At 66.1% G+C, this 111,688-nt stretch carries 105 protein-coding genes, 4 tRNA genes, 1 other RNA gene and 2 pseudogenes (1 of these 112 cut by a window edge); 76 read left to right on the forward strand and 36 right to left on the reverse strand.

Annotated features, from left to right (window positions below):
- The coding region (locus EBB59_RS00005; protein ID WP_147455472.1) for an IS3 family transposase at positions 1 to 89 on the forward strand (89 nt) is incomplete at its 5' end.
- 72 nt (positions 90 to 161) lie between these two features.
- On the opposite strand, the gene lpdA is transcribed toward EBB59_RS00005, so the two are convergent.
- From lpdA to EBB59_RS00025, 4 genes are all read right to left on the reverse strand, one after another.
- Positions 162 to 1,592, reverse strand: a complete 1,431-nt coding sequence (gene lpdA / locus EBB59_RS00010; RefSeq protein WP_122100121.1) for a dihydrolipoyl dehydrogenase — start codon at positions 1,590 to 1,592, stop codon at positions 162 to 164.
- A 63-nt stretch (positions 1,593 to 1,655) separates the two neighbouring features.
- Positions 1,656 to 2,855 carry a dihydrolipoyllysine-residue succinyltransferase gene (gene sucB / locus EBB59_RS00015; RefSeq protein WP_122100122.1) on the reverse strand — a complete coding sequence of 400 codons (1,200 nt, stop codon included), beginning with the start codon at positions 2,853 to 2,855 and terminating at the stop codon, positions 1,656 to 1,658.
- A gap of 39 nt (positions 2,856 to 2,894) precedes the next feature.
- Entirely contained in the window at positions 2,895 to 5,732 is a 2,838-nt protein-coding gene (locus EBB59_RS00020) for a 2-oxoglutarate dehydrogenase E1 component (RefSeq protein WP_122100123.1), read from the reverse strand.
- Positions 5,733 to 6,020: 288 nt separating this feature from the next.
- Positions 6,021 to 6,659: an energy transducer TonB gene (locus EBB59_RS00025; protein ID WP_122100357.1), complete on the reverse strand. Its 639-nt coding sequence runs from the start codon at positions 6,657 to 6,659 to the stop codon at positions 6,021 to 6,023.
- A 106-nt stretch (positions 6,660 to 6,765) separates the two neighbouring features.
- Here EBB59_RS00025 and serS point away from each other — a divergent pair, with 106 nt between their 5' ends.
- From serS to EBB59_RS14045, 5 genes and pseudogenes are all read left to right on the forward strand, one after another.
- Positions 6,766 to 8,055 (forward strand): serine--tRNA ligase, encoded by a 1,290-nt coding sequence (gene serS, locus EBB59_RS00030; RefSeq protein WP_122100358.1) that lies wholly within the window; start codon positions 6,766 to 6,768, stop codon positions 8,053 to 8,055.
- Positions 8,056 to 8,073: 18 nt separating this feature from the next.
- Positions 8,074 to 8,973: pseudogene (locus EBB59_RS00035) on the forward strand (LysR family transcriptional regulator); the annotation flags it as partial.
- 227 nt (positions 8,974 to 9,200) lie between these two features.
- Positions 9,201 to 9,290: transfer RNA gene (locus EBB59_RS00040), tRNA-Ser, on the forward strand.
- Between the two features lie 19 nt (positions 9,291 to 9,309).
- A complete protein-coding gene (locus tag EBB59_RS14040) occupies positions 9,310 to 9,543 on the forward strand; it encodes a toll/interleukin-1 receptor domain-containing protein (RefSeq protein WP_211327660.1) in 234 nt (77 codons plus the stop codon).
- Between the two features lie 69 nt (positions 9,544 to 9,612).
- Positions 9,613 to 10,113 carry a hypothetical protein gene (locus tag EBB59_RS14045; RefSeq protein WP_211327661.1) on the forward strand — a complete coding sequence of 167 codons (501 nt, stop codon included), beginning with the start codon at positions 9,613 to 9,615 and terminating at the stop codon, positions 10,111 to 10,113.
- A 789-nt stretch (positions 10,114 to 10,902) separates the two neighbouring features.
- Here the strand turns inward: EBB59_RS14045 and smpB are convergent.
- Positions 10,903 to 11,406 (reverse strand): SsrA-binding protein SmpB, encoded by a 504-nt coding sequence (gene smpB / locus EBB59_RS00050; protein WP_122100125.1) that lies wholly within the window; start codon positions 11,404 to 11,406, stop codon positions 10,903 to 10,905.
- A 46-nt stretch (positions 11,407 to 11,452) separates the two neighbouring features.
- On the opposite strand from smpB, the gene EBB59_RS00055 reads away from it, so the two are divergent.
- Both EBB59_RS00055 and EBB59_RS00060 read left to right on the forward strand, forming a co-directional pair.
- Positions 11,453 to 11,887 (forward strand): type II toxin-antitoxin system RatA family toxin, encoded by a 435-nt coding sequence (locus EBB59_RS00055; RefSeq protein ID WP_281273196.1) that lies wholly within the window; start codon positions 11,453 to 11,455, stop codon positions 11,885 to 11,887.
- 1 nt (position 11,888) lies between these two features.
- Positions 11,889 to 12,170, forward strand: a complete 282-nt coding sequence (locus EBB59_RS00060) for an RnfH family protein (protein WP_122100127.1) — start codon at positions 11,889 to 11,891, stop codon at positions 12,168 to 12,170.
- Between the two features lie 31 nt (positions 12,171 to 12,201).
- Here the strand turns inward: EBB59_RS00060 and EBB59_RS00065 are convergent, their stop codons facing one another.
- Positions 12,202 to 12,570, reverse strand: a complete 369-nt coding sequence (locus EBB59_RS00065) for an outer membrane protein assembly factor BamE (RefSeq protein WP_122100359.1) — start codon at positions 12,568 to 12,570, stop codon at positions 12,202 to 12,204.
- Between the two features lie 174 nt (positions 12,571 to 12,744).
- On the opposite strand from EBB59_RS00065, the gene fur reads away from it, so the two are divergent.
- Positions 12,745 to 13,149: a ferric iron uptake transcriptional regulator gene (gene fur / locus EBB59_RS00070; RefSeq protein ID WP_122100128.1), complete on the forward strand. Its 405-nt coding sequence runs from the start codon at positions 12,745 to 12,747 to the stop codon at positions 13,147 to 13,149.
- Positions 13,150 to 13,285: 136 nt separating this feature from the next.
- On the opposite strand, the gene recN is transcribed toward fur, so the two are convergent.
- On the reverse strand, positions 13,286 to 14,956 hold the full coding sequence (gene recN / locus EBB59_RS00075; RefSeq protein WP_122100129.1) for a DNA repair protein RecN: 1,671 nt from the start codon (positions 14,954 to 14,956) through the stop codon (positions 13,286 to 13,288).
- Positions 14,957 to 15,376: 420 nt separating this feature from the next.
- Here recN and EBB59_RS00080 point away from each other — a divergent pair, with 420 nt between their 5' ends.
- The 14 genes and pseudogenes from EBB59_RS00080 (at position 15,377) to EBB59_RS00140 (ending at position 32,559) form a co-directional block, all read left to right on the forward strand.
- Entirely contained in the window at positions 15,377 to 16,249 is an 873-nt protein-coding gene (locus tag EBB59_RS00080) for a class I SAM-dependent methyltransferase (protein ID WP_211327662.1), read from the forward strand.
- 320 nt (positions 16,250 to 16,569) lie between these two features.
- Complete coding sequence (grpE, locus tag EBB59_RS00085; RefSeq protein WP_122100130.1) at positions 16,570 to 17,082, forward strand: nucleotide exchange factor GrpE; 513 nt, start codon at positions 16,570 to 16,572, stop codon at positions 17,080 to 17,082.
- A 98-nt stretch (positions 17,083 to 17,180) separates the two neighbouring features.
- The gene (gene dnaK / locus EBB59_RS00090) at positions 17,181 to 19,112 is read left to right on the forward strand and encodes a molecular chaperone DnaK (protein ID WP_122100131.1); all 1,932 of its coding nucleotides are present in this window, start codon (positions 17,181 to 17,183) and stop codon (positions 19,110 to 19,112) included.
- Positions 19,113 to 19,196: 84 nt separating this feature from the next.
- Positions 19,197 to 20,321 carry a molecular chaperone DnaJ gene (gene dnaJ / locus EBB59_RS00095; RefSeq protein WP_122100132.1) on the forward strand — a complete coding sequence of 375 codons (1,125 nt, stop codon included), beginning with the start codon at positions 19,197 to 19,199 and terminating at the stop codon, positions 20,319 to 20,321.
- Positions 20,322 to 20,440: 119 nt separating this feature from the next.
- Entirely contained in the window at positions 20,441 to 21,574 is a 1,134-nt protein-coding gene (locus EBB59_RS00100; protein ID WP_122100133.1) for a cytochrome-c peroxidase, read from the forward strand.
- A gap of 63 nt (positions 21,575 to 21,637) precedes the next feature.
- Positions 21,638 to 22,387: a 4-hydroxy-tetrahydrodipicolinate reductase gene (gene dapB, locus EBB59_RS00105; RefSeq protein ID WP_122100134.1), complete on the forward strand. Its 750-nt coding sequence runs from the start codon at positions 21,638 to 21,640 to the stop codon at positions 22,385 to 22,387.
- 120 nt (positions 22,388 to 22,507) lie between these two features.
- The gene (gene carA / locus EBB59_RS00110; RefSeq protein ID WP_122100361.1) at positions 22,508 to 23,641 is read left to right on the forward strand and encodes a glutamine-hydrolyzing carbamoyl-phosphate synthase small subunit; all 1,134 of its coding nucleotides are present in this window, start codon (positions 22,508 to 22,510) and stop codon (positions 23,639 to 23,641) included.
- 47 nt (positions 23,642 to 23,688) lie between these two features.
- A pseudogene (locus EBB59_RS14345) lies at positions 23,689 to 23,772 on the forward strand (four helix bundle protein); the annotation flags it as partial.
- 134 nt (positions 23,773 to 23,906) lie between these two features.
- Complete coding sequence (locus tag EBB59_RS14350) at positions 23,907 to 24,050, forward strand: four helix bundle protein (protein WP_281273199.1); 144 nt, start codon at positions 23,907 to 23,909, stop codon at positions 24,048 to 24,050.
- A 17-nt stretch (positions 24,051 to 24,067) separates the two neighbouring features.
- Positions 24,068 to 27,313, forward strand: coding sequence for a carbamoyl-phosphate synthase large subunit (carB, locus tag EBB59_RS00120; RefSeq protein WP_122100135.1), 3,246 nt, complete (start codon positions 24,068 to 24,070; stop codon positions 27,311 to 27,313).
- 11 nt (positions 27,314 to 27,324) lie between these two features.
- On the forward strand, positions 27,325 to 27,789 hold the full coding sequence (gene greA, locus EBB59_RS00125) for a transcription elongation factor GreA (RefSeq protein WP_122100136.1): 465 nt from the start codon (positions 27,325 to 27,327) through the stop codon (positions 27,787 to 27,789).
- A complete protein-coding gene (locus tag EBB59_RS00130; RefSeq protein WP_122100137.1) occupies positions 27,790 to 28,749 on the forward strand; it encodes a phosphoglycerate mutase in 960 nt (319 codons plus the stop codon). It abuts the gene before it with no gap.
- Positions 28,746 to 30,449 (forward strand): single-stranded-DNA-specific exonuclease RecJ, encoded by a 1,704-nt coding sequence (gene recJ, locus EBB59_RS00135; RefSeq protein WP_425451773.1) that lies wholly within the window; start codon positions 28,746 to 28,748, stop codon positions 30,447 to 30,449. Before EBB59_RS00130 ends, recJ begins: the two co-directional genes overlap by 4 nt.
- A 139-nt stretch (positions 30,450 to 30,588) precedes the next feature.
- On the forward strand, positions 30,589 to 32,559 hold the full coding sequence (locus EBB59_RS00140; protein ID WP_122100139.1) for a SurA N-terminal domain-containing protein: 1,971 nt from the start codon (positions 30,589 to 30,591) through the stop codon (positions 32,557 to 32,559).
- An 87-nt stretch (positions 32,560 to 32,646) separates the two neighbouring features.
- Here the strand turns inward: EBB59_RS00140 and EBB59_RS00145 are convergent, their stop codons facing one another.
- The 3 genes from EBB59_RS00145 to gloB are packed head-to-tail and all read right to left on the reverse strand — an operon-like array spanning position 32,647 to position 35,447.
- A complete protein-coding gene (locus tag EBB59_RS00145; protein WP_122100140.1) occupies positions 32,647 to 33,438 on the reverse strand; it encodes an enoyl-ACP reductase FabI in 792 nt (263 codons plus the stop codon).
- 57 nt (positions 33,439 to 33,495) lie between these two features.
- Entirely contained in the window at positions 33,496 to 34,689 is a 1,194-nt protein-coding gene (locus EBB59_RS00150; RefSeq protein WP_147455465.1) for a lytic transglycosylase domain-containing protein, read from the reverse strand.
- Complete coding sequence (gene gloB, locus EBB59_RS00155; RefSeq protein ID WP_245978884.1) at positions 34,686 to 35,447, reverse strand: hydroxyacylglutathione hydrolase; 762 nt, start codon at positions 35,445 to 35,447, stop codon at positions 34,686 to 34,688. Before gloB ends, EBB59_RS00150 begins: the two co-directional genes overlap by 4 nt.
- A gap of 42 nt (positions 35,448 to 35,489) precedes the next feature.
- Here gloB and EBB59_RS00160 point away from each other — a divergent pair, with 42 nt between their 5' ends.
- The 3 genes from EBB59_RS00160 to dnaQ are packed head-to-tail and all read left to right on the forward strand — an operon-like array spanning position 35,490 to position 37,320.
- On the forward strand, positions 35,490 to 36,137 hold the full coding sequence (locus EBB59_RS00160; protein WP_245978854.1) for a class I SAM-dependent methyltransferase: 648 nt from the start codon (positions 35,490 to 35,492) through the stop codon (positions 36,135 to 36,137).
- Between the two features lie 5 nt (positions 36,138 to 36,142).
- On the forward strand, positions 36,143 to 36,589 hold the full coding sequence (gene rnhA / locus EBB59_RS00165) for a ribonuclease HI (protein ID WP_122100362.1): 447 nt from the start codon (positions 36,143 to 36,145) through the stop codon (positions 36,587 to 36,589).
- The gene (dnaQ, locus tag EBB59_RS00170) at positions 36,589 to 37,320 is read left to right on the forward strand and encodes a DNA polymerase III subunit epsilon (protein WP_122100144.1); all 732 of its coding nucleotides are present in this window, start codon (positions 36,589 to 36,591) and stop codon (positions 37,318 to 37,320) included. The genes rnhA and dnaQ overlap by 1 nt, the downstream gene beginning before the upstream one ends.
- A gap of 10 nt (positions 37,321 to 37,330) precedes the next feature.
- On the opposite strand, the gene EBB59_RS00175 is transcribed toward dnaQ, so the two are convergent.
- On the reverse strand, positions 37,331 to 38,035 hold the full coding sequence (locus EBB59_RS00175; protein ID WP_122100145.1) for a PP2C family protein-serine/threonine phosphatase: 705 nt from the start codon (positions 38,033 to 38,035) through the stop codon (positions 37,331 to 37,333).
- Between the two features lie 121 nt (positions 38,036 to 38,156).
- Here EBB59_RS00175 and EBB59_RS00180 point away from each other — a divergent pair.
- Both EBB59_RS00180 and ffs read left to right on the forward strand, forming a co-directional pair.
- A tRNA-Ser gene (locus tag EBB59_RS00180) sits at positions 38,157 to 38,247 on the forward strand.
- 263 nt (positions 38,248 to 38,510) lie between these two features.
- Positions 38,511 to 38,607: signal recognition particle sRNA small type (ffs, locus tag EBB59_RS00185), an RNA gene on the forward strand.
- A gap of 175 nt (positions 38,608 to 38,782) precedes the next feature.
- On the opposite strand, the gene EBB59_RS00190 is transcribed toward ffs, so the two are convergent.
- Together EBB59_RS00190 and EBB59_RS00195 are read right to left on the reverse strand one after the other, a co-directional pair.
- A complete protein-coding gene (locus EBB59_RS00190) occupies positions 38,783 to 39,526 on the reverse strand; it encodes an MBL fold metallo-hydrolase (RefSeq protein WP_122100146.1) in 744 nt (247 codons plus the stop codon).
- On the reverse strand, positions 39,523 to 40,266 hold the full coding sequence (locus EBB59_RS00195; RefSeq protein WP_122100147.1) for a 3-deoxy-D-manno-octulosonic acid kinase: 744 nt from the start codon (positions 40,264 to 40,266) through the stop codon (positions 39,523 to 39,525). The genes EBB59_RS00190 and EBB59_RS00195 overlap by 4 nt, the downstream gene beginning before the upstream one ends.
- Positions 40,267 to 40,286: 20 nt before the next feature.
- On the opposite strand from EBB59_RS00195, the gene EBB59_RS00200 reads away from it, so the two are divergent.
- The gene (locus tag EBB59_RS00200) at positions 40,287 to 41,345 is read left to right on the forward strand and encodes a glycosyltransferase family 9 protein (protein WP_122100148.1); all 1,059 of its coding nucleotides are present in this window, start codon (positions 40,287 to 40,289) and stop codon (positions 41,343 to 41,345) included.
- Here EBB59_RS00200 and EBB59_RS00205 read toward each other — a convergent pair.
- Positions 41,324 to 41,728 carry a DUF6165 family protein gene (locus EBB59_RS00205; protein ID WP_122100149.1) on the reverse strand — a complete coding sequence of 135 codons (405 nt, stop codon included), beginning with the start codon at positions 41,726 to 41,728 and terminating at the stop codon, positions 41,324 to 41,326. The two genes, EBB59_RS00200 and EBB59_RS00205, sit on opposite strands and share 22 nt — an antisense overlap.
- A 461-nt stretch (positions 41,729 to 42,189) precedes the next feature.
- Between EBB59_RS00205 and apbC the strand changes: the two genes are divergently transcribed.
- The 3 genes from apbC to EBB59_RS00220 all read left to right on the forward strand — a co-directional run bounded on the left by apbC (position 42,190) and on the right by EBB59_RS00220 (position 43,939).
- Entirely contained in the window at positions 42,190 to 43,035 is an 846-nt protein-coding gene (gene apbC / locus EBB59_RS00210) for an iron-sulfur cluster carrier protein ApbC (RefSeq protein ID WP_122100150.1), read from the forward strand.
- Positions 43,036 to 43,139: 104 nt separating this feature from the next.
- Positions 43,140 to 43,712, forward strand: coding sequence for a dCTP deaminase (gene dcd / locus EBB59_RS00215; RefSeq protein ID WP_122100151.1), 573 nt, complete (start codon positions 43,140 to 43,142; stop codon positions 43,710 to 43,712).
- Positions 43,709 to 43,939 (forward strand): hypothetical protein, encoded by a 231-nt coding sequence (locus EBB59_RS00220; RefSeq protein ID WP_122100152.1) that lies wholly within the window; start codon positions 43,709 to 43,711, stop codon positions 43,937 to 43,939. The genes dcd and EBB59_RS00220 overlap by 4 nt, the downstream gene beginning before the upstream one ends.
- Before the next feature lie 15 nt (positions 43,940 to 43,954).
- Here EBB59_RS00220 and EBB59_RS00225 read toward each other — a convergent pair whose 3' ends face one another.
- The 3 genes from EBB59_RS00225 to EBB59_RS00235 are packed head-to-tail and all read right to left on the reverse strand — an operon-like array spanning position 43,955 to position 45,344.
- Entirely contained in the window at positions 43,955 to 44,254 is a 300-nt protein-coding gene (locus tag EBB59_RS00225) for a hypothetical protein (RefSeq protein WP_122100153.1), read from the reverse strand.
- A complete protein-coding gene (locus tag EBB59_RS00230; protein ID WP_122100154.1) occupies positions 44,251 to 44,679 on the reverse strand; it encodes an HIT domain-containing protein in 429 nt (142 codons plus the stop codon). The genes EBB59_RS00225 and EBB59_RS00230 overlap by 4 nt, the downstream gene beginning before the upstream one ends.
- Positions 44,676 to 45,344 (reverse strand): dienelactone hydrolase family protein, encoded by a 669-nt coding sequence (locus tag EBB59_RS00235; RefSeq protein ID WP_122100155.1) that lies wholly within the window; start codon positions 45,342 to 45,344, stop codon positions 44,676 to 44,678. The genes EBB59_RS00230 and EBB59_RS00235 overlap by 4 nt, the downstream gene beginning before the upstream one ends.
- A gap of 99 nt (positions 45,345 to 45,443) precedes the next feature.
- On the opposite strand from EBB59_RS00235, the gene rimO reads away from it, so the two are divergent.
- Positions 45,444 to 46,775: a 30S ribosomal protein S12 methylthiotransferase RimO gene (rimO, locus tag EBB59_RS00240; RefSeq protein WP_122100156.1), complete on the forward strand. Its 1,332-nt coding sequence runs from the start codon at positions 45,444 to 45,446 to the stop codon at positions 46,773 to 46,775.
- A gap of 111 nt (positions 46,776 to 46,886) precedes the next feature.
- Entirely contained in the window at positions 46,887 to 47,735 is an 849-nt protein-coding gene (locus tag EBB59_RS00245) for a DUF3025 domain-containing protein (RefSeq protein WP_122100363.1), read from the forward strand.
- Here the strand turns inward: EBB59_RS00245 and greB are convergent.
- From greB to EBB59_RS00265, 4 genes are all read right to left on the reverse strand, one after another.
- A complete protein-coding gene (gene greB / locus EBB59_RS00250; RefSeq protein WP_122100157.1) occupies positions 47,723 to 48,226 on the reverse strand; it encodes a transcription elongation factor GreB in 504 nt (167 codons plus the stop codon). The two genes, EBB59_RS00245 and greB, sit on opposite strands and share 13 nt — an antisense overlap.
- Positions 48,226 to 48,711 (reverse strand): copper resistance protein NlpE, encoded by a 486-nt coding sequence (locus EBB59_RS00255; RefSeq protein ID WP_122100158.1) that lies wholly within the window; start codon positions 48,709 to 48,711, stop codon positions 48,226 to 48,228. Before EBB59_RS00255 ends, greB begins: the two co-directional genes overlap by 1 nt.
- Positions 48,712 to 48,774: 63 nt before the next feature.
- Positions 48,775 to 50,343, reverse strand: coding sequence for an AbgT family transporter (locus EBB59_RS00260; RefSeq protein ID WP_122100159.1), 1,569 nt, complete (start codon positions 50,341 to 50,343; stop codon positions 48,775 to 48,777).
- The gene (locus EBB59_RS00265) at positions 50,340 to 51,851 is read right to left on the reverse strand and encodes a helicase HerA-like domain-containing protein (protein ID WP_122100160.1); all 1,512 of its coding nucleotides are present in this window, start codon (positions 51,849 to 51,851) and stop codon (positions 50,340 to 50,342) included. The genes EBB59_RS00260 and EBB59_RS00265 overlap by 4 nt, the downstream gene beginning before the upstream one ends.
- 110 nt (positions 51,852 to 51,961) lie before the next feature.
- On the opposite strand from EBB59_RS00265, the gene EBB59_RS00270 reads away from it, so the two are divergent.
- Positions 51,962 to 53,518, forward strand: a complete 1,557-nt coding sequence (locus EBB59_RS00270; RefSeq protein ID WP_122100161.1) for a transglycosylase SLT domain-containing protein — start codon at positions 51,962 to 51,964, stop codon at positions 53,516 to 53,518.
- A 43-nt stretch (positions 53,519 to 53,561) separates the two neighbouring features.
- Here the strand turns inward: EBB59_RS00270 and asd are convergent, their stop codons facing one another.
- Both asd and EBB59_RS00280 read right to left on the reverse strand, forming a co-directional pair.
- Positions 53,562 to 54,413, reverse strand: a complete 852-nt coding sequence (gene asd, locus EBB59_RS00275; protein ID WP_122100162.1) for an archaetidylserine decarboxylase — start codon at positions 54,411 to 54,413, stop codon at positions 53,562 to 53,564.
- The gene (locus EBB59_RS00280; RefSeq protein WP_122100364.1) at positions 54,410 to 55,072 is read right to left on the reverse strand and encodes an SCO family protein; all 663 of its coding nucleotides are present in this window, start codon (positions 55,070 to 55,072) and stop codon (positions 54,410 to 54,412) included. The genes asd and EBB59_RS00280 overlap by 4 nt, the downstream gene beginning before the upstream one ends.
- Positions 55,073 to 55,152: 80 nt before the next feature.
- Here EBB59_RS00280 and prmB point away from each other — a divergent pair, with 80 nt between their 5' ends.
- The 29 genes from prmB to EBB59_RS00425 all read left to right on the forward strand — a co-directional run bounded on the left by prmB (position 55,153) and on the right by EBB59_RS00425 (position 83,612).
- Positions 55,153 to 56,082, forward strand: a complete 930-nt coding sequence (gene prmB / locus EBB59_RS00285; RefSeq protein WP_122100163.1) for a 50S ribosomal protein L3 N(5)-glutamine methyltransferase — start codon at positions 55,153 to 55,155, stop codon at positions 56,080 to 56,082.
- Entirely contained in the window at positions 56,079 to 57,164 is a 1,086-nt protein-coding gene (gene aroC, locus EBB59_RS00290) for a chorismate synthase (protein ID WP_122100164.1), read from the forward strand. Before prmB ends, aroC begins: the two co-directional genes overlap by 4 nt.
- A gap of 113 nt (positions 57,165 to 57,277) precedes the next feature.
- The gene (locus tag EBB59_RS00295) at positions 57,278 to 58,297 is read left to right on the forward strand and encodes an aspartate-semialdehyde dehydrogenase (RefSeq protein WP_425451774.1); all 1,020 of its coding nucleotides are present in this window, start codon (positions 57,278 to 57,280) and stop codon (positions 58,295 to 58,297) included.
- Positions 58,298 to 58,317: 20 nt separating this feature from the next.
- Positions 58,318 to 60,060, forward strand: coding sequence for a type IV pilus assembly protein FimV (locus EBB59_RS00300; RefSeq protein ID WP_122100166.1), 1,743 nt, complete (start codon positions 58,318 to 58,320; stop codon positions 60,058 to 60,060).
- 14 nt (positions 60,061 to 60,074) lie between these two features.
- Positions 60,075 to 60,866 carry a tRNA pseudouridine(38-40) synthase TruA gene (gene truA / locus EBB59_RS00305; protein WP_122100365.1) on the forward strand — a complete coding sequence of 264 codons (792 nt, stop codon included), beginning with the start codon at positions 60,075 to 60,077 and terminating at the stop codon, positions 60,864 to 60,866.
- Positions 60,863 to 61,558 (forward strand): phosphoribosylanthranilate isomerase, encoded by a 696-nt coding sequence (locus tag EBB59_RS00310; protein ID WP_122100366.1) that lies wholly within the window; start codon positions 60,863 to 60,865, stop codon positions 61,556 to 61,558. The genes truA and EBB59_RS00310 overlap by 4 nt, the downstream gene beginning before the upstream one ends.
- Entirely contained in the window at positions 61,551 to 62,765 is a 1,215-nt protein-coding gene (gene trpB, locus EBB59_RS00315) for a tryptophan synthase subunit beta (protein WP_245978856.1), read from the forward strand. Before EBB59_RS00310 ends, trpB begins: the two co-directional genes overlap by 8 nt.
- 8 nt (positions 62,766 to 62,773) lie before the next feature.
- A complete protein-coding gene (trpA, locus tag EBB59_RS00320) occupies positions 62,774 to 63,592 on the forward strand; it encodes a tryptophan synthase subunit alpha (protein WP_122100367.1) in 819 nt (272 codons plus the stop codon).
- A gap of 35 nt (positions 63,593 to 63,627) precedes the next feature.
- Entirely contained in the window at positions 63,628 to 64,518 is an 891-nt protein-coding gene (accD, locus tag EBB59_RS00325; RefSeq protein WP_122100168.1) for an acetyl-CoA carboxylase, carboxyltransferase subunit beta, read from the forward strand.
- Positions 64,515 to 65,864, forward strand: a complete 1,350-nt coding sequence (gene glmM / locus EBB59_RS00330) for a phosphoglucosamine mutase (protein WP_122100169.1) — start codon at positions 64,515 to 64,517, stop codon at positions 65,862 to 65,864. Before accD ends, glmM begins: the two co-directional genes overlap by 4 nt.
- A gap of 83 nt (positions 65,865 to 65,947) precedes the next feature.
- A complete protein-coding gene (locus tag EBB59_RS00335) occupies positions 65,948 to 66,898 on the forward strand; it encodes an isopenicillin N synthase family dioxygenase (protein WP_122100170.1) in 951 nt (316 codons plus the stop codon).
- A gap of 37 nt (positions 66,899 to 66,935) precedes the next feature.
- On the forward strand, positions 66,936 to 67,697 hold the full coding sequence (gene tpiA, locus EBB59_RS00340; protein WP_122100171.1) for a triose-phosphate isomerase: 762 nt from the start codon (positions 66,936 to 66,938) through the stop codon (positions 67,695 to 67,697).
- A gap of 2 nt (positions 67,698 to 67,699) precedes the next feature.
- Entirely contained in the window at positions 67,700 to 68,128 is a 429-nt protein-coding gene (gene secG / locus EBB59_RS00345; protein WP_122100172.1) for a preprotein translocase subunit SecG, read from the forward strand.
- Positions 68,129 to 68,180: 52 nt separating this feature from the next.
- Positions 68,181 to 68,265: transfer RNA gene (locus tag EBB59_RS00350), tRNA-Leu, on the forward strand.
- Positions 68,266 to 68,351: 86 nt separating this feature from the next.
- Entirely contained in the window at positions 68,352 to 68,708 is a 357-nt protein-coding gene (locus EBB59_RS00355; protein ID WP_122100173.1) for an NADH-quinone oxidoreductase subunit A, read from the forward strand.
- Positions 68,699 to 69,280: a NuoB/complex I 20 kDa subunit family protein gene (locus EBB59_RS00360; RefSeq protein WP_122100174.1), complete on the forward strand. Its 582-nt coding sequence runs from the start codon at positions 68,699 to 68,701 to the stop codon at positions 69,278 to 69,280. The genes EBB59_RS00355 and EBB59_RS00360 overlap by 10 nt, the downstream gene beginning before the upstream one ends.
- 11 nt (positions 69,281 to 69,291) lie before the next feature.
- On the forward strand, positions 69,292 to 70,059 hold the full coding sequence (locus EBB59_RS00365) for an NADH-quinone oxidoreductase subunit C (RefSeq protein WP_122100175.1): 768 nt from the start codon (positions 69,292 to 69,294) through the stop codon (positions 70,057 to 70,059).
- Between the two features lie 20 nt (positions 70,060 to 70,079).
- Positions 70,080 to 71,375 (forward strand): NADH-quinone oxidoreductase subunit D, encoded by a 1,296-nt coding sequence (locus EBB59_RS00370; protein ID WP_122100368.1) that lies wholly within the window; start codon positions 70,080 to 70,082, stop codon positions 71,373 to 71,375.
- Between the two features lie 149 nt (positions 71,376 to 71,524).
- Positions 71,525 to 72,052, forward strand: coding sequence for an NADH-quinone oxidoreductase subunit NuoE (gene nuoE / locus EBB59_RS00375; RefSeq protein ID WP_122100176.1), 528 nt, complete (start codon positions 71,525 to 71,527; stop codon positions 72,050 to 72,052).
- Between the two features lie 2 nt (positions 72,053 to 72,054).
- Complete coding sequence (gene nuoF / locus EBB59_RS00380) at positions 72,055 to 73,416, forward strand: NADH-quinone oxidoreductase subunit NuoF (RefSeq protein ID WP_122100177.1); 1,362 nt, start codon at positions 72,055 to 72,057, stop codon at positions 73,414 to 73,416.
- On the forward strand, positions 73,413 to 75,659 hold the full coding sequence (gene nuoG / locus EBB59_RS00385) for an NADH-quinone oxidoreductase subunit NuoG (RefSeq protein ID WP_122100178.1): 2,247 nt from the start codon (positions 73,413 to 73,415) through the stop codon (positions 75,657 to 75,659). Before nuoF ends, nuoG begins: the two co-directional genes overlap by 4 nt.
- Complete coding sequence (gene nuoH, locus EBB59_RS00390; RefSeq protein ID WP_122100179.1) at positions 75,656 to 76,738, forward strand: NADH-quinone oxidoreductase subunit NuoH; 1,083 nt, start codon at positions 75,656 to 75,658, stop codon at positions 76,736 to 76,738. The genes nuoG and nuoH overlap by 4 nt, the downstream gene beginning before the upstream one ends.
- Before the next feature lie 4 nt (positions 76,739 to 76,742).
- Positions 76,743 to 77,231, forward strand: a complete 489-nt coding sequence (gene nuoI / locus EBB59_RS00395) for an NADH-quinone oxidoreductase subunit NuoI (RefSeq protein WP_122100180.1) — start codon at positions 76,743 to 76,745, stop codon at positions 77,229 to 77,231.
- A 7-nt stretch (positions 77,232 to 77,238) separates the two neighbouring features.
- On the forward strand, positions 77,239 to 77,877 hold the full coding sequence (locus EBB59_RS00400; RefSeq protein WP_122100181.1) for an NADH-quinone oxidoreductase subunit J: 639 nt from the start codon (positions 77,239 to 77,241) through the stop codon (positions 77,875 to 77,877).
- Positions 77,877 to 78,194, forward strand: coding sequence for an NADH-quinone oxidoreductase subunit NuoK (gene nuoK / locus EBB59_RS00405; RefSeq protein WP_122100182.1), 318 nt, complete (start codon positions 77,877 to 77,879; stop codon positions 78,192 to 78,194). Before EBB59_RS00400 ends, nuoK begins: the two co-directional genes overlap by 1 nt.
- A gap of 161 nt (positions 78,195 to 78,355) precedes the next feature.
- A complete protein-coding gene (nuoL, locus tag EBB59_RS00410; protein ID WP_122100183.1) occupies positions 78,356 to 80,413 on the forward strand; it encodes an NADH-quinone oxidoreductase subunit L in 2,058 nt (685 codons plus the stop codon).
- 67 nt (positions 80,414 to 80,480) lie between these two features.
- Positions 80,481 to 82,001, forward strand: a complete 1,521-nt coding sequence (locus EBB59_RS00415) for an NADH-quinone oxidoreductase subunit M (RefSeq protein ID WP_122100184.1) — start codon at positions 80,481 to 80,483, stop codon at positions 81,999 to 82,001.
- Between the two features lie 3 nt (positions 82,002 to 82,004).
- A complete protein-coding gene (gene nuoN / locus EBB59_RS00420) occupies positions 82,005 to 83,474 on the forward strand; it encodes an NADH-quinone oxidoreductase subunit NuoN (RefSeq protein WP_122100185.1) in 1,470 nt (489 codons plus the stop codon).
- A 61-nt stretch (positions 83,475 to 83,535) separates the two neighbouring features.
- A tRNA-Met gene (locus tag EBB59_RS00425) sits at positions 83,536 to 83,612 on the forward strand.
- A gap of 465 nt (positions 83,613 to 84,077) precedes the next feature.
- Here EBB59_RS00425 and EBB59_RS00430 read toward each other — a convergent pair.
- From EBB59_RS00430 to EBB59_RS00445, 4 genes are read right to left on the reverse strand one after another with little or no spacing between them, the layout of a single operon-like run.
- Positions 84,078 to 84,683 carry a lysogenization protein HflD gene (locus tag EBB59_RS00430; RefSeq protein ID WP_122100186.1) on the reverse strand — a complete coding sequence of 202 codons (606 nt, stop codon included), beginning with the start codon at positions 84,681 to 84,683 and terminating at the stop codon, positions 84,078 to 84,080.
- A 7-nt stretch (positions 84,684 to 84,690) separates the two neighbouring features.
- Positions 84,691 to 85,842, reverse strand: a complete 1,152-nt coding sequence (mnmA, locus tag EBB59_RS00435; RefSeq protein WP_122100187.1) for a tRNA 2-thiouridine(34) synthase MnmA — start codon at positions 85,840 to 85,842, stop codon at positions 84,691 to 84,693.
- Entirely contained in the window at positions 85,839 to 86,327 is a 489-nt protein-coding gene (locus EBB59_RS00440) for an NUDIX hydrolase (RefSeq protein ID WP_425451778.1), read from the reverse strand. Before EBB59_RS00440 ends, mnmA begins: the two co-directional genes overlap by 4 nt.
- Positions 86,308 to 86,814, reverse strand: coding sequence for a hypothetical protein (locus tag EBB59_RS00445; protein WP_122100189.1), 507 nt, complete (start codon positions 86,812 to 86,814; stop codon positions 86,308 to 86,310). The genes EBB59_RS00440 and EBB59_RS00445 overlap by 20 nt, the downstream gene beginning before the upstream one ends.
- A gap of 82 nt (positions 86,815 to 86,896) precedes the next feature.
- Between EBB59_RS00445 and clpS the strand changes: the two genes are divergently transcribed.
- Both clpS and clpA read left to right on the forward strand, forming a co-directional pair.
- On the forward strand, positions 86,897 to 87,247 hold the full coding sequence (gene clpS / locus EBB59_RS00450) for an ATP-dependent Clp protease adapter ClpS (RefSeq protein ID WP_425451775.1): 351 nt from the start codon (positions 86,897 to 86,899) through the stop codon (positions 87,245 to 87,247).
- Between the two features lie 47 nt (positions 87,248 to 87,294).
- The gene (gene clpA / locus EBB59_RS00455; RefSeq protein WP_122100190.1) at positions 87,295 to 89,577 is read left to right on the forward strand and encodes an ATP-dependent Clp protease ATP-binding subunit ClpA; all 2,283 of its coding nucleotides are present in this window, start codon (positions 87,295 to 87,297) and stop codon (positions 89,575 to 89,577) included.
- A 92-nt stretch (positions 89,578 to 89,669) separates the two neighbouring features.
- Here clpA and infA read toward each other — a convergent pair whose 3' ends face one another.
- From infA to trxB, 6 genes are all read right to left on the reverse strand, one after another.
- A complete protein-coding gene (infA, locus tag EBB59_RS00460; protein ID WP_028839405.1) occupies positions 89,670 to 89,888 on the reverse strand; it encodes a translation initiation factor IF-1 in 219 nt (72 codons plus the stop codon).
- A gap of 63 nt (positions 89,889 to 89,951) precedes the next feature.
- Entirely contained in the window at positions 89,952 to 90,713 is a 762-nt protein-coding gene (aat, locus tag EBB59_RS00465; RefSeq protein ID WP_122100191.1) for a leucyl/phenylalanyl-tRNA--protein transferase, read from the reverse strand.
- A 37-nt stretch (positions 90,714 to 90,750) separates the two neighbouring features.
- Positions 90,751 to 91,875 (reverse strand): GNAT family N-acetyltransferase, encoded by a 1,125-nt coding sequence (locus tag EBB59_RS00470; RefSeq protein WP_122100192.1) that lies wholly within the window; start codon positions 91,873 to 91,875, stop codon positions 90,751 to 90,753.
- Positions 91,875 to 92,546 (reverse strand): glutathione S-transferase family protein, encoded by a 672-nt coding sequence (locus tag EBB59_RS00475; RefSeq protein ID WP_122100193.1) that lies wholly within the window; start codon positions 92,544 to 92,546, stop codon positions 91,875 to 91,877. Before EBB59_RS00475 ends, EBB59_RS00470 begins: the two co-directional genes overlap by 1 nt.
- Before the next feature lie 13 nt (positions 92,547 to 92,559).
- Positions 92,560 to 93,843 carry a DUF445 domain-containing protein gene (locus EBB59_RS00480; RefSeq protein WP_122100194.1) on the reverse strand — a complete coding sequence of 428 codons (1,284 nt, stop codon included), beginning with the start codon at positions 93,841 to 93,843 and terminating at the stop codon, positions 92,560 to 92,562.
- Positions 93,844 to 93,888: 45 nt separating this feature from the next.
- Positions 93,889 to 94,848, reverse strand: coding sequence for a thioredoxin-disulfide reductase (gene trxB, locus EBB59_RS00485; protein WP_170156544.1), 960 nt, complete (start codon positions 94,846 to 94,848; stop codon positions 93,889 to 93,891).
- A gap of 116 nt (positions 94,849 to 94,964) precedes the next feature.
- On the opposite strand from trxB, the gene EBB59_RS00490 reads away from it, so the two are divergent.
- The 4 genes from EBB59_RS00490 (at position 94,965) to EBB59_RS00505 (ending at position 100,684) form a co-directional block, all read left to right on the forward strand.
- Positions 94,965 to 96,035, forward strand: a complete 1,071-nt coding sequence (locus EBB59_RS00490; protein ID WP_122100196.1) for an alanine dehydrogenase — start codon at positions 94,965 to 94,967, stop codon at positions 96,033 to 96,035.
- A gap of 108 nt (positions 96,036 to 96,143) precedes the next feature.
- The gene (locus EBB59_RS00495; RefSeq protein WP_122100197.1) at positions 96,144 to 98,507 is read left to right on the forward strand and encodes a DNA translocase FtsK; all 2,364 of its coding nucleotides are present in this window, start codon (positions 96,144 to 96,146) and stop codon (positions 98,505 to 98,507) included.
- A 109-nt stretch (positions 98,508 to 98,616) separates the two neighbouring features.
- Positions 98,617 to 99,240 (forward strand): outer membrane lipoprotein periplasmic chaperone LolA, encoded by a 624-nt coding sequence (gene lolA / locus EBB59_RS00500; RefSeq protein ID WP_122100198.1) that lies wholly within the window; start codon positions 98,617 to 98,619, stop codon positions 99,238 to 99,240.
- Between the two features lie 151 nt (positions 99,241 to 99,391).
- Entirely contained in the window at positions 99,392 to 100,684 is a 1,293-nt protein-coding gene (locus EBB59_RS00505; protein ID WP_122100370.1) for a replication-associated recombination protein A, read from the forward strand.
- 91 nt (positions 100,685 to 100,775) lie between these two features.
- Here EBB59_RS00505 and EBB59_RS00510 read toward each other — a convergent pair whose 3' ends face one another.
- On the reverse strand, positions 100,776 to 101,153 hold the full coding sequence (locus EBB59_RS00510; protein WP_158601672.1) for a VOC family protein: 378 nt from the start codon (positions 101,151 to 101,153) through the stop codon (positions 100,776 to 100,778).
- Positions 101,154 to 101,203: 50 nt separating this feature from the next.
- On the opposite strand from EBB59_RS00510, the gene EBB59_RS00515 reads away from it, so the two are divergent.
- Entirely contained in the window at positions 101,204 to 101,743 is a 540-nt protein-coding gene (locus tag EBB59_RS00515; protein WP_122100200.1) for a winged helix-turn-helix transcriptional regulator, read from the forward strand.
- Between the two features lie 14 nt (positions 101,744 to 101,757).
- On the opposite strand, the gene cysK is transcribed toward EBB59_RS00515, so the two are convergent.
- The gene (cysK, locus tag EBB59_RS00520) at positions 101,758 to 102,717 is read right to left on the reverse strand and encodes a cysteine synthase A (protein WP_122100201.1); all 960 of its coding nucleotides are present in this window, start codon (positions 102,715 to 102,717) and stop codon (positions 101,758 to 101,760) included.
- 103 nt (positions 102,718 to 102,820) lie between these two features.
- On the opposite strand from cysK, the gene EBB59_RS00525 reads away from it, so the two are divergent.
- From EBB59_RS00525 to EBB59_RS00540, 4 genes are all read left to right on the forward strand, one after another.
- A complete protein-coding gene (locus EBB59_RS00525) occupies positions 102,821 to 103,801 on the forward strand; it encodes a LysR substrate-binding domain-containing protein (RefSeq protein WP_122100202.1) in 981 nt (326 codons plus the stop codon).
- Between the two features lie 35 nt (positions 103,802 to 103,836).
- Positions 103,837 to 104,736 carry a sulfate adenylyltransferase subunit CysD gene (gene cysD, locus EBB59_RS00530; protein ID WP_122100203.1) on the forward strand — a complete coding sequence of 300 codons (900 nt, stop codon included), beginning with the start codon at positions 103,837 to 103,839 and terminating at the stop codon, positions 104,734 to 104,736.
- The gene (gene cysN / locus EBB59_RS00535; protein ID WP_122100204.1) at positions 104,736 to 106,577 is read left to right on the forward strand and encodes a sulfate adenylyltransferase subunit CysN; all 1,842 of its coding nucleotides are present in this window, start codon (positions 104,736 to 104,738) and stop codon (positions 106,575 to 106,577) included. The genes cysD and cysN overlap by 1 nt, the downstream gene beginning before the upstream one ends.
- Before the next feature lie 216 nt (positions 106,578 to 106,793).
- A complete protein-coding gene (locus tag EBB59_RS00540) occupies positions 106,794 to 107,441 on the forward strand; it encodes a response regulator (RefSeq protein ID WP_122100205.1) in 648 nt (215 codons plus the stop codon).
- A gap of 88 nt (positions 107,442 to 107,529) precedes the next feature.
- On the opposite strand, the gene rne is transcribed toward EBB59_RS00540, so the two are convergent.
- Positions 107,530 to 110,655, reverse strand: a complete 3,126-nt coding sequence (gene rne / locus EBB59_RS00545; RefSeq protein ID WP_122100206.1) for a ribonuclease E — start codon at positions 110,653 to 110,655, stop codon at positions 107,530 to 107,532.
- 439 nt (positions 110,656 to 111,094) lie between these two features.
- On the opposite strand from rne, the gene EBB59_RS00550 reads away from it, so the two are divergent.
- Positions 111,095 to 111,688 carry the 5' portion of an RluA family pseudouridine synthase gene (locus EBB59_RS00550; RefSeq protein ID WP_122100207.1) on the forward strand. Its footprint extends 363 nt past the window's final position, so only the first 594 of its 957 coding nucleotides appear in the window; the start codon lies at positions 111,095 to 111,097; the stop codon falls past the right edge of the window.

The following is a 111,688-nucleotide window of genomic DNA, read 5'->3' on the forward strand; positions in this document are numbered from 1 at the left end:
ACATTCACTACTACAACCACGACCGCATCATGCTGAAACTGAAAGGGCTGAGCCCGGTGCAATACCGAACCCAGCCCTTGGCAGCGTAAGCTATCAACCGACCGTCCAATATTTGGGGGGCAGTTCAATCGGGCGCCGTTCCTGTGCAGGGTTGGGCGTGGTCAATTCGCCTTGTGGATCGCGCGTTTGTCCACCGCCATCGCCGCGTCGTGCACCGCTTCGGAAAGCGAGGGGTGGGCATGGCAGATGCGGGCCAAGTCGTCGGCGCTGCCCTTGAATTCCATCGAAACCACGCCTTCGTGCACCAGCTCGGAGACGTTCGGGCCGACCAGGTGCATGCCGAGGATGCGGTCGGTCTCGGCATCGGCCAGCACCTTGACGAAGCCGATCGGCTCGGCCATCGCCACCGCGCGGCCGACCGCCGCGAACGGGAAGCTACCAGCCTTGTAGGCGATGCCTTCGGCCTTCAGTTGTTCCTCGGTCTTGCCGACCCAGGCGATTTCCGGCTCGGTGTAGATCACCCACGGGATGGTGTCGAAGTTGACGTGGCCGGGCAGGCCGGCGATCAGCTCGGCCACCGCGATGCCTTCCTCGAAGCCCTTGTGCGCCAGCATCGGGCCGCGCACGCAGTCGCCGATCGCCCAGACGCCGTCGACCCCGGCATGGCAATGCGCGTCCACTTCGATGCGGCCGCGCTCGTCGAGCTTGACGCCGGTGCCTTCGGCCAGCACGTCCCGGGTGGCCGCGCGGCGGCCCACCGCCACCAGCAGCTTGTCCACGGCCAGGGTCTGCTCGCCCTTGCCGTCGTCGTAGGTGAGCACGACTTCGCCGCCCTTGACCTCGGCCTTGCCGACCTTGGTGCCGAGCTTGATATCGAGCCCCTGCTTCTTGAATTCGCGGGCCGAGACCTTGGCCACTTCCTTGTCGGCGGCGGCGAGGAAGTCCGGCAGCGCCTCGAAGATGGTGACTTCGGAACCCAACCGGTTCCACACACTGCCCAGTTCCAGCCCGATCACCCCGGCGCCGATCACGCCAAGGCGCTTCGGCACTTCGGTGAAGTCCAGCGCGCCGGCGTTGTCGACGATGTGCTCGCCGTCGAACTTGGCGAACGGCAGCTCGATGGAATCCGAGCCGACCGCGAGGATGACGTTGGTGCCCTTCAGCTCGACTTCCGAGCCGTCGTGTTGCTTCACCTTCACCAAGTTACCCGGCTGCAATTGGCCGAAGCCGTAGTAGGCCGTGACCTTGTTGGCCTTGAACAGCGCCGCGATGCCGCCGGTGAACTGCTTCACGATCTTGTCCTTGCGGCCGATCATGGTGGCGACGTCCATTTTCGGATCGGCGAAGGAAATGCCGTGTTCCTTGAAGAGATGGCCCATGTTCCAGAACTGGCGGCTGGAATCCAGAAGCGCCTTGGACGGGATGCAGCCCACGCGCAGGCAAGTGCCGCCAAGCGCCGGCTGGCCGTCCTTGCCGAGCGCGGCGTCGATGCAGGCGGTCTTCAGGCCCAGTTGGGCGGCGCGGATCGCGGCGTGATAGCCGGCGGGGCCGCCGCCGATGACGATGACGTCGAATTGCTGTTGTTCGCTCATGATTCTTCGTTCCTTAGCGGTCGCGAATGAGGAACCCCGCGACGTGCGCGGGGTCTCGTCGGATCACATGCCCAACAGCATGCGGTTCGGGTTTTCGAGCTGGTTCTTGATGTCCACCAGGAACAGCACCGCGTCCTTGCCGTCGATGATGCGGTGATCGTAGCTGATCGCGATGTACATCATCGGCGCGGCCACGATCTGGCCGTTCTCGACGATCGCGCGTTCCTTGATCGCGTGCATGCCGAGGATGGCCGATTGCGGCGGGTTGACGATCGGGGTGGAAAACAGCGACCCGAAGGTGCCGCCATTGGTGATGGTGAAGGTGCCGCCCTGGAGGTCTTCCAGCTTCAGCCCGCCTTCACGCGCGGCCTTGGCGAAACCGGCGATGCCCGCCTCGATCTCGGCGAAGTTCATCCGCTCGACGTTGCGCAGCACCGGCGTCACCAGGCCCTTCTCGGTGGACACCGCCACGGAGATGTCGGCATAGCCGTGGTAGATGATGTCGTCGCCATCCACCGAGGCGTTGATCACCGGGTACTTCTGTAGCGCGTTGGCGGCGGCTTTGGCGAAGAAGCTCATGAAGCCGAGCTTGATGCCGTTGGCTTTCTCGAACTGCTCGCCGAGCGCCTTGCGCATCTTCATCACTTCGGACAGGTTGACCTCGTTGAACGAAGTCAGCATGGCGATCGAGTTCTTCGACTCCATCAGGCGCTCGGCGATGCGCTTGCGGATGCGGGTCATCGGCACGCGCTCTTCCGGGCGGGCGCCGCCGCCGATGCCGGCGGTCTTGCCGTTGGCGAAGTTGATCAGGTCTTCCTTGGTCACGGCGCCGCGGCGGCCGGTGCCTTCCACCTGCGCCGGATCGATGCCCTTGGATTCGGCGGTGAAGCGCGCGCCCGGCGGCAGTTGCGAAGTCTGGCCGGCGGCCGGTGCCGGCGCGGCCTTCGATTGTATTTCCTGCGGGCCGGCGGCCGGGGTTTCCTGCTTGGCGGGCGCGGCTTCGGCCTTCGGCACCTCGGCGACCGCGCCTTCCTCGATCACCGCGATCACCTGCTGGCTGGTCACGGTGGCGCCGGCGTCGAACTTGATCTCCTTCAGCACGCCATCGGCGGGCGAGGGGACTTCCAGCACCACCTTGTCGGTTTCCAGGTCGACCAGGTTCTCATCGCGCTTGACGGCATCGCCGACCTTCTTGTGCCAGCCTGCGATGACGGCGTCGGAAACGGATTCGGGAAGAACCGGGACTTTGATTTCGGTGGCCATGTGCTTGTCCGATTGGGAGTTCAGTAGGAATGATGAAGGTTATTCGATGCCGGGATCGGCGCCGGGGGCGTTGACCAGGGCATCGGCAATCAGTTTCTGCTGCTCGGCGAGGTGGTCGCTGAAATGGCCGGCGGCCGGCGAGGGCGAACGCGCGCGGCCGGCGTAGGCCAGCGCTTGGCCCTTGGCCAGGCAGGCTTGCAGGTGATGGCGGATCTGGAACCAGGCGCCCTGGTTTTGCGGCTCCTCCTGGCACCAGATGACGTTGCGGGCCTTCGGGTACTTCGCCAGCTCGGCTTTCAGCAGGGCGCGCGGGAACGGATACAACTGCTCCACGCGGACGATCGCCGCATCGCTCTGGCCGCGCTTGTCGGCGTCTTCCAACAGGTCGTAATAGACCTTGCCCGAGCACAGTACGATGCGTGTGACCGCCTTGGCGTCGGCCTTGGCGTCGGGGATGAGGTGCTGGAACCGCCCGTCGGCCAATTCCTCCAGCGTGCTGGTCGCCAGCTTGTGGCGCAGCAGCGACTTCGGCGTCATCACCACCAGCGGCTTGCGGGTGGTCATGCGCATCTGCCGGCGGATCATGTGGAAAGCCTGCGCAGGCGTGGTCGGCACGCAGACCATCATGTTGTTGAGCGCGCATAGTTGCAGGAAGCGCTCCAGGCGCGCCGAACTGTGCTCGGGACCCTGGCCTTCGTAGCCGTGCGGTAGGAACAGGGCGATGTCGGACAGGCGGCCCCATTTGGCCTCGCCGGAGGCGATGAACTGGTCGATGACGACCTGCGCGCCGTTGGCGAAATCGCCGAATTGCGCTTCCCAGATGTCCAGCGTGTTGGGGTCGGTGGTGGAATAGCCGTACTCGAAGGCCATCACCGCCTCCTCGCTGAGCAGCGAGTCGATGATGGTGGCGTCCTCCGGGTTTTTCACCAGTTGCTGCAACGGCACGTAGTCGCTGTCGGTCTTCTGGTCGTGCAGCACGGCGTGGCGGTGGAAGAAGGTGCCGCGGCCGGAATCCTGGCCGACCAGACGCAGGCGGTAGTTCTCGTCCAGCAGGGTGGCGTAGGCCAGATTCTCGGCGAAGCCCCAGTCGCCCGGCTGATCGCCGGCGGCCATCTTGCGGCGGTCGTCGTAGATCTTGGCGACGCGCGGATGCAGGCTGACGTCGGCTGGGATGGTGTTGATTCGCTTCGCCAGCGCATCGAGCTTCTGGCGCGCGACGCGGGTGTCCACGGCGTCGTCGATCGACCCCTTGAGCAGCTTGCTCCAGTCCGGGGCGAAATCGTCCGGTACCACCTTGATCACCTCGGCGGTGACTTCACCGGCATCCAACTTGTCGCGGTAGGCATCGGCCACCGCCTTGACCCCGGCGGCATCGAGCAGGCCCTCCGCGATCAGCGTATCGCCGTATTTGTCGCGGGTGGTCTTCATCGCGCGGATTTTCTGGTACATCAGCGGCTGGGTCGCGGCCGGCTCGTCGGCTTCGTTGTGGCCGTTGCGGCGGTAGCAGACCAGGTCGATCACCACGTCCTTGCCGAAACGCTGGCGGAAATCGAAGGCCAGCTCGGCGCAGAACGCCACCGCCTCGGGGTTGTCGCCGTTCACGTGCAGCACCGGGGCGCCGACCATCTTGGCGACGTCGGTGCAGTAGAGCGTGGAACGGGCGTCCTGGCGCTCGCTGGTGGTGAAGCCGACCTGGTTGTTGATGACGATGTGGACGGTGCCGCCGACCGCGAAGCCGCGCGCCTGCGACATCTGCAACAGCTCCATGCCCACGCCCTGGCCGGCGAAAGCGGCGTCGCCGTGCAGCAGCACCGGCAGAACGTGCTTTCGGGTCTCGTCGTGGCGGCGCAACTGGCGCGAACGCACCGAGCCGGCCACCACCGGATTGACGATTTCCAGGTGGGAGGGGTTGAAGGCCAGCGCCAGGTGCACCGGACCGCCGGGCGTCGCCACGTCGGCGGAGAAGCCCATGTGGTATTTGACGTCGCCGGTATGGGCGCGGTCGTGCTCGGGGTGCTCGAACTTGCCTTCGAATTCGTTGAACAGCGCGCGCGGCGGCTTGCCCAAGGTGTTGACCAGCACGTTGAGGCGGCCGCGGTGGGCCATGCCGATGACGATTTCCTTGACCCCGGCCTGGCCGGAGTGGCGGATCAGCGTGTCCATCATCGGGATCAGCGAATCGCCGCCTTCCAGCGAGAAGCGCTTCTGGCCGACGTACTTGGTGCCGAGGTAGCGTTCCAGGCCCTCGGCGGCGCTCAGGCGTTCGAGGATGCGCAGCTTGTCTTCCTTGCCGCGATTGAATTGACCGGCGGCGGCTTCCAGCCGCTCGTACATGAAGCGGCGCTGCTCGGCATCGGCGATGTGCATGAATTCGGCGCCGATCGGGCCGGTGTAGGTCGCCTTCAGCGTGGCCAGCAGGTCGGCCAGCTTCATCCGCTCCTGGCCGGCGATACCGCCTGTGGAGAATTCGCCGCCCAGATCGGCGTCGGACAGGCGGTGGAAACCCAGCGTGAGGTCGGGCGCGTCCGGGTGGGTGAGCATGTCCAGCGGGTCGATCCGCGCCGCCAGATGGCCACGCGAACGGTAGGCGGTGATCAGCCGGCCGACGTTGCGTTCGCGCTCGTCGCCAGCCGCGGGGGCCACGCCCGGGGCCAGGCCGCGGGCAGCCTGACGGCCCGCATGGGCGACGGCATCGGCGATCACCGAGTGGGGAACGTCACCGGCTTCGCGGCCTTTGAATTCGTCGAACCAAGCCTTCCACTTCGCCCCGACGCTGTCGGGCGCGGCTAGGTACTGCTCGTAGAGATCTTCGATGTACGCCGCGTTGGCGCCAAGTTGGGAAGACCGGGCAAACTGCTTCAGAAGGCTATCCGCCATTTCCAGTATTCGCTTTTGCGTGACCGAGGGGCCAAGTCGCTGATTTTCATCCGGTTTTGTGAAAATCCGGAAAATTCAAGCTGAATGGCCGGTTGAAAGGGGGTGAAATTATAGTCCCAGGGATATGGCGGATGCACCCGCGACAAAGCCGAAACAGGCCCGGAATCACTTATTGGCTGAAGTTCCAGACCACAACCAGCGCGGCCAGGGCGATCACGATGAGCGCCAGCCACAGGCCGGGCGTGGTTGGGCGGGGCGGACGCGGAGGCTGCGGCATCGGCAGCCAGCTCAGGGCGTGAATTGGATCGGCACGGTGACGCGCCCGACGCTGGGCTGGCCGTCCTCTATCGCGGGGTTGAAGCGCCAGCGGCGAACGGCATCGAGCGCGGCGCGGTCGAGATCGCGCGAGCCGCTGCCGCTGGCGATGCTGACCGAGGTCGGCATGCCATCCGGGCCGACATCGACGTTCACCCGCACCAGCCCGCCGGTGCCCGAACGCAACGCGGCCGCCGGGTAGCGCGGTGCGGGTTGGCTGACCGGCTCCGGCGCCCGGTCGACGCCGCGGGCGGCGATCGGCCCGGTGGCGGGGCTGGTCTCGGGAGGCGACGCCGGGGCGGCGGCCGGCGGCGGTGGCTCGATGATCCGCGCCGCTTGCCCGGCGCTCTCGGCCGGTGCTTCCGGCAATTGGCTCGCGCCATCGCCGCTGCGCGCGGGCAGCGGGGCCGGCAGCGGGTCGAATACCTGCACCTGGCCATCCTGTGTCTGCCCGGCGGCGTTCGGGTCGGCCTTGTAGAAGTTTTTTCCACGGTCGATGCGCCAGATCAGCATGAACAACAGGAGGCCGATGCCCAGCGCGGCCAAGGCGATCCAGAGCAGATGGCGGCGTTCGATCAGGCGCGCCGGCGCGCGTGGAGGAGCGGTGTTCATGATGGAAATGATGGCGAGGGAAGCGCTGATTCTGGCATCCCGTTCGTGAGCATTGCGCCAATCGCGGCGATAATGGCGGCTTCCAGACATGATGGCCGGCCTCCCGATGCTCGATCCGCACCTGCTTCGCAACGATCCCGAAACCGCCCTCACCGCTTTGGCCCGCCGTGGCGTCGAGCTCGATGTCGCCGCGTTCGCCGCGCTGGAGGCCGAGCGCAAGGCGATTCAGGTGCGCACGCAGGAATTGCAGAATCTGCGCAATACCCGCAGCAAGGCGATTGGCGCGGCCAAGGCCAAGGGCGATGATGTCGCGCCGCTGTTGACCGAAGTGGCCGGCTTCGGTGAGGAATTGAAAGCCAGCGAGACCCGTCTCGACGCCATCCGTGCCGAAATGGAAGGCTGGATGCTGGCATTGCCCAATCTGCCCGACGCCTCGGTGCCCGATGGCGCGGACGAAAGCGGCAACCTCGAACAACACCGCTGGGGCGTGCCGCGCGTTTTCGATTTCGAAGTGAAGGATCACGTCGCGCTGGGCGAGCGCAATGGTTGGCTCGATGGCGAGACGGCCGCCAAGCTGTCCGGCGCCCGTTTCACCGTGTTGCGCGGGCAACTGGCGCGGCTGCACCGGGCGCTCGCCCAGTTCATGCTCGACCTGCACATCGGCGAGCATGGCTACCAGGAGATCAGCGTGCCGGTGCTGGTCAATGCCGATTCGATGCGCGGTACCGGCCAGTTGCCGAAATTCGAGGACGATCTGTTCTCGACCGTGGTGGGCGAGGGCGAAGCGGCCTCGAAACGCTACCTCATTCCCACGGCCGAAGTGCCGCTGACCAACATCGTCCGTGACGCGATTGTCGCGGACGATGCGCTGCCGCTGCGCATGACCGCGCATTCGATGTGCTTCCGCGCCGAGGCGGGCAGCCACGGCCGCGACACGCGCGGCATGATCCGCCAGCACCAGTTCGAGAAAGTGGAGCTGGTATCCATCGTCAGGCCCGATGAAAGCGCCGCCGAACTGGAGCGTATGACCCGCGCCGCCGAGGCCGTGCTGGAAAAACTCGGTCTGCCGTATCGGCGCATGCTGCTGTGCGCCGGCGACATGGGCTTCGCCGCGCAGAAGACCTACGACCTCGAAGTCTGGCTGCCTTCGCAGAATACCTACCGGGAGATTTCCTCCTGCTCCAATTGCGGTGATTTCCAGGCGCGGCGGATGCAGGCGCGCTGGCGCAATCCCGTCACCGGCAAGCCGGAACTTGCGCATACGCTCAACGGTTCCGGCACTGCCGTCGGCCGCGCACTGATCGCGGTGATGGAGAACTGCCAGAACGCGGATGGCGGCATTGACGTGCCGGAAGCGCTGCGCCCATACATGGGCGGCATCGAACGGCTGGCCTGAGCCAGCGGGAGATCGACGGTGCAGGACCTCAACGATCTCTATTACTTCGCCGCGGTGGTCGATCACGGCGGTTATGCCGCCGCCGAGCGGGCGCTGGGCATCCCCAAGTCGCGCTTGTCGCGGCGTATCGCCCAGCTTGAGGAAGACCTCGGCGTGCGCCTGCTGCAACGCTCGACGCGCCGCTTCGCCGTTACCGACGTCGGCCTGAGCGTGCATCGCCACGCGCAGGCGATGCTGGCCTCGGCGCAGGCCGCGCGCGAGGCGGTGGCGCAGTTGAGCAGCACGCCGCGCGGGGTCGTTCGCGTCAGCGTGCCGGTGATGATGGCGCAGGAGGTGATGCCGGCGATTCTGCCGGGCTTTCTCGCCGCGCACCCCGAGGTGCGGTTGCAGATGCACGTCAGCAACCGCCGCGTCGACCTGATCCAGGAGGGCTTCGACGTCGCCCTGCGCGTGCGCAGCAAGCTGGACGACGATGGCAGCCTGGTATTGCGCAGCTTCGGCCACGACCAGCAATTGCTGGTCGCAAGCCCCGATTACCTGCGTCGGCACGGTTGGCCGCAGACGTTGGAAGACCTCGGCGCCCACACCCTGCTGACCGCCCTGGAGGACGAAGCCCGGCAACGCTGGGACCTGCATGGGCCGGAGGGGGAGGTGCGCAGCGTCGAGATACGGCCACGCTTCGCCGCCTTCGACTTCAACCTGTTGCGCTCGATGGTGAAGCGCGGCCTAGGCATCACCATGCTGCCCGAGCTGGCCTGCGCCGAGGCCGTCAAGGCCGGGGAACTGGCGCTGGTATTGCCGGACTGGAAGCTGCCGGAAGGCATCATCCACGCCGTGTTCCCCTCGCGGCGCGGCATGTTGCCGGCGGTGCGCGCCTTCATCGACCACCTGGCCGCCACGCTGCCGGCGGAACTCGAATGCCGGTGCTGCCGACCCGCCGATGCCCCCACGAACAAGAACGGCATGTCAAAATAGCGCCGCAGTGTACTTCCGCGCGGCACGGGGGGCAGGGCAGAGGCCGGTCTAAGCGGCCGAGGCCCTTGGCTCCGGTATTCCGGCCCAAGGGTGGAAAGCAAAAGGGTACGCTGCAAGAACGAACGTGTTGGGGTGAAAGCGGGAGGCCTCCCGCAAGCACCTCCAGCAACGGTGGGTTGGCCGAGTGGTTGAAGGCACTAGTCTTGAAAACTAGCAAGGGGGTGACCCCTTCCAGGGTTCGAATCCCTGACCCACCGCCATCACTACAGACGGGAACCGATGACTCACAGAATCTTCCTGAGTCATGACCACAATGACAAACCGCTAGTCGAAGCGGTAGCACTGAAGCTGGCGGACATATTCGGTCAGGATCAAGTGTTCTATGACTCTTGGTCGATTCGTCCCGGCGACAGCATCATTGACCAGATGAACAAGGGGCTTGAGGCTCCCGAGTTCGTGTTCTTCTTCGTGTCGGTTAACAGCCTTGCGAGTGGGATGGTAAAGTTGGAATGATAGAACACACTCTACTCTGCATCGAAGGGTAAAACGCGGATCGTGCCCGTACGAGTTGATGGCAGTGACATGCCTGCTGTCCTCAAACAAACACTGTTCATCGACATGCATACCGTTGGGCTTGAAGTCGCAATTGCGCAGATCGTCAGCGTTACTCAAGGCCATACCTCGTTTACCCCGCAGTATCAGGGGTTCTCAAACCTTACCTATGTTCAATCCGCTATTGAAAACGGTTCAATCGAAGTAACGATTCAAGCCTCGCGCCTGATGGAGCCTAATCCAGGTTTCGCGTTGATAGTCACGAATGTGGAAAATGAGGTGTCGGGGTCTATTAAAGGTCAATCTGCATTCGTTGGAGGGTTCAATAAAGATGCCTTCAATCTCGTAAACGGAGGAACCGTGAATACAGTGTTTTTGCGGCCTGTTGCTGCATCACTGACACCAACACAGCCGCTCAGACTTGTGCTTAAAAAGACTGGAGACAAGGCCATCAACCTGATTGGTGTGCTTCATCAGAGGGGCGAAAACACATGGGCTTCTGTTCCTGTTGCCCAGTTCAGGCCATCTTGAACAGTCGAGCTTGGTAATCGGGTATGCCCGAAAATATCTAACGATAACAACAGATTGCAAGGATTGCTGCAAGCGCTTTGCAGTTACCCCTAATACATCTCGCCTTTTCGTCACGTCGTGCAATGCACCGGGGCGGATCAACGAAAAGTGCCGCGTGGGCAGACGGTGGGCAATTGGTGTCGGTAATGTGATGCGGTTCACTCACCGACTGCCCTTTTTGCATCTGCTTATCGGTGGGCATGCTTAGAAGTACTACTCATGCAAGCTGATACCCTGGCCTCCGAGTGGCTTTGCGAGCTGTTCAACTACACCCCGAGAACCACCGATCACTTAGTACTGACAAGGTTGCCGAGCTTCTTGGCGTTCGCTGCGACACACTGGAGCAGCACCGTCTCAACGGCACTGGCCCGAGTATGGCGCACTCCCATCACATATGTTGGATATCCGCACGGCACCATGCAGATGGATATGGGTGTCGTGGAGCGTATGCCTGGAAACATAATGCAGATAGTGAAGGCGGCTCCCGTCGATCTTGGCTGGCATGCAGGTTTGGAGCTTCAAGTGCGGAAATCCCGGTGGCTGGCATGTTCCGCATATCGTTCGAACCCGACTTTGCGATACCAGAGGCATCCATCTGAAACCCGTTGAGTCGCCCGTGACGTGTAGGCGTAGGGGGGGGTATAGGGCAAGTGCCTCGTGCGGCGCTTGAACGACATGTGATAAGGCCCTCCAATCCAAGGTTTTTTTGGATTTCCGGGGGAGGGCTGGCTCATCAGAGAGGATGCCTTTTCAGGCGTATTTGTTGTGTTTGCGCATCAGTTGTTGTTTTTCGCGGTTCCAGTCGCGCTCCTTGCTGGCGGCGCGTTTGTCGTGGGCCTGCTTGCCCTTGGCCAGGGCGATCTCGGCCTTCACCTTGTTGCCTTTCCAGTAAAGCGCGGTCGGCACGATGGTGTAACCGTCGCGCTGGACGCGGCCGATGAGATTGTCGATCTCGCGCCGATGCAGCAACAGTTTGCGGTTGCGACGGTCGTCGGCGCGGACATGCGTGCTGGCCTGGATCAGCGGGGTGATCTGGGCGCCGAAGAGGAACATCTCGCCGTCCTTGATCAGTGCGTAGCTCTCGCCGATGTTGGCGCGGCCGGCACGGATCGCCTTCAGCTCCCAGCCTTGCAACGCCAGCCCGGCCTCGAAGCGTTGCTCCAAGTGGTATTCGTGCCTGGCCCGCTTGTTCAGGGCGATGGTGGGGTTCTTTGCCGTATCCTTGCCGGTCTTGTTTTTGTTGGTCTTGCTCATCGCCGCATTGTCGCCGATGACTGGCCGGTTTGCAGTGAGGACGAGGGTGACGAACAAGATCGAACGCAGCGCGCTGGTGATGCGCCCGGCCGAGGCGATGTATGCATTGGTGGTGGATGTCGAATCGTATCCGCGCCGTTTCGGTTGGTGCCAGTCCACCGAACTGATCGAACGCGGCGAGGACACCATGAAGGCGCGGATGGACGTGCAACTGGCCGGCTTCAAGACTTGGTTCATCACCGAGAACACCATGGAGCCGGGGCGCTGGATGGAGATGCGCCTGGCCGATGGCCCGTTCAAGCGGCTTTACGGGCGCTGGGAGTTCAAGCCTTTGTCCGAACAGGCTTGCAAAGTGTCGCTGGTACTGGAGTTCGAACCGGCTTCCAGCTTGCTTGGTCCGGTGATCAAGCTTGGCATGCAAGGCTTGGCCGACCGCATGGTGGACGATTTCGTTCGCACCGCGATGGCCGAAGCCGCCTGAGATGAAAGTCGAAGTCGCCGCCGCCTGGCCGAATCGCGTCACGTCGCGCCACGTCGAGCTGGCCGATGGGGCGAGTGCCGCCGATGCGTTGGCTGCCTCCGGGCTGGGCGAGGGCTATCCGCTGGCCGGCATGGCGGTGTTTGGGCGTCGCGTCACGGCCGATGCCGTGTTGCGTGACGGCGACCGCCTGGAGCTGTTGCGCGCGCTGGTCATAGACCCGAAAGAAGCGCGTCGTCGCCGCGCCGAGACCGCCCGGACCATGAAGACGAAAGCCCGCGGTTAGCGGGCTTCGTCATGCCTGCGGCGGTGGGCGCTCAACGGCCGCGTTGCTTCTCTTTGCGCAGGTTGGGGCCGAATTCGCGGTTGGCGCGCCGCGCCAGTTCGGCGTCCTGGTTGGGGAAGTAGTCGCCTTCCCAGCGAGCCACGGTGTCGTTCTGGAAATGCACCACGAAGTTCTTGACCTCGGTCTTGCCGATACGGCCGCGACGCTGGGTGCTGGTGTAGTCCCAGCGATCGTGGTGGAACGGGTCCTCGATTGCCGGAGTGCCGAGCATCGCGGCCACCTGCTGCTTGCTCATGCCCACCTGCAACTGCTCGACGGTGCCCTTGTCCAGTAGGTTGCCCTGGTAGATCGGTTGGCGATAGACGATGCCGCAACCGGCGACGCCGGTGACGAGCGCCATCGTCACGACGAGCTTGGAGGCAAGGGAAAACCGGCGGTTGCGCATGCGGCGGGACTGTTCGATAAGGTTGGGCGATAATACACGCAAGCCCGCACGAGTTCAGTCGTGCGTTCCCCTTGGCCTGCCCGCCGTTCAGATGATTGCCACGGCACATGTGTACCCGACGGAGACCGAATGGACAACGAAGATATCCGCAACGCCGGCTTGAAAGTGACGCACCCGCGCGTGCGCATTCTCAACCTGCTGGAGAACGCCAAGCCGCGGCACATGACCGCGGAGGACATATATCGCCAACTGATCGCCGGCAACGAGGACATCGGCCTCGCCACCGTGTACCGGGTGCTGACCCAGTTCGAAGCCGCCGGGCTGGTGCTCAAGCACAATTTCGAAGGCGGTGGACAGGCGGTCTACGAGCTTGATCGCGGCGACCACCACGATCACATGGTCGATCTCGATACCGGCAAGATCATCGAATTCGAAAGTACCGAGATCGAACGCCTGCAGCGCGAAATCGCCACCCGCCATGGCTACGTGATCGAGGATCACGCACTGGTGTTGTACGTGCGGAAGAAGAAATAAGGCGACGGCTTCGCCCTCCTGCACGGTGGCCGTGCCCGCGCCGGCCGCATGTCCGTCCCGTTTCGGTGGGCGCGCGCGGCATGCGGGCGTGCTCAGCCGGTGGCGGCCGCCAGCCTTTGTTTTCGCGTTCGCCGGGCTATGTCACGTCCGCCAGCAGGCTGCGCGCCGCCGCACGGGCGGCATCGCTGATGTGGACGCCGCCCAGCAGGCGGGCGATGTCCTCGACCCGGCCGTCGCCATCGAGCCGTTCCACCTGGCTCATGGTGACGTCGCCGGCGCTGGCTTTCCTCACCCGCCAATGCGCGTGTCCCTGCGCCGCCACCTGCGGCAGGTGAGTCACGCACATCACCTGCGCGCGCGCGCCCAATGCCCGCAGTTTGCGCCCGACCACCTCGGCGACGCCGCCGCTGATGCCGCTGTCGACTTCGTCGAACACCATGGTCGGCACGGTGTCGATGCCGATCGCGGCCACTTCGATGGCCAGCGAGATGCGCGAGAGTTCACCGCCCGAGGCCACTTTGCGCAGCGGCTTCGGTGGCTGGCCGGGATTGGCGGCGAACAGGAATTCGCTACGCTCGGCGCCCAGCGCGTTCGGCGCGAGTCCGGCCTCGGGTAGCAACGCGATGTGGAACTCGGCGTTGCCCATGCCCAGCTCGTGGACGATGGCGGCGGTGGCCGTCGCTAGGCGTTCGGCGGCGCCGGCCCGGGCCGCGCTCAATTTCTCCGCGGCCTTTCGCCATGCGGCTTCGGCGGCGGCGATTTCGGTATCGAGGCCGGCAAGGCGCGATTCGGCGCTTTCCAGCCGCTCCAGTTCGTTGGCGATGTTTTCGCGCAGTGTCGCCAGTTCGTCGATGCCGACCCGGTGCTTGCGCGCGAGCGCGTGCAGGCGTTGCAGGCGGGCGTCGAGTTCGGCGAAGCGGCCGGGATCGAGGTCGAGATCGTCGCCAAGGCGGGTGAGGGCGTCGGCGGCTTCGTCCAGCGCGATCGCCGCGGATTCCAGCATGGCGTCGATCTCGGCCAGCCGGGGTTCGTGGGCGATGGCGCCGGCCAGCGTGGCGCGGGCGCGATGCAGCAGGGCGAGTGCGTTGGTCTCGTCGGATTCGCTCAATAAGGCCCGCGTCTCGGCGTTGGCGGCGAGCAGTTCGGTGCCGTGGGCTTGGCGGCGGTGCTCGGCATCGAGCGCGACCAGCGAATCGGCGTCCAGCGTTTCGTTTTCCAGCTCGCGCCACTGGTGGCGGAGAAATTCGAGCCGCTCGCCGACATCGCCACGGTGGTTCAGTTCGTCGCGCTCGCGTCGTAGCGCCTGCCAATGGGCGGTGGCCTCGGCGACGGCTTTCAACAGCGCTTGGTGGCGGCCGTAGTCGTCGAGCAGGCGCAGTTGCGCGGGGCGCGAGAGTAGGGCCTGCTGGGCGTGCTGGCCGTGGATCTCGACCAGCAATCCGGCCAGTTCCGCCAGTTGCGTGGCGTTGGCCAGCCGGCCATTGATCCAGGACTTCGAGCCACCATCGGCGCGCAGTACGCGACGCAGCTGGCAGCCGCCTTCTCCGTCGTCCATTTCCTGTCCGGCAAGCCAGGCGCGCGCGGCTGGTGCGTCGGCCAGATCGAATTCGGCCGAAAGCTCGGCGCGTTCGGCGCCGTGGCGAACCACGCCGGCATCGGCGCGTTGGCCGGAAAGAAAGCCCAGCGCATCGACCAGCAGCGACTTGCCGGCCCCGGTCTCGCCGGAAATCACGGTCATGCCGGGGGAGAATTCCAGTTCGGCGCGCTGGACGACGGCGAAATCGGCGATGGCGAGGCGGGTCAGCATGCCGGATAGCTTAATCGGCTGCGTCGCAAAGAGTGAGAGGGCATCCAGGCGGTTGGGGAAGCGCCCGGGCCATGCGGGTGACAGGCTGGGGGAGGGACTCAAGGCCCGCTGGCGCGAGTCTGCGGCGAGTCTGCGCTCCGGGTATTGAGTCGTCGTCGCGCAACCCGATATTTTTGGGGAGTCGTATTGTGCGAAGCTCGGTATTGGCCGTGATTCATTACCGCTGCCATGCGCCGCACAGAGAGGCGATAAAAAATCACGATTGCTCAATTGGCCGTGAGTGCTTGTGCCATACTCGCGGCAAGCGCGGGGGGCGCTTTTTGCGTATTCGTGTCTCACGTGCCGTTATCTGGTGCAAATGGCGGGGGCGTTGCTTTTCCAGTCAACGGTGGGCTTGGGTTTTACGGGGAGTACGTCGTTATGAAGGAAATGATCCACCTCGATGGGGTGCCGGAGACCATGCTCTGGACGCTGTACAACCGCGCGACCGAGGCGTTGCGTCCCGATGCTTGGATAAAGGATCCTGAAGCGGTCAGGATCTACCAATCCATTGCGTACGATTATGCTCGCAGCTTCGGTGTCCCCGATAGTTCGCACGCGGTGCGTTCGCTGATGTTCGACGAAGTGGTGGGGGCCTGGATGAAATCGCATCCCGGTGGAACGGTCGTGGAACTCGCATGTGGTCTGGAAACCCAGTTTCATCGCTGCGACGACGGACGGGTTCGCTGGCTGTGCGTGGATGTGCCCGAGGCGATCGATGTGCGCGAGCGTTTCCTGAGCCCTTCGGAGCGCTGCCGCCACCTGCGCGGCAGCGCGTTCGACGAGCATTGGATGGACGAAGTGGACCCGTCGCGCGGTGTTTTCGTGACGGCGCAGGGCTTGTTCATGTACTTCGAGGAAGCCCAGATCAAGACACTGGTCACGCGTATCGCCGAGCGGTGGTCGGAAGTCGACCTGATGTTCGACATGCTTCCCCGATGGTTATCGCGCAAAACCCTCTCGGGTCTGTGGGCGACCCCTCATTACCGGGTGCCGCCCATGCCGTGGGGAGTGAATCGCGATGAGATCGCGCCGCTGTTGAAAAGTTGGAGCAAGCGTGTCGTATCGGTGGCCGAAGCGCCGTATCGGCGGTATCGCGGGTTTCCCGAAGCGTTCGTGCCGCTCATTGCTTATGTGCCGCTGCTGTGGAAGTACCTTCCCAACATCGTGCACGCGCGTTTCTCCTCCAGCGAAGAAAACCTCGCATCGCGGGCCGGGCTGGGAGGCGTGGGAGTCGATGTGCCTGCCGGGTAGTTCCAGTCGAGTGGTATCGAAGGGACGCTTTGGTCTCCAACGAAATTTCGCGGTGGCGTGCGGAGTGCGGCCGGAGGCTGCCGGTCGCCTGGGGCGGGGTGGTGTCGAACTGGCTGGGCGCGAGGTGGCGGGCGTTTGCCAGATGCCGCAACTGTCGTTCGGGGGGGGGGCATGGATGTGCGGTGGCGGCATGGGGGCGGGAGGTCGCCACCGATGCAGGAAGCGCCTGAGCCGAGGCGTCGCCGGGGCCGGCGCTCACGAGGATGTGCCTCGCCTTGAAACCCGTTCAGCCCGGCCTTACGTCCAGGGCATTGGCCCACATGGATGCTCAATCGATGACCACCGAATCAGATTTCGATCCCAACGATGCCCGCCCGCTTGACCCTGGGGGCGATGACATCGAGGCGCTCAAGGCCGAGATCGAACAGCTCAGGGCGCAGTCCCTGTTGGAACGCGCCGACTTGGAAAATCAGCGTAAACGCATCGCGCGCGACATCGAAATGGCGCGCAAGTTCGCCAACGAGAAGCTGCTCTCGGAGATGATTCCGGTATTCGACTCGCTCGAAGCCGGCCTGGCGGCGGCGCCGGCCGACGACCCATTGCGCGCCGGTCTCGAACTGACCCTCAGGCAGTTGCACGAAGTAACTGGCCGTAATGGTCTGGCCGAAGTCGCCCCGCGGCCGGGTGAGGCTTTTGATCCCGGGCAGCACAATGCGGTCAGCCAGGTGCCGGCGGAGGGCATCGCCCCCGGCGCGATCGTCCAGGTGTTCCAGAAGGGTTATCTGCTGAACGAGCGCCTGTTGCGTCCGGCGATGGTGGTGGTCGCGCCCTGATGGGCGGGGTTGATCCCTTGAATCGTCTCCCGCTATCCCCAGATAGCAAGCATCGCGGCATCGCCGCCCAAGACATCCACTTTCAGAGGTAAACACACATGGCCAAGATCATCGGCATCGACCTCGGTACCACCAATTCCTGCGTCGCCGTCATGGAAGGCGGCAAGGCCCGCGTCATCGAGAACGCGGAAGGGGACCGCACCACGCCTTCCATCGTCGCCTGGACCAAGGACGGCGAAGTGTTGGTCGGCGCCAGCGCCAAGCGCCAGGCGGTGACCAATCCCAAGAACACCTTCTTCGCGGTGAAGCGCCTGATCGGCCGCAAGTTCACCGATGCCGAGGTCAAGAAGGATCTCGACCTGGTGCCCTACGCGATCATCGCCCACGACAATGGCGACGCCTGGGTCGAGACCAGCGAGGGCAAGAAACTCTCGGCGCAGGAAGTCAGCGCCAAGGTGCTGGAGAAGATGAAGAAGACCGCGGAAGCCTTCCTGGGCGAGACGGTCACCGAAGCGGTGATCACTGTCCCGGCCTACTTCAACGACAGCCAGCGCCAGGCCACCAAGGACGCCGGGCGCATCGCCGGCCTGGATGTCAAGCGCATCATCAACGAGCCGACCGCCGCGGCGCTGGCCTATGGTCTGGACAAGGCTGGCGGCGATCGCAAGATCGTGGTCTACGACCTTGGCGGCGGCACCTTCGATGTTTCGATCATCGAGATCGCCGATGTCGATGGCGAGAAGCAGTTCGAGGTGCTGGCGACCAACGGCGACACCTTCCTGGGTGGCGAGGATTTCGACAAGCGCGTCATCGACTATCTGGTGGAGGAATTCCAGAAGACCGATGGCGTCGACCTGCGCAAGGACCCGCTGGCGCTGCAACGCCTGAAGGATGCTGCCGAGCGCGCCAAGATCGAGCTGTCCACCAGCCAGCAGACCGACGTCAACCTGCCGTACGTCACCGCCGACGCCAGCGGCCCGAAGCACCTCAACATCAAGCTGAGCCGCGCAAAACTCGAAGCGTTGGTGGATGACTTGGTCAAGCGCACCATCGAGCCGTGCCGGGTGGCGCTGAACGATGCGGGCCTCAAGGCCAGCGACATCGGCGAGGTGATCCTGGTCGGCGGCCAGACCCGCATGCCCAGGGTGCAGGCGGCGGTGGCCGAGTTCTTCGGCAAGGAGCCGCGCAAGGACGTCAACCCGGACGAGGCCGTGGCGCTGGGCGCGGCGATCCAGGGCGGCGTGCTGGCTGGCGATGTCAAGGACGTGTTGCTGCTCGACGTGACCCCGCTTTCGCTCGGCATCGAGACGCTGGGCGGCGTGTTCACCAAGATCATCGAGAAGAACACGACCATCCCGACCAAGGCCAGCCAGACCTTCTCGACCGCCGACGACAACCAGTCCGCCGTGACCGTCCACGTCTTGCAGGGCGAGCGCGAGCAGGCGCAGTACAACAAGTCGCTGGCGCGCTTCGACCTGACCGGCATCGAGCCGGCCCCGCGCGGCATGCCGCAGATCGAGGTCAGTTTCGACATCGATGCCAACGGTATCGTCCACGTCACCGCCAAGGACAAGAAGACCGGCAAGGAGCAGAAGGTCGAGATCAAGGCCGGCTCGGGCCTGTCCGACGAGGAAATCCAGCGCATGGTGGCCGATGCCGAAGCGCACCGCGAAGACGACAAGAAGTTCCAGGAGCTCATCGCCGTCCGCAACCAGGCCGATGCCCTGATCCACACCACCCGCTCGGCGATCAAGGACAACGGCGACAAGGTGCCGGGCGAGGTGATCGGCCGCGCCGAAACCGCCATCGCCGATCTGGAAGCCGCGATGAAGGCCGATGACAAGGGCCAGATCGAGACCAAGTCCAAGGCGCTGGAAGAGGTTGCGCAGTCGTTGTTTGCCGCCGTTGCGGCCGCCGGCCAGGCATCCGGCCCCGAGGCGGGCGCCGGCGCGCAGCCGGGCGACAACGGCAATGACGATGTGGTGGACGCCGAGTTCACCGAAGTCAAGGACGACGACAAGAAGGCCTGATCGGATATCCCGACCGGACATGGGCGACGGGCAGGCCGCACGGCCTGCCCGTTCGCGTAGGTGAAACAGGAAAATGCAGCAGCGATGAGCAAGCGCGACTATTACGAAGTCCTCGGGGTTTCCCGCACCGTGACCGAGGCGGAACTGAAGGTGGCTTACCGCCGGGCGGCGGCGAAGCACCACCCCGATCGCAACCACGGCAACGAGAAGGTCGCCGAGGTCGCTTTCAAGGAATGCAAGGAAGCCTACGAAGTGCTGTCCGATGCGCAGAAGCGCCGTGCCTACGACCAGTACGGCCACGCCGCGTTCGAGCATGGGATGGGCGGCGGCGCGGGGCATGCCGACGTCGGCGATATCTTCGGTGACATCTTCGGCAACATTTTCGGTGGCGGTATGGGAGGCGGCCAGCGCCAGCGGCGCGGCGCGGACATCGGCTATCGGCTCGATCTCGACCTGGAGGAAGCGGTGGCCGGCCTGCAAAAGAAGATCGAATTGCCGACCTTGGCCGAGTGCGACGACTGCCACGGCTCCGGCTCCGAGGACGGCAAGCTCGACACCTGCCCGCATTGCGGCGGGCGCGGGCAGATCGTGATGCAGCGCGGCCCGTTTCGCATGCAGCAGCCCTGCCCGCACTGCATGGGGCGCGGTCAGGTCACGGCCAATCCTTGCAAGAGCTGTCATGGCAACGGCCGTGTCCAGCAGGAGAAGGTGCTGGAGGTGAGCATCCCCGCGGGCGTGGACAATGGCGACCGTATCCGTTTGTCCGGCGAGGGCGAAGCCGGGCCGGCCGGTGTGCCGCCTGGCGATCTGTACGTGGAAATCCGCGTGCGTCAGCACGACATCTTCACCCGCGAGGGGGACGACCTGCATTGCGAGGTGCCGATCCGCATCTCGCAGGCGGCGCTGGGCGATACCGTGCGCGTGCCGACCTTGAGCGGTGAAGCCGACATCCGCATCCCGGCCGAAACCCAGAGCGGCAAGGTGTTCCGCTTGCGCGGCAAGGGTGTGAAGTCGGTGCGCAGCCGCCAGGAGGGCGATCTGTATTGCACCGCGATCGTCGAAACCCCGGTCAACCTGACCAGTGAGCAGCGCGAGTTGCTCGAAAAGTTCGAGTCCACCTTCGCCGGCGAGGGCGCGCGCAAGCATTCGCCCAGGCACAGTACTTTCATCGATGGGGTCAAGGGTTTCTGGGATCGGATGACCGGTTGACGGCCGGTCGCCAGGCCGGGCGGGGCGATGTGAAATCCTGACCTGAATACGGGTCTGATCAAGATCGCCCCGGGGCTTGCGGCCCACTATGAAGCGTAATCCCCCGAAAGGAACGCGTCATGTCGATATCCGTATTGCGGCCCGCCATTCTTGCTTCTGCACTCGCCCTGGCGGCTTGCGGCCAATCCGCCAACAACCCGCCTTCCGCCGCCGAAACGGCGCGCGCGCCAGCATCGGCCAGCAGCGAACCGGCGGTGGCGAAAGGTCCCGAGGCCGCCCCGGAGTTGCTGACCCGTGCCCGAGCCTTGTTCCAGCCGATACCGGACAAGGCGCCCGACCCTGCCGGCAACCCGGTGACGGCGGACAAGATCGCGCTCGGCAAGATGCTGTATTTCGATGGCCGCCTGTCGTCGAGCGGGGTCATCAGCTGCAATTCCTGCCACAACCTCGGCATGGGCGGTATCGATGGCGTACCCACTTCGATCGGCCACGGTTTCGACAAAGGGCCGCGCAACGCGCCGACGGTCTACAACGCGGTATTCAACGTCGCCCAGTTCTGGGATGGCAGGGCGGCCGATCTCAAGGCGCAGGCGCAAGGGCCGGTACAGGCGGCGGTGGAAATGAACAGCAAGCCGGACGTGGTCGAGGCCGTGTTGACTAGCATGCCGGGTTATGTCAATGCGTTCAAAGCCGCTTTTCCCGGCGAGGCCAAGCCGGTCAATTTCGACAATATGGCCAAGGCCATCGAGGCTTTCGAAACCACATTGACCACGCCGGGCGCGGCGTTCGACGAGTTCCTGAAGGGCGATACCCGGGTGTTGAGCGCCGAGCAGCAGGCCGGTCTCAAGTTGTTCATGGACAAGGGGTGCGGCAATTGCCACAACGGCGTGAATCTTGGCGGGCAGGCTTATTTCCCGTTCGGTGTGATGAAGAAGCCCAGTGATGAAGTACGCCCGAGTGGCGACCGCGGTCGTTTCGCCGTCACCCAGACGGCGAGCGACGAATACGTTTTCCGCGCCGCGCCGTTGCGCAATATCGCCGCGACCGCGCCGTACTTCCATTCCGGCACGGTCTGGAACTTGCGGGAGGCGGTCAAGATCATGGGCGACTCCCAACTGGGCGCGAGCCTGAGCGATGAAGAGGCCAACAACATTTATCTGTTCCTGCAATCGCTGACCGGCAAGATGCCCAAGGTGGACTATCCGCAGTTGCCGGAGCGTAGCGACAACACGCCGCCGCCGCCGGGTTATTGAGGCCGCGGAAAGTACGGGGCGGGCCGCTATCATGGCGGCCCGTCCTTTGTCCGCGATAAGGAAATGAGCGAACCGGTCTCCCTGCTGATCCACGGTGCCAACGGCCGCATGGGGCGCGCCCTGTCGCGGCTGTGCAACGAACAACCGGGCTGTGCGGTGACGGTGGCGGTTTCACGCGGCCAGCCGAGCCAGCGGGTGGTGGATGGCGTGGCGCACTTCGCCGCCAGCGAGATGTCCGGCGCGCCGGCTTTCGACGTGATGGTCGATTTCAGCCTGCCGGAAGCCTTCGATGCCGCGCTGGCGCTGGCGCTGGAACGCCGGGCGGCGTTGGTGTCGGGCACCACCGGGCTTTCCGAAGTGCAGAAGGCCGCGCTCGAAGCCGCATCGCGGACGATTCCCGTGTTGTGGGCGAGCAACTTCAGCATCGGCGTCGCGCTGCTGCACGAACTGGCACGCCGAGCCGCCGCCGCCCTGCCGGGATGGGATTGCGACATCATCGAAATGCACCACACGAGGAAGCTCGACGCGCCCTCCGGCACCGCGTTGACCCTGGGCCGCGCCGTGGGCGAGGGCGGGGGGGAAGCGCGTTACGCCGCGATCCGCGCCGGCGATATCGTGGGCGAGCACTGCGTGCAGTTCGCTGGCCCCGGCGAGCGTGTCGAGCTGGTGCACCGGGCGACGAATCGCGACATCTTCGCCCGTGGCGCGTTGCGGGCGGCGGCTTGGCTCCACGGCAGAGCGCCCGGGCTTTACGCCGTCGCCGACATGCTCAATGCCGGGAGCGGGCTGGATTCGCCGGCGCATCCCCGCTAGAATCCCGGCTCGCCTGAATCCATCGCTTCCGGAGCCGCTCGACCGCACTCCGGCGGTTTTTTGCAACCCACGTTCGGCCGCGCCCGCCCGGTGCGGCGGCCTCCATACAAGGCGAAGCCCGTGAACCAACCCGCAATCCTCGCGCTCGAAGACGGTACCGTCTTCCGTGGCGTTTCCATCGGCGCGCCCGGCCTGTCGGTTGGCGAAGTGGTGTTCAACACCGCCATGACCGGCTACCAGGAAGTGCTGACCGACCCTTCCTACGCCCACCAGTTGGTCACACTGACCTATCCGCACATCGGCAATACCGGCATGACCGCGCAGGATGACGAAGCCGCCCGGGTGTGGTCGGCCGGGTTGATCGTGCGCGAGGTGCCGCGCCGGCCCAGCAATTGGCGCAGCGAAGCCTCGCTGCCGGCATGGATGCGCGAACGCGGCGTGGTGGGCATCGCCGGGATCGACACCCGCAAGCTGACCCGGCGCTTGCGCGAGCGCGGCGCGATGAGCGGCGCGGTGATGGCCGGAGAGGGCCTCGACGAGGCCGCCGCCATCGAGGCCGCGCGCAAGTTTCCCGGCCTGAAGGGCATGGATCTGGCGAAAGTGGTCAGCACCGGCAAGCCTTATGTCTGGAGTGAAGGCTCGCTCGATCTCGACGCCAACGCCTTTGCCGCGCCGGAAAAGAAATTCCAGGTGGTCGCCTACGATTTCGGCGTCAAGACCAACATCCTGCGGATGCTGGCCGATCGCGGCTGCGAGGTGCGCGTGGTGCCGGCGCAAACCCCGGCCAGCGAAGTGCTGGCGATGCGGCCCGACGGCGTCTTCCTTTCCAACGGCCCCGGCGACCCGGAGCCGTGCGATTACGCCATCGCCGCGATCCGCGAACTGCTGGCGCGGAAGCTGCCGATCTATGGCATCTGCCTGGGGCACCAGTTGCTCGGCCTCGCCATCGGCGCCCGCACCATGAAGATGCCGCACGGCCATCACGGCGCCAACCACCCGGTGCAGGATGTCGACAGCGGCCGGGTGTTGATCACCTCACAGAACCACGGCTTCTGCATCGACGAAGCCACGTTGCCGGCCAATGCCCGCGTCACCCACCGTTCGCTGTTCGATGGCACCAACCAGGGCATCGCGCTCACCGACGCGCCGGCCTACAGTTTCCAGGGCCACCCGGAAGCCAGCCCCGGGCCGCATGACGTGGCGGGGTTGTTTGATCGTTTCGTTGAGTTGATGGGGCGAGAGGCCAGGGAATGACGCACGTCGTCCCAAGCTATCGGGATTCGCGGGTTTGGCAGCGCGCAATGGCGTTGGCGGCCGGCGTGTACCGCCTGAGAGCCGGGTTCCCGAGCAGCGAACGCAATGGTCTTTTCGCGCAAATGCAGCGGGCGGTGGTCTCGATCCCATCCAATATCGCCGAAGGGCGCGAACGTCGACCCACCCGCGAGTTCCTGCGTTTTCTTTCGATCAGTTTCTTTCGATCAGTCAAGGCGCTCTTGCCGAAATCGAAACACAACTGCTGTTGTCAACTTCACTTGAAATGGCGGATTCCCGGCAGGTCGAGTCTTTGTTGGCCGATGCGTCCGAGTTGGGTCGCATGTTGAACGGTATCCGCGGCAAGCTGGAAACCAAGCTGGCCGCTTCCTCCCTGGCCCCTGGCCCCTGATCTCTGGCCTCTGACAAATGCCCAAGCGCACCGACATCCAAACCATCCTCATCATCGGCGCCGGCCCGATAGTCATCGGCCAGGCGTGTGAATTCGACTACTCCGGCGCACAGGCTTGCAAGGCACTGCGCGAGGAGGGCTACCGCGTGGTGCTGGTCAATTCCAACCCAGCCACCATCATGACCGACCCGGACATGGCCGATGCGGTCTACATCGAGCCGATCAACTGGCGCTCGGTGGAGAAGATCATCGCCAAGGAGCGGCCCGATGCGCTGCTACCGACCATGGGGGGGCAGACCGCGCTGAACTGCGCGCTGGACCTGGCCGACAACGGCGTGCTGGAACGCTTCGACGTCGAGTTGATCGGCGCCTCGCGCGAGGCCATCCGCATGGCCGAGGACCGCGAGCTGTTCCGCGTGGCGATGGAGGAGATCGGGCTGGAATGCCCGAAGGCCGAAGTCGCGCGCAGTTTCGAGCAAGCATTGGACATCCAGTCCAGGGTGGGCTATCCGACCATCATCCGCCCCAGCTTCACCCTGGGCGGCAGCGGTGGCGGCATCGCCTACAACCGCGAGGAGTTCGAGGAAATCGCCAGGCGCGGCCTGGAGCTTTCGCCGGTGCACGAGATTCTGGTCGAGGAATCGGTGCTGGGCTGGAAGGAGTTCGAGATGGAGGTCGTGCGCGATACCGCCGACAACTGCATCATCGTCTGCTCCATCGAAAACCTCGACCCGATGGGCGTGCATACCGGCGATTCGATCACCGTCGCGCCGGCGCAGACGCTCACAGACAAGGAATACCAGCGCTTGCGCGACGCCTCGGTCGCGGTGCTGCGTAAGATCGGCGTGGATACCGGCGGCAGCAACGTGCAGTTCGGCATCAACGCGAAGACGGGACGCGTCGTCGTCATCGAGATGAACCCGCGCGTGTCGCGCTCGTCCGCGCTGGCGTCGAAAGCCACCGGCTTCCCGATCGCCAAGATCGCCGCCAAGCTGGCAATCGGCTACACGCTGGACGAACTGAAGAACGACATCACCGGCGGCCTGACCCCGGCCAGTTTCGAGCCGGCCATCGATTACGTGGTCACCAAGATTCCACGTTTCGCCTTCGAGAAGTTCCCCGCCGCCGATTCGCGCCTGACCACGCAGATGAAATCGGTGGGCGAGGTGATGGCCATCGGCCGCACCTTCCAGGAATCGATGCAGAAGGCGTTGCGCGGCCTGGAAACCGGCAAGGCCGGCCTTGACCCGACCGGTCTGGACTGGCACAACGAGGACGAGTTCGCCAAGCTCAAGCGTGAAGTGAAGGAGCCGGGCCCGGAGCGCCTGTTCTACTTGGCCGATGCCTTCCGCGCCGGCCTGTCGGTGGCGGAGGTGCATGCGCTCTCGCATGTCGATCCCTGGTTCCTCGACCAGCTCGAGGACATCATCGCCGCCGAGCGGGCGATGGCGAAGGGCGGCCTGGCCGCGCTGGATGCCGACGCCTTGCGCGGCTACAAGCGCATGGGCTTTTCCGATGCCCGCATCGCCCAGTTGTGCGACACCAACGAGGCCGCGATCCGCGCGCTGCGTCGGGGGTTCGGCATCCGCCCGGTGTACAAACGGGTGGACTCGTGCGCCGCCGAGTTCGCCACCACCACCGCCTACATGTATTCGACCTACGAGGAAGAATGCGAGGCCGCGCCGAGCGAGCGCGACAAGATCGTCGTGCTGGGCGGCGGGCCGAACCGGATCGGGCAGGGCATCGAGTTCGACTACTGCTGCGTGCACGCCGCGTTGGCCCTGCGCGAGGATGGTTACGAGACCATCATGATCAATTGCAACCCGGAGACGGTGAGCACCGATTACGACACCTCGGACCGCCTCTATTTCGAGCCGCTGACGCTGGAGGACGTGCTGGAGGTCATCGATCTGGAGCGGCCGAAGGGCGTGATCGTGCAGTACGGCGGGCAGACGCCGCTGAAGCTGGCGAAGGCGCTGGAAGCGGCCGGCGCGCCGATCATCGGCACGTCGCCCGAATCGATCGACCTGGCCGAAGACCGCGAGCGCTTCCAGAAGCTGGTGGAGGAACTGAAGCTCACCCAGCCGCCGAACCGCACCGCCCGCAGCGCCGAGGAGGCGCTGGTGCTGGCGCGCGAGATCGGCTACCCACTGGTGGTGCGCCCAAGCTACGTGCTGGGCGGCCGGGCGATGGAGGTGGTGCATGCCGATGCCGATCTCGAACGCTACATGCGCGAGGCGGTGAAGGTCAGCAACGATTCGCCGGTGCTGCTCGACCGCTTCCTCGACAACGCCGTGGAAGTGGACATCGACGTGATCGCCGACAAGAGCGGCCGCGTGCTGATCGGCGGGGTCATGGAGCATATCGAGGAGGCCGGCGTGCATTCCGGCGACTCCTCCTGCTCGCTGCCGCCGTACTCGCTGTCGCGGAAAGTGCAGGATGAGCTGCGCGAGCAAGTGGTCGCGCTGGCCAAGGCCCTGAACGTGGTGGGCCTCATGAACACCCAGTTCGCCATCCAGATGGACGACGAGGGCGGCCACACCATCTACCTGCTGGAAGTGAACCCGCGCGCTTCGCGCACGGTGCCGTTCGTGTCCAAGGCCATCGGCCGCCCGCTGGCCAAGATCGCCGCACGCTGCATGGCCGGCAAGACGCTGGCCGAGCAGGACGCCACCGAGGAAATCGTGCCCGAATACTTCTCGGTGAAGGAAGCGGTGTTTCCATTCGCCAAGTTCCAGGGCGTCGATCCGATCCTCGGCCCGGAGATGCGCTCGACCGGCGAGGTGATGGGCGTGGGGCGCAGCTTCGGCGCCGCGTTCGCTCGCGCCGAGGAGGCCGCGAGCATCCGCGCGCCCAAGCCCGGCAGGGCTTTCGTCTCGGTGCGCGACCCGGACAAACAGCGCCTGCTGCCGGTGGCGCGGGAACTGCTCAAGCGCGGCTTCGAACTGGTCGCCACGCGCGGCACCGCTGCCTGGCTCGGAGAAAACGGCATCGATTGCGCCATCGTCAACAAGGTGGTGGAAGGCCGGCCGCATATCGTCGATCTGATCAAGAACGGTGAAATCACCTATATCGTCAACACCACCGAAGGTAAGCAGGCCATCAGCGACTCGTTCTCGATCCGCCGCGAAGCGTTGCAGCACCGCGTCACTTATTCGACGACAATCGCCGGCGCGAAGGCGCTGCTGCATTCGCTCGACTTCCGCGACAGCGGCCCGGTATGGTCGATCCAGGAACTGCACAAGGAACTGCAAGAAGCATGAACCGTCCCCCCATGACCGCCGCTGGCGCGGCCAGGCTGCGCGCCGAGCTGGAAGAGTTGAAATCCGTCAAGCGTCCCGCGGTGATCCAGGCGATCGCCGAGGCGCGCGCCCATGGCGACCTCAAGGAAAACGCCGAATACGCCGCCGCCCGCGAACAGCAGGGTTTCATCGAAGGCCGCATCAAGCAGCTCGAAGGCGAGCTCTCGCACGCCCAGATCATCGATGTCACCAAGCTGGCCGCCGGTGACAAAGTGGTGTTCGGCGCCACCGTCGATCTGGTGGATACCGAGACCGGGCAGGAAGTGACCTACCGGATCGTCGGCGACCTCGAAGCCGACATCAAGCACAAGCGGATCGCGATTTCCTCACCGATCGCGCGCGCGTTGATCGGCAAGCACGAAGGCGACGAAGTGACGATGGAAGCGCCGGGCGGCACGCACGAGTTCGAGATCGTCGGCGTTCGCTACGAAGCCTGAGTGAGCGCCGCCGGCGTCCACCTGTTGTTGCCGCCGCCACGGCGTTGGCCGAGGCCGTGGCCCGGGGCGGTGGCGCGCGCGCTGGGCCGTGCCGAGCGTTTCGGCCAAGCGCCCGATGCCGTGATCGCCGCCTTGTTCGGCTTGCGCGCGCTGCCGGCCTCGGCGGCGCTGGCGCGGCTGGGCGAGGGGGATATCGACATCGATACGCTGCGCGCCCATCGCTGGCTGCGGGCCGACCCGGCCTGGATACGCGCCGACATCAACGGCGCGCGGCTGTGCGGCATCGGGCCGATGCTGGCGCTCGGGGCCGAGGAGGCCGATGCGTTCGCCGCCGGATTGCGGGCAATGTTCGCCGATGCCGGGCATGCGCTGGAGGTCGTCGCGCCCACGCGCTGGTACCTGCGCCTGCCGCGCGATGCCGAATTGCCGCATCTCGCCACCCCGGTCGAAGCGCTGGGCGAGGATGTCTTCGACCACCGTCCCGAAGGGACCGATGCGCGCGCATGGCGGGCGCTGGAGAGCGAGGCGCAGGTCGGCCTGCACCAGCATCCGCGCAATGCCATGCGCGTGCGCGCCGGCCTGCCACCGGTCAATGCGCTGTGGTTCTGGGGGGGCGAGGCGCTGCCCGACATGGCGCGCGCCGGCCTGTCGGGCCTGGCCTCCGACGATCCCCTGCTGCGTGGCGCGGCTGGGCTGGCCGGTATTCCTCTCGCGCCACTACCGGCCCGCTGGCCCGCCGCCGCCGGTCTGTACGACCTGCGTGGCATCCGCGCCGGCGCGCTGTACGCCGATTGGCTGCTGCCGGCGCTGGATGCGATGCGGACGGAGAAATTCGTCATGCAATGGGTCTGCGAGGAAGGCCCGGTGTTCGAGCTGCGCCCCAGCCAGCGCTGGCGTTTCTGGCGCAAGCCGCTGGGCGCACTGGAGACGCCCACCGACACCGGCGAAGGCGAACGGTGAGCGCAACACGCCGGATCGTCCGCCGCGAAGTGGATGCCGACCTGCTGGCCGAGGGCGACTGGCCCGCGCACTGGCCACTGCTCTTGCGCCGCGTGCATGCCGCGCGCGGTAGTCGTGGCCTGCGCCAGGCCATGCCCGGCCTGGCCGAATTGCCGCCGCCCGATGGTCTGCTGGGTTTGCCGGAAGCTGTCGCCTTGCTGCGCCAGGCCATCGCCGGCGACCTGCACATCGTCGTCAGCGCCGATTTCGATTGCGATGGCGCCACCGCCTGCGCGGTCGCGGTGCGCGGGCTGCGGATGCTCGGCGCGCGCCGGGTTTCCTATGCCGTGCCCGATCGCATGCGCCACGGCTACGGGCTGACGCCCGGCTTCGTCGATGAACTCGCCGCCTTGCGGCCGGATGTGCTCCTCACCGTCGATCACGGCATCGCTTGCCATGCCGGTATCGCCGCGGCCAGGGCGCGTGGCTGGCGGGTCGTCGTTACCGACCACCACCTGCCGGGCGACACGCTGCCGGATGCCGATGCCATCGTCAATCCACAGCGGCCGGGCGATGCTTTCGTCTCCAAGGCGCTGGCCGGCGTCGGTGTGCTGTTCTACCTGCTGCTGGCGCTGCGCGCCGCCGCGCGCGCCGGTGGCGAGGCGGAGGGCGAGGCCGATCTCGGCGCGCTGCTCGATCTGGTCGCGGTCGGAACCGTGGCCGACATGGTGAGGCTCGATGTCGCCAACCGCGCCCTGATCGGCGCCGGATTGCGCCGGCTGCGAAAAGGATGGGGTTGCGCCGGTCTGCGCGCTCTGATCGACGTCGCTCAACGCGATGTCGAGCGGCTGACCACCGCCGACATCGGCTACGCCATCGCCCCGCGCATCAATGCCGCTGGGCGGCTGGAGGACATGCGGCTTGGCATCGAACTGTTGCTTGGCGACGATCTCGCCGTCTGTCGCGCGCAGGCCGAGGTGCTCGACGCCATCAACCGCGAACGCCGCCGGATGCAGCGCGGCATGGTGGACGAAGCCATTGCTCTGCCGGAACTGCAAAGCGATGCGCTGGTGCCGTGTGTGGCCGAGGAAAGCTGGCACCCCGGCGTGGTCGGGCTGGTGGCGTCCAAGCTCAAGGAGCGCCTGCATCGTCCGGTGTTCGCCTTCGCCGCGGCCAGCGCGTCGGAGTGGCGCGGCTCGGCGCGTTCCATCCCCGGCTTCCACCTGCGCGATGCGATCGCCCTGGTCGATGCGCGCCACCCCGGCCTCATCACCCGCTTCGGCGGCCACGCGATGGCGGCCGGCCTGACCTTGCCGCGGGCGTCGCTGGACGGGTTCGCCGCCGCCATCGACACCGTCGCCAGGGAGTGCCGCGAAACCCTGGCCCAGCAGGAAGACATCGCAAGCGACGGCGAATTGCCGCTGGCCGCGCTCGACATCGCCCATGCCCGCGCCTTCCGCGATGGCGGCGCCTGGGGGCAGGGCTATCCCGAACCGCTGTTCGATGGCGTATTCGCGGTGGCCGACTGGCGCATCGTCGGCGAACGCCATCTCAAGCTCACCCTGGAACGCGAAGGGCGACGCTTCGGCGCCATGCATTTCGATGGCTGGGAGGGCGAGAATCCCGCCCCGCTTTCCCATCTGGCCTATCGCCTGACGCCCGACGACTGGCGCGGCGGCGAGGCGATCCAACTGATCGTGGTGCATCGGCAGGCGGCCTGAGCGCCGCCGGGCCGCGTGGAGTGGGCGCGCGACCGCGCCCTGGGCCGCGTGGCGAAATCGCGCCCCTCGGGGTGCCGAGGCCATCGGCGGCGGATGAGGCTACACTGTGCGGCTGAATCCCGCCTGCTCCGGACACCACATGCTGCAAGCGCTACGCGAAAAATCCAGTGGCTGGGTCGCCACGCTCATCCTCGGCATCCTGATCGTGCCGTTCGCCCTGTTCGGCATCAACGACTACATGGGCCGCCAGATCGAGAACTATGCCGCGCGCGTTCAGGCGCCGCCCGCTTGGTGGCGTTCGGCGCCATCGTGGTGGCCGGTGTCGGTGCTGTGGTCGAAGGAGGATATCGGCATCCGCGATTTCCGCATGCGCTTCGACAACCTGCGCAGCCAGCAGCGCCAGCAACAGGGCGACGCCTTCGACAATCGCGAATTCGAATCGGCCGAGAACAAGCGCCGGGTGCTCGACCGGATGATCGACGAACGGCTGGCGCAGATCGCCGCGCGCGAGGCCGGCATCGTCATCCCCGATGCGCAGGTGCGCCGGCAGATCGAGACCTTTCCGGAGTTCCAGGTCGATGGCAAGTTCAATGCCCAGCGCTATCAGAGCCTGCTGGCCAGCCTCAACCCGCCAATGTCGCCATTGATGTTCCAGCAGTCGATCCGCGAGGGATTGCTGGGCAGCTCGCTGCTCGGCACGCTGGCCGGCACCGGCTTCGTCAGCCGTGCCGAGACCGAGCGCATGATGACGATGCTGCTGGAAACCCGCGACGTCACCGCTGTGCTGGTGCCGCCGGCGGCCGACGACAAAGCGGTTGCCGATACTGAAATCGCCGCCTGGTACAAGTCGCATGCCGGCAACTATCGGGCGCCGGAAACGGTGACGTTGGAATACGTCGATGTCGATGCCGCCAAACTGCCGGCGCCGACGCTGGACGATGCGCAGCTGCGCGAACGCTACCAGGCCGAACGCGGCAAGTTCGGCACCGCCGAGCAGCGTCAGGTCTCGCACATCCTGATTCCGGTCGCGGCCAACGCCAGCGCCGCCGAGCGGAAAGCGGCCCAGGACAAGGCGGTCGGATTGGCGCGGGAAGCGCGCGCCGGCGCCGATTTCGCCGCGCTGGCGCGGGCCAACTCTGGCGACCCCGGCTCCAAGGCGCAGGGCGGCGATCTCGGCTGGGTACAGCGTGATGGCGTGATGCCGAAGCCGTTCGAAGACGCGGTGTTCGCATTGCAGGCTGGCGCCGTCAGCGATCCGGTCAAGACACCCTCCGGCTGGCACGTGATCCGGCTGCGCGAAGTACGCGCCGGCACCGTCAAGCCGTTCGAGGAAGTCCGCGAACGACTCGTCGCCGAGTTCAATGCGACGGGCCGCGAGCGCGCCTACAACGATCTGCTCGGCCGCCTGGTGGACGACCTCATGAAGAACCCGACCGGCTTCGCCGAAGTGGCGGCCAAGCACGGGCTAGCGGTGCAGAAGACAGGCCCGGTGCCGAAGGGTGGCGGCGAAGGCATCGCCGCGTTGCCGGCGGTGCAGCGCGATGCGTTTTCCGAAAGCCGCATCGCCGATGGCGGCGTCAGCGACCCGATTGAAGTCGGGACCGATCGCAGCGTGCTGCTGCGGGTCGTCGCCCACACCCAGGAACGAGCGATGGCGCTGGCGCAGGTGCGCGAGCGGGTGATCGCGGATATCCGCGCCGATCGTGCCGGCAAGGTGGCCGAGGCCAGCGCGAAATCCCTGGTGGAGGCCGTCCGCCAGGGGGGCGCGCTGCGTGCGCTGGCCGCCGAGCGCAAGTTGCAGGCGCAGGCGATGCCGGGCATGGCCCGCAACATGCCGGTGCCGACTCCGGAGGCCGCGCAAGCGATTTTCCGTGCGCCGCGGCCGGCACCGAAGGCGCCGTCGCTCGGCCAGGTGCGCCTGCCGGACGGCGCCTGGCTGGTGTTCCAGGTCGATGCCGTGCACGCGGGCAAGCTCGACGATGTTCCCGAGGCCCAGCGCGCCGCGATGCGCCAGCAACTGGCCGCCGCCAACGGCGACCAGGCCGCGCGCGCCTACGTGACGGCCATGCGCAAGCGCTTGAGGATCGATGTCGCCGAAAGCCAACTCTGAGCGCGGCTTTCGCTGGTCATCGCGGTAACGAAAACGCCCGGCGTATGCCGGGCGTTTCGGTTCCATTGGCGTCGAGGCGGGCCGCGCTCAGTCGTTGAGGCCGGTCATGCCGAGGATGTTGTAGCCGGAATCGACATAGGTCACTTCGCCGGTGACGCCGCCGGCCAGGTCGGAACACAGGAAGGCGGCGACATTGCCGACGTCCTCGATCGTCACCGTGCGCCGCAGCGGCGCGTTTTCCTCGACATGGCCGAGAATCTTGCGGAAGCCGGCGATGCCCGCCGCGGCCAGGGTCTTGATCGGGCCGGCCGAGACCGCGTTGACGCGGATGCCTTCCGGCCCGAGGTTGTAGGCGAGGTAGCGCACCGTGGCTTCCAGGCTGGCCTTGGCCACGCCCATCACGTTGTAGCCTTGCAGCGCGCGCTCGGCGCCGAGGTAGGAAAGGGTGAGGACGGCGCCGTTGCGCCCGGCCATCATCGGTCGGGCGGCGGCCGACAGCGCGGCCAGCGAATAGGCCGAGATGTCGTGGGCAATGGCGAAGTTCTCGCGGGTCAAGCCATCCAGGAACTGGCCGGCGATGGCCTCGCGAGGGGCGTAGGCGATGGCGTGGACGAGAATGTCGAAGCCGTCGCTCCAGTGCTTGCCGAGTTTGGCGAAGCAGTCGGCGATCTGCGCGTCCGAGGTGACGTCGAGCGGGATCACGATGTCGCTGCCGTGTGCGTCCGCCGCCGCTTCGACGCGGGATTTCAGCTTGTCGTTCTGGTAAGTGAAGGCGAGTTCGGCGCCTTCGCGGCGCATCGCCTCGGCAATGCCGCTGGCGATCGAGCGGTCGCTGGCGATGCCGGTGATCAGTGCGCGCTTGCCCTGTAGGAAACCCATGCTCTAGTTCCGTTCTATTCGTGGACGAAGCGTGCAGTGTGCCCGCGTAGGGCATCGCTAGTCGAGCTTCAGCACCATACCGGGGCGTAGTGGACTGCCCGGCTTGAGGCCGTTTCGTCGCAGCAGTTCGGCCGTGCTGAGCTTGTAGCGGCGGGCGATCCGCCATAGCGAGTCGCCGGTGGCCACGGTGTGGGTGGCGGGCCGGGTTTCATCGCGATTGCCGGCCAGGCGGGCGGCCGCGCTGCCGCCGGCGATCACCGCTGGCGCGGCCGGGTGCGCTGATGCGCGTGCCGCCAGCGGGGCGGTGGCCTGGTTGGCGCGTGGGGCCAGTACCTTGGGCGCGCCGGCGCCGCCACGCAGCGGCGCGCCGGTCAGCGCCGGGTTGAGCCGCGCCACCAGTTGGGCATCCAGCGCGCGCGCCTCGGCCCAGTGGCGCAGGCTGGCGGCGGCGTCGGCCGGCTCCGCGCTCAAATGCGGAACCGGACGGTCGATCGCGTCGAGCCATTCCTGGCGGTCGTCGGCTTCTTCGATGAGGCAGGAGATCGCGTGCAATTTTTCCACGTAGGCGCGGGTTAGCGCCGGCACGCCGCCGAGTTTGGCCGGATCGGCGCTGCGCTGCGATTGCCCGCTGCGCTCGATCGCGCCCAGGATGCGGTACTCGCCGGCGTTGTAGCCCATGATCGCCAACCGCCAGTTGCCGCCGAACATGCTGTGCAGAATCTTGAAGTAGCGCACCGCGGCGCGCGTGGAGTCCACCACCGAGTAGCGGCCGTCGTAGCCGGCGCGCATCGGGATGCCCTGATTGCGCGCGGTCAGGCTGATGAACTGCCACAACCCGACCGGGCCCGCGGCGCTCTTCGCCGATGGGTTGTAGCGGCTTTCGATGAACGGCACCAGCGCGTATTCGGTGGGCAGCCCGGCCTTGACGAACTCGTCCACCACGTAGCCGAACAACGCCAGCAGTTCGTCGTCCTGGCTGGCCATGCGCTTGGGCGCGCGCGCGTAGTGGGCGCGCCAGCGCGCGCTGGCGTTGCCGCATTCCGGCTCGGCCAGGTGCTCGCGGAAACGCAGATGGATGTCCAGCCCGTTACGGGTGGCGTAGGGTGCACTGGCACTGGCACTGGCACTGGCACTGGCACTGGCACTGGCACTGGCGGTGCCGGTTTCCGGCGATGTCGCGACCTCGGTGGCGCGCGCGCCGGGCAGCGCCAGCGCCAGGGACAAGAGGAACGGTAAGCCACGGCGAGTCATGCGCGGAACTCGTCCTTCCAGCGCCGCAGTGCGGCGAAGCTGTCGGCGCGAGTGCCGGGCGCCGCGCCCAGGCGGCGTGCGAGCGCGGCGCGTACCTCGGGCGCGTCCACACGCAGGAACGGGTTGCAGGCGCGCTCCGAGGCGATGGTCGAGGGCAGGCTGGGGTGGCCGGCCCGACGCTGGGCGCGGGCCTCCTGGGTGCGCTCGGCCAGCGCCGGGCTGTCGGCCATTACCGCCTCGGCGAACGCGGCGTTGGCCAGGGTGTATTCGTGTGCGCAGCAAACCGCGGTCTGGTCGGGCAGGGCCGCCAGGCGGTCGAGCGAGGCCAGCATCGTCGGCGCATCACCCTCGAACATCCGCCCGCAGCCCAGGCTGAACAGCGCATCGCCGCAGAACACGAAGCCGTCGCCGTGATAGGCGAGGTGGCTGCGGGTATGGCCCGGCACCGCCATCACGGTGAACGCATGGCCGCCGACCTCGATCCGTTCGCCATCGCCGACCTGCCGGTTGGCGAGCACGATGCGTTCATCGCGCGGGGCGATGACGGGCGTGCCCGGCCAGCGTTCCAGCAACGCGGCGACGCCGCCGATGTGATCGGAATGATGATGGGTGAGCAGGATGGCGGAGAGCGCCGGCGTCTCGCCAAAGCGTGCCAGCGCCGGCGCGGCATCGCCTGGATCGACCAACAACGGCCCGGGTGTGCCTGGCAGCCACCACAGGTAGTTGTCCTCGAAGAACGGCAATGGCGGGGGAAGTATCAAGGTTTGGTGAGACGGCGCGGCCACGTAGAATGGCGGACGATGCCTGTGCTCGCTTCCTCTCGTCAACCCGAACAAGACCCGAACTGGTATGTCGGGCGCGCCGGTCGTGCCGTCCTCGACAGCGAATGGCCGTGGCTGGACGAGGCGTTGCGGGCGCGCCCAGGCCTGCCTTGGCTGGTGCTCTCGGCGGTGCGGCGTCCGGGTTTCATCGCACATCCGCACGGGCTCTGGCTCTCCCCCGACGATGCCGGATGGCGCGGCGAGGTGCGCTGCGGCGCGGCGCTTCCGCTTGCCAGCGAATCGGTGGGCACGGTGGTCGTCCAGCATGTCGGGCGGCCTTCCGGCGCGCTGGACTGGCTGGCCGAATCGGCGCGCGTGCTGGTGCCGGGCGGGCGGCTTTGGCTGTTCGCGCTCAACCCGTTGTCGCCGTATCGCCGTCACTGGTTCTCCGCCGATGCTGCGGGCCACGAGCCGGTGAGTTGGCGCCGCGCGCTGCGTCGCGCCGGCCTGCACGCCGATGCAGTGGCCCGGGGGCTCGGCCCGCGCTGGCGCGCGGAAGCCGACGCCGCCAGCCAGCAGGGCGCAGGCGCGCGCGCCGCCTATGGCCTGTACGCCGAGAAACGCCACATCCCGCTGACGATGCAACGCGCCCCGCTGCTGGTGCCGGCCCTGGGCGAGGCCACGTGAGCGCACTGAAGGCGGTCGAGGCGCATACCGACGGCGCTTGTCTCGGCAATCCCGGCCCCGGTGGCTGGGGCGTGCTGCTGCGTTATGGCGCGAAGGAAAAGGAACTCGCCGGCGGCGATCCTGGTACCACCAACAACCGGATGGAACTGATGGCGGCGATCCGCGCGCTGGAAGCGCTGACCGAAGCCTGCGAGGTCGCCTTGCATACCGATTCGCGCTACGTCCAGCAGGGTATTTCGGAATGGCTGCCGAACTGGCGCCGGCGCGGCTGGAAGACCGCCGCCGGCCAGCCGGTCAAGAACCAGGATCTCTGGCAACGGCTGGACGAAGCCGCGCGCCGCCACCGCGTCGACTGGCGATGGGTCAAGGGCCATGCCGGCGATCCCGACAATGAGCGCGTCGATGCGCTGGCCCGCGCCCAGGCGCTCAAGATCAAACGAGGACACCCCTGATGCGGCAGATCGTGCTGGATACCGAAACCACCGGCCTGGAATGGCGCAAAGGCAATCGCGTGGTCGAGATCGGCTGCGTGGAGATGATCGAGCGCCGTCTCACCGGCCGCAACTTCCACGTCTATCTCAACCCGCAGCGCGAGTTCGAGGAGGGCGCGCAGCAAGTCACCGGGCTCACGCTGGAATTCCTCGCCGACAAGCCGCTGTTCGCCGAGGTCGCGCAGGCGTTCGTCGATTACATCAAGGGCGCGGAGCTGATCATCCACAACGCCAAGTTCGACGTTGGCTTCCTCGACAACGAACTGCGTGGTGTCGGCCCGCAACTGGGGACGATCGCCGAACACGCCGGCGTTCTAGATACTCTCGAAATGGCCCGCCTGCGCTGGCCTGGCCAGCGCAATTCGCTGGACGCGCTGTGCAAGCGGCTGGGCGTGGAGAACGGCCATCGCACCCTGCACGGCGCCTTGCTCGATGCCGAGATTCTGGCCGACGTCTATCTGGCGATGACCGCCGGCCAGGGCGAGATCGGCTTCGATGCGCTTTCGGTCGAGGGGCCGGCGGTGGAAGCGTCCGCCGGGTTCCGGGCGTTCCAGGCCGAGGCCGGGCCGCGTCCGCGCGTACAGGTATCGGCGGCGGAAGCCGAGGCGCATGCGGCGCGGCTGGCGGCGATCGAGAAAAAAGCCGGCCATTGCCTGTGGCGCGAGGCCGCCACCGGGACGGGGGCGGCCTGAGCCCCCCGCTTCAGCGCCAGCGCAGCACCAACACGGTCACGTTGTCGCTGCCGCCGCCATCGAGCGCGGCGGCGATCAGCGTATCGACGCATTCCTGCGCGGTGATGCCCGGCTGGGCCAGGATGGCGGCGATGCCGGCATCGTCCACCTCCTCGGTCAGGCCGTCGCTGCACAGCAGGAGCTGCATGCCGGGTTGCCATTCGCCGCTCATGCGCGCCACGTCGAGCTGGGCCGGATCGGTGACGCCAAGCGCCTGGGTGACCATCTTGCGCTGCGGGTGGTTGCGCGCCTCTTCGCTGGTGAGCAGGCCCTGCGCGATCAGATCCTGCACGTAGCTGTGGTCGTGCGAAAGCTGGGCCAGCTTGCCGGCATGCCAGAGGTAGGCGCGGCTGTCGCCGACCCAGGCCACTTCGAAGCGATGGTCGATCACGCGCACGGCCACCACCGTGGTGCCCATCGGCAGGGCGTCGCCGCGGCTACGTGAATTGCGCAGGATTTCCTCGCCGGCGACGCGGATCGCCTGCGCCAGCGGCGTGCCGTCGCGGACTTCGCGGGCCACGGTGTCGCGGGCGATGGCGCTGGCGATCTCGCCGTTGTCGTGGCCGCCCATGCCATCGGCGACCAGCCACAGGCTGAGCTCCGCATCGCCCTCGTAGGTATCCTCGTTGAGCGCCCGGCGTAATCCGGGATGGGTCAGGTGTCCGAATTCGATCATGGGTATGAAGGCGATGGCGTCGGCGCATCATCGCGGCGATGCCGCCAATCGGCAAGCACCCGCACGGCAGACTTGCCGCCGGGGATAGCTGCCCGTATCATCCCCGGTTCGCTACAAGCCCGGAGAGGTGGCAGAGCGGTTGAATGTACCTGACTCGAAATCAGGCAGGCGTTTATAGCGCCTCGGGGGTTCGAATCCCCCCCTCTCCGCCAGATTCAAGAAAAGCGCCCCATGCGGGCGTTTTTCGTGGGCGGACGGCATGTAGGGCGTGCCTCGCGGAAGGCGTTCGTGTCCGCTAGGCACGAGCGCGTCCGGCCCGGCAAGGTCGGGTTCGCATGGCGGACGAGCGCTGTTGGGTCGCAGCGGCAGTGCCGGGCGAGTGCGAGATGACGTATCCATCCCCGCGACTTGCTCTGGGTCGGCATATGGCCGAAAATGCTCGGCTCACGCGAACCAGCGTGACTCCATGGTGGCCCCGTTGGCCCCTCGCGACGCTAGTTCGAAAATCCCGCCAGGGCCGGAAGGCAGCAACGGTATCGAGTGATGCGGGCGCCGAGGATCGTCGGCGGGGCCACCGCCTTTTTGGCTTCCGGCAGGCGGGATTCGCCGATATTGGCGTGCTGGCGGATGCTTGAACGGGCCGCCGCGGGATCGCCGCCATGAATGCTTGCGCTCCAGCGGTGCGATGCCCGGCGGCCAGCGTCCGCCCGTAATGCCATCAGCGCGCCGTCGTGGTGCATTGCTTCTTCAAGCCTCGGGCATCGCCAGTATCACCCGGTCGCCGGGTTCCGCCACCCACAGCCCTTGCCCGCGCAACGCTTCGAGGTCGTCGCGGCCCGCGTAGTGATAGAGCACGCAACGCGCCAGGAGTTCGGTCGGGTATTCGCGGCGCAGGTCGTCGATGCCGCTGTGCGAGGGGTTGCCGATCAGCGCACAGTCGTGGGCAATCAGTTCGCCCCGCGCCGCCACTTTTTCCAGCATCTCGGGAATCGGCCGGGTATCGCCGGTCCAGACCAGGCTGCCGGGCAGGCGCAGGCCGAAGGCGCTGTCCGGCCAGTGGTGGCGTACCGGGAACACCTCGAAGCGCACGCCATCGTGCCAGAAGTGGTCGCCGACCACGATCAACTGGAAGGCATCCCAGAAATTCGCGCCGCCTTCGGCCAACACGTTGGGATAGCCGGCGATGCGCCGCTGCACGTGCGGCAGTGCGCCGACTGGGCAATACACCCGCACCTTGCCGCGTCGGGCCGGGTTGAAATAGCTGCCGACGAACATCCGTTCGAAGCCGCTGACGTGATCGAGGTGGGCGTGGGTGATGAAGAGCGCGTCGGGGTAACGGCCGTAGCGGGCGATATGGTCGCTCAGGCCCTCCGAGCCGCAATCGATCGTGAGCCATGGCGACCCGTCGCGCTCGATGGTCGCCATCGCGCTGCCGAATTCCGCCACCGAGGCGGCATTGCCGGTGCCGTGGAAGCGCAGTGCCCAGTTCATGCCATCGCCTCGTCGTAGGCCGTGCGCAGGCGAGCGAAGCCGGTATCGATCAGTGTCCCGCGTTGCGCGCCGCCGATCTTCTCCAACGAGCGCCGCAACCGCGCCAAGTTGGCCTGTTGCCAGGTGGCGGCGGGCGGGCGCAGGCGGCTTTTGTCGAAATCGATCATCCAGGCTGTTCCCCCGGCATCGAACAGCAGGTTGTGGGCATTGAGGTCGGCATGGTCGAGTCCGGCGCGATGGAAGCGGGCGATCAGCGCGCCGCAGGCTGGCCAAGGCGCGTCCTCGCCATGCGCCAGCAGCAACTGGCCGAAGGAGCGCGCCTGGTCGATGCGGGCGAGCAGGATGGCGGCGCGGTAGTGACGGCCGCGTCGCCGGTAGAGCGCGGCGATGGGCGCCGGCGCCGGCAGGCCGCGTCCGCGCAGAGCCTGCAATAGTCGGAATTCGGCGAAGCTGCGGGTGGCCCCGGCATGGCGCCAGAGGTAGGCGTCGTGGCTGAACCACGCGGCCAGCCCGCCGCGCAGGTAGTGGCGAAGGACGAACGCGCCGCCCCGGGCATCGACGAACCAGGCCGCGCCGCGTCCCCCGCTGCCGACCGGCTGCGCGGCCTCGCCCCAGTGCGCGGGGTCGAACCATGCCGGCGCCGGTGTTTGCGGGCATGCGCGCGGGTCGAACACAATGGCGCCTTCGCCCAGCGCATCGCGGAACGGCAGCACGGTTTCGTTGGCATCGCGCATCGGCATCCGGAGAGTCTAGCAACCCCATGAAGTCCGTCACGCCCCGTTCGATCTGCCTGCTGCGTCTGTCGGCCTTGGGCGATGTCACCCATGTGCTGCCGCTGGTGCGCACCTTGCGCGCCGCCTGGCCCGCGGTCGAGTTGAGCTGGGTCATCGGCAAGGGCGAGCATCGTCTGCTGGACGGGTTGCCGGGCGTGCGCTTCATCGAATACGACAAGAAAAGCGGGTTGGCCGGCATGCGCGCTTTGCGGCGCGAACTGGCCGGGCGGCGTTTCGATGCGCTGTTGCAGATGCAGGTGGCCGCGCGGGCCAATCTGCTTTCGGCTTTCATTCCGGCGCGTCGGCGCATTGGCTACGACCGTTCGCGTTCGAAGGACATGCACGGCCTTTTCATCAACGAGCGGATTGCCGACCGCCCGGGCATCCATGTGCTCGACGCCATCGGCAGCTTCTGCGAGCCATTGGGCCTCGTGCGGAGCGAGGTGGTCTGGGACATGCCGGTGCCGCGGGCCAGTTTCGATTGGGCGGCCGCGTGCTGGCCGGACGATGGCCGTCCGGTGCTGATGATCTCGCCGTGCTCCAGCCATGCGCGGCGCAACTGGCGCGCGGATCGCTACGCCGCCCTGGCCGAGCATGCCGCCGGTCAGGGCTGGCGCATCGTCCTGTGCGGCGGTCGCAGCGCATTGGAGCGGGAGACCGGCGATGCCATTCTCGCGGCGATGCGCACCGACGCGCTCGACCTCATCGGCAAGGACACGCTGAAGCAGTTGCCGGCGCTGCTGGCGCGCGCCGACCTGCTGGTGACGCCCGACTCCGGCCCGATGCACATCGCCAACGCCATGGGGACGAAGGTGCTGGGCTTGCACGCCGCCAGCAACCCGCGTCGCAGTGGCCCGTATTCCGACACCCGTTGGTGCGTGGATCGCTACGACGATGCCGCGCGCCGCTTCCTCGGCAAGCCGGCCTCGGCGCTGAAGTGGGGCGCAAAGATCGAATTCGACGGCGTGATGGACTTGATTACGGTCGATGACGCCATCGCCGCCTTCGAGCGCTTCCGCGCCAGTCAGGCGGCCGGCGCGCGATAGTCCTCGTAGGATTTTTCCTCGACGTAGGCCGAGCCCAGCGCCAGGTTGATCTCCTTCTTGATGCGTGCGCGCTCGTCGTTCTCGAAGTAGACGCTGCGCGCCAACTTGACGAATCCGGCGTCGAAAGCCTGGGCCTTTTCCTTCAGGCGGATGTCGTCCTCGATCACCCACAACCGCTCGTTGACCGCCTTCAGCCCGGCGCGCAGCTCGGCGATGTTGTGGCCGGCGGCCGGATGCGCCATCCAGGTTTTTTCCAATGCCGAAAGCTCGTGGCGGACGTTGGCCAGCTTGGCTTCGTCCTTCATCCGCTCGGACTTGATTTGGAGAATGGCGATCTTGTCGAGCAACTCGCCAAAGGAGACGGGAACGGAAATTTCGGACATGGCGGCTCTCTGCGCGGGGAATGGCGGCAGTTTAGCGGCTGCGCCGGCCGGGGCGGGCGTGGAGCGCGCGAAAACGCCTGGCGGACGGGGCCAGCCAAGAAGAGATGGCCGGGACGGACATTTGTAATCACGGGCTGGCCGAAGTTTCGTTCCATCACCCGCCGGCGTGGCGGCAATACAAAACCTTTCCTCGTTGACGGCGCTTTCACCAGGCGTGGTTCGATGTCCCGCTGGGCGGTCTCCGTTTGCGCAAGCGGACTGCAAAGGGGCAGTCACACGCACCGGCCGGCCTTGGCTTGCCCGGCGAGACTGGCCGCTGCGACGCTAGGTATTGGAACCACAAGTCACGACTGGAGGCCCGGGGACGCGCCACAATGCGATACCGTGGCGCGGCATCGGCATCGGCATCAGCGGCGGACTCGATTAACATGAGCCGCCACAGAGGGCCAGTTTCGATCCATATGCATCATCTTCCTCCGCACGCCCCCCAACGCGATCTCAAGCCTCACCCCGGCATCCGCAACGTGATTGCGGTGGGCTCGGGCAAGGGCGGGGTCGGCAAGTCCACCACGGCGGTCAATCTGGCAGCGGCGTTGATGCGGGAGGGGCTGCGCGTCGGCGTGCTCGATGCCGACATCTACGGCCCCAGCATCCCGGCCATGCTCGGTATCGAAGGCAAGCCCGATAGCCCCGACGGCAAGACGATCGAGCCGATGCGCGGGCACGGCCTGGAAGCGATGTCGATCGGGGTGCTGGTCGATCAGGACACGCCGATGATCTGGCGTGGGCCGATGGCCACTTCCGCGTTGATGCAGTTGTTCAACGACACCCGCTGGGGCGATCTGGACATATTGGTCGTCGATCTGCCGCCGGGCACCGGCGACATTCAACTCACGCTGTCGCAGAAGATTCCGGTGGCCGGGGCGGTGGTCGTCACCACGCCGCAGGACATCGCCACGCTGGATGCGAAGAAGGCGCTGAAGATGTTCGAGAAGGTCGAGGTGCCGGTGCTGGGTTTGATCGAAAACATGGCGGTGCACGTCTGCTCGAACTGCGGTCATGCCGAGCACGTCTTCGGCGCCGGCGGCGGGGAGAAGATGGCCGCGCAGTACGGCGTGCCGATGCTTGGCGCCTTGCCGCTCGACGTCCGTATCCGCGAGCGTGGCGATGGCGGTGTGCCCGTGGTGCTGGCCGAGCCGGATTCGGACGTGGCCGGGGCTTACCGCGCGGCGGCGCGGAAGCTGCTGGAAGTGCTCGGCAAGCGTCCGCGCGCGCCGATGTCGATCGCGGCCTCCCTGCTTGGCTGACCTCCGGCACGCAGGGGTCGCCCACGCCCCGCCAGGCCGGATGCATGGGCGCTGCGCGAGCGGGCGCGACGCTACAATGCGGGCTTCCTTTCTGGGGTGAATCGATGAGCATCAAGAGTGACCGCTGGATCCGCCGCATGGCCGATGCCCACGGCATGATCTCGCCGTTCGAGGCCGGGCAGGTCAAGCACGTCGACGGTGAGCGCATCGTCAGTTACGGTACCTCCAGTTACGGCTACGACGTGCGTTGCGCGCGCGAGTTCAAGGTGTTCACCAACATCAACTCGACCATCGTCGATCCCAAGCATTTCGACGAAGGCAGCTTCGTCGACATCACGGCCGACGAGTGCATCATTCCACCCAACAGCTTCGCGTTGGCGCGCACGGTCGAGTACTTCCGCATCCCGCGCGACACCCTGGTGGTCTGCCTCGGCAAGAGCACTTACGCGCGCTGCGGGATCATCGTCAACGTGACGCCGCTGGAGCCGGAATGGGAAGGGCATGTGACGTTGGAATTCTCCAACACCACGCCGTTGCCGGCGCGCATCTACGCCAACGAAGGCGTGGCGCAGATGCTGTTTTTCCAGGCCGATGCCGATGACGTCTGCGAAACCAGCTACCGCGACCGCGGCGGCAAGTATCAGGGGCAGACCGGCGTGACACTGCCAAAGACATGAGCCAGCGAAAGCCGCCAGTGAAATCGAAGCGTGACGAAGCCGCCCAGCGCATCGCGCGGAGCTTCATCGACAGTCCGTGGCGTTACAGCCAGTTCGTGGTCGTCGGGCTGATCGTGGCCGGGTTGGTTGGCGGCCTGTCGCGCGCCGGTTGGCCGTTGTCGCTGCTGGTCGGCGCGGCGGCCGGCATCGGGTTGTGGCTGGTCGAGAAGAAACGCGGGGTGTTGTGACCCCCGCGTTCGCGCTCAGCTCCGTTTTTCGTAGGTGACGAAGAAGCCCTGTAGATCGCCGTTTTCGATGTAGGGCTGCACGCTGAGGACGCGATAGCCTTGTGCGTAGAAGGCGCGATGGGCGGCGGTGAGGTCATTGGCCGCGCCGCGGTTGCGAAAGCCCCAGGTGGCATCGACCCAGATCGTCACGGCCGGGCTGTTGGCGGCCGCGGCCTCGGCGGCGGATTTCTCCGGCGACTTGCCGAACAGGCGGGCATGGGCGGTGGGCGTGGTCAGGCAGAGGGCCAGCAGGCAGCCCAGGGCAAGGCGTTTCATAGGGTGTCCTCGAAGGCGAAGGCGGGCAGGTGGGGCGTCAGTTTGTCGGTGAAGGCGGCGCGCGCGGCCTCGTCGCGCGGCTTGGGCGGGTGGACGCCCCAGACCGGTTTCGGCCAGGCGTCGTCACCCGTGAAGCGGGCGATGACGTGTACGTGCAACTGCGCCACCACATTGCCGAGCGCGGCGATGTTGAGTTTGTCCGGCGCGAAGGCGGTGCGCAGCGCGTATGCGGCGGCATCGGTTTCCTTGCGCAACTCGGCGCGCGCGGCGGCGTCGAGATCGATCAGTTCGCGTGCGTTGGCGATGCGCGGTATCAGGATCAGCCAGGGGTAGCGGGCATCGTCCATCAGCCGCAGTTCGCATAACGGCCAGCGGGCGACGGGGCGGGTATCGGCGGCGAGCCGGGGGTCGAGTATGAAGTTCATGCGACAAGGTGATCGAGAAAATCCAGTGTGCGGCGCCAGGCCAGCGCGGCGCTCGCGGCATGGTGGTGGTGTGGATCGACATCGCGGTTGAACGCATGGCCGGCCTGGGCGTAGACGTGCATTCGCGCCTCGGGCCAGGCGTTGCGGTGGCGTTCGATGTCGGCGGGCGGAATCAACGGGTCTCCGCCGCCGAAATGGAACAGCATCGGTGCCCGCAACGGTTCGGCGAGGAACGGGAGGCTGCGCGCACCGTAGTAGGAGACGGCGGGCAGGCCAAGCCGGAGGTTGGCGAGGAGGGCGACGCTGCCGCCCCAGCAGAAACCGATGGCGGCGCAGTGGTGGCCGGTGTCGCTCAGCCGTTCCCGCGCGGCCCGCAGGATGTCGAGCGCGGCATCGAAATCCAGCTCGGCCGCCAGCGCACGGCCGCGCGCCATGCCGATGTCGTCGTAGCCCAGTTCGACCGTGGGCGCCACCGGGTCGAACATCGACGGCGCCAATGCTTCGAAACCGGCCTCGGCGAAACGTTCGGCCACATGGCGAATGTGCGCGTTGGCGCCAAAGATTTCCTGTATCACGATCACCGCGCCGCGCGCGGCGCGGGCCGGCGATGCCCGCCAGGCGCGCACCGGGCCATGGGCGGTGTCGAGCGTGATCCATCCGGGCATGGTCGGGCTCCTGCGGGCGTTGCCGCGATTGTAGACGCGCGGACGGGCGGGTGTGGCGGCGGCACTTATAATCCGCGCCTGTTTCCAGGTGCCAGCGCGATGTCTTTCAGCCAGCCAAAAATCGGTTTCGTCAGCCTGGGGTGCCCGAAGGCGTTGGTCGATTCCGAGCGTATCCTCACCCAGCTCAAGGTCGAGGGTTACGACATCGTGCCGAGCTATGACGATGCCGACGTGGTGGTGGTCAACACCTGCGGTTTCATCGATTCCGCCGTGGCCGAGTCGCTGGACGCCATCGGCGAGGCGATGGCCGAGAATGGCAAGGTGATCGTCACCGGCTGCCTCGGCAAGCGCGAGGCGGTGATCCGCGAAGCGCATCCCGGCGTGCTGGCGATCAGCGGCCCGCAGGACTACGCCAGCGTGATGAAGGCGGTGCACCATGCGTTGCCGCCCAAGCACGATCCATTCCTGGACCTGGTGCCGGATCACGGGCTGAAGCTCACGCCCAGGCACTATGCCTATCTGAAGATTTCCGAAGGCTGCAATCACCGTTGCAGTTTCTGCATCATCCCTTCGCTGCGAGGCGACCTGGTGTCGCGCCCGGTCGATCAGGTGCTGCGCGAGGCCGAGAAGCTGGTGATCGGCGGCGTCAAGGAGTTGCTGGTGGTCTCGCAGGACACCAGTGCTTACGGCGTCGATCTCAAGTACGCGCCGGCCGTGTGGCATGGCCGCGAATACGCCGCCCGGATGAAATCGCTGTGCGAAGGCTTGAGCGAATTGGGCGTGTGGACGCGTCTGCACTACGTCTATCCCTATCCGCACGTCGATGAGGTCATCCCGCTGATGGCCGAAGGCAAGCTGCTGCCGTATCTGGACATCCCTTTCCAGCATGCCAACCCGCGCATCCTGAAGTTGATGAAGCGCCCCGGCGCCATCGACAAGACGCGCGAGCGCATCCGGCGCTGGCGGGACATCTGCCCGGAGATCACGATCCGCAGTACGTTCATCGTCGGTTTCCCGGGCGAGACCGAGCAGGAGTTCGAGGCGCTGCTCGATTTCCTCGAGGACGTTCAGCTCGATCGCGTCGGCGCCTTCGCCTATTCGCCGGTCGAGGGCGCGGCGGCGAACGATCTGCCCGATGCCGTGCCGGAGGAGGTGAAGCAGGAGCGTCTGGCCCGCTTCATGGAATTGCAGTCGCGCATTTCCGAGGAAAAGCTCGCGGCGAAAGTTGGCACGACGCAGCGCTGTCTGGTGGATGCCATCGATGGCGAATTGGCCATCGCCCGCTCGATGACCGATGCGCCGGAGATCGACGGCCTGGTGCAGATTCAGGATGGTTTCGCGGCTGGCCTGAAGCCGGGCGGGTTCGTCGATGTCGAGATCATGGGCAGCGACGAGCATGACTTGTATGGCGAAGTCGCTTACGACGACTGATCCGCTCGTCTTCGCGCGGCGGGGCTGGCTGCGGAGTCTTGTCCGGCTGCCCGCGGGGCGGTTTTGCGGCATTGCCTTGCCGATGGCGATGCCGGCGGGCGGGCGCGGGCCGTGAGCCGGCGCCGCTTCATCGCCCCGGCGCGTGGCGAGGTGGAGCCGGCGCGCTTCGATCATCCGATCCATGCCGGCTACGCCGGGTTCCGTCATTGGCTGACGGCGCCGGCCTGGCCCGGTCTCGATACGCTCAACGCGGCGCTGCCGCTGCCGGAGCGCCGCTTCATCGAACAGACGCGCGCCGTTCTCGATGACGGCCTGCATTACGAAACCCGTATCGCCGAGCGAGGGCGGATCGCCACCCGCGCGCGGAACTGGCATGACCTGTTCAACGCCATGATCTGGTGCCGCTGGCCGGCGATCAAACAGGCGTTGAACGCGCGCCAGTGCTTGCACATTGCCGCGATGGGGCCGCGCCAACGCAATCGTGCGCAGTATGCGTTGACTCAGTTCGACGAGGCTGGAGTGATCGTGCGCCTGCGCGAGCCGTCGTTGCTTTCGCGCTGGGATGCGCACGACTGGCCGGCGCTGTTCCATCGCCATGCCGAGGCGTGGAAGCGCGGCGATATCGCCATCGCGGCGGTGATCGGCCATGCGTTGCTGGAACATGCGCTGGTTCCCGCGCAGTTCGTGGTGGGGAAGGCGTTAGTGGTACGGGGCGAGGGCGACGACGCGGCCTGTGTCGCGCGTATCGCCGGGGCGATCGAACGGGGCGAATGCCTCGACGACCCGCTGGAATTGCGCCCGCTGCCATTGTCGGGCGTGCCGGGCTGGCATCCCGGGCAGACGCTTTCTTTTTACGAAGAGGCCGCATGTTTCCAGCCGGTGAGAGAAGGCCGGAGATACCCGCCGCCGTGCCGGTTGGAAGCGCCGGGTCGGGCCGGCGGCGTGGCTCAGCCGGGATAGCTCACTTCGACGATGACGAAGCGCGCCGCGCCGCCGGGCAATTCGGCGCTGAATTCGTCATCGATGCGTTTTTTAAGCAATGCCCGGGCCAGTGGCGAATCGATGCTGATGTGGCCGAGTTTCGCATCGGTCTCGTCCGGGCCGACGATACGGTAGCGCAGGCATTCGCCGTCCGCCACGCGTTCGAGTTCCACTTCCGCGCCGAAGAACACCGCCCGCGGATCGCTGGGTGTCGTGTCCACTACTTTCAGTGCGGGGATGCGCTTGGAGAGATAGCGCACGCGGCGGTCGATTTCCCCGAGCTGCTTCTTTCGATAGGTGTATTCGGCGTTTTCGCTGCGGTCGCCCTCGGCGGCGGCGGCGGCCAGCGCTTTGACGACCTCCGGGCGTCGCGCGCGCCAGAGGTCGTCGAGTTCGGCTTTGAGTCTGGCGTGGCCCCCGGCTGTGATCAGCGCCGTGCTGCCCGACGCCGGGGGCCGCCAGCGGGACATCAACCGCGCTTGAGTGTGTAGTTCATGCCGCCTTCGGCGCGCTTGCCGTCCGCCCCCACTAGGGTGATCGCATCTTTGCCGTCAACCGCGAAGTGCTTGCCGGTGTCGTCGGCTTTTTCGGGCGTGAGCGTGATCATGCCATCGGCCAGCGCCCATTTGCCGGCGGATTCGAAGGTGCCGTCCTTTTGATCCTGATAGACCTCTTTCAGCTTATAGCTGCCATCGGCGTTGAGGGTGAGCGTGGTATCGATGCCGGGGCAACTGGCGCAGGGCAGGGTGGCGCTGAAGGTGCCGGCGAGATCGGCGGCGGCTGGCGCGTCGGCGGTGGGAGCTTCGACGGCAGGCGCGGCTTCGGCGGGTGGAGCGGCTTCAGCCGGTGCTTCAATCGGCGCGGGGACGTCGATCGCTGGTTCGGCCGGTTTCTGGCAGGCGGAAAGCGCGAGGAGGGTGGCGCTGGCAAGTAGTGCGATCCGGATTGGCTGCATGGGTCCGACTCTTCTTGTTGCGAAAGGGCCTCGGAGTCTACAAGCGGAGGCGTTGTTTTTTCGTCAAGCCGCGGTCTTGCCCGCCGGTACGTATTGAAGCGGGGCGCCCGGGCCGATTGGCAGGTCGAATCCCATCCAGAATGCGAACAATACCGTCCAGCCGATCAGGAAGACGATCGAATAGGGCAGCATCACCGCGATGACCGTGCCGATGCCGGCTTTCGGTTCGTAACGCTGGAGGAAGGCGATGATCAGCGCGAAGTAGCTCATCATCGGCGAGATGATGTTGGTGACGGAGTCGCCAATGCGGTACCCCACCTGGGTCAGTTCCGGCGAATAGCCCAGCAGCATGAACATCGGCACGAATACCGGGGCCATCAGCGCCCATTTGGCCGATGCCGACCCCATGAACAGGTTGGCCAGCGCGGTGAGCAGGATGAAGCCGGCGAACAGCACGATGCCGGGCAATTGCATCTGGATGAGCAAGTCCGCGCCTTTCACCGCGAAGATCAGGCCCAGCTGCGTCCAGTTGAAGAAGGCGACGAACTGCGCGGCGAAGAACGTCAGCACCAGATAGACGCCCAGCGTGGACATGCTCTTGCCCATGCCGTTGATGACGTCGGCATCGCTTCCGACCGTGCCTGCGCCGACGCCGTAGGCCACGCCGGCGACCAGGCCGTAGAGGAAGATGACGGCCACGATGCCGCTCAGGAAGGGCTTCAGCGAATCGAGCAGTTTTTCCTGGCCGGCCAGGCGCAGGAAGCCGTCATCCGGCACGGTGCCCCACAGGATCAACCCGGTGAGCAGTGCCGTGGCGACGCCCGCATAGACGAGGCCGCGCTTTTCCGCGGCGCTGATCGGTTCGATTTCGTCGCCTTGGTTGCTCGTCTCGGGCGCGTCGGGGAAGCGCCGGGCAACGAAGCGTTCAGTCACCCACCAGCCCAGCCCGGTGACGAGGAAGGTGGAGACGATCATGAAGTACCAGTTCGCCGCCGGGTTCACCGTGTAAGCGGCATCGACGATGCGCGCGGCCTCCTGTGACAGGCCGGCCAGGAGCGGGTCGATGGTGCCGAGCAGCAGGTTGGCCGAATAGCCGCCGGACACCCCGGCGAACGCCGCGGCCATGCCGAGGATGGGATGACGGCCCGCGGCCAGGAACACCATGCCCGCCAACGGCACCAACAATACGTAACCGATCTCGCTGGCCATGTTCGACATCACGCCGGCGAACACCATCACCGGAGTCAACAGGAAGCTCGGCGCGGTCAGCACCAGTTTGCGCAGCGCGGCGCCGATCAGCCCGGAGTGCTCGGCCACGCCGATGCCGATGAGCGACACCAGTACCGTGCCGAGCGGGGCGAAGCTGGTGAAGTTGGTGACTAGCGAATCGAGGATGCGTTGCAGGCCCTCCACGGTCATCAGGTTGACGGGTCTGATGGTCTCGCCGGTGGTCGGGTGCGGCACCGAGATGTGGAACTGCGAGGCGATCCACGACAGCGCCACCACCGCGAGCGCGAGCAGGGCGAACAGCGTGGCGGGGTGCGGCAGCGCGTTGCCGCCTTTCTCGACGATGTTGAGAAAACGGTCGATGGCGGAGGCGCGGCGCGGCGCGTCGGCCGCCTGGCCGCTCATCGACGGCCTCCGAAAATGCCGCCCAGCACGCCGCGCAGGATCTGCCGGCCCATCCGGTTGCCGACCGTGCGCGCGGTCTGTTTCGCCATCGTTTCCAGCATGCCCTGGCGGCGTTTGGTGCCGAACACCGCGTCCTTGATCGCCTGGCCGAAGCCGCTTTCCTCGGCTTCGTCCTGTTCGCGGCTGCGGGCCGGCGGCGCATCGGCCCGCTCGGCCAGCGTCGTGGCTTTTTTCGTAAGTATCTCGAAAGCGGATTCGCGGTCGATGGTCTGGTCGTACCCCGCGCCCACCGGGCTGCCGGCGCGCACCTGGGCGCGCTCGGTCTCGGTGATCGCGCCGAGGCGGCAGCCGGGCGGGGCGATCAGCACCCGTTCGACCGGCATCGGCACGCCCTTGTCCTGCAGCATCGAGACCAGCGCCTCGCCGGTGCCGAGCTGCGAGATGGTGTCGGCGACATCGAGGTTCGGATTGGTGACGAAGGTTTCCGCCGCCGTCCGCACCGCCTTCTGGTCGCGCGGGGTGAAGGCGCGCAGGGCGTGCTGCACGCGGTTGCCCAACTGGCCGAGGATGTTGTCCGGCACGTCGTTGGGGAATTGCGAGCAGAAATACACGCCGACGCCCTTGGAGCGGATGATCCGCACCACCTGCTCCACCCGTTGCTTGAGGGCGGACGGCGCGTCGTTGAACAGCAGGTGCGCCTCGTCGAAGACGAACACCAGCTTCGGTTTTTCCAGGTCGCCGACTTCGGGCAACTGCTCGAACAGTTCGGACAACAGCCACAGCAGGAAGCTGGAATACAGGCGTGGTTTCAGGATCAACTGGTCCGCGGCGAGGATGTTGACGATGCCCCGGCCATCGGTGCGGGTGCGCATGAGATCGGCCAATTGCAATGCCGGTTCGCCGAAGAATTCGTCGCCGCCTTCCTGTTCCAGCCGCAGCAGCGCGCGCTGGATGGCGCCGACCGACTGCGTGCTGACCAGGCCGTAGCGAGTGGAGATGTCCTTGCGCTCGTCGGCGACCAGGCCGAGCAGGGCGCGCAGGTCCTTGAGGTCGAGCAGCAGCAGGCCGCGGTCGTCGGCCAGCTTGAACACGATGTCGAGCACGCCCGATTGCGTGTCGTTGAGTTCAAGGATGCGCGAGAGCAGCAGTGGCCCCATTTCGCTGACCGTGGTGCGGATCGGGTGGCCGGCCTTGCCCCACAGGTCCCAGAACACCACCGGGTTCGGCTGCTGCGCGTAATCACCGATGCCGATCTCGGCCACGCGCTGGCTGATTTTCTCGTTCGGCGTGCCGGCCATCGCCAGGCCGGCGACATCGCCCTTCACGTCGGCCAGGAACACCGGCACGCCAAGCTTGCTGAAGCCTTCGGCCAGCGTCATCAGCGTCACCGTCTTGCCGGTGCCGGTAGCGCCGGCGACCAGGCCGTGGCGGTTGCCGAACTTGGGTAGCAGGAAGACGTTGCCGCTGTCGGGCGTGGTGACGGACTTGCCGACGAGGATCGGATTCATGCGCGTTTCCGGTCTGGGTATGAATGCCGGCGATTCTATGCGCTCGCCGTGGTTGTCGCTGTGCAGACGGGCGAGTACCCTGCCTCGTCACTCGTCCCCCGGTTGCCTCGATGCCCCCAGTTGCACGCGTCGTTTTTTCCGTTTCTCCGCTGCTCCTGGCCATTGCCGGCACCCTGGCCCCGCCGGTCCATGCGCAACGCGTGTCGAGGGCCGCGCGGGCGCTGCTGGAGCAGGCCGCCGCCGCCGAGGCGCGCTTCAACGCCGCCGAGAGCGCGGACGAGCGCGACGCGGCCGTGGTCGCGCTGGAGCGGGTGATCGAACAGTGCGGCAAACAGCGCGGCTGTCCGGTGCCGAATCTGATGCCCGCCTACAAGCGCATGCTGCGGGCCGACCGCGAGGCGCGCGCGCCCGAAGCCTTGGACGAGGGCGACGAGGACGAGAACCCGATCAACATCGCCGGTGATGCGGTGCCGGCCGAGGCCACCGCCGACGCCCTGCTCGACGAGCGCAACAGGCGTTTCGTGCAGATGGTGAAGTTCAACCCCGCGGTGCAGGCCGGTATCCGCCGCTGGCTCACCGACATGCGCCCGGCGCTGATGGAAAGCTACGTCAATTATCAGTATCTGCGTCCGCACATGGCGCCGGCCTTCCGGCACGCCGGTCTGCCGGAGGCGTTGTTGTTCGGCATCATGGCCAAGGAGTCCAACGGCAAGGTGCATGCCACCTCGCGCGCCGGCGCCGGTGGGCCGTTGCAGTTCATGCCGGCCACGGGCCGCCGCTTCGGCCTGGGCGGCGACGGTACCGGCTTCGATACCCGCTACGACCCGCGGATGGCTTCCGAGGCCGCCGCCGCCTACCTGCTGGAGCGCTACGCGCAGTTGAACGGCAGCATCGAGATGTCGCTGGCGGCCTATAACGGCGGCGAGGGCAGGGCGCTGCGCATCCACAACCAGAACGGTGGACGCAATTTCTGGGACGTCAGCGTCTACGACCAGTTCCCGGCCGAGACCAAGGACTACGTGCCGATGGTGATCGCGGCCGCCTGGTTGTATCTGCACCCTTCCGAATATGGCCTGCGCTTCCCGCGCACCTGGGGCGCGGGCCGCTCCACTCAGCTTCAGCTAAAGCGCGCCACCAGCATCAACGAGCTGACCATTTGCCTCGGCAACGCCCGTGGCACCAATGGCTACCAGCGCGCGCTGCGCAACCTCAACCCGCGCTACAAGCCCGGCGACTGGTTGCCGCAGGGCGCTGCGCTGACGGTGACCCATACCATCGCCTCGCTTTACGGCCGTTATTGCGTCAATGGCCGGCGCGCCGAGACCGCGCGCCAGTTGATCAACAGCGATGTCAGCAGCGCGCTGGTGCGGGTGGGCGAATTAGAGCAGCGCGCCGTCGGCGCCGTGGCGCCGAGCGCACCGGCCGCGGTGGTGCCGGCGAATCCGGCGGAGCGGCCGCAAGCGCCAGCCGCGTCGGCGAAACCCGTCGCTTCGCCCAGGCCGCGGCCGGTGCGTGATCACCGCGTCGCGCGTGGCGAGACCCTGGCCGGAATCGCCCGCCGATACCAATGCGATACGAAAGTATTGGCGGCCGCCAACGGCATCAAGGGGCCGCGCTACACGATCCGGCAGGGGCAGTCGATCAGACTGGCAGGCTGCGGCAAATAAGCTTGGCTGGCATGGGCGTCGGCCGGTGCGTCGCGTTTGTCGCTCAGGCCGCGTTGGTCAGCGTCGCCAGCCGTTCGCCGAGTCGCACCGGGCTTTCGGCGCGCAGGCCGGGCGAGAGTTCGGCCAGGCCCGGAGGCAGCAGGGTGATCACGGTGCTGCCGTAGTTGAAGCGGGCCATCTCGTCGAAGCGTTTCAGCTCGATATGGCGGTCGCGCCAGTCCTTGCGCACGAGGCGGTCGCCGTATTCCGGTACTTCCACCCCGCCCCACACGGTCTCGATGCCGGAGACCAGCAGCGCGCCGACCATGATCTGCGCCATCGGCCCGAACGCGGTTTCGAAATGGCAGACCAGCCGTTCGTTGCGGGCGAACAGCCGCGGCACCGATTTCACCGCATCGGCGCCGACCGAGAACAGCCGGCCGGGCACGTGTACGGTTTCGAGCAGGCGGGCGTCGCAGGGCATGTGTACCCGGTGGTAGTCGCGCGGCGAGAGATAGATCGTGGCGAACAGGCCGTCCGCGTAGGGCAGGGCCGATTCCGCATCGCCCAACAGCTCGGCGGCGGTGAACGATTGGCCCTTGGCCTGGAAGATGCGGCCCCGCTCGATCGCCCCGCACTGGCTGATGTGGCCGTCGGCCGGCATCAGCAATGCGCGTGGATCGGCCTCGGCGATGCGCGCGCCCTTGCGCAGCGCGCGGGTGAAGAAGGCATTGAAGCTGGGATAGGCATGCGGGTCCGGCTCGGCGGCCTCGCCCATGTCGACACCGAAGCGGGCGATCACCGCATCGATCAGGCGCTGCTTGATCGCCGGGTTTTTCGAATACGCCAGCCCCCGCGCGGCCGATGAAAGCAGGCGGTGCGGCAGAACGTAGGTCAGTGCGGTCAACGGACTCATTGGGCTGCTTCGGACTCGGACAGGGCGATGAAGTCACGGGCGATCTTGTCCGGCGCCAGGCTGTGGCTGGCCGGGTCGGGCTGGATCACCCCGGCCATCCGCGCTTGCGGGTCCAGCACCGCCAGCGCGGCGGAATGATCGACCGAATAACGATCGGGATGCGCGCTGTCGGTCGGCGGTTGCTTCATGAACACCAGCGACAGGCTGCGGGCGAAGTTTTCCAGCTTCGGCAACTCCCCGGTGGCGGCGATCGTGTCGGGATGGAAGGCGTGGGCATATTTGCCGGTCAACTCCGGCGTGTCGCGCTGGGGGTCGACAGAGACGAACAGCACGCGCGGGCGGCTGGCGGCCGGCAGCGCTTCCCACTGTTTCTGCGCCAGCTTCAACTGCGCCAGCGTGGTCGGGCAGATGTCGGGGCAGTGGGTGAAGCCGATGAACACCAGCGTCCAGTGGCCTTTCAGCGATTCGTTGGTCAGCGCCTGGCCGTCATCGCGAATCAACTCGAACGGCGGCAACTCGCGCGGGGTATCGAAGCGCTTGACCGTTTCCAGCGCCGGGCCGGACGGGGTGGCCGGGCCGCTGAATATCCGTGCGCCGGCGAACAGGCCGGCGGCCACGGCGGCGAGGGCGACGATGATGAGGGTGGTGCGGTTGAACATGGCGGTTCCAGCGGTGAAATCGTCGGTCATCATAGCGGGGCGTGGCTATACTGGCCGCTGCATTCAGCTAGACCGACACCGTGAACGCCGACGCCGCGCGAGACCTCCGTACCCTGATCGATTTCATCCGTTTCGGCGCCAGCCGTTTCAACGCCGCGGGCCTCACCTTCGGCCACAGCTACGACAACGCGCTGGACGAGGCCACCCAGTTGGTGCTGCATGCGCTGCATCTGCCGCATGATCTTTCGCCGGTCTACGGCCAGTCACGGCTGACCGGGGCGGAAAAGGCCGACATCCTCGAACTGTTCCGCCGTCGCATCGAGGAACGCGCCCCGGCGGCTTACCTCACAGGCGAGGCGTGGTTCGCCGGGCTGTCGTTCAAGTCCGACCCGCGCGCTCTGGTGCCGCGCTCGCCGATCGCCGAGTTGATCGAAGCCGGCTTCGAGCCGTGGCTCGGGGGCCGTGAGGTGCGCCGGGCGCTCGACATCTGCACCGGCTCGGGCTGCATCGCCATCGCGATGGGGCATTACCAGCCGAACTGGCGGGTCGATGGCGTGGACATCAGCGACGAGGCGCTGGCCTTGGCCGAGGAAAACCAGGCGCGGCTGATGGCCGGCAACGTGCGTTTCCTCAAGTCCGACCTGTTCGGCGCGGTGGCGGGCGAGCGGTACGAATTGATCGTCACCAACCCGCCTTACGTCACCCACGCCGAGACCGATGCGTTGCCGCCGGAATACGCGCACGAGCCGGAGCTCGGCCTGCGCGCCGGCGACGATGGCCTCGATTTGGCATTGCGCATCCTGCGCGACGCGCCCGACCATCTGACCGAAAACGGCCTGCTGGTCTGCGAAGTCGGGGAAGCCGAGCGCGCGCTCGTCGAGCTGCTGCCGGAACTGCCCCTGGCCTGGGTCGAGTTCAAGGTCGGGCAGATGGGGATTTTCGTCGCCGAACGCGCCGATCTGCTGGCCCATCGCGCCCGCATTGCGGCGCTGGTCGCCGCGCGCGAATGAACACCTTCGGCCGATTGCTGCGCGTCACCACCTTCGGCGAGTCGCACGGGCCGGCCATCGGTTGCGTGATCGATGGCTGCCCGCCCGGCATCGCCCTTGCGCCGGAAGATTTCGCGCATGACTTGGCGCGCCGCGCCACCGGTCGTTCGCGCCACACCTCGCAGCGCCGCGAGGCCGACGAGGTCGAGATACTGTCCGGGGTGTACGCGGGGACGACCACCGGCACGCCGGTCGCGCTCCTGATCCGCAACGTCGATGCGCGCAGCAAGGATTACGGCGCCATCGCCCGCCAGTTCCGCCCCGGCCACGCCGATTACGCTTACTGGCAGAAATACGGCCATCGCGATCCGCGCGGCGGGGGCCGCTCCAGCGCGCGCGAGACGACGATGCGCGTGGCCGCCGGCGTTATCGCGAAAAAATGGCTCGGCGAGCGCTTCGGCGTAACCGTGCGCGGGCATCTGGCGCGGCTGGGCGAGATCGTCCCGAATGCGCACGATTGGTCGGTGGTCGAGGACAACCCGTTCTTCTGGCCGGATGCCGCGCAACTGGGCGAGCTGGAAAGTCGCATGGATGCGCTGCGCAAGTCCGGCGATTCGGTCGGCGCCCGGGTGGCGGTCGAGGCCATCGGTGCGCCGCCGGGCTGGGGCGAGCCGGTCTACGGCAAGCTCAGCGCCGAGATCGGCGCGGCGATGTTCTCGATCAACGCGGTCAAGGGCGTCGAGATCGGCGATGGCTTCGATTCGGTGGCGCAGAAGGGCAGCGAGCACCGCGACCTGATGCGCGCCGATGGCTTCGAGAGCAATCATGCCGGCGGCATCCTCGGCGGCATCTCCACCGGGCAGCCGATTCGCGTCGCCGTTGCCTTCAAGCCGACGGCCAGTCTGCGCCTGCCGGCGCCGACGCTGGACGTGGACGGTGAGGAGGTGGAGATCGTCACCACCGGCCGCCACGATCCCTGCGTCGGCATCCGCGCCACGCCGATCTGTGAGGCGATGCTGGCGTTGGTGTTGATGGATCACGCGCTGCGGCATCGCGCGCAATGCGGCGACGTGGGCGAGGTCGCGCCCCGGCTCACGGGATGAACCAGGCGGCATCGGGCGGCGAGCGTTCCGGCGGCGGCCCGAAAGCGGCTTGTGCGATGCGGAAAAATAGGGCGTAATCGCCCACGGTAAAAACCGTTCCAAGGCAGATGGCCATGAGTAGCAAGAAGTTCACCGTCGCGGTCGTGGGCGCCACCGGCGCCGTTGGCGAAACCATGTTGTCGATCCTGGCCGAACGCAGGTTCCCGGCCGATGAAGTGATCGCGTTGGCCAGCGAGCGTTCGGCCGGCAGCGAGGTGAAGTTCGGCGACGAGGACATCGAAGTGCGGGATCTCGCCACGTTCGATCCGACCGGCGTCGACATCGCGCTGTTCTCGGCGGGCGGCTCGATCAGCCAGGAATACGCACCGAAGTTCGCCGCGGCGGGGGCCGTGGTGATCGACAACTCCTCGGCCTTCCGCTACGACGACGACGTGCCGCTGGTGGTGAGCGAAGTGAATCCGGAGGCGGCGAAAACCCGTCCGCGCGGCATCATCGCCAACCCTAACTGCTCGACCATGCAGATGCTGGTGGCGCTCGGCCCGATCCACCGCGAGGTTGGCATCGAGCGGATCAACGTGGCGACCTACCAGTCCACTTCCGGCGCGGGCCGCAGCGGCATGGAGGAACTGGGCCGGCAGACCGCGGAATTGCTCAATTTCCAGACGCCGGCGCCGAAGAAGTTCCCGGTGCAGATCGCCTTCAACCTGATCCCGCACATCGACGAGTTTCTCGACAACGGCTATACCCGGGAGGAGATGAAACTGGTCTGGGAGACGCGCAAGATTCTCGGCGACGATTCGATCCAGGTGAATCCGACCGCGGTGCGGGTGCCGGTGTTCTACGGTCATTGCGAGGCGGTGAACGTGGAGACCCGTGTCGCGATCACGGCTGAAGCGGTGCGTGCCCTGCTGCGGCAATCGCCGGGCGTGGAGGTGGTGGACGAACCCGTGGCCGGCGGCTACCCGACGCCGGTGACGCACGCTTCCGGCAACGACCCGGTCCATGTCGGTCGTATCCGCCAGGATTTCTCGCATCCGCGCGGCATCAACCTGTGGATCGTCGCCGACAACATCCGCAAGGGCGCCGCGCTCAACGCCGTGCAGATCGCCGAACTCGTTGCCAGCGAGTGCTGAACCCGACTGGAGTACCGCCAATGAAGGGGAAGCTGATCAAATCGATACTGCTGGCCGCCACGCTCGCGTTGATGTCCGCGTCGGCGTGGGCGCTGGGGCTTGGCCAACTCAAGTTGAAGTCGAAGTTCAACGAGCCGCTCCTGGCCGAGATTCCCATCGTCAGCAACGATCCCGGCGAGCTGGAGCGTCTACAGGCGCGCCTGGCCTCACCCGAGACCTTCCTGCGCGTCGGTCTGCCGCTGCCGGACAAGATGGTGTCCGACTTGCAATTCGCCATCGCCCGCGATGCCGGTGGCAAGCCATTCATCCGCGTCACCAGCGCGGTACCGGTGGGAATGCCGATGCTGACCTTCCTGCTGGAAGTGGACTGGGGCGATGGCCGCCTGGTGCGCGAATATTCCGTGCTGGTGGCCGAACCGGAAACGGTGGCGGCGGCGAGTCAGCCGGAGATCGAGGCGCCGCTGGTGCCTGACTCCAATCTGGTCCAGCGCGATACGGCGGAGCCTGCCCCGGCCGAGTCGATGCCACCGCCACCGCCTGCCACGCCGGCGCCCGCCCCCCGGCGGTCGGCGGGCGCGGTGACGCCCAAGGTCACCGGCGCCGCCGCGGTATTGCGGGTGCGCAGCGGGCAGACCCTGTCCGGCATCGCCGCCGGCTTGCGCGCGCCGGGCCAATCGCTCTCGGCGGTGATGGCCGCCTTGGTGCGCGACAACCCCGGTGCCTTCATTGGCGGTAATCCCCACCGCCTGCTTGCCGGCGCGAAATTGAATACGCCGGATGCCGCCGCCGTCGCCGCCACCGCGGACGATGGCACGCTCACGGAGCTGCGGGCGCAGCTCACGCAGTGGCGGCGGCGCGGTTCGCGCGTTGCGCCGGCGGTCGACATCGCCAGCGCCGCGCCGGCTGACCGGCCTAAGGCGCGGACCACCAGCCGTGTCGCCCGGCGCGCGCGCGAGGCGCGGCTGGAGATCGCCACCAGCACGGCCGCGACCAGCGCGGCGGCCGCCGCAGGAGCCGCCTCGGGTGGCAAGGGAGAAGCCAAGATGACCCAGCAATTGCAGGAAGCCCGCGAGACCATCGCCACCCGCGACGCCGAAGTCGCCGAACTGAAGGCGCGCGTGGCCGAACTGGAAAACCTGCAAAAACAGCAGGCCCAGTTGATCCAGATGAAAGACGGCGAACTGTCCAGCGCCCAGCAGGCCTTGCGCCAGCGCCGAGAGGCCGAGCCGGCCGCCACGGGCGGGACGCCGTGGTTCTTGCTGGCGGTAGTGTTGGCGCTGGTGGCGCTTGCCGGCCTGTTCTGGGGCTGGTGGCGCCGCCGCCGCGGGCAGACCCGGTCCGAAAGCGACGCCCTGCCGAGTTTCGCCCGTGCTCAGCATGTCTCGCCGGATGCACCGGCCACCGAAGCCGCCCCGCTTGAGGATGAAGAAACTCCGCCGCCGCCATTCGGGCAGCCCGACGCGACCGAGCCTTCGTCCTCTCGGGAGCCGTCGGCGCAGGAGAGCTCGCCTTCGTGGACGGGGCGGCCAGCGGCGGTGACGCCGTTGACCTCCGTCGCCGGCACATGGTCGCCGCCGCAGGTATCGGCGAATGATGCCGCCACCTCGGCTTCCGATGTCGGTGACGAACGCCTGGCCCTCGCGGAGACCTACCTAGAACTCGACGACCAAGCCACGGCACGCATGCTGTTGCAGCAGGTGATCGACGAAGGCGCGCTCACCGATGCCGCCCGCGCGCGGCAATTGCTGGACCGGCTCGATTAGTGGGCCTCAGCACCTTGCCGGTCCGCCACGCACTCGGCATCGAATACCAGGGCAGTCGCTATCTGGGCTGGCAACGCCTGGGCGAGCGCGGCCCCACCCTGCAACAAGCGCTGGAGCGGGCGATTTCCGTTGTGGCCGACGAGCCGGTTGAAACCGTCTGCGCGGGCCGTACCGATGCCGGCGTCCATGCGCGCTGCCAGGTGGTGCATTTCGATTCCCGCGCGGTGCGCGACCCGCGCGGCTGGGTGCTGGGCATCACCGCCAACCTGCCGCCCGACATGGCGGTGCGCTGGTGCGTGCCGGTGGCCACGGATTTCAGCGCGCGCTTTTCGGCGCATGCAAGGCGATACCGCTACCGCATTCTTAATCGTTCAGTGCGGCCCGGTTTCGATAGGCAGTACCTGGGATGGGAGCGGCGGCCGCTCGATGCCGCATTGATGCATCATGCCGCGCAGGCATTGGTGGGCGAACACGATTTTTCCGCGTTCCGCACCGTGCACTGCCAGGCCGCGCATGCGCGGCGCAACCTACGGGAGATATCGGTGAGTCGCAGGGACGACGATGTGGTGGTGATCGAAGTGCAGGCCAATGCTTTTCTCCACCACATGGTGAGGAACATCGTCGGTTCACTGATTCCGGTGGGGGCGGGCGAACGGCCGGCGAGCTGGATGGCCGCGCTGCTGGCGGGGCGCGACCGCACCCAGGCCGGGCCGACCGCGCCGGCGGCCGGGCTTGCCTTCCTCCATCCCCTCTACGCGCCGTCATGGGGATTGCCGGCGGAAGTGACCGCAACGGTGGCGGCATGAAGACCACGTCGGTACGTACCCGGATCAAGTTCTGCGGCTTCACCCGCGCCGGCGACGTGCGTCTGGCCTGCGAACTGGGCGTGGATGCGATCGGGCTGGTGTTCGCCGAGGGCAGCCCGCGCAAGCTGCAAGTGGAGGAGGCGCGGGCGTTGCGCCAGGGCGTGATGCCGCTGGTCAGCGTGGTCGCGCTGTTCATGGACAACCCGCCCGAGCAGGCGCGCGAAGTGGTGCGCATCCTGCGTCCCAACGTACTGCAATTCCACGGCAACGAGGACGACAGCTTTTGCCGCAGCTTCGGCCTGCCGTACATCAAAGCGATTCCGATGGGCGAGGGCGGCGGCATCGACCCCTTGGCGATGCACGCGCGCTGGCCGCATGCGTCGGCTTTTCTGTTCGATGGCCACATCGCCGGCGGGCAGGGCGGCAGCGGGCGGACGTTCGACTGGGCCAGACTGCCGGCCGACAGCACCAAGCCGGTGATGGTGGCGGGGGGACTCAGCATCGACAACGTGCACGGGCTGGTCACCACCCGCGCGCCCTGGGCGGTCGACGTGGCTTCGGCGATCGAATCGGCCCCGGGCATCAAGGATGGCGATAAAATGCGCAAATTCGTTGCCGAGGTTCACCGTGCCGATTGCGAAAACGAACACGAATCCGGATACCGCTGGCCCACGCCGGGAGGCTGTGGCTGAGGGTGTCATCGATTACCACGCCTTTCCCGACGCCACCGGCCATTTCGGCCGTTTCGGCGGACGCTTCGTCGCCGAGACGCTGATCGGCCCGCTGGAGCGGCTCGCCGCCGCCTACGACGAGGCGCGGCATGATCCGGCCTTCCAGCGCGCCTTCGACGAAGACCTGGCGCACTACGTCGGCCGGCCCAGCCCGATCTATTTCGCCCAGCGCCTATCGCGCGATGTCGGTGGCGCGCGCATTCTTTTCAAGCGCGAAGACCTCAACCACACCGGCGCGCACAAGATCAACAACACCATCGGCCAGGCGCTGCTCGCCAGCCGGATGGGCAAGACCCGGATCATCGCCGAGACCGGCGCCGGCCAGCATGGCGTAGCCAGCGCCACCGTGGCCGCCCGGCTCGGGCTGGAATGCGTGGTCTACATGGGCGCTACCGACATCGAGCGGCAGAAGGCCAACGTCTGGCGGATGAATCTGCTCGGCGCCACCGTGGTGCCGGTGAAATCCGGCTCGGCCACGCTGAAGGACGCGCTGAACGAAGCGATGCGCGACTGGGTGACGAACGTCGCCGACACTTTCTACATCATCGGTACCGTCGCCGGGCCCGATCCGTATCCGCGGATGGTGCGCGATTTCAACGCGGTGGTCGGGCGCGAGGCGCGCGCGCAGATGCTGGCCGAATACGGCCGCCTGCCGGATGCGGTGACGGCGTGCGTCGGCGGCGGCAGCAATGCCATCGGCCTGTTCCACGCCTTTCTCAACGACCGCGCGGTGCGCATCGTCGGCGCCGAAGCGGCGGGCGAGGGTATCGCTTCCGGCCATCACGCCGCCTCGCTGGCGGCCGGGCGTCCCGGCGTGCTGCACGGCAACCGCACTTACGTGCTGTGCGATGACGAAGGCCAGATCAAGGAAACCCATTCGATCAGCGCCGGCCTGGACTATCCCGGCGTCGGCCCCGAGCACGCCTTCTTGAAGGACACCGGCCGCGCCGAATACCTCGGCGTCACCGACGACGAGGCGCTCGCCGCCTTCCACCGATTGGCGCGCACCGAGGGCATCCTCGCCGCGCTGGAATCCAGCCACGCCATTGCGCAGGCAATCGAGCTGGCGCGGGAAATGCCGAACGACGCCATCGTTCTGTGCAACCTCTCCGGGCGCGGCGACAAGGACGTGCATACCATCGCCGCGCATGAGGGGATCGAACTATGAACGCGACGATGAGCCGGCTGCAAACCCGTTTCGCCGAACTTCAAGCGCGCGGCCGCAAGGCGCTCGTGCCGTTCGTGACCGCCGGCGATCCGGCGCTGGAGGCGACGGTGTCGGTGATGCATGCGCTGGTCGAGGCCGGCGCCGACGTCATCGAACTGGGCGTACCGTTCTCCGACCCGATGGCCGATGGCCCGGTGATCCAGCAGGCGTCCGAGCGCGCCATCGCCCGTGGCGCGGGGCTGGGGCATGCCCTGGCGGCGACGCGTGAATTCCGTCGCCGCGATGCCGATACGCCGGTGGTGTTGATGGGCTATCTGAATCCGGTCGAGATCCGTGGCGCCGAGGCTTTCGCTCGCGAGGCGGCCGATTGCGGCATTGACGGCGTGCTCCTCGTCGATCTGCCGCCCGAAGAGGCCGGCCCGTTCCGCGCGGCTTTCGGCGCGGCCGGCATCGCCTTGATCTGGCTGGCTTCGCCGACCACCGAAGCGGCTCGCCTGGCCATGCTGAACGAGATCGCCGAGGGGTATCTCTATTACGTCAGCTACGCCGGCGTGACCGGTGCCGACCGCCTCCATGCCGGGGATGCCGGCGCCCGGCTGGCGTCGATTCGCGTCGATTCGCCGGTGCCGGTACTGGCGGGCTTCGGCATCAAGGATGCCGAAAGCGCCGCCGCGATGGCGAAATCCGCCGACGGTGTGGTGGTCGGCAGCGCGCTGGTCGCGGCACTCGCCGAGGCGCGCGACCCCGCCGCCGCCGCGCGCCGCGCCGCTGACTTCCTGGCCCCGTTACGTGCGGCACTGGATGGTGGCGAGGCCACGCTGAGCTAAACTGGCCCGCTGACTCAAGGCTGGATCAAGCACGCATGTCCTGGCTCAAGAAACTCACGTCTTCCCGTATCCGAACCGAAGGCGCCGGCGAACGCAAGCGCAACGTGCCGGAAGGTCTGTGGGAGAAATGCGACCGCTGCGGCGCGGTGCTGTACCGCCCGGAGCTGGAGGCCAATCTCGAAGTCTGCCCGAAGTGTGGCTTCCACAGGCCCATCCGCGCGCGCGCGCGCCTGGCGGCCTTCCTCGACACCGGCAGCGGCAGGGAGATCGGCGCGAAACTCGGCCCGACCGACGTGCTGAGGTTCAAGGATCAGAAGAAGTACGCCGAGCGCATCAAGATCGCGCAGAAAAACACCGGCGAGCGCGACGCACTGGTGACGATGGAAGGATTGTTGAAAGGCCGGCCAGTGGTCGCCAGCGCTTTCGATTTCGCCTTCATGGGCGGCTCGATGGGTTCGGTCGTGGGCGAGCGCTTCACCCTGGGCGCCGAGCGTGCGGCCGAGCTTGGCGCGCCGTTCGTCAGCTTTTCGGCCAGTGGCGGCGCGCGCATGCAGGAAAGCCTGTTTTCGTTGATGCAGATGGCCAAGACCTCGGCGGCGCTGGGCCGGCTGCGCGCCCGGGGGCTGCCGTTCTTCTCGGTGATGACCCACCCGACTACCGGCGGCGTGTCGGCCAGCTTCGCCATGCTGGGCGACGTCAATATCGCCGAGCCGGAGGCGCTGATCGGTTTCGCCGGCCCGCGCGTGATCGAGCAGACCGTGCGCGAGAAGCTGCCGGAAGGCTTCCAGCGCAGCGAATTCCTGCTCGAACATGGCGCCATCGACCAGATATGCGACCGCCGCCAACTGCGCGAGCGCATCGCCGATCTCGCCGCACTGCTCATGAAACAGCCGCACCCGCCGGAAGACACGGAACTCGTTGCATGACTCGTCAATACTTTGGTACCGATGGCATTCGCGGCCGCGTCGGCAGCGCGCCGATCTCCGCCGATTTCGTGCTGCGCCTCGGTAATGCCTACGGCCACGTCCTGCGCCAGCGCCTCGGCGAGGGATGGCGCAAGCCGATGGTGGTGATCGGCAAGGACACCCGCATCTCCAACTACATGTTCGAGGCGGCGCTGGAAGCCGGTCTGGTCGCGGCCGGCGTCGACGTGCAACTGATGGGACCGATGCCGACGCCCGCCGTCGCGCATCTCACCCGCTCGCTGCGCGCCGATGGCGGCATCGTGATCTCGGCCTCGCACAATCCGCACCACGACAACGGCATCAAGTTCTTTTCGGCCGAGGGCGAGAAACTCGACGACGCCGCCGAACTGGCGATCGAGGCGGCGCTCGAACAGCCGTTTTCCACCGTCTCTTCCGACCAGCTCGGCAGGGCGGTGCGCGTGCGCGACACCGTTGGCCGCTACGTCGAGGCTTGCAAGAATTCGGTACCGAAGGGGTTCGATCTCGACGGCATGCACGTCGTCGTCGATTGCGCCAACGGCGCCAATTACCAGCTTGGGCCGCTGGTGCTGCGCGAACTGGGCGCCCGTGTCGATGCCATTGGCGTGGCGCCGAACGGGCTGAACATCAACGATGGCGTCGGCTCGACCCATCCGGAACGGCTGGCCGCGGAAGTGCGCGCACTTGGCGCGGCGCTCGGCATCGCCTTCGATGGCGACGGCGACCGCGTGCTGTTCGTCGATGGCGATGGCCATGTCCGCGACGGCGACGACCTGCTGTACGTCCTGGCCCGGGACTGGCAGCGCAGCGGGCGGCTGCGTGGGCCGGTGGTCGGCACGCTGATGAGCAACTACGGGCTGGAAAAAGCGCTCAACGACGCCGGCATCGGCTTCCTGCGGGCAAAGGTGGGCGACCGTTACGTACACCAGATGCTGCTGGAAGAGCAGGGTGTGCTGGGCGGCGAAGCCTCCGGTCATTTGCTTTGCCTGGACCGCACCAGCACCGGCGACGGCATCATGGCCGCGCTGCAAGTGTTGGAAGTGCTGGGGCGTCGCGGCGTGTCTCTGGCCGAAGCCTTGAGTGGCATGCGCAAGCTGCCGCAGAAGACCGTCAACGTGCGCTACGAGCCGGGCCGTAAGCCGGCCGAGGCCGACGGCGTGCAAGCCGCCCTGCGCGAAGCGCAATCCCGTGTGGTGGGGCGCGGCCGTGCCTTCCTGCGGCCCTCGGGCACCGAACCGGTGGTGCGGGTGACGGTGGAGGCCGACGACGAAACCCTGATGCGCGAAACGCTGGAAGCACTGGCCGAAGCGGTGCGCGCGGCGGCTTGAGTGGCGCGCATGCCGGGCCGTTCGTGGAGGCGGGCTGCCGGCCTACAATAGGCGGCTCGCCCGAACATTTCCGTCGCAACGCCATGAGCCGTATTCCCAGCCTCGACATCCGCCGCTTCAATCAACCGACCAATGCCGAAGACCGCGCGGCTTTCGTGCGGGAACTTTCCGATACCTATCGGGAGTGGGGCTTTGCCGGCATCCGCGGGCATGGTATCGACAACGCCTTGATCGATGCCGCCTATGCCGATTTCATGGCCTTCTTCGCCCTGCCGGACGCGACCAAGCGGAAATACCATCTGCCCGGGCGGGGCGGCGCGCGTGGCTACACGCCGTTCGGGATCGAGACCGCCAAGGATGCGCAGCATTACGATCTCAAGGAGTTCTGGCATGTCGGGCGGGAAATTCCGCGCGATTCGAAACATGCCGAGGTGATGCCGGCCAACGTCTGGCCAGAGGAAGTGCCGGGCTTCCGCGAGCACGGTTACGCGTTGTACCAGGCGCTGGACAGCCTCGGTTCGCAGGTGCTCTCGGCGTTGGCGGTTTCGCTCGGCTTGCCGGCGGACTGGTTCGCCGACAAGACCGATTCCGGCAACTCGATCCTGCGCCCGATCCACTACCCGCCGATCACCACGCCCGAGGTTCCCAACGTGCGCGCCGGCGCGCACGAGGACATCAACCTCATCACGCTGCTGGTCGGTGCCAGCGCCGCGGGGCTGGAGGTGCTTTCGCGTAAGGGCGAATGGGTGCCGTACACCGCCGAGGAAGGCACCATCGTGGTCAACATCGGCGACATGTTGCAACGGCTCACCAACCATGTGTATCCCTCGACCACACACCGCGTGGTCAACCCCCCGGGCGAGGAGGCGCGCCAGCCGCGCTATTCCACCCCGTTCTTCCTGCACCCGAACCCGGATTTCCTGATCGACGTGCTGCCACAATGCGTCAGCGCGGACAATCCCAGCCGGTATCCTCAGCCGATCACCGCGCACGGCTATCTGCTGGAGCGCCTGCGCGAGATCAAGTTGGCTTGAGCGCCAGCGCCGCCCCGACACTTAACTAGGACATGACATGCGCAAAAAAATCGCTGCCGGCAACTGGAAATTGAATGGTGACCGCGCTTTCGCGCACGAACTGGTCGGCGCGCTCCAGGCGCCGGTCGCCGGGCAGGGCGTCGAGGTGTTGCTGTTCCCGCCGGTGGCCTATCTGGCCGAACTGGTCGCCAGGCACGATGGCGCCGGCATCGGTTTCGGCGCGCAGGATGTCAGCGCGCACGACAAGGGCGCCTACACCGGGGAGATATCGGCGGCGATGCTGAAGGACATCGGCGCGACTCACGTACTGGTCGGCCATTCCGAGCGTCGTCAATATCACGGCGAGCGCAGCGAAATCGTCGCGAAGAAGTTCGCGGCGGCGAAGGCGGCGGGCATCGTGCCGGTACTGTGCGTCGGCGAGACGCTGGAAGAGCGCGAGGCCGGCAGGACCGAGGCATGTATCGCCGAGCAACTCGACGCGGTGTTCGCGGAGCTGGGCGATGCCGCGCTGGCCGGCGCCATCGTCGCTTACGAACCGGTCTGGGCGATCGGTACCGGCAAGACCGCCACGCCGAAGCAGGCCGAGGCCGTGCATGCCTTCATCCGTGGCGAAGCGGCGCGCCGTGATGCTAAAATCGCCGGCTCGCTACCGATCCTCTATGGCGGCAGCGTCAAGGCCGACAACGCCGCCCAGCTGTTCGCGCAGCCGGATGTCGATGGCGGGCTGGTCGGCGGAGCCTCCCTGGTTGCCGCCGAATTCAACGGCATCACCGCGGCCGCGGTGGCCTCACGGAATTGATCATGCTGCTCTGGGTTATCAACATTTTCTACGTGCTGGTCGCGATCGCCATGATCGCGCTCATCCTCATGCAACGCGGCGCGGGGGCCGCGGCCGGCTCCGGTTTCGGTGGCGGCGCTTCGGCCACCGTATTCGGTGCGCAGGGCTCGGCCAACTTCCTTTCCAAATCCACCAAGTGGCTGGCGGTGGCTTTCTTCGGCATGACACTCGGCATGGCCTGGATGCATATGCAGAATGCCCGGGGCACGCAGCAGCGCCAGAGCGATCTCGGTGTGATGGGGCAGACGGCGCCGGCCGCGCCCGGACAGAATCCGTCGCCCGCGGCACCGGCGATCCCGAGCGCGCCTTCGGTGCCGGCGGCACCCGCGCAGCAGGCGGCGCCGGCGGAAAATACGCGGGATGCGGCGAAGGATTCGCCGCAAAAACCATAAATCGGATTACAATACTCGCTTCCCGACGCATAGTGAATGCGGAAGGAAACTTGCCCAGGTGGCGGAATTGGTAGACGCACTACCTTGAGGTGGTAGCGGCTTAGGTCGTAGGGGTTCGAGTCCCCTCTTGGGCACCATTTTTCACGTATCCGGGGCCTCCTGAGGCCCGGATGCACAATAGCCACGCCGCGTCCCTCGCGCGGCCTAGCCGACGAGAACGCACGTGCTGGCCGAATATCTGCCGACCCTGCTGTTTTTGATCGTTGCCACGGGTATCGGCATCGCGCTGATCGTGATTGGCAACCTGGTGGGGCCGAAAAAGCCCAGCGCCGAGAAGCTCTCCCCTTACGAGTGCGGCTTCCTCCCGTTCGAGGACGCGCGCATGCAGTTTGACGTGCGCTATTACCTGATCGCTATCCAGTTCATCATTTTCGATCTGGAAATCATCTTCATCGTGCCGTGGACGCAGGTCTTCATGGAGATCGGCGCGCGCAGTCTGGTGACGATGGGCCTGTTCGTCGGGATGCTTTTCCTCGGCTTCGTCTATGTCTGGAAGCGGGGAGCGCTCGAATGGGAGTAAGCCACACGCCGTTCTTCAACCCGCTGCCGGAAGGGCGGCTGGATGATCTGTTGCGCCCCGAGGGCGACAACCCGGTGATGCAGCAGGGCTTCGTCACCACCAGCATGGATGCGCTGTGGAACTGGGCGCGTACCGGTTCGATGTGGCCGATGACCTTTGGTCTGGCCTGTTGCGCGGTGGAGATGATGCATGCCGGCGCGGCGCGCCTGGACATGGATCGTTTCGGCGTGGTGTTTCGCCCCTCGCCGCGCCAGTCCGACGTGATGATCGTGGCCGGCACGCTGGTCAACAAGATGGCGCCGGCGCTGCGCAAGGTCTACGACCAGATGCCCGACCCCAAGTGGGTGATATCGATGGGCAGCTGCGCCAATGGCGGCGGCTACTACCACTATTCCTACTCGGTGGTGCGCGGCTGCGATCGCGTGGTGCCCGTGGATGTCTATGTGCCGGGCTGTCCGCCCACCGCGGAAGCGCTGGCCTACGGCATCCTGCAATTGCAGAAGAAGATCCGCCGTACCACGGTGTTCGGCAAGAAGGACGATGAGCCGCGCATCGTCGCCGCCCATTCCTGAGTGCGAGAGGCATGAACCAGAACGCAGCGAACTTCGCCGATGAATTGCGTGCCCGTTTCCCGGGGTGCCGGGTGTCCGTGGCCGAGCCGCGCGGCGAGGTGACGATGGACGCGCCTTCGGGCGAATGGCTTGGCGTGGCGCGCGCGCTCCGTGACGAATTCGGCTTCGAGCAGTGCATCGATCTCAGCGGTATCGATTACCTAGGCTACGGGGCCGACGAGTGGGATACCGATGTTTCCTCGCAGGGCTTCAGCCGTGGCGTCGAGGGGCGCGGCCCCGGCCGTTTCAAGTGGGGCGAGGCGATGACCGAACAAGCGCCACAGCCGGTGGGCGTGGCGCCGGTCGAGCCGGTCGCCGGCAAGCGCTTCGCCGCCGTCGCCCATTTGCTGTCGGTTTCGCGTAACCGGCGTCTTCGCATTCGCGAGTTCTGCGCCGACGATTCGTTGCCGGTGGTGGATTCGCTGAGCGGTGTCTGGGCCGGCACCGACTGGTTCGAGCGCGAAGCCTTCGATCTTTTCGGCATCGTTTTCCGAGGCCACCCCGACTTGCGCCGCATCCTGACCGATTACGGTTTCGTCGGCCATCCCTTCCGCAAGGATTTCCCGTTGATCGGCAATGTCGAAGTGCGTTACGACGCGGAGAAGGCGCGGGTGGTGTACGAGCCGGTCACTTCGGTCGAGCCGCGTGTCGGCGTCCCACGCGTGGTACGTGATGATGCCCGCCTCGCCACCGCCGACGGTGAATCGAAAGACCTGAAACCGAACGGAGGCGCCCGATGAGCGCGCCCAGCCCGCAAAACATGCCCGCCTCCAGCGGCCTGGCCAGCAACGCGGCCGAAGCGCGTCAGGAAATCCGCAACTACACGTTGAACTTCGGCCCGCAGCATCCGGCCGCGCACGGCGTGCTGCGCCTGATTCTGGAAATGGACGGCGAAACCGTGATGCGCGCCGATCCGCATGTCGGCCTCCTGCATCGCGGTACCGAAAAGCTGGCCGAATCCAAGCCGTTCAACCAGTCGATCGGTTACATGGATCGTCTCGATTACGTCTCGATGATGTGCAACGAGCACGCCTACGTGCGCGCCATCGAGACGCTGCTCGGCGTGGAAGCGCCCGAGCGCGCGCAGTGGATCCGCACGATGTTCGACGAGATCACGCGCATCCTCAACCATCTAATGTGGGTGGGCTCGAACGCGCTCGATCTGGGCGCGATGGCGGTGTTCCTCTACGCCTTCCGCGAGCGCGAGGAACTGATGGACGTGTACGAGGCGGTCTCCGGCGCGCGCATGCACGCGGCCTATTACCGGCCGGGCGGTGTCTATCGCGACCTGCCGGAGCAGATGCCGCGCTACAAGGAATCCAAGTGGAAGAAGGGCGAGAAGCTCAAGCGCTTCAACGAATGGCGCGAAGGCTCGATGCTCGACTATCTGGAAGCCTTCACGAAAGACTTCCCCCGGCGCGTCGATGAATACGAAACGCTGCTCACCGACAATCGCATCTGGAAGCAGCGCACCGTCGGCATCGGCGTGGTGACGCCGGAGCAGGCTTACGCTTGGGGCATGACCGGCCCGATGCTGCGCGGCAGCGGCATCGCCTGGGATCTGCGCAAGAAGCAGCCTTACGCCAGGTACGCGGAAGTCGATTTCGATATCCCAGTCGGCGTCAACGGCGACTGCTATGACCGCTATCTGGTGCGTATCGCCGAGATGCGCGAGTCTAACCGCATCATCGGCCAGTGCGTGAAGTGGCTGAAAGCCAACCCCGGCCCGGTGATGCTGGACAACAAGAAAGTGTCACCGCCCTCGCGTGAAGCGATGAAGGACGACATGGAAGCGCTCATCCACCACTTCAAGCTGTTCTCGGAAGGTTATTCCGTGCCCGCCGGCGAAACCTACGCCGCGGTGGAAGCGCCGAAGGGCGAATTCGGCTGCTGGCTGGTTTCGGATGGCGCCAACAAACCGTTCCGCTGCAAGCTGCGCGCGCCGGGCTTCGCCCATCTTTCGTCGATGGACGCCATCGTCAAGGGCCACATGCTGGCCGACGTGGTGGCGATGATCGGCACTTACGACATCGTGTTCGGGGAGATAGATCGATGAGGAGCAGGGATCAGGGGCCAGAGACCGCAGGCTGGAGAAAAGCCGGCAACGGGTTTGATCTACGCGGGTGCAACCGCGTGCTCTGGCAATCGGCTCGATCTGTCCCGTTTTTCAGTTCTTCCCTGACCCCCGGCCTCTGAGACCCATCAATGAAAGCCACCGGCAATTTCGAAAACGCGCGCAACGTCGACCCGATGGCGGTGCTGTCGGATGAGACGCGTGCGCACATCGACCACTGGCTGAGCAAGTTCCCGCCGGACAGGAAGCGCTCGGCGGTGTTGCAGGGCCTGCACGCCGCGCAGGAGCAGAACGGCGGCTGGCTTTCCGACGAGATCATCGCGGCGGTGGCCAAGTACCTGGGCTTGCCGCCCGTGTGGGCCTACGAGGTGGCGACCTTCTACTCGATGTTCGAGACCGAGAAGGTGGGCCGCAACAACGTGGCTTTCTGTACCAACATCAGCTGCTGGTTGAATGGCGCGGAAAAACTGGTCGAGCACGCCGAAAAGAAACTCGGCTGCAAGCTCGGCGAGTCCACCGCCGACGGGCGCGTGTACCTGAAGCGCGAGGAAGAATGCGTGGCCGCCTGCTGCGGCGCGCCGGTGGTCGTCATCAACGGCCATTACCACGAGAAGCTCGACACCGCGAAGGTGGACGAACTGCTGGACGGGTTGAAGTGACGATGGCGCATCATTCGTACTATTCCGAAGGTTACGGCCCGGTCGGGCCGGCGCCGGTCGAGCACAGCGTCGTCTACACCACGCTGCACTTCGACAAGCCCTGGTCGTACGAGAACTATCTCAAGACCGGCGGCTACGCGGCGCTGCGCAAAGTGCTTGAAGAGAAGATTCCGCCGGCCGAGGTGATCGAGATGGTCAAGGCGTCGGGGTTGCGCGGCCGCGGCGGCGCGGGCTTCCCGACCGGCCTCAAGTGGAGCTTCATGCCGAAAGGCCCGGGGCAGAAATACATCCTCTGCAATTCCGACGAATCCGAGCCGGGCACCGCCAAGGACCGCGACATCCTGCGCTACAACCCGCACGCGGTGGTCGAAGGCATGGCGATCGCCTGCTACGCCACCGGCAGCACGGTGGCCTACAACTACCTGCGCGGTGAGTTCCATCACGAACCCTTCGAGCATTTCGAGAGCGCGTTGAAGGAAGCCTACGAGCACGGCTGGCTGGGTAAGGATGTTCTCGGCAGCGGCATCGATATCGACATCCATGGCGCGCTCGGCGCCGGCGCCTACATCTGCGGCGAGGAAACCGCGTTGATGGAATCGCTGGAGGGCAAAAAGGGCCAGCCGCGCTTCAAGCCGCCGTTTCCGGCCAACTTCGGTTTGTATGGCAAGCCGACCACCATCAACAACACCGAGACCTATGCCTCGGTGCCGGCGATCATCCGCAACGGCGCGGAGTGGTTCGCCGGTCTCGGTATCCCCAACAACGGCGGCCCGAAGGTGTTCTCGGTTTCCGGCCACGTCAACAAGCCGGGCAATTACGAGATTCGCCTCGGTACGCCGTTCGCCGACCTGCTGCAGTTGGCGGGGGGCGTGCGCGCCGGTCGCAAGCTGAAGGCGGTGATCCCCGGCGGTTCGTCGATGAAGGTGCTGCCGGCCGAGAAGATGATGGCCTGCACGATGGATTACGACAGCATCGGCAAGGCCGGCTCGGGCCTTGGCTCCGGCGCGGTGATCGTGATGGACGAAACCACTTGTATGGTGCGCGCCTGCCAGCGCATCTCGCGCTTCTACTTCAAGGAATCCTGCGGCCAGTGCACGCCTTGCCGCGAAGGTACCGGCTGGATGTATCGCCTGCTCGGCCGGATCGCCAACATGGAGGCGACGATGGACGACCTGGAAATGCTGCGCGCCTCCGCCGGCCAGATCGAAGGCCATACCATCTGCGCTTTCGGCGAGGCGGCGGCCTGGCCGGTGCAGGGCTTCCTGCACCATTTCTGGGACGAATTCGAATACGCCATCGTCAACAAGCGTTTCCTGGTGGATGACATCCGCGATGGCCGCATGATCGAGAAGGTGGCCGCATGAGCGCCCAGCCCGTGAACCCCAATCTGCCGCCGGATCACGTCACCGTTTTCATCGACGGTGTGGAACTGGCCGCGCCGAAGAACAGCATGATCATCCATGCCGCCGACAAGGCCGGTATCCCGATCCCGCGTTTTTGCTATCACGAGAAGTTGCCGATCGCCGCCAACTGCCGCATGTGCCTGGTCGAGGCGGAGATGGGCGGGCGCATGAGTCCGAAGCCCTTGCCGGCCTGCGCCACGCCGGTGGCCGATGGCATGAAGGTATTCACCCGCAGCGAAAAAGCGTTGAAATCGCAGCGCAACGTGATGGAGTTCCTGCTGATCAACCACCCGCTCGACTGCCCGATCTGCGACCAGGGCGGCGAATGCGAGTTGCAGGACGTATCGGTCGGCTACGGCCGTGGCATCAGCCGCTATTCCGAGAAGAAGCGGGTGGTGGCCGACGAGGATCTCGGCCCGCTGGTGGCGACCGAGATGACCCGTTGCATCCAGTGCACGCGTTGCATCCGTTTCACCGCCGAAGTGGCCGGGACCTACGAGCTGGGAGGCATGCAGCGCGGCGAAAACCTGCAAATCGGCACCTTCGACGGCAAGCCGTTGACCACCGAGTTGTCCGGCAACGTCATCGATGTCTGCCCGGTCGGCGCATTGACCAACAAGGTATTCCAGTTCAAGGCGCGGCCATGGGAACTCGTCGCTCGCGATTCGCTGGGCTTCCACGATGCGCTGGGCAGTAATCTGTTCCTGCATACGCGCCGTGGCGAGGTGTTGCGGGCGGTGCCGCGCGACAACGAATTGGTCAACGAATGCTGGCTGTCCGACCGCGACCGTTACGCGCATCAGGGCATGTACGCCGATGATCGCGCGCTGGCGCCGATGATCCGCGTGGCCGAAGGCGGCGAGCCGGAAGCCTTCCGCGAAGCCACCTGGGACGAGGCGCTGGCCAAGGCCGCCGAGATACTGCGCGAGAATGCCGGAGATTCGCTGGGCGTGCTGGTGCATCCGGCGACCTCGAACGAGGAAGGCGCCTTGCTGGCGCGGCTGGCCGGGTCGCTTGGCAGCGGCAACCTCGACCACCGTCTGAGCCAGCACGATCTGTCCGATGCCGCCGTCGCCGAAGTATCGGGCGTGGCCGTCGAGGACATCGAACATGCCGAGGTGGTGGTGATCGTCGGCAGCCATCTCCGTCACGAAGTGCCGTTGCTGCACCACAGGGTGCGCAAGGCGTGGAAGCGTGGCGCCCGGGTCTATGCGGTCAACCCGGTCGATTTCGATTTCACCTTCGATTTGGCCGGCAAGGCCATCGTCGCGCCTTCGCAGATCGCCGGGGCGCTCGCTTCGCTCGATATCGGCGCGGTGGAGCGGGCGGTGGTGATCGTGGGGGGCGTGGCCGAGAACGGCGCGCATGCCTCGACCATCCGTGCGGCGGTGCGCGATTTCGTCGGCAAGTCCGGGGCGCGCGTCTGCCGCATTCCACAGGGCGCGAACGCCGTCGGGCTGGCTCGCCAGGGCGTGCTGCCGAGCCAGCGTTCCACCCAGGACATGCTGCGCGAGGCGCGCCAGGCTTATGTCATTTACGGCATCGAACCCGGTCTGGATTTTGCCGACCAGGGCGTGGCGATGCGCGCGCTGGCCGGGGCCAGGACGGTGGCTTTCAGCCATTACGCCTGCCGCTCGACCCGCTCGGTGGCCGATGTGATCCTGCCGATCGCATTGTTGCCGGAGCTGGACGCGACGCTGACCAATCTGGAGGGGCGCGACCAGCGGAGCCGCGCGGCCGGCAAGTTGCGCGGCGAGGTGCGGGAAGGCTGGCGTGTGCTGCGCGCGTTGGGCGCGGCATTGTCCGCCACCGGCTTCGAGTTCACCGATCTAGCCGGGCTGCGCGCCGCGATGACGCCGCGCGGCGTCGACGTGCGCCCGGCCAATGTCCCCGCGGCCGGTGCGCCCGGTCTGGAGTTGGCGGTGTCGCAGGCGATCTATCGCGTCGATGCCACGGTGCGCCGCGCCGCCGCGTTGCAGGCGCATCCGTTGACGGTGGGCGAGTGCGCCATGCTGCACCCGGAAACCGCCGCGGCCATCGGCCTGCGCGACGGGGCGATGGGCAAGTTCTCGACCGCGGCGGGCACCGCGACGTTGCCGGTCTCGGTCAGCGCCAAGGTGGCGCCGGGCGTGGTCTGGGTGGAATCGGGCTACGGCGCGACCGCGCCGCTGGCATCGAGCCGTGTGGAGGCGAAGTCGGCATGACTGGATTGATCGACACTTTGCATCAGTGGTTCTTGCAGATGGGCGACGTCGGCGTCGTGCTGTGGATCGTGCTGAAGATTCTCGCCATCGCCGTGCCGGTGATCATCACGGTGGCCTTCTACGTGGTGTGGGAGCGCAAGCTGATTGGCTGGATGCATGTCCGCCACGGCCCGATGTACGTCGGTCTTGGCGTGTTCCAGGCTTTTGCCGACGTGTTCAAGCTGCTGTTCAAGGAAGTGGTGCAGCCGAGCGCCGCCAGCAAGTTTCTCTACATCCTCGCGCCCTTGATCGTGCTGGCGCCATCGTTCGCGGCCTGGGCGGTGGTGCCGTTCGATGCGCAACTGGTGCTGTCGAACGCCAACGCCGGCCTGCTCTACCTGCTGGCGATGACCTCGCTTGGCGTGTACGGCGTGATCCTGGCCGGTTGGGCTTCGAACTCCAAGTACGCCTTCCTGGGCGCGATGCGTTCGGCCTCGCAGGTGGTGAGCTACGAGATCGCGATGGGTTTCGCTCTGGTCGGGGTGATGATCGCCGCCGGCAGCCTCAACTTGAGCGAGATCGTGATGGCGCAGGCCGGAGGCAAGGGCTTCTTCGATTGGTTCTGGCTGCCGTTGCTGCCGTTGTTCCTGGTCTACTTCATTTCCGGTGTGGCTGAGACCAACCGCGCGCCGTTCGACGTGGTGGAAGGTGAGTCGGAAATCGTCGCCGGCCACATGGTGGAGTATTCAGGCTCGCAGTTCGCGCTGTTCTTCCTGGCCGAGTACGCCAACATGATCCTGGTGAGCTTCCTCACCGCGCTGTTCTTCCTGGGCGGGTGGCTCTCGCCGTTGCAGGGTTGGATCAACCTTGGCGACGTGCATTGGCTGGTCAACTGGATATGGCAGGGCGGCTGGCCGTGGCTGTTCGCCAAGGTGTTCTTCTTCATGAGCTGCTTCATCTGGTTCCGCGCATCGTTTCCGCGCTACCGCTACGACCAGATCATGCGTCTGGGCTGGAAGGTGTTCATCCCGATCTGCATTGCCTGGATTGCCGTGACCGCGCTGATGGTGTTCTACGGCGTTTTCAAGGCGGGAGCGTGAAGCCGTGAATCGCATCGTCCATTACTTCAAGAGCCTGCTGCTGCTGGAACTTTTCCAGGGGTTGTGGCTGACGTTGAAATATCTCTTCCGTCCCAAGTACACGTTGATGTACCCGATGGAAAAGACCCCGCAGTCGCCGCGTTTCCGCGGCATCCATGCGTTGCGCCGTTATCCGAATGGCGAAGAACGTTGCATCGCCTGCAAGCTGTGCGAGGCGGTGTGCCCGGCGCTGGCCATCACCATCGATTCCGAGAAGCGCGCCGACGGCACCCGCCGCACCACGCGTTACGACATCGACCTGTTCAAGTGCATTTTTTGTGGCTTCTGCGAGGAGTCCTGCCCGGTGGATTCGATCGTGGAAACGCATGTGCACGAATACCACTTCGACCGGCGTGGCCAGAACATTCTGACCAAGCCGACCCTGCTCGCCATCGGCGACCGGCTTGAGGCCGAGATCGCCGAACGCCGCGCGGCCGACGCGCCTTACCGCTGAGGACGGCATGGATTCCATCATCTTGTTCGCCTTCTATACCTTCGCCGCCGCCGCCGTGATGTCGGCGGTGGGCGTGATCAGCGTGAAGAACCCGGTGCATGCCGCGTTGCTTCTGGTGCTGACCTTCTTCTCGATCGCCTGCACCTGGATCATCGCCGGGGCCGAGTTCCTCGGCGTGGCCTTGATCCTGGTCTATGTCGGCGCGGTGATGGTGCTGTTCCTGTTCGTGGTGATGATGCTCGACATCGACACCGCCCCCATGCGCGAGGGCTTCGTGCGCTACCTGCCGATCGGTTTGTTGGTGGCGGTGGTGATGCTGGCCGAGATACTGACCCTGATCGGCATCAGGTCGCGGCTGGCCGGTTTTGCCCCGGACGCGATCGAGGCCAGTGGCGTGTCCAACGCCAAGTGGTTGGCGGAGACGCTCTATACCCGCTTCCTGCTGCCGTTCGAACTGGCGGCGGTGATCCTGACAGTGGCGGTGATCGCGGCGGTGATGCTGGCGCTGCGCGTGCGCAAGGGCGGCAAGCGGCAGAACCCGTCGCAGCAATCCTCCGTCAAGGCGGTCGATCGCGTGCGGCTGGTCAAGATGGAAGCGGTCAAGCCCTCGCCGGCAACCGCTCGGGACAACGAGGAGGCGCGCTGATGTTCGATGTACCGGTGGGCCTGGGCCATTACCTCGCGCTTGGCGCCGTGCTGTTTTGCATCAGCGTGGCCGGCATCTTCCTGAACCGCAAGAACGTCATCATCCTGTTGATGTCGGTCGAGCTGATGCTGCTGGCGGTGAACGTCAACTTCGTGGCGTTCTCGCGCCACCTGGCCGATCCGCAGGGGCAGATTTTCGTGTTCTTCATCCTTACCGTGGCCGCGGCGGAGGCCGCCATCGGTCTGGCGATCCTGGTGGCGCTGTTCCGCAGCCGCCGCACGATCGAAGTGACGAAGCTCGACTCCCTGAAAGGCTGAGTCGGCGTGTCCGCGAGCCATTGATTGGCGCGCGCGTCGCAAACGCCCGGTCACGGATGGCCGGGCCGGACAGCCCGGAGCAAGTGCGACATCGCCAGGGACGGCGCGACGAAAATTCCTGTTTCAAGTGTGGCAACCACCGGTAAAACGGCGATCCCTAAATGACCCTATCCACAACCCAACTTCTCGTCATCGTCCTGGCACCCCTGCTGGGCTCGATCGTTGCCGGCCTGTTCGGGCGGCAGGTCGGTCGCGTCGGCGCGCACGTCGTGACCATCGCCGGCGTGGCGGTGAGCTGCGCGCTCTCGCTGCACGTGCTCTGGCAGTTGGTCGGGCAGGGGGCGTTGCCGTACAACCAGAACCTCTACACCTGGTTCGAGGTGGGCGGCTATTCGGCGCACGTCGGGTTCATGATCGACAAGCTGACCGCGATGATGATGGTGGTGGTCACTTTCGTCTCGCTGCTGGTGCACGTCTACACCATCGGCTACATGGCGGAAGACCCGGGATATCAGCGTTTCTTCAGCTATATCTCGCTATTCACCTTCTCCATGCTCATGCTGGTGATGAGCAACAACTTCCTGCAACTCTTCTTCGGCTGGGAGGCGGTGGGGCTGGTCTCGTATCTGCTGATCGGTTTCTGGTTCAAGAAGCCGACCGCGATCTTCGCCAATCTCAAGGCTTTCCTGGTCAACCGCGTCGGCGATTTCGGTTTCCTGCTTGGCATCGCCGGCATCCTGCTCTGGTTCGGTTCGCTCGATTACGCCACGGTGTTCGCCAACCTCTCGGTGTTGGATGGGCAGACCGTGCCGGGCTTCACCTGGACGGCGGCCACCTTCATCTGCATCAGCCTGTTCATCGGCGCGATGGGCAAGTCGGCGCAGGTGCCGCTGCATGTCTGGCTGCCGGATTCGATGGAAGGCCCGACGCCGATCTCGGCCCTGATCCACGCCGCGACGATGGTGACCGCTGGCATCTTCATGGTGGCGCGTATGTCGCCGCTGTTCGAACTGTCGAGTACCGCGCTCGATTTCGTGCTGTTCATCGGCGCGACGACGGCGTTCTGGACCGGACTGATCGGCATGGTGCAGAACGACATCAAGCGCGTGGTGGCGTACTCCACGCTGTCGCAGCTTGGCTACATGACGGTGGCGCTGGGCGTGTCGGCGTATTCGGCGGCGGTGTTCCATTTGATGACCCACGCTTTCTTCAAGGCGCTGCTGTTCCTGGCGGCCGGTTCGGTCATCATCGGCATGCATCACGAGCAGGACATGCGCCGGATGGGCGGCTTGCGCAAATACATGCCGATCACCTTCATCACTTCGGTCGTGGGCACCTTGGCGCTGGTCGCCACGCCGTTCTTCAGCGGCTACTACTCGAAGGACGCGATCATCGTCGCCGCTGGCGAGCATGCCAGCGAGGCCGGCGGCTTTATCGCCAACTACGGTTACTGGGCGGTGTTGCTGGGCGCGTTCGTCACCAGTTTCTACAGCTTCCGCCTGTTGTATCTGACCTTCTTCGGGCCGGAGCGTTTCCGCGATGCGCATCATGACGATCACCATCACGATGATGCGCATGCCGGGGACGATCACCACGCTCACGGCGCGCATGAGCCTCATGAATCGCCGTGGGTGGTGACGCTGCCACTGGTGCTGCTGGCGATTCCGTCGGTCTTGGTCGGCTTCTTCACCGCCGGGCCGATGCTGTTCGGTACCGATTGGAGCGGCCATGCCGGCCAGCCGGGTTTCTTCGAAGGTGCGATCTTCGTCAGCGAGGCCCGCGACGTGATGGCGAAGATGGCGGCCGAAGACTGGCACGGCCCGGTGGCCTTCGCGCTGCACGGCTTCATGACGCCGGCGTTCTGGCTCGCCCTGGCCGGTTTCGCGTTGGCGACGTTGATGTACGTCGTCAAGCCGGAATTGCCGGCCAAGGCGGCGCGGGTGTTCCGCTTGCCGATCCGCATCCTTGAGGAGAAGTACGGCTTCGACAAACTGTGGATCAACGGTTTCGCCGGCGGCGGCGTGCTGTTCGGCAAGCTGTTCCGCGGCTTCGATACACGGGTGATCGACAAGGGGATCGTGGAAGGCGGCGCCGGCGTGGTCGGCATCGTCGCGGCCACCTTGCGCCGCGTGCAGAACGGCCGCCTGTACAGCTATGCCTTCGCGATGATCATCGGCTTGATCGTGCTGCTGGCCTGGCTGATCAGGGCGTGGACATGAATTTGAAGATCGAGATGAAGATGCTGCTGTCGATGAACGCCCGCGCCTACAACCTGGGAGCCAACAAGTGAGCCAGTTGCCTTTGCTCAGCCTGCTGATCTGGCTGCCGCTGCTCGGTGGCGCGGTGCTGCTGGCGATGGGCCGTTTGCCCGCCAACCTCGCGCGCTGGACGGCGCTCGCCATCTCGCTGGTGGTGCTGGCGGTTTCGGTGCCGTTGCTGACCGGCTTCGATTACGCCAATGCCGGTTTGCAGTTCGTCGAGAACAGGCCGTGGATCGCCGCCTGGGACATCTTCTACCACCTCGGTGCGGATGGCATCTCGGTCGCGCTGATCGTATTGACCACCATCACCACCGTGCTGGTGCTGCTGGGCGCGTGGGGCTCGGTGGAAGATCGCGTCAACCAGTACTACGCGGCCTTCCTGATTCTCGAAGGCATGATGATCGGCGTGTTTGCGGCCGCCGACGCGATCCTGTTCTACGTCTTCTTCGAGGCGATGTTGATCCCGATGTTCATCATCATCGGCGTCTGGGGCGGTCCGCGCCGCGTGTATGCCTCGATCAAGTTCTTCCTCTACACCTTCCTCGGCTCGGTGTTCATGCTGGTCGGCCTGGTCTACCTGTACCTGAAGGGCGGTAGCTGGCAACTGGCGGACATGGCCGCGCTGCCGCTGGCGATGCGCGAGCAGGTGTGGTTGTTTTTCGCCTTCCTCGCCGCCTTCGCGGTCAAGGTGCCGATGTTCCCGGTGCACACCTGGCTGCCGGACGCGCACGTCGAGGCGCCGACCGCCGGCTCGGTGGTGCTGGCGGCGATCATGCTGAAGATCGGCGGCTACGGCTTCCTGCGCTTCAACCTGGCCGTGGTGCCGGACGCCAGCCACGAGTTCGCCTGGCTGGTGATCGCGATGTCGGTGATCGCCATCGTTTACATCGGCCTGGTGGCGCTGGTGCAGGAGGATATGAAGAAGCTGATCGCGTATTCGTCGATCGCGCATATGGGCTTCGTCACCCTGGGCACCTTCATCGCCACGGGGCTGATGCGCGATGGCGGCAATGCCGATGCCGCCCGCCTCGGCCTGCAAGGCGCGATGGTGCAGATGGTCTCGCACGGCTTCATTTCCGGCGCGATGTTCTCCTGCGTCGGCGTGCTCTACGACCGCATGCACACGCGCATGATCCGCGACTACGGCGGCGTCGCCAACACCATGCCGTGGTTCGCGATGTTCTTCGTGTTGTTCGCCTTCGCCAACTCGGGCTTGCCCGCCACCAGCGGCTTCGTTGGCGAATTCATGGTGATTCTGGCGAGTTTCCAGCAAAGCCCATGGCTGGCCTTCGCCGCCGCGACCACGCTCATCACCGGCGCGGCCTATAGCCTGTGGCTGACCAAGCGGATCATCTGGGGCGAGGTGAACAACCCGTACGTCGCCGAATTGAAGGACATCAACCTGCGCGAAGGTCTGGTGCTGGCCGGTTTCGCCATCGGCGTGATGGTGATCGGGCTGTATCCCAAGCTGCTTACCGACCTGATGGAACCCGCCATCGCGCAACTGGCGAACCAACTCGCCACCAGCAAGCTGACCGGACCGTAATCGATGGATATCACGTTGCACGTATTCGATTCCGCAGAACTCTGGCACCTGTTGCCGGAACTCGTACTGGCGGCTTCCGCCTTCGCCCTGTTGCTGTTCGATCTGTTCTTCGACCCCAAGCAGAAGGGCATCACCCACTGGCTGGCGATGGTCGTGCTGGTGGTGGTGGGCTGGCTGGCGATCGCCGGCGTCGGCGGCCGTCCGGCCGATGGCGCCGCGGTGCTGAACGGCATGTTCGTGCGTGACGGCCTGGCCGATTTGGCCAAGGGCGTGATGTGCTTCGTTTCGGCGGGGGTGTTCGTCTACGCCTTGCCGTACCTGCGCGAGCGCGGCATCTACAAGGGCGAAGTGCCGGTGCTGATGCTGTTCGCCACGCTGGGCATGATGCTGCTGTCCTCGGCCGGCAACCTGGTGATGGTGTACGTCGGGCTGGAGATGCTGGCGCTGTGCTCCTACGCGCTGGTGGCGGTGGATCGTGACAACCCGCTGGCCACCGAGGCCGGTATGAAGTATTTCGTGCTTGGGGCGTTGGCCTCGGGCATCCTGCTCTATGGTATGTCGCTGGTGTACGGCGCCACGGCCAGTCTCGATCTGCCGGCTATCCATGCTGCCGCCGCGGCTGGTGGCGAGGACAGCCAGATGCTGCTGGCTGGCATGGCGTTCATGGTGGCCGGTATCGCCTTCAAGCTCGGCGCCGCGCCGTTCCACATGTGGCTGCCGGACGTCTACCAAGGCGCGCCGACCCCGATCACCCAGTTCATCGGCGCTGCGCCCAAGCTCGCCGCCTTCGTGATGGCCTATCGCCTGCTTGAAGCCGGCCTCGGCCCGGTGGATGGCTTCTGGCGGGTATTGGTTGGCGGGCTGGCCGCGCTGTCGCTGGTCGTCGGCAATCTGATGGCGCTGGCGCAGACCAACCTCAAGCGCATGCTGGCGTATTCCACCGTTTCGCACATCGGCTTTCTGTTGATGGGCCTGGCTGGTGGCGGCGCCGAAGGGCAGGGCGCGGCATTGTTCTATGCGGTGGTGTATGTCTTCACCACGCTGGCCGCGTTCGGCGCCATCGTACTGATGTCGCGGCAGGGTTTCGAGGCCGAGGAAATCGCCGATTATCGCGGCCTTGCCCGGCGCGATCCGTGGATGGCGTTCCTGATCCTCTGCATCATGGCCTCGTTGGCCGGCGTGCCGCCTTTCATCGGTTTCTTCGCCAAGATCGACGTGATCGCGGCGGCGATCAACGGCGGGATGCTGTGGCTTGCGATCGTCGGCATCGTGTTCGCGGTGATCGGGGCCTTCTATTACCTGCGCGTGATGAAGGTGATGTACTTCGAAACCTCGGAGGGCGAGCCGATGACGCCACGCGACAACCGGGCGATGCGCACGTTGTTCGCGGTCAACGCGTTGTTGTTGCTGGCGCTGGCGCTGGGGATCAACCCGATCCTTGAGTGGTGCCGGCAGGTTTTCCTGGCCGCCTGAAATTTTTCAGTCAAGGGGCTTGCATGAATAGGCCGTTTCCCTCATAATTTCGCTTCTCTGCTGCGGGGTGGAGCAGTCTGGCAGCTCGTCGGGCTCATAACCCGAAGGTCGCAGGTTCAAATCCTGCCCCCGCTACCAACTTCAGCAGATCGAACGCCGCTCCCGAAAGGAGCGGCGTTTTTTTGTCCGGAAGGGAAGTCCCGCCGTGTGAGGTATTCAGCTCGTTTGGGGCTGGCCGTGCGCCTGCCGGGCGGCAAGGCGGGAAGAAAATGCCTTGGAGGCGGCCCGGATATCGATCAGCGCCATGCGGTCCCTTGCGATTCGGCCCGTGCCGCCAGCGCATGATGGATGGGGATCGCTCCCCGCTCGCTGGCTTTCAGCGCATGTGGCCAACTGGGCCGGTATGGGGAGCTATCGGGTTGCGCCGCCCGTGGCACGCGGAGGGCGATACCGGGGCTGCCGGTTTGCCGTTCCGGTTATTGGCGGCATCGGCGAGGGTTTGACGGGCTTTGCCGGTAATCCGTGCGCGGATGGGGTCGGGTAGCCGGAATCCTTGGCTTCGGCGTGCATGCGGGGCGGGGCGGGATTGGCCTTGTCGCCCGCTCAGGTCGTGGCAAGCAGGCCGTTCACCGCCCGCTTCATTTCCCCGCGCTTGAGCAGGAAATCCCATTGGCTGCCGCCCATTTGCCGCCACAGCAGCGCGGAGCGCACCGCGGCCAGCAGCAGGGCGCGAATCTCGGCCACCACGTCGTGCCGGCCGAGATAGTGGGGGTTGCCTTGCACCATGACCTTGGGTTTGAGCGGGCTGAGGTTGCGCGCATAGACCGCGCCCAGTTCGCGCAGGATATCGGGATGCGTGCCGCCTTCGTTGTGGGCTTGCGCGGAGAGGCGCGCCACCGCCTGGCGCACCGATTCGATCGCTTCCGGCGCGCGGTCGAAGCTGCGCTCCAGTTGCAGCACGGCCAGCGCCAGTTTGGGCAACTGGGCGTCGGCGGTGCTGCCGGAGAGATGGTTGTGCAGCAGGCGTAGGCCGTCGGCCACCGGGGCAACGCCGCCGTAGATGTCGCTCACCGAATCGGCGTCGAGCCGGAACACGCTGCCGATCGCCGTGGACAGCCGGGCCTGATCGACGCGGCCATTCTCGGCCAGATGGCGGACTTCTTGCAGGGCGAGCAGCATTCCGGCCAGGGCCAGCACGCGGGGAGGCATCACATCGTCATTCATGCGCGGGGTTCGGTTCCTTGGTCGGGTGGAGCAGAGCGTCGAAATGGGTGCGTTGCAGCGGCGCGTCGGTGGCGGCGATCACCGCCCCCCCCAGACATTCGTCGCCACGGTACAGCACCAGTGATTGACCGGGTGTGACCGCGCGTTGTGGCTGCGCGAATTCGACCAGCACGCCACCGTCCGCGCGCAGACGCACCTGGCAGGCTTCGTCCGGTTGGCGGTAGCGGGTCTGTGCGGTGCATTCGAATGGGTCGGCTGGCGGCGTGCCGGCAACCCAGTGCGCGGGTTCGGAGAGCAGTCGTTTCGACATCAGATAGGGGCTGTCTACGCCCTGGTCGACGATCAGGATGTTGCCCGGCACGTCCTTGCCCACCACGTACCACGGCGCGGCCGGGCGGCCGCGGACGCCGCCAATGTTGAGGCCGCCGCGTTGGCCGAGGGTGTGGAAGAAGACACCTTCGTGCTGGCCGAGGAGGATGCCGCCGGGGTCGCGGATCTCGCCCGGTCGCATCGGCAGGTAGCGGGCGAGGAAGCGGCGGAAATCGCGTTCGCCGATGAAGCAGATGCCGGTGGAATCCTTTTTGGCGGCGGTGGCGAGGCTGGCTTCGGCGGCGATCCGGCGTACTTCGGCCTTGGGCAGCTCGCCGATGGGGAAGCGGGTCGCCGCCAGCTGCGTCTGGCCCAGTTGGTGCAGGAAATAGCTCTGGTCTTTGCCGCGATCGCGCCCGCGCAGCAGGCGGTGGCGGCCATCCACGCGGTCGGTGCGGGCGTAGTGGCCGGTGGCGATGAACCCGGCGCCCAAAGCGTGGGCGGCATCGAGAAAATGCTTGAATTTGACTTCGCGGTTGCACAGCACGTCGGGGTTGGGTGTGCGCCCGGCCGCGTATTCGTCGAGGAAGTGGCGGAATACGCCATCCCAGTATTCACGCGAGAAATCGCGGAAGTGGATCGGGATGCCCAATTTGCCGGCCACCGCCACGGCATCGCGGCGGTCGTCCTCGGCGCGGCATTCGCCGGAACCGTCATCGGCCCAGTTCTGCATGAACAGCCCGGCGATGGGCTCGCCGGTGCGTTGCAGCAGCAGGGCGGCGACCGAGGAATCCACGCCGCCGGAGAGGCCGACGATGGTGCGCGCCGCGCTCATCCGATTTGTCGGGCCAGTTCCAGCGGATGCCGGCGGCCCGCCAGCCAGTCTTCGACCGCCCGCCAGACCAGCGGGCTGCGATGGCGGCTGGCCTCGGCCCGCAATTCGGCCGGCGTCCACCACACGGCGCGGACGATGCCTTCGTCCAGCGGGCGGGTTTCGTCGAAACGTTCGGGTTCGCCGCAGAAGGCGAAGCGCAGGTAGTGGCGGCCGGTTTCGGGGGCTTTCCACTGGTAGGCGCCGACGAAGCCGGTCAGGCGGATGTCCCAGCCAGTCTCCTCGCGCGCCTCGCGGATCGCCGCTTCCTGCAAGCTTTCGTCCGGCTCCAGGTGGCCGGCGGGCTGGTTGATGACCAGATCGCGGCCGTTCGCCCTTTCCTCGACACAGAGCAGGCGGCCATCCTTCGCCACCACGGTGGCGACGGTGACGTCCGGTTGCCAGAAGCGGCCTTCGCGGTACGTCACTTCAGAGCTCGTCCTTGCCAGGGGTAAGCTCGGCTTCCATCTCGTCGGCCGAGTGGATCGCCGCGGTCAGCGCGGTGTCCAGCGCTTCTTGGTCGGCATCGGCGGGTAGGCGGATGATGAAGACGGCATTGTTGCCCTGCTTGCCCCAGCCGCCCAGCTTGTTGGCCATGCTGGCTTCCAGCAGCCGGTTGGCGACCGCCTGGGGCAACTGCTCGCCGCTGCCGGCATAACCGGGCGACCAGATTTCGCGGATCTTGAGCTCGCCATAGGTCTCGACCGCCGAGCGGATGAAGACCAACTGGTTGCGCTTGCTTTCCGAATCGACATCGAAAACCAGCCTGAAGTCGCCATCCTCGTCCACTTCGTATTTGTAATCGAGCGCCTTGAGCTGGGCGGCCACGTGGGCATCCGGGGCGGGTTTGGCGGCGGGCTCGTGCTTCCGCGCGAGGGCCTCCCCGGTGGGGATGGAGAATGCCAGCAGGGTGGCGAAAAGCAGGGAACGCGGCATGATTCCGGCCTTGGGGTGGGGCGGTCATTATCGCGAGCGGCGCGGGCGGGCGTCCACCGATGCGCCGGTATAATCCGCGCCCATGATGCTGTCGCGCCCCCAGGCCACGTCAGGCCCGAACGATCCCGAACGAGAGCACCGCCACGCCACGGTGGCCGAGGCCGTGCGTCCCGAGCTGGCGCGGCCGCCGATGTACACCGTGCTGCTGCTCAACGACGACTACACGCCGATGGATTTCGTGGTGGAAGTGCTGGTGCGCTTTTTCGCCATGGGCGAGGAGAAGGCCACCCAGGTCATGCTCCACGTCCATACGCGCGGCCGTGGCGTCTGCGGTGTGTATACCCGTGAAGTGGCCGAATCCAAGATGGCGCAGGTGAACGATTTCGCCCGCCTCAACCAGCACCCGCTTCTCTGCACGATGGAAAAGGCCTAGGCTCGACCCCATATCGCCCCACAGCAGCGATTTCAAGGGGTTGCCCCATGTTTTCCAAGGAACTCGAACACAGTATCCATCGCTCGTACCAGCTCGCCCGGGAGGCGCGTCACGAGTACATGACCGTCGAGCATCTGTTGCTCGCCCTGCTGGACAACCCTGAGACGTGGGAGGTATTGCACGCCTGCCGCGCCGATGGCGAGCGTCTGCGCCGGGAACTGCGCGAGGCCATCGAGGAATCGGTGGCCGTGCTGACCGACGACGATGCCCGCGACACTCAGCCCACGCTGGGCTTCCAGCGCGTGTTGCAGCGGGCGGTCTACAACGTCCAAGCTTCGGGCAAGAACGAAGTCACCGGCGCCAACGTGCTGGTATCGATCTTTGGCGAGAAGGAATCGCTGGCGGCGTACTTCCTCAACCGGCAGGATGTGACCCGGCTGGATGTCGTCAACTACCTCTCGCATGGCGTTTCCAAGCTGGGCGATGACGTGGCTCCGGCGCACGGGCAGGACGTGGCCGCCGCGGGCGATGGCAATGCCGCGGGCGAGAAATCCGACCCCCTGGTCGAGTACGCCAGCGATCTCAACGCCGCCGCCCGCGAGGGCCGGATCGACCCGCTGGTCGGGCGTGGCGAGGAAATCGAGCGCACCATCCAGGTGCTGTGCCGCCGCCGCAAGAACAACCCGCTCTACGTCGGCGAGGCCGGGGTCGGCAAGACGGCCCTGGCCGAGGGTCTGGCCAGGCGGATCGTCGAGGGCAGTGTGCCCGAGGTATTGAAGGAGGCGACGATCTATTCGCTCGATCTCGGCGCGCTGGTGGCCGGCACCAAGTACCGCGGCGATTTCGAGAAACGGCTGAAGGCGGTACTGAAGGCGCTGAAGGACGTGCCGCGCTCCATCCTGTTCATCGACGAGATCCACACCATCATCGGCGCGGGTTCGGCTTCGGGCGGGGCGATGGATGCCAGCAACCTGATCAAGCCGATGCTGGCCTCCGGCGAATTGCGCTGCATCGGCTCGACCACGTTCCAGGAGTATCGCGGCATCTTCGAGAAGGATCGCGCCCTGGCGCGCCGTTTCCAGAAGGTCGACGTGGTGGAGCCGACCGTCGGCGAAGCGGTGGAGATACTGCGCGGCCTCAGGCCCAAGTACGAGGAGCACCACGCCGTGCGCTATGCCGACGAGGCGATCCAGGCGGCGGTCGATCTGTCGGTCAAGCACATTCATGACCGTCTGCTGCCGGACAAGGCCATCGACGTGATCGACGAGGCCGGCGCGCGTCAGCGCCTGTTGGACGAGGGCGAGCGCAAGGAGACCATCGATGTCGAGGAGATCGAGACCATCGTGGCGAAGATGGCGCGCATCCCGGCCAAGCAGGTCAGCGCCAGCGACAAGGACGTGCTCCAGCAGCTCGAACGCAATCTCAAGATGCTGATCTTCGGCCAGGACGCGGCGATCGAATCCCTGGCCTCGGCGATCAAGCTCGCGCGCTCGGGGCTTGGCAATCCCGACAAGCCGATCGGCAGCTTCCTCTTCGCCGGTCCGACCGGCGTGGGCAAGACCGAAGTCACCCGGCAACTGGCCATGCAGCTCGGCATCGAGTTCGTGCGTTTCGACATGAGCGAATACATGGAGCCGCATTCGATCAGCCGCCTGATCGGTGCGCCGCCGGGCTATGTCGGCTTCGACCAGGGCGGGCTGCTGACCGAGAAGATCACCAAGACCCCGCATTGCTTGCTGTTGTTGGACGAGGTGGAGAAGGCGCACCCGGACATCTTCAACATCCTGTTGCAGGTGATGGATCGTGGGGTGCTGACCGACACCAATGGCCGCGAGGCCAACTTCCGCAACGTGATCTTGGTGATGACCACCAATGCCGGCGCCACCTTGGCCGCGCGTCGCGGCATCGGCTTCACCCGGCAGGACCATTCGAGCGATGCGATGGAAGTGATCCGCAAGTCGTTCACGCCGGAATTCCGCAACCGCCTGGATGCGGTGGTGCAGTTCCAGGCGCTCGGTTTCGAGCACGTCCTGCGGGTGGTGGACAAGTTCCTGATCGAATTGGAAAGCCTGCTGCACGAGAAACAGGTGACTTTCTCGGTCACTCCGGCCGCGCGCGAATGGCTGGCGAAGTACGGCTTCGACCCGCAGATGGGCGCGCGGCCGATGGCCCGGGTGATCCAGGACAAGGTCAAGCGCCCGCTGGCCGACGAGCTTTTGTTCGGCAAGCTGGCCGATGGCGGCCATGTCGAGATCGGCGTGGCGGAGGATGAGCTGTGTATTGACGTGCAGGCGTCGGCCGAGCCGGAAGCAACGCCGGCATTGGCCTGATCGAAGGCCGCGCACCGGTGGGACGCCGTGGCCATCGCGGCAAACGAAAAGGCGGCATCAAGCCGCCTTTTCGTATTCGTGATTCGCCGCCCTCAGCGGTGGCGGTAGGTGATGCGGCCCTTGGTCAGGTCGTAGGGCGTCATCTCCACCTTGACCCGGTCGCCGGTCAGGATGCGGATGTAGTTCTTGCGCATGCGCCCGGAGATGTGGGCGATGATCTCGTGGCCGTTCTCGAGCTTCACCCGGAACATGGTGTTGGGAAGGGTTTCACTGATGGTCCCTTCGAACTCGATGACATCGTCTTTGGCCATAAACACTCTTGTGGGCGCCGATGGGCGCGGGAAAACGCGTCATTATGCCACGGACGGCCCCGCTCAAGCAAAGCCTGCGCGCGCCGGGTCCGGGAGGGCGAGCGTGCTGGCGGCCATTTCGCCAAAGCGTGCCCGCCAGGAGCCGGGCGGCTCTGGCAGCATGGCCTGCCGCTCGACGACGGCGGCGAACTGGGCCCGGGGCATCGAAACCGCGCCGAGGCTGACGAGGTGCGGATTTTCCACCTGGGCATCGATCAGCGGCCAGCCCTGTGCGCGCAGAAAGCGGGCCAGTCCGGCCAGGGCGAGCTTCGAGCCGCCGGAGCGGGCGGAAAACATCGATTCGCCGAAGAACATCCGGCCAACCGCCACGCCGTAGAGGCCGCCGACCAGTTCCTCGCCATCGAATACTTCGATTGAATGCGCATGGCCCCGGGCGTGCAGTTCGAGGTAGGCCGCTTGCATGGCATCGGTGATCCAGGTGCCGTGCTGGCCGAGGCGCGGGATGCCGGCGCACGCGGCGATGACCTGGGCGAAGGCGGTGTCGGCACGCAGCGTCCATGGACTGCGGCGCAGTTGCCGGCGGAATTTCGATGGCAGCCGGATGCCGTTGCTGGCGAAGACCATGCGCGGGTCGGGCGACCACCAGAGGATGGGCTGGCCTTCGGAAAACCACGGGAAGACGCCATGGCGATAGGCGTTGAGAAGCCGTGGCACCGACAGATCCCCGCCGGCGGCGATCAGGCCATCCGGTTCGTCGAGTGCCGCGGCCAGGGGCGGGAAGGGGGCGTCGGGGTCGTCGGGCAACCAGGGGATCGGGAACGGCATGGCGGCAATGTGCCACGGAATGTCCCTTGGCGGGCCGTTACCGGAACGGCGAGCGTGCCGTCAATGCGCCGGTATGGCGGCGTACCGATTCCCGTTCTTCCGCGCACCAACCGGCCAAGGCATGGCGGAAGCGCGATTCGGCGATCCAATGGCGGCTGCACACGATGGCGGGCAGAAATCCGCGGGCGATCTTGTGCTCACCTTGCGCGCCCGGCTCGAACCGGGTCAGCCCTTCGCGCAGGCAATAGTCGATGCCCTGGTAGTAGCAGGTTTCGAAATGCAGGCCGGGCAGGTTCAGATCGCTGCCCCAGTAGCGGCCGTACAGGGTGTCGCCGCCGCGCAGGCAGAGCGCGCCGGCGACCGGCCGGCCGTCCAGTTCGGCCAGGATCAGCAGCAGTTGTCCCGGCATCGTGGCGGCGAGGCGTTGCAGGAAGTCCAGCGTCAGCGCCGGCGAGTTGCCGTAATCGGCGAACGTGCGCACGTAGAAGCGATGCATGGCGGCGAGTTCGTCGGCACTGGCCTCGTCGCCGTGCAGGTGGCGGAAAACGAGGCCGGCATCGCGCACCTTGCGTCGCTCCTGGCGGATGTTCTTGCGGTGCTTGTGATCCATCGCGGCGAGGAAGTCGTCGAAATCGCGCCAGCCGGATTCGTTCCGCCAGTGGTATTGCACGTCCTCGCGTGGCAGCCACTCGGGGCCGAAGGCGGTATCGTCGCGTTCGGCGTGGAAGTTGACGTGGGCCGAGGGCAGCCCCTGCCGTGCCGCCAGCTCGGCGATGGCCTGGGCGAGCAACTGTCGATATTCGGTGCTGCGCGCCAGGAGGCGTGGCCCGCCGACGGGCGAATAGGGGACGGCCGCGAGCCATTTCGGGTAGTAGTCGAGGCCCTGTTCGGCATAGGCCCGTGCCCAGGCATGGTCGAACACGAACTCGCCGTGCGAATTCCGCTTGAGGTACATCGGCGCGGCGGCGACCAGCGCATCGCCCGCATGCAGTGTCAGGTGGTGCGGCTGCCAGCCCCAGTCGGCGCGCAGGCTGCCGCTGGCTTCCAGCGCGTGCAGGAAGGCGTGGGCGATGAAAGGGTTTTCCCCCGTGTGCAGGCGGTCCCACTCGGCGGCGGGGATGTCGGCGATGCGTGGGTGCAGCCGAGCTTTCGCGGTATGCATCAGGTGGCGGGTGCGCGGTGGTCGGCGAGGATTTCGCCCGCGCTGGCCACCCAGGTTTCGTGGGCGTCCTCGCGGAAGTCCTCGGCCAGCGCATCGGCGTACCAGCGCCGCATGCCTGGCAGGTCGAGCAGGCGGCGGGCATACGCGGTTGCTGTTTCGCCCAGCGTCAATGAGTAGGTCTGGAGGCGGAAGGCGATCGGCGCGTGGAAGGCATCGACGGCGCTGAAGTGCTTGCCGCCCAGCCACGGGCCGCCAAAGTGCGACAGGCCGTCGTTCCAGAGCGTGTCCAGCCGGGCCAGGTCCTTGGCCAGCGCCGGTGGGATATCGCCCAGGGCCACGCGCTGGCCGCAGCTCATCGAGCAGGTTTCGCGCAGTGCATCGAAGCCCGAATGCATTTCCGCCGCGGCCGAGCGCGCCCAGGCCCGTGCCGCGCGATTCGGCGGCCAGACCCCGGGATACGACTCGGCCAGGTATTCAGCGATTGCGAGCGAGTCCCAGACGGCGATGTCTCCCGCTTCCAGCACGGGCACCCGGCGGGTGGGCGAAAAGCCGAAATCCGTGCCGAATCTGTGCAGCCGCTCCTGGAATGGGATGCCGAGTTCGGTCATCAACAGCCACGGTCGCAGCGACCACGACGAGTAGTTCTTGTTGGCGATGTGCAGGATGAGCATGGTGGGAGCCACTTCAGTGGAAGATCGGCAGGCGGAACAGGGCATGCAGGGTGAGGCCGGCGAGGCCGCCGATCAGCGTGCCGTTCAAACGGATGAATTGCAGGTCGCGGCCGACCGAGATTTCGATCTCGCGCACCATCTGGCGGGTGTCCCAGGCATCGACGGTCTGGCGGATGTAGCCAGGGGCCAGCTTGCGTAGCTGGTCGGCCAGATGCTCGGCGGCGATGCGCAGCTGGGCGTTGGCGGTGGTCTGCCATAGCGGGTCGTCGCGCAGGCGCGCGCCGAGGCGGCCGGCCCAGGCGCGGAGCTGGGCGAAGCTCGCGGAATCCTCGCGGGCGAGGTCTTCATGCAGCCAGCCGCGCAGGCGTGCCCACAGGTCGCGGGCGTAGTCGCGCACTGGCTGGCTCTCGACGAAGCGGCGCTTCCATTCGTCCACGCGGGCGCGGAAGTCGGGGTCTTCCTCCAGGCGCTCCAGCAGGCGCATCGCCTCGGCGGCATAACGCTGGCGCAGGGGGTGCCCGGGCTCGTTCAACACGGCCCGTACTTCGTCCAACAGTGCATTGGCGAGCTTTTCGGAGAGTGCGACGCCGAGCGCGTCGGTATAGTCGAACTTGTCGGTCAGCCAGGTGAATTTGGGGAATTCGCGGCGCGCCATCGTCACCAGTTTTTCGGTGATGAAGAGACGTACCTCGGGTTTGTCCAGCCAGTCGGCGACCTGTTCCAGCCCGGCGTTCAGTACCCTCTGGTGATGCTGGCCGGCGGTCAGCGCGCGGGTCAGGCGGGCGGCGGTGGCGGCCGCGTCCCAACTCGATAGCTGGCGATGCATCAGGCCCAGCACCTCGCGCTCGAAGGTCGGCGTATCCAGCGCGGTCAGCGCATGCGCGGCCCATTCGCGCAACTGCTGGGCCAGGGCGTCCAGCCGGGTTTCGTCGCCCAGAAGCAGGCCGAGTTGGCGCGCCGGATTCCAGGCATCCAGCCGCTTCAGCAGTTGCTCGTGGGAGAGGAAGTTGTTGACCAGGAAATCGGCCAGCGCCTCGGCGATGCGCTGCTTGTTGTGCGGGATGATCGCGGTATGCGGGATCGGCAGGCCCAGCGGGTGGCGGAACAGCGCCACCACCGCGAACCAGTCGGCCAGCGCGCCGACGGTGGCGGCCTCGGCGAACGCGCCCACCCAGGCCCACACGCCTTCGCGGCCGTTGAGGTGCGCCAGCGCCAGCAAGGCCACCGCGCCGAGCAGGCAACCCAGCGCGATGGCTTTCATGCGGGCGAGACGGCGGGCGCGGTCGGGATGGGTCATCGCCGCACAGGTTGCGGGTGGGCGGGTTCGGCCCGCGTCATCGCCTCAGCTCTGCGATTCCAGCCAACGTTCGGCATCGAGCGCCGCCATGCAGCCGAAACCGGCGCTGGTGATGGCCTGGCGGTAGTGCTGGTCGGCCACGTCGCCGGCGGCGAACACGCCGGGTATCGAGGTCATCGTCGCGCCGCCCTCCAACCCGGAACGGATGGCGAGATAGCCGTTGGACATCGCCAACTGTCCATCGAAGATCTGCGTGTTGGGATGATGACCGATGGCGACGAACATGCCGTGCACGGCGATTTCCCGTGTCGCGCCATCCTGCATCGATTTCAAACGCAGGCCGGTCACGCCGGCCTCGTCGCCCAGCACTTCGTCCACGGTGTGATGCCAGACCGGCACGATCTTGCCGGCTTCCACCTTGGCGAAGAGCTTGTCCTGCATGATCTTCTCGGCGCGCAGGGTGTCGCGGCGGTGTACCAGGTAGACCTTGCTGGCCAGGTTGGAGAGGTACAGCGCTTCCTCCACGGCGGTATTGCCGCCGCCGATCACCGCTACCTCCTTGTCCTTGTAGAAGAAGCCGTCGCAGGTGGCGCAGGCGGAGACGCCGCGGCCCTTGAAGGCGTCCTCGGAGGGCAGGCCGAGGTATTTGGCGGTGGCGCCGGTGGCGATGATGAGCGCATCGGCGGTGTATTCGCCGGCATCGCCCTTCAGGCGGAACGGACGCTGGTCGAGGTCGGCGGTATGAATCTGATCGATGACGATCTCGGTATCGAAGCGCTCGGCGTGCGCCTGCATGCGTTCCATGAGCGCCGGGCCCATCAGGCCGTGGGCGTCGCCCGGCCAGTTGTCGACTTCGGTGGTGGTCATCAGCTGACCGCCGACCGCCATGCCGGTCACCACCACGGGCTTCAGGTTGGCGCGGGCGGCGTAGACGGCGGCGGTCCAGCCGGCGGGGCCGGAACCGAGGATGAGCAAATGGCAGTGCTTGGCGGGAACGCTGGACATGATGGCTATACTTTCGACCGTATGGAGAGGGATGCGGGGCCGCTAGTGTAAGCCGCCCGCCTTTCCACATGCGGGCGGCGGCCGCCGTTTGCAAATCCAACCCGTAGAGAGGCCCCATGCGCATCGGTGTACCCAAGGAAACCAAGACCCTGGAGGGGCGTGTCGCGCTCGTTCCCGCCGCCGCCGGCGATCTTGTCAAGCGCGGCCACGAGGTATGGCTGGAGAAGGATGCGGGGGTGAAGTCGGGCTTCGGGGACGCGCAATACACCGCGCTCGGCGTGAAGATCGCCCCGGATGCGGCCGCGCTGTACGAAAAAGGCGAAATGATCGTCAAGGTGAAGGAGCCGATCGCCGGTGACCTGATGCACCTGCGCAAGGACCACCTGCTGTTCTGCTATCTCCACCTGGCCGCCGAACCGGCGCTGACCCGCCAACTGCTCGACATCGGCCTGACCGGCGTCGCCTTCGAGACGGTGGAACTGGCGAACGGCGACCTGCCGCTCCTGGCGCCGATGTCGGTGATCGCCGGCAAGATCGGCGTGCAGATCGGCACGCATTTGCTGCACCAGCCGATGGGTGGCAAGGGCAAGCTGCTCGGCGGGCTGGCCTCGACCGAGCGCGGCAAGGTGGTGGTGTTCGGCGCCGGCAAGGCCGGTGGGGCCTCGGCGGCGCTGGCCGCCGCCGGCGGGGCCAACGTCACCGTGTTCGAGATGCGCACCGACCGCATGGAGGAGATGATGCGGCTGGGCCACAACGTCACCGCGCTCTATCCCTATGCCGACCTGGTGGCGGAGGAAGTGGCCTCGGCCGATTTGGTCGTCGGCGCGGTGCTGGTCACGGGGGCGACGGCGCCCAAGGTGATGAGCCGGGAAATGCTGAAAGGCATGGAGGCCGGTTCGGTGCTGGTGGACATCGCCATCGACCAGGGCGGCTGTTTCGAGACTTCGCGCCCCACCACCTGGAAGGCGCCGACCTACGTGGAGGAGGGTGTGACCCACTTCTGCGTCACCAACATGCCGGGCGCGGTGCCGCAAACCAGTTCGCAGGCGATCTGCGCGGCCATCCTGCCGTGGGTGAACCGGCTGGCCAGCGGCCCGCAGTGGCGCGAAAACCCCGCACTGGTGAACGGCATCAATGTCGAGGCTGGCCGGTTGGTGCACCCGGCATTGTTGGACATGACGCGCTGAGCGATGCCGCGCGGTGCCGCTGCGCGTCCTGTCCGGCGTGGTGAGCATCGTTCATCGAGTCATTTACAATCAGGCGATTACGAAGCATATCTAAGGTAAAACCAGACGGTGGCAACCCCGAACCCGGAATCCCGTGCCCGCAAGGCCAAGAAGCCCGAGAGGGCCAAGCCCGCCACCGCGCCCAACCCGCGTCGGCAGAAGCTGGTGCGCGATCTCTTGATGATCGCGATCGCGCCGGCATTGCTGTACCTGGTGGCGACGCTGCTGACTTACTCGCCGGAAGACCCGGGCTTTTCGCGGTCCGGCAACGTGACCGGCACTCTGCACAACGTGGGCGGGGAGGCGGGTGCCTGGCTGGCCGATGCCCTGATCAGCCTCTGTGGTTATGCCGCCTTCCTGTTGCCGGTGCTGCTCGGCGTGGTGGCGTGGATCGCGCTGTTCCGCATGGACAGCGATGGCGACGGCGAAGCCGACCTTGGCCCGGCGCTGCGCCTGATCGGCCTGTTCGCCTTCCTGATCGCCTGCGTGGGGCTGCTGCATTTGCGTATCCCGCACGCGCCCAACTTCACCAACGGGGCCGGCGGGGTGCTGGGCGGACTGGTGGGCAAATCGCTTTACAGCCTGTTCGGCCCGCTGGGCAGCAACCTGTTCCTCATCACCTTGCTGATGGTCGCGGTAACGCTTGCGACGGGCCTGTCCTGGTTCGCGGTGATGGATTGGCTCGGCGCCTGGGTGATGCGGCTGCCCGAGCTGTTCCGCCGTGGCCAGAAGCAGGCCAGCGAGTGGAAGGAAAGCCGTCATCTGCGCGAGGAGCGTACCGAAGCGCGCAAGGTCGAGACTGAATTGCGCGCCAAGCGCGAGCCGGTCAGGATCGAGCCGCCGGCCACGCCGGTGGTGGAGAAGAGCGAGCGCGCCAAGCGTGACCAGCAGATTCCACTGTTCATGGGCGGCGACCCCGGCGCATTGCCGCCGCTGGCCTTGCTCGACGACCCCAAGCCGCAGCCCAAGGGCTACGACGAGAAGACACTGGAGGCGCTGAGCCGCCAGATCGAATACAAGCTCAAGGATTTCCGCATCGAGGCGCAGGTGGTCGGGGCCTATCCCGGCCCGGTCATCACCCGTTTCGAGATCGAGCCGGCGCCCGGCATCAAGGTCAGCCAGATCAGCTCGCTGGACAAGGACATCGCCCGCGGCCTCAGCGTGAAATCGGTGCGCGTGGTCGATGTGATCCCCGGCAAGTCGGTGATCGGCCTGGAAATTCCCAATGCCGGCCGGGAGATGATCTATCTCTCGGACCTGCTGCGCTCGCGCGAGTACGACAAGTCGGCCAGCGCCTTGACCCTGGCCCTTGGCAAGGACATCGCCGGCCGCCCGACCGTGGCCGATCTCGCGCGCATGCCGCACCTGCTGGTGGCCGGCACCACCGGCTCGGGCAAGTCGGTAGCGGTCAACGCGATGGTGCTGTCGCTGCTGTTCAAGGCGTCGCCCAAGGACGTGCGGATGCTGATGATCGACCCGAAGATGCTGGAGCTCAGCGTCTATCAGGGCATTCCGCACCTGCTCGCGCCGGTCGTCACCGACATGAAGGAGGCCGCCAACGGGCTGCGTTGGTGCGTGGCCGAGATGGAGCGCCGCTACAAGCTGATGAGCGCGGTCGGCGTGCGCAATCTGGCTGGCTTCAACAAGAAAGTGAAGGACGCGGCGGATTCCGGCCAGCCGATCCTCGACCCGCTGTTCCGCCCGAGCGGCATGCCCGACGAGGCGCCGCTGCCGTTGGAGCCGCTGCCTTACATCGTCGTTTTCATTGACGAATTCGCCGACATGATGATGATCGTCGGCAAGAAGGTGGAAGAACTCATCGCCCGGCTGGCGCAGAAGGCGCGTGCCGCCGGCATCCATCTGATCCTGGCCACCCAGCGGCCCTCGGTGGATGTCATCACCGGCCTCATCAAGGCCAACATCCCGACCCGCATCGCCTTTCAGGTCAGCTCGAAGATCGATAGCCGTACCATCCTCGACCAGTCCGGCGCGGAGACGCTCCTCGGCCACGGCGACATGCTCTACATGCCGCCCGGCACCTCGATGCCGGAACGCGTGCATGGCGCGTTCGTGTCCGACGACGAAGTGCATCGGGTGGTCGAGCATCTCAAAGCCGGCGCGGGTGAGCCGGATTACATCAATGGCGTGCTGGAGGAAGTGCAGACGATGCACGACGGCAGCACCATCGGCGCCACCGGCCTGCCGGAAGCGCCGCAGGCGGCCGGCGACGAATCCGACCCGCTCTACGACGAGGCGGTGAAGGTCGTCACCGAAACCCGCCGCGCCTCGATCTCCGGCGTGCAGCGGCGGCTGAAGATCGGCTACAACCGCGCGGCCCGGCTGGTGGAGGCGATGGAAGCCGCCGGTGTCGTTTCGCCGCCCGAGCACAACGGCGACCGCAGCGTGCTGGCCCCGCCGCCGCCACGGGATTGACGATTGCCCCCGAACTGAATGACACGGGGCGGGTGGGGCGATTTCACACCCCCATTCATTTTTGCCGGGGCAGACTGCCGGCACCGACATTTCCAGCGGAGCAGCACCGATGACCACCCGCCCGACCGTTCTCGCCTTTGGCCTGCTTCTCGCCAGCGGCGGCGCCCTCGCCCAGCAGGCCCGTGCCGAACTAGAGACTTTCAGCAATGACCTTCGGACGCTCGATGGCGGCTTCACCCAACAGGTCTACGACCAGAAGGGGCGGCTGAAGGAATCGTCTTCCGGCAAGGTTTCGATGGCGGCCCCCAACCTGTTCCGTTGGCAATACGTGAAGCCCTACCAGCAACTGATCGTGGCCGATGGCACGACGGTATGGATCTACGAACCCGACTTGCAGCAGGTCAGCAAACGGCCGCAAGGGGCCGAGGAACAGTCCAGCCCGCTGGCCGCGCTGGTCGATCGCGGCCGGTTGACGCGCGAGTTCGAGGTGGCCGAGGCCGGCGGCAAGGAAGGTTTGCAATGGCTGGAGCTGACCCCGAAGAACAAGGCCGGCGCCAGTTTCGAGAAGGCTTCGCTCGGCTTCGGCCAGCGCGGGTTGGCGAAGATCGTCATCCACGACGCCCTCGGCCAGCGTACCGAGATGAATTTCGGCACCTGGAATCGCAACGGCCGCCTGCCGGCCTCGACCTTCCGCTTCACGCCACCGCAGGGCGTGGACGTGATCGGCCAATAAGTACGCGTGAAGGCGGGCGAATCCCCGCCGATGCACAGGCCCGCCATGCGCGGGCCCGATCGTTTTCGCCGCCGTCATCGTCGATACTGCACCCGTGAAGCGACGCTCCTCTCCGACCACCACGCCCGATCTGCTTGCCGGCGGCCACGAAATGCGCCCGTTGGCCGAGCGCATGCGCCCGCGCTCGCTCGACGAGATGGTTGGGCAGAAGCGCCTCCTGGACGAAGGCAGCGCATTGCGTCGGGCGATCGAGGGGGGGCGCGTCCACTCGATGATCCTGTGGGGGCCGCCGGGTTGCGGTAAGACCACCCTGGCGCTGCTGCTGGCGCAATACGCCGATGCCGAGTTCGTCGCCATCTCGGCGGTGATGAGCGGCCTGCCGGAAGTGCGCAAGGTGCTGGGCGAAGCCGAGCAGCGCTTCCACGCCGGCATCCGCACCGTGCTGTTCGTGGACGAGGTGCATCGCTTCAACAAGGTGCAGCAGGATGCCTTCCTGCCGCACATCGAGCGCGGCACCATCCTGTTCGTCGGCGCGACCACCGAGAACCCATCGTTCGAGCTGAATTCCGCGCTGCTCTCGCGCTGCCGCGTACATGTGCTGGAAGCGGTATCGGCCGACGACATCGCCGCGGCGCTGCATCGCGCCCTGGCCGATGCCGAGCGCGGGCTGGCGGGGCAGGAGATCGACATCGCCGAGGAGGATCTGCGAGCGATCGCCATCGCCGCCGATGGCGACGTGCGTCGCGCCCTGACTTTGCTGGAAATCGCCGCCGAACTGGGCGCGGAAGGGCGGGTCGGGCGGGAACTCGTCGAACAGGTGCTGGCCGACCGCACGCGCCGCTTCGACAAGGGCGGCGAACAGTTCTACGACCAGATCAGCGCGCTGCACAAATCGGTGCGCAGTTCCAATCCCGATGCCGCGCTGTACTGGTTCGCACGGATGATCGACGGCGGTTGCGACCCGATCTACCTGGCCCGGCGCCTGACCCGGATGGCGGTCGAGGACATCGGCCTGGCCGACCCGCGCGCGCTGGCGATGGCGACCGAAGCCTGGGACGCCTACGACCGCCTCGGCTCACCCGAGGGCGAACTGGCGCTGGCGCAGGTGGTGATCTATCTCGCCAGCACCGCCAAATCCAACGCCGCCTACGCGGCCTGGAAAGCCGCACGCCGCGAGGTGCGCGAGTACGGCACGCAAGAAGTCCCGATGCACATCCGCAACGCCCCGACCAAGCTGATGAAAGAACTCGGCTACGGCCAGGGCTATCAATACGATCACGACGCCGAGGGCGGCATCGCCCTCGACCAGACCGGCTTCCCGGATGCGATGGGGGAACGCGTTTACTACCGCCCGGTGGCGCGCGGGATGGAAATCAAGCTGAAGGAGAAGCTCGACGCCCTGCGTGCCGTGCGGGAGGCGGCGCGCGGCAAGGCAGCCGGTTAGCCACGGATCGCAGCGCCTGTCTTGCCAATCGAACCCAAACGGCACGAAGCCGCATCGGCTTCGAAGCATCGTCGTGCCGGCGGCGGGATGCTCAGCCCTGATTTGCCAGTGATTGGGCGAGCATCATGCAGTTTCCATCGGGGTCGTAGAAGGTCAACAGCTTGACCATCCCGGGAATTTCCTGGATGCCGTTGTCCTGACGGACATCATGACTGTCCAGATGGGCCTTGGCCTCCCGTATGTCGGAAACCCCCCAGACGTTCGTGGCGTTCCCGCCGCGGGCGACGTGCTCGTTTTCGGAAAGCCCGACGCTCACCCCGGGCACGCTCGTTGACAGCTCGCACCAGCCGATGTCATCTACCCGGTACAGCAGCTTGAAACCCAGCACTTTTTCGTACCATTCGATCGATTCATCCAGGTGTTTCACGCTCATCGAAGCGGTGACTTCTGGGGTGTAGTCGAGGCCCATGTCATCTCCATCGGGAATATTTGGTCTGGAATTTATACTATCCATAAAAAATGAAATCAACGCTTTCCATCGCCGATCACATAGCGCTTAGCCAGAACCGCTGGCTGACCATGCTCATTGCCGACTTCAATCATCGCCAGGGCGCCAGATACGTGGAATTGCTCAACCGGCTCGGCATATCGCGCGATAGCCTGGGCCGCACCCTGGAAGCCGCGCTCGCCCATGGCTGGATCGCGCGCAACGCGGGATATGGTCATCCATTGCGCCCGGAATACATCGTCACTGACGAAGGCCGGCGCATCGCCGAGCGTGCCGTTGCCATATCCAAGGCCCAGGCGCATCTCGGCCTGACGCCCGCGAGCTTGACCCGATGGGGAATGCCGATCATCCAGGTGTTGCGGGCCGGCGAAGAACGCTTCGGGCAAATATCCCATAGGCTGCGGCCGGCAACCTCCCGCTCGCTCTCGCAAGGGCTCCGGTCGCTTGAAGCCAATGCGCTCGTCGATCGACTGGTCGTCGAGAGCCGTCCGCCGTTCAGTCGATACACGCTGACCGACAGCGGAATCCTGCTGGCCAATGCCGCCGGGTGAGGTGAGGGGTCGATTCAGTCCAGCGAAGCCAGCCACTCGTCGTCCGAGCCTTCGCTGACGCCCTCGAACAGGAAAGTGGAGAGATACCGCTCGCCGGTATCCGGCAGCATCGCCAGCAGCACGGCGCCTTCCTCCGCGTCTTTCGCCGCTTGCAGCGCGGCGGCGACGGTGGCGCCCGCCGATATGCCGGCGAAGATGCCTTCTTCCCGCGCCAGCTTAAGCGCGGTGTCGCGTGCGAGTTCGTCCTCGATCGGCAGTATCCGCTCGGCGATGTCGCGGCTCAGGTTGTCCGGTAGGAAATCCGGCGTCCAGCCCTGGATCTTGTGCGGCTGCCAGTCCTTGCCGGAAAGGAGCGCGGCCCCGGCGGGCTCGCTGGCGATGACTTGGATACCGGGCCTTGCCAGCTTCAGCATCTCGCCGACGCCGGAGATCGTGCCCCCGGTGCCCCAGCCGCTGACGAAATAATCCAGCCGATCATTGGCGAAATCGCGCAGGATTTCGGCCGCCGTGCTGCTGCGGTGATAGGCCGGATTGGCCGGGTTGGCGAACTGGCGGGCGAGGAACCAACCGTGTTTCTCCGCCAGCTCCTCGGCCCTCCTCACCATGCCGGTGCCGCGCTCGGCGGCCGGGGTCAGGATGACCCGGGCGCCATAAGCCCGCATGAGCTTGCGGCGCTCGATCGAGAACGTTTCGGTCATCACCGCCACGAACTTGTAACCCCGCGCCGCCGCGACCATCGCCAGCGCCACGCCGGTATTGCCGGAAGTGGCTTCGACGATGGTGTCGCCGGGCTTGATGAGGCCCTGGCGCTCGGCATCCAGCACGATGGCGAGCGCCAGCCGATCTTTGACCGAACCGCCGGGATTGAAGGCTTCGATCTTAGCGTACAGGCGTACATGCGCCGGGGCGATGCGGTTCAAACGAACGACGGGCGTGCCGCCGATGGTGTCGAGGATGCTGTCGTGACGGGCCATGACAAGGAAACCGGATGGGGGGTATCCAGCCTAGCGCGCATGCCGTCGACGACCCAATGCACAAGGGTGGCTGGCTTATGCTGAATCGGCATAACATTTCGGCATGACCCTCACCCAATTGCGTTATCTGGTCGCCATCGTCGATGCCGGACTCAACATAAGCCAAGCCGCGTTGCGGGTGCATGCGACCCAACCGGTACTCTCGCGCCAGCTCAAGCAGCTGGAGGACGAACTCGGCCTGCAACTGTTCTCGCGAAAAGGGCGCAGCTTGCAGGCGATCACCCCGGCTGGCGGCGAAGTGGTGCAACATGCCCGTCGGTTGCTGCGCGAGGCCGACAACATCCGCCAGTTGGCCGCCAACCAGCGCGGCGAAGGCGAGGGCAGGCTCACACTCGTTACCACCCACACCCAGGCACGTTTCGTGCTGCCGCCGGCCATCTCGATGGTCAAGCAGCGCTGGCCGCGAGTCAGCGTTCATCTACAGCCGGCCGGCGATGCCGAGATTCTCGGCCTGCTGGCCGAAGGCGAAGCCGATCTGGCGCTCATCAGCACTTCCGGGCGCGCGCCGGATGCGGGTATCGCCATCCCGTTGTATCGCTGGCGCCGCAAACTACTGATGCCGAAGACGCATCCGCTGGCGACAAAACCTGAGCTGACCATGGTGGACCTGGCCCGTGCACCGCTGGTCAGCTACGAATCCTCGCTGCGGGCGGCGTCTTCGCTTCAGCGCGCGTTCGCCAGAGCCGGCGTGGTGGCGAACATCGCCATGACCGCCGCCGATGCGGATCTCATCAAGACCTATGTCCGTACCGGCCTGGGCATCGGGCTGTTGGCGGAGATGGCAGTCGGTGCGCAGGAAGCCGATCTGGCGGTGCGCGAAGCGCCGACGGAAATCCCGGCCAACATCGCCTGGGCCGTGTTGCCGCGTGAACGGGTGATGCGCGATTACACCACCGCGCTGCTGCTGGCGCTGGCGCCTCAACTCGACCGTCACGATCTGCAACGCACGGTGGCCGGCCACCAGCCACCCGACTGGCCGCCGCCGCCAAGCTGGGTGGCGCTGAGCCAATCGATCACCTGTTGAGACGCCGGCCCGCGTTGCCGTTAAAGTGGCCGCCCATGTCCATTGATCATCTCGACCGTCTCGAAGCCGAGAGCCTGCACATCCTGCGCGAGGTGGTGGCTGAGTTCCGCCATCCGGTGCTGTTGTACTCCATCGGCAAGGACAGCTCGGTGTTGTTGCACCTGTCGCTGAAGGCGTTTTACCCGGCCAAGCCGCCCATCCCGTTACTGCATGTCGATACCGGTTGGAAGTTCCGCGAAATGATCGCCTTTCGCGACCGCCGCGCGGCCGAAACCGGCATGCGACTGCATGTCCATACGAATCCCGAGGGGCTGGCGCGCGGCATCGGCCCGGTCACGCATGGTGCTTCGCTGCATACCGAGGTGATGAAGACGGAGGCGCTGAAGCAGGCGTTGAATCGGCTGAAGGTCGATGCGGCGATCGGCGGAGCGCGCCGGGACGAGGAGAAATCGCGCGCCAAGGAGCGTATTTTCAGCTTCCGCGACCGGAATCATGGCTGGGACCCGCGTCGTCAGCGGCCGGAACTGTGGAACCTCTACAACACCCGCGTGCATGCGGGTGAATCGGTACGGGTGTTTCCGTTGTCCAATTGGACGGAACTCGATGTCTGGGAGTACATCCGCCGCGAGAACATCCCGGTGCCTTCGTTGTATTTCGCCGCCGAGCGGCCTGTGGTGGCGCGTGACGGCGCCTTGATCCTGGTCGATGACGCACGCCTCCCGCTTGGCGAAGGCGAGGCGCCGATGCTGCGTCGCGTGCGCTTCCGCACCCTGGGGTGCTATCCGTTGACGGGCGCGATCGAATCCGATGCGGCCACGCTGGACGACGTCATCGCCGAGATGCGCGCTTCGACCCGTTCGGAGCGGCAGGGGCGTGTTATCGATCACGATCCCGCCGCCTCGATGGAAAAGAAAAAGCGCGAGGGTTATTTCTGATGTCGATGCCGAACGACCTGCTACGTTTCATTACCTGCGGCAGCGTGGACGATGGCAAGAGCACGCTCATCGGCCGCTTGCTTCATGACAGCCGGAAGCTGCTCGACGATCAGTTGGCCGCATTGACCGCCGACAGCCGTCGGCAAGGCACGCAGGGCGAGCAGATCGACTTCGCCCTGCTGGTGGATGGCCTCGATGCAGAGCGTGAGCAAGGCATCACCATCGACGTGGCTTACCGTTATTTCGCCACGGCGACGCGGCGTTACATCGTCGCCGACTGCCCAGGGCATGTGCAGTACACGCGCAACATGGCTACCGGCGCTTCCACCGCCGATCTGGCCGTGGTACTGATCGATGCGCGAAAAGGCTTGTTGACTCAGACTCGTCGCCATAGCTGGATCGTCCGCTTGTTCGGCATTCGCCAAGTGGTGCTGGCGGTCAACAAGATGGATCTGGTCGGTTATGACGAGAGCGTCTTCAGCACCATTGAGCGTGAGTATCGTGCGCTGGCTAAGCAACTCGGCATCGAGCAGGTCGGCGCGATCCCGATTTCGGCGCTCAGGGGCGATAACCTGCTGGCTGGCTCGGCCGACATGCCGTGGTATTCCGGGCCCAGCCTGATGCAGGCGCTGGAGGCCGCAGAGGCGGCTGGTGCGCATGATCCTGGTGCGGGCTTCTGCATGCCAGTGCAGTGGGTCAACCGTCCCGATCAGAATTTTCGTGGTTATGCCGGCACATTGGCATCGGGTATGGCACAGGTCGGCGATGAAGTCGTGACACTGCCCTCGGGCCGGCGCTCGCGGCTGACGCGTATCGTTACCGCCGATGGTGATCTCGCCGAAGCCCAAGCGGGGCGGGCGGTCACACTCACGCTCGCCGACGAGCTCGATATCGCCCGTGGGGATGTGATCGCCGCCGCTTCCAACCCGTTGGAAATCGCCGACCAGTTCAGCGCGCACTTGTTGTGGATGGACGAGGCGCCATTGCTTCCGGGCCGCCCTTACTGGCTGAAGATCGCTAGCAAGACCGTCAGTGCCAGCATCACCGAGATCAAGCACCGTATCGATGTCGATACCCAGGCCGAACTGGCCGCCCGCGAATTGGCCTTGAACGAGGTTGCGGCATGCAAGCTCGCGCTGGCCGAAGCGATCGCCTTTACACCCTACGAGAAAGACCGGGTGCTGGGTGGCTTCATCCTGATAGACCGCGAAACCCACGCGACCGTCGCCGCCGGTACTCTCGATTTCGCCTTGCGACGCGCCACCAACCTGCATTGGCACTCTGCCAGCCTGAATCAGGCCGTACGCGCCGCCAGTCTCGGCCAGGCGCCGCGTTGCGTCTGGTTCACTGGCCTGTCCGGCTCGGGCAAGTCCACGCTCGCCAATCTGGTTGAGCAGAAGTTGCAGGCGATGGGCAAGCATGCCTACATCCTCGATGGCGACAACGTCCGTCATGGGCTCAACCGTGATCTGGGTTTCACCGATGCCGATCGTGTCGAAAACATCCGCCGCATCGCCGAGGTGGCGAAGCTGATGACCGATGCCGGCCTGATCGTGCTGGTCAGCTTCATTTCGCCGTTCCGTGCCGAGCGGCGCATGGCGCGTGAGTTGTTCGCCGAGGGTGAATTCATCGAGGTGTTCGTCGATACGCCATTGGCGATTGCCGAGGCGCGCGACGTGAAAGGGTTGTACGCCAAGGCGCGAGCGGGGCGGATTCCCCACTTCACCGGTATCGATTCGCCCTACGAGGCCCCGGAGCAGCCGGAACTGCGGCTCGATACCGGCAATATATCTGCGGAAAGTCTGGCGGATCGGATCGTGCGGCGATTGCTCCAGAGCTGAAACGCCGCTGCCTTTCGGCTGGGCTGGAAAGGCCGGTTCCAGGCATGTTTAGCGTGGCGTCGATCCGGCGGCGGGCATTCGAGAATGTTCCCGCCTTGGCGCGGCGGAAGTCGGTGGTCGGAATAATCTGATGGTAGGGTACGCGGTTGGACTACTTGCCGGCTGTCGCGACGCGCCCTAGTCTGGCGCAGGGAAATCAGTCGGGGAGTGTGAACAATGGCAATCCGCGTGTATCTGGTGGATGACCATGCGCTGGTGCGCGCCGGGATGAAATTGATCCTGGAACAGGAAGTCGATGTGGAAGTGGTTGGCGAGGCCGATTCCGGCGAAACGGCATTGCCGGAGATTCGCCGGCTGAAGCCCAGCGTGGTGCTGTGCGATCTGCACTTGCCGGGCATCAGTGGGCTGGAGATCACCGAGCGCCTGAGCCGGGGAGCGTCGCGCTGCAAGGTCATCATCGTCTCGGTGATGGAGGATGGGCCGTTGCCCAAGCGACTGCTCGATGCCGGTGCCTGCGGTTATCTCGGCAAGGGGGGAGATGCCGCCGAACTGGTGCGGGCGGTGCGCGATGTCGCGCGAGGGCGTCGTTATCTCGGCAATAACATCGCCCGGAATATGGCCTTGTCCACTGTGCAGGGCTGTGGCTCGCCGTTCGACGCGCTGTCGCCGCGGGAACTGGAGGTGGCGATGCTGCTGGTGCAGGGCCTGCGTCAAGAAGCGATCGCCAAGCGGCTCAGTCTCAGTGCCAAGACGGTCAATACGCACAAATCCCGTTTGTTCGAGAAGCTGGCGGTCGGCGATCCCATCGCACTGGCAAGGCTCGCCAGTCAGTATGGTTTGAGCGACGTGGCGCGGGCGGTCTGATGCCCTGAACCGCGTCGGGCAATGAACGATCTGTGCCCGGAAACATCATCGCCCCGATGGACGGGGCGATGGGAGCGCAGTGGCGGGATCAGGTGGGGGACGGGTCGTCAGCCGGTTTGCGAGGTGTTTCGGCGACCAGTGCGGTGACGGTACCGGCGGCCTCCGCGGCGGGGTCAGGCTGCGAAAGTTCGGCATTGTTGGCGGTGACGGCGGCATTGACCGATTCCGTTTGAACCGCCGCTTCAGGTATCAACGTAGCGGCTTCGACAGCGGCCTCCACCGGCGCGGCGGTTGGTTCGTCCGTCGCCGTTGCCGGGGCATCGAAACCGGGGGCGTCCGCCAAGTCCGAGGCGTCCAGGCCCGGAGTGGCGCTGGAGCCGGCAACCTTGCGGTCGGTGGCCGTGACGGTTGCCGAGGGACTCGAAGCGGCTTTATCGGCCGTTTCCGGCTGAGCCTCGTTGACTGGGCCGGTGGCGGGGGGGGCGGTATCGGCCTGTTTGGCGGGTGGCATCGCTGGCTTCGGCAGGCGTTGCGACTCGGCCAGAGAAACCGCGATGGCGGCGGACAGCGGCAGGGCGGAAATCGATGGTCCCTGTGGCTGCGAGTTGCGGGACGCGCGATTGCCCTTCGGCTTGTCGGCCTTGGTGGGCGCCTGTCCGTCCCGGTGCGGTGCCTGGGTTTCGATGGCCGCTTCGGGGGAGGCAACGGGCGGTTCGGCCTCGGTTTTGGCCTGTGGCGTGGATGTCACATGGGCGGTTTTCTGCACGGCCCCGGCTGGCGGATCGACATCGGCAAAATCGAATTCGGGCTGAGACCCTTGGGCCGTGACCAGTTCCCCCGCTTCCAGGGCATCCACCTCGACCTGTACTTCGTTGGCATCGTCACCGCTACCGCGGCGGCGGCGACGTCCGCCGCGACGGCCACGGCGACGGCGGTTGCCTTCATCGTTGACTTCGGTTTCGTCAGTGGAAGCGGTGGTTTGAGGGGCAACGGTTGGGGCGATGGCAGGCTCGCTGGTTTGAGCTTCGGCTTCGACAACGGGAAGGGGTGTTTTCAGCACTTCGCCGGCGGGGGGCGAACTCACGGCGTCTTTCGGCTGGCGTGCCTCGCGTTCACGGCGATTGCGGCGGCGGTTTTCGTTGCCGCCTTCCTCGCGCTTGGAGGGCTGCGCTGGCTGTTCGACCACCGTGGCCTGCTGCGTGCGTGCTTCTTTCTCAGATTGTGGTGGCTGTGGCTGGCGTTCGCGGCGTGGCTTGGCGTGCTCGTGCTGCTGTTTTTGCGACTCGTTGCCATCGCGCGCATCCTTTTGGGAGGGGCGATTGTTCTGCTGCCGGTTGCCGCGTTCGTTGCGGGCATTCCGGTCGCCGCGGTTGTTTTGACGTGGGTTCTGGCCATCGCGGCGGTTCTGGCTCTGGCGCGGTTCGCCGCGCTGCCGGTCGTCCGAGTGGGGTGGCGTGGGCGTTTCGGCCGGCGCGCCGGCGAAGAACTGCATGACGCGCGACAGGAAGCCGGCCTTGGGTTTGGCGGCGGTGAATACGGGGGGGGGCGGCTGCTGCGAGGCCGGGGCGGGGGCGGGCTTGGGCGTTTCCTCGCGCGGCGCGCGGATCGGTGCCGGCTGCGTTGGCTTGACGTTCTTCACCGCCGGCTCGTCCGGGACGTTGAGATGGGCCTTGGTCAGCGCGTGCGTGGGCAGTTTGCGTGGCGTGCCGCGCTGGTAACTGGGGCGTGAGGATTCTTCGCCCAGTTCGTTCTCGCGGATGCGGGTGACTTCGTAATGCGGCGCCTGCAACTGCTCGTCGGCGACGATCACCACCGGCGCGTTGTGGCGGTGCTCGATTTCGGCCAGCGCCCGGCGCTTTTCGTTCAGCAGGAAGTTGGCGATCTCGACCGGTACCTGCACCAGCACCTGGCCGGTGTTGTCCTTCATCGCGTGCTCCTCGGCCACACGCAGGATCGACAGCGAGAGCGATTCCACGCTGCGCATACGGCCGTGGCCTTCGCAACGCGGGCAGACGATCTGGCTGTTCTCGCCAAGCGACGGGCGCAGGCGCTGGCGACTCATCTCCATCAACCCGAAACGCGAGATGCGGCCGATCTGCACGCGTGCGCGGTCGTACTTCAGCGCCGATTGCAGGCGGTTCTCGACTTCGCGCTGGTGTTTGTTGCTGGCCATGTCGATGAAGTCGATCACCACCAGGCCGGCGAGGTCGCGCAGGCGTAACTGGCGGGCGACTTCCTCGGCCGCTTCCAGGTTGGTGTTGAAGGCGGTTTCCTCGATGTCGCCGCCGCGGGTGGCGCGCGCGGAGTTGACGTCGATGGCGGTCAGCGCTTCGGTCTGGTCGATCACCAGCGCGCCGCCGGAAGGCAGTCGCACTTCGCGCTCGTAGGCCGACTCGATCTGCGACTCGATCTGGAAGCGGTTGAACAGCGGCACGTCATCGGTGTAGTGCTTGAGCTTGCGCAGGTTGTGCGGCATGACCTGCCCGACGAACTCCTTCGCCTCCTCGTACATTTCCGGCGTGTCGACCAGAATCTCGCCGATGTCGGCGCGCATGTAGTCGCGCAGCGCCCGGATGATGAGCCGCGACTCCTGGTAGATCAGGAAGGGGGCGGGCTTGGACAGCGCGGCCTGGGCGATGGCGCGCCAGACCGAGAGCAGGTAGTCCAGATCCCATTGCAGTTCTTCGGCATCGCGGCCGACGCCGGCGGTGCGGATGATCACGCCCATGTCGTCGGGGATGGCGAGGGCGTCCATCGCCCGCTTCAGCTCGGCGCGGTCCTCGCCCTCGATCCGGCGCGAGACGCCGCCGGCGCTCGGCGAGTTCGGCATCAGCACCATGTAGCGGCCGGCCAGAGAGATGAAGGTGGTCAGCGCCGCGCCCTTGTTTCCGCGCTCCTCCTTGTCCACCTGCACGACGACCTCCTGGCCTTCGCGCAGCAGTTCCTTGATGTTGGCCTTGTGGTGGTCGACGCCGGACTGGAAGTAATCGCGCGAGATTTCCTTCAGGGGAAGGAAGCCGTGGCGTTCGGCGCCGTAATCGACGAAAGCGGCTTCCAACGAAGGCTCAAGGCGGGTGATCTTGCCTTTGTAGATGTTGGATTTCTTTTGTTCCCTCGAGGGTTGCTCGATATCGATGTCGTAGAGGTTCTGTCCATCGACGATGGCGACGCGGAGCTCTTCCGCCTGCGTCGCATTGATCAGCATGCGTTTCATTGTTCGTTCCTTGCGCGTTCGTCACGCGCGGAACGCCGGGCGTTTCGCCTCTGGTCACCGCTGGACGCGGGCCGCGCATCGCGCTGGCCCACGCCTGAAGTTTTCCAGCGCTGCAACACCACGGCGGGCCGCGGGAGCGCTTGTTGTTGTTCCTTCGGGTCGCCACCGGCAGATACCTCGCTGGTGGCGGTTCATAAAGTTCTTGCCTATCGCCATATGGCGATGCGCGATCTGTTCCATTGCCGGGCGTTCGCTTGCATGGCTGCCCCTGGGGTAGTGGCTGCGCTTCGACTGGAGTCCGTGGTTCCCGGCTTTCGGCCCGTAAATCCGACGGATAATCAATGGCTTGCTTCGCTCCGCGAGTGTAGCAGATGAACCCTTCGGGGAGTAGCGAGGTGGGGCCGGTGTAAAGTCGCGCCTCCGACCGAGACTGAAACCGATGAACGAAGCGCAGGATCGCCCCGTCGCCCGCACCGTCCACGTCCCCGAGGCGCGTGCCGGCCAACGGCTGGATAACTTCCTGCTGGGACATCTGAAGGGGGCGCCCAGGTCGTTGATCTACAAAGTGGTTCGCAGCGGCCAGGTACGGGTGAACGGCGGCCGTGCCAAACCCGAGCGCAAGCTGGAGGCGGGCGATGAAGTGCGCATCCCGCCGGTGCGCTTGGCCGGGCCGGGAGAACAGGCGCCGCCGCCGAGGAGCTTGCTCGCGGCGCTGCAGGCCGCCATCGTGTTCGAGGACAGCCGCTTGCTGGCGCTGAACAAACCGAGCGGACTGGCCAGCCATGGCGGTAGCGGCATCGCTCACGGCGCGATTGAATCGCTGAGGGCGCTGCGGCCGGAGCAATCGCTGGAACTGGTGCATCGGCTCGATCGCGATACCTCAGGGCTATTGATCGTGGCGAAGAAGCGCTCGGCCTTGCGCGAGTTGCAGGCATTGCTGCGCGAAGATCATGGCGCCGGCATCGAAAAACGCTATTTGACGCTGCTCGCCGGGCGCATGCCCGATGGCGTGATGACGGTCGATGCGCCGCTC

The organism is Solilutibacter pythonis, assembly GCF_003697345.1.
GTDB classification, from domain to species: domain Bacteria; phylum Pseudomonadota; class Gammaproteobacteria; order Xanthomonadales; family Xanthomonadaceae; genus Solilutibacter; species Solilutibacter pythonis.

What these genes read in the sequence shown, in the direction of transcription:
- lpdA (WP_122100121.1), bottom strand. Translation starts at nt 1,592, where the DNA reads ATGAGCGAACAACAGCAATTCGACGTCATCGTCATCGGCGGCGGCCCC.
- sucB (WP_122100122.1), bottom strand. Translation starts at nt 2,855, where the DNA reads ATGGCCACCGAAATCAAAGTCCCGGTTCTTCCCGAATCCGTTTCCGAC.
- EBB59_RS00020 (WP_122100123.1), bottom strand. Translation starts at nt 5,732, where the DNA reads ATGGCGGATAGCCTTCTGAAGCAGTTTGCCCGGTCTTCCCAACTTGGC.
- EBB59_RS00025 (WP_122100357.1), bottom strand. Translation starts at nt 6,659, where the DNA reads ATGAACACCGCTCCTCCACGCGCGCCGGCGCGCCTGATCGAACGCCGC.
- serS (WP_122100358.1), top strand. Translation starts at nt 6,766, where the DNA reads ATGCTCGATCCGCACCTGCTTCGCAACGATCCCGAAACCGCCCTCACC.
- EBB59_RS14040 (WP_211327660.1), top strand. Translation starts at nt 9,310, where the DNA reads ATGACTCACAGAATCTTCCTGAGTCATGACCACAATGACAAACCGCTA.
- EBB59_RS14045 (WP_211327661.1), top strand. Translation starts at nt 9,613, where the DNA reads ATGCCTGCTGTCCTCAAACAAACACTGTTCATCGACATGCATACCGTT.
- smpB (WP_122100125.1), bottom strand. Translation starts at nt 11,406, where the DNA reads ATGAGCAAGACCAACAAAAACAAGACCGGCAAGGATACGGCAAAGAAC.
- EBB59_RS00060 (WP_122100127.1), top strand. Translation starts at nt 11,889, where the DNA reads ATGAAAGTCGAAGTCGCCGCCGCCTGGCCGAATCGCGTCACGTCGCGC.
- EBB59_RS00065 (WP_122100359.1), bottom strand. Translation starts at nt 12,570, where the DNA reads ATGGCGCTCGTCACCGGCGTCGCCGGTTGCGGCATCGTCTATCGCCAA.
- fur (WP_122100128.1), top strand. Translation starts at nt 12,745, where the DNA reads ATGGACAACGAAGATATCCGCAACGCCGGCTTGAAAGTGACGCACCCG.
- recN (WP_122100129.1), bottom strand. Translation starts at nt 14,956, where the DNA reads ATGCTGACCCGCCTCGCCATCGCCGATTTCGCCGTCGTCCAGCGCGCC.
- EBB59_RS00080 (WP_211327662.1), top strand. Translation starts at nt 15,377, where the DNA reads ATGAAGGAAATGATCCACCTCGATGGGGTGCCGGAGACCATGCTCTGG.
- grpE (WP_122100130.1), top strand. Translation starts at nt 16,570, where the DNA reads ATGGATGCTCAATCGATGACCACCGAATCAGATTTCGATCCCAACGAT.
- dnaK (WP_122100131.1), top strand. Translation starts at nt 17,181, where the DNA reads ATGGCCAAGATCATCGGCATCGACCTCGGTACCACCAATTCCTGCGTC.
- dnaJ (WP_122100132.1), top strand. Translation starts at nt 19,197, where the DNA reads ATGAGCAAGCGCGACTATTACGAAGTCCTCGGGGTTTCCCGCACCGTG.
- EBB59_RS00100 (WP_122100133.1), top strand. Translation starts at nt 20,441, where the DNA reads ATGTCGATATCCGTATTGCGGCCCGCCATTCTTGCTTCTGCACTCGCC.
- dapB (WP_122100134.1), top strand. Translation starts at nt 21,638, where the DNA reads ATGAGCGAACCGGTCTCCCTGCTGATCCACGGTGCCAACGGCCGCATG.
- carB (WP_122100135.1), top strand. Translation starts at nt 24,068, where the DNA reads ATGCCCAAGCGCACCGACATCCAAACCATCCTCATCATCGGCGCCGGC.
- greA (WP_122100136.1), top strand. Translation starts at nt 27,325, where the DNA reads ATGACCGCCGCTGGCGCGGCCAGGCTGCGCGCCGAGCTGGAAGAGTTG.
- EBB59_RS00140 (WP_122100139.1), top strand. Translation starts at nt 30,589, where the DNA reads ATGCTGCAAGCGCTACGCGAAAAATCCAGTGGCTGGGTCGCCACGCTC.
- EBB59_RS00145 (WP_122100140.1), bottom strand. Translation starts at nt 33,438, where the DNA reads ATGGGTTTCCTACAGGGCAAGCGCGCACTGATCACCGGCATCGCCAGC.
- EBB59_RS00150 (WP_147455465.1), bottom strand. Translation starts at nt 34,689, where the DNA reads ATGACTCGCCGTGGCTTACCGTTCCTCTTGTCCCTGGCGCTGGCGCTG.
- EBB59_RS00160 (WP_245978854.1), top strand. Translation starts at nt 35,490, where the DNA reads ATGCCTGTGCTCGCTTCCTCTCGTCAACCCGAACAAGACCCGAACTGG.
- dnaQ (WP_122100144.1), top strand. Translation starts at nt 36,589, where the DNA reads ATGCGGCAGATCGTGCTGGATACCGAAACCACCGGCCTGGAATGGCGC.
- EBB59_RS00175 (WP_122100145.1), bottom strand. Translation starts at nt 38,035, where the DNA reads ATGATCGAATTCGGACACCTGACCCATCCCGGATTACGCCGGGCGCTC.
- EBB59_RS00190 (WP_122100146.1), bottom strand. Translation starts at nt 39,526, where the DNA reads ATGAACTGGGCACTGCGCTTCCACGGCACCGGCAATGCCGCCTCGGTG.
- EBB59_RS00195 (WP_122100147.1), bottom strand. Translation starts at nt 40,266, where the DNA reads ATGCCGATGCGCGATGCCAACGAAACCGTGCTGCCGTTCCGCGATGCG.
- EBB59_RS00200 (WP_122100148.1), top strand. Translation starts at nt 40,287, where the DNA reads ATGAAGTCCGTCACGCCCCGTTCGATCTGCCTGCTGCGTCTGTCGGCC.
- EBB59_RS00205 (WP_122100149.1), bottom strand. Translation starts at nt 41,728, where the DNA reads ATGTCCGAAATTTCCGTTCCCGTCTCCTTTGGCGAGTTGCTCGACAAG.
- apbC (WP_122100150.1), top strand. Translation starts at nt 42,190, where the DNA reads ATGCATCATCTTCCTCCGCACGCCCCCCAACGCGATCTCAAGCCTCAC.
- dcd (WP_122100151.1), top strand. Translation starts at nt 43,140, where the DNA reads ATGAGCATCAAGAGTGACCGCTGGATCCGCCGCATGGCCGATGCCCAC.
- EBB59_RS00220 (WP_122100152.1), top strand. Translation starts at nt 43,709, where the DNA reads ATGAGCCAGCGAAAGCCGCCAGTGAAATCGAAGCGTGACGAAGCCGCC.
- EBB59_RS00225 (WP_122100153.1), bottom strand. Translation starts at nt 44,254, where the DNA reads ATGAAACGCCTTGCCCTGGGCTGCCTGCTGGCCCTCTGCCTGACCACG.
- EBB59_RS00230 (WP_122100154.1), bottom strand. Translation starts at nt 44,679, where the DNA reads ATGAACTTCATACTCGACCCCCGGCTCGCCGCCGATACCCGCCCCGTC.
- EBB59_RS00235 (WP_122100155.1), bottom strand. Translation starts at nt 45,344, where the DNA reads ATGCCCGGATGGATCACGCTCGACACCGCCCATGGCCCGGTGCGCGCC.
- rimO (WP_122100156.1), top strand. Translation starts at nt 45,444, where the DNA reads ATGTCTTTCAGCCAGCCAAAAATCGGTTTCGTCAGCCTGGGGTGCCCG.
- greB (WP_122100157.1), bottom strand. Translation starts at nt 48,226, where the DNA reads ATGTCCCGCTGGCGGCCCCCGGCGTCGGGCAGCACGGCGCTGATCACA.
- EBB59_RS00255 (WP_122100158.1), bottom strand. Translation starts at nt 48,711, where the DNA reads ATGCAGCCAATCCGGATCGCACTACTTGCCAGCGCCACCCTCCTCGCG.
- EBB59_RS00260 (WP_122100159.1), bottom strand. Translation starts at nt 50,343, where the DNA reads ATGAGCGGCCAGGCGGCCGACGCGCCGCGCCGCGCCTCCGCCATCGAC.
- EBB59_RS00265 (WP_122100160.1), bottom strand. Translation starts at nt 51,851, where the DNA reads ATGAATCCGATCCTCGTCGGCAAGTCCGTCACCACGCCCGACAGCGGC.
- EBB59_RS00270 (WP_122100161.1), top strand. Translation starts at nt 51,962, where the DNA reads ATGCCCCCAGTTGCACGCGTCGTTTTTTCCGTTTCTCCGCTGCTCCTG.
- asd (WP_122100162.1), bottom strand. Translation starts at nt 54,413, where the DNA reads ATGAGTCCGTTGACCGCACTGACCTACGTTCTGCCGCACCGCCTGCTT.
- EBB59_RS00280 (WP_122100364.1), bottom strand. Translation starts at nt 55,072, where the DNA reads ATGTTCAACCGCACCACCCTCATCATCGTCGCCCTCGCCGCCGTGGCC.
- aroC (WP_122100164.1), top strand. Translation starts at nt 56,079, where the DNA reads ATGAACACCTTCGGCCGATTGCTGCGCGTCACCACCTTCGGCGAGTCG.
- EBB59_RS00295 (WP_425451774.1), top strand. Translation starts at nt 57,278, where the DNA reads ATGAGTAGCAAGAAGTTCACCGTCGCGGTCGTGGGCGCCACCGGCGCC.
- EBB59_RS00300 (WP_122100166.1), top strand. Translation starts at nt 58,318, where the DNA reads ATGAAGGGGAAGCTGATCAAATCGATACTGCTGGCCGCCACGCTCGCG.
- EBB59_RS00310 (WP_122100366.1), top strand. Translation starts at nt 60,863, where the DNA reads ATGAAGACCACGTCGGTACGTACCCGGATCAAGTTCTGCGGCTTCACC.
- trpA (WP_122100367.1), top strand. Translation starts at nt 62,774, where the DNA reads ATGAGCCGGCTGCAAACCCGTTTCGCCGAACTTCAAGCGCGCGGCCGC.
- accD (WP_122100168.1), top strand. Translation starts at nt 63,628, where the DNA reads ATGTCCTGGCTCAAGAAACTCACGTCTTCCCGTATCCGAACCGAAGGC.
- glmM (WP_122100169.1), top strand. Translation starts at nt 64,515, where the DNA reads ATGACTCGTCAATACTTTGGTACCGATGGCATTCGCGGCCGCGTCGGC.
- EBB59_RS00335 (WP_122100170.1), top strand. Translation starts at nt 65,948, where the DNA reads ATGAGCCGTATTCCCAGCCTCGACATCCGCCGCTTCAATCAACCGACC.
- tpiA (WP_122100171.1), top strand. Translation starts at nt 66,936, where the DNA reads ATGCGCAAAAAAATCGCTGCCGGCAACTGGAAATTGAATGGTGACCGC.
- secG (WP_122100172.1), top strand. Translation starts at nt 67,700, where the DNA reads ATGCTGCTCTGGGTTATCAACATTTTCTACGTGCTGGTCGCGATCGCC.
- EBB59_RS00360 (WP_122100174.1), top strand. Translation starts at nt 68,699, where the DNA reads ATGGGAGTAAGCCACACGCCGTTCTTCAACCCGCTGCCGGAAGGGCGG.
- EBB59_RS00365 (WP_122100175.1), top strand. Translation starts at nt 69,292, where the DNA reads ATGAACCAGAACGCAGCGAACTTCGCCGATGAATTGCGTGCCCGTTTC.
- EBB59_RS00370 (WP_122100368.1), top strand. Translation starts at nt 70,080, where the DNA reads ATGCCCGCCTCCAGCGGCCTGGCCAGCAACGCGGCCGAAGCGCGTCAG.
- nuoE (WP_122100176.1), top strand. Translation starts at nt 71,525, where the DNA reads ATGAAAGCCACCGGCAATTTCGAAAACGCGCGCAACGTCGACCCGATG.
- nuoF (WP_122100177.1), top strand. Translation starts at nt 72,055, where the DNA reads ATGGCGCATCATTCGTACTATTCCGAAGGTTACGGCCCGGTCGGGCCG.
- nuoG (WP_122100178.1), top strand. Translation starts at nt 73,413, where the DNA reads ATGAGCGCCCAGCCCGTGAACCCCAATCTGCCGCCGGATCACGTCACC.
- nuoH (WP_122100179.1), top strand. Translation starts at nt 75,656, where the DNA reads ATGACTGGATTGATCGACACTTTGCATCAGTGGTTCTTGCAGATGGGC.
- EBB59_RS00400 (WP_122100181.1), top strand. Translation starts at nt 77,239, where the DNA reads ATGGATTCCATCATCTTGTTCGCCTTCTATACCTTCGCCGCCGCCGCC.
- nuoK (WP_122100182.1), top strand. Translation starts at nt 77,877, where the DNA reads ATGTTCGATGTACCGGTGGGCCTGGGCCATTACCTCGCGCTTGGCGCC.
- nuoL (WP_122100183.1), top strand. Translation starts at nt 78,356, where the DNA reads ATGACCCTATCCACAACCCAACTTCTCGTCATCGTCCTGGCACCCCTG.
- nuoN (WP_122100185.1), top strand. Translation starts at nt 82,005, where the DNA reads ATGGATATCACGTTGCACGTATTCGATTCCGCAGAACTCTGGCACCTG.
- EBB59_RS00430 (WP_122100186.1), bottom strand. Translation starts at nt 84,683, where the DNA reads ATGCCTCCCCGCGTGCTGGCCCTGGCCGGAATGCTGCTCGCCCTGCAA.
- mnmA (WP_122100187.1), bottom strand. Translation starts at nt 85,842, where the DNA reads ATGAGCGCGGCGCGCACCATCGTCGGCCTCTCCGGCGGCGTGGATTCC.
- EBB59_RS00445 (WP_122100189.1), bottom strand. Translation starts at nt 86,814, where the DNA reads ATGCCGCGTTCCCTGCTTTTCGCCACCCTGCTGGCATTCTCCATCCCC.
- clpS (WP_425451775.1), top strand. Translation starts at nt 86,897, where the DNA reads ATGATGCTGTCGCGCCCCCAGGCCACGTCAGGCCCGAACGATCCCGAA.
- clpA (WP_122100190.1), top strand. Translation starts at nt 87,295, where the DNA reads ATGTTTTCCAAGGAACTCGAACACAGTATCCATCGCTCGTACCAGCTC.
- infA (WP_028839405.1), bottom strand. Translation starts at nt 89,888, where the DNA reads ATGGCCAAAGACGATGTCATCGAGTTCGAAGGGACCATCAGTGAAACC.
- aat (WP_122100191.1), bottom strand. Translation starts at nt 90,713, where the DNA reads ATGCCGTTCCCGATCCCCTGGTTGCCCGACGACCCCGACGCCCCCTTC.
- EBB59_RS00470 (WP_122100192.1), bottom strand. Translation starts at nt 91,875, where the DNA reads ATGCATACCGCGAAAGCTCGGCTGCACCCACGCATCGCCGACATCCCC.
- EBB59_RS00475 (WP_122100193.1), bottom strand. Translation starts at nt 92,546, where the DNA reads ATGCTCATCCTGCACATCGCCAACAAGAACTACTCGTCGTGGTCGCTG.
- EBB59_RS00480 (WP_122100194.1), bottom strand. Translation starts at nt 93,843, where the DNA reads ATGACCCATCCCGACCGCGCCCGCCGTCTCGCCCGCATGAAAGCCATC.
- trxB (WP_170156544.1), bottom strand. Translation starts at nt 94,848, where the DNA reads ATGTCCAGCGTTCCCGCCAAGCACTGCCATTTGCTCATCCTCGGTTCC.
- EBB59_RS00490 (WP_122100196.1), top strand. Translation starts at nt 94,965, where the DNA reads ATGCGCATCGGTGTACCCAAGGAAACCAAGACCCTGGAGGGGCGTGTC.
- lolA (WP_122100198.1), top strand. Translation starts at nt 98,617, where the DNA reads ATGACCACCCGCCCGACCGTTCTCGCCTTTGGCCTGCTTCTCGCCAGC.
- EBB59_RS00505 (WP_122100370.1), top strand. Translation starts at nt 99,392, where the DNA reads ATGCGCCCGTTGGCCGAGCGCATGCGCCCGCGCTCGCTCGACGAGATG.
- EBB59_RS00510 (WP_158601672.1), bottom strand. Translation starts at nt 101,153, where the DNA reads ATGGGCCTCGACTACACCCCAGAAGTCACCGCTTCGATGAGCGTGAAA.
- EBB59_RS00515 (WP_122100200.1), top strand. Translation starts at nt 101,204, where the DNA reads ATGAAATCAACGCTTTCCATCGCCGATCACATAGCGCTTAGCCAGAAC.
- cysK (WP_122100201.1), bottom strand. Translation starts at nt 102,717, where the DNA reads ATGGCCCGTCACGACAGCATCCTCGACACCATCGGCGGCACGCCCGTC.
- EBB59_RS00525 (WP_122100202.1), top strand. Translation starts at nt 102,821, where the DNA reads ATGACCCTCACCCAATTGCGTTATCTGGTCGCCATCGTCGATGCCGGA.
- cysD (WP_122100203.1), top strand. Translation starts at nt 103,837, where the DNA reads ATGTCCATTGATCATCTCGACCGTCTCGAAGCCGAGAGCCTGCACATC.
- cysN (WP_122100204.1), top strand. Translation starts at nt 104,736, where the DNA reads ATGTCGATGCCGAACGACCTGCTACGTTTCATTACCTGCGGCAGCGTG.
- EBB59_RS00540 (WP_122100205.1), top strand. Translation starts at nt 106,794, where the DNA reads ATGGCAATCCGCGTGTATCTGGTGGATGACCATGCGCTGGTGCGCGCC.
- rne (WP_122100206.1), bottom strand. Translation starts at nt 110,655, where the DNA reads ATGAAACGCATGCTGATCAATGCGACGCAGGCGGAAGAGCTCCGCGTC.